At 71.8% G+C, this 115,343-nt stretch carries 69 protein-coding genes (2 of these 69 cut by a window edge); 44 read left to right on the top strand and 25 right to left on the bottom strand.

Annotation, left to right across the window (positions count from 1 at the left end; genetic code table 11):
• Positions 1-810 carry the 5' portion of a helix-turn-helix transcriptional regulator gene (locus AB0H62_RS29635; protein WP_220243522.1) on the bottom strand. It extends 18 nt beyond the left edge of the window, so the window shows 810 of its 828 coding nt (coding positions 1-810); its start codon is at positions 808-810; the stop codon falls past the left edge of the window.
• A gap of 247 nt (positions 811-1,057) precedes the next feature.
• Between AB0H62_RS29635 and AB0H62_RS29640 the strand changes: the two genes are divergently transcribed.
• Positions 1,058-2,098, top strand: coding sequence for an LLM class flavin-dependent oxidoreductase (locus tag AB0H62_RS29640; RefSeq protein WP_360589589.1), 1,041 nt, complete (start codon positions 1,058-1,060; stop codon positions 2,096-2,098).
• Between the two features lie 231 nt (positions 2,099-2,329).
• Here the strand turns inward: AB0H62_RS29640 and AB0H62_RS29645 are convergent, their stop codons facing one another.
• From AB0H62_RS29645 to AB0H62_RS29675, 7 genes are all read right to left on the bottom strand, one after another.
• Positions 2,330-3,295 (bottom strand): PHB depolymerase family esterase, encoded by a 966-nt coding sequence (locus AB0H62_RS29645; protein ID WP_220243520.1) that lies wholly within the window; start codon positions 3,293-3,295, stop codon positions 2,330-2,332.
• Positions 3,296-4,078, bottom strand: coding sequence for an amino acid ABC transporter ATP-binding protein (locus AB0H62_RS29650; RefSeq protein ID WP_220243519.1), 783 nt, complete (start codon positions 4,076-4,078; stop codon positions 3,296-3,298).
• Positions 4,075-4,830 (bottom strand): amino acid ABC transporter permease, encoded by a 756-nt coding sequence (locus AB0H62_RS29655; RefSeq protein ID WP_220243518.1) that lies wholly within the window; start codon positions 4,828-4,830, stop codon positions 4,075-4,077. The genes AB0H62_RS29650 and AB0H62_RS29655 overlap by 4 nt, the downstream gene beginning before the upstream one ends.
• A gap of 12 nt (positions 4,831-4,842) precedes the next feature.
• On the bottom strand, positions 4,843-5,700 hold the full coding sequence (locus AB0H62_RS29660; protein ID WP_360589592.1) for a transporter substrate-binding domain-containing protein: 858 nt from the start codon (positions 5,698-5,700) through the stop codon (positions 4,843-4,845).
• Positions 5,697-6,524, bottom strand: coding sequence for a creatininase family protein (locus tag AB0H62_RS29665; RefSeq protein WP_220243516.1), 828 nt, complete (start codon positions 6,522-6,524; stop codon positions 5,697-5,699). The genes AB0H62_RS29660 and AB0H62_RS29665 overlap by 4 nt, the downstream gene beginning before the upstream one ends.
• 14 nt (positions 6,525-6,538) lie before the next feature.
• Positions 6,539-7,225, bottom strand: coding sequence for an FCD domain-containing protein (locus AB0H62_RS29670; RefSeq protein WP_220243515.1), 687 nt, complete (start codon positions 7,223-7,225; stop codon positions 6,539-6,541).
• 122 nt (positions 7,226-7,347) lie between these two features.
• On the bottom strand, positions 7,348-8,175 hold the full coding sequence (locus tag AB0H62_RS29675) for a LysR family transcriptional regulator (protein WP_360589595.1): 828 nt from the start codon (positions 8,173-8,175) through the stop codon (positions 7,348-7,350).
• 94 nt (positions 8,176-8,269) lie between these two features.
• On the opposite strand from AB0H62_RS29675, the gene AB0H62_RS29680 reads away from it, so the two are divergent.
• From AB0H62_RS29680 to AB0H62_RS29690, 3 genes are all read left to right on the top strand, one after another.
• Positions 8,270-8,719, top strand: coding sequence for a nuclear transport factor 2 family protein (locus AB0H62_RS29680; RefSeq protein WP_266118145.1), 450 nt, complete (start codon positions 8,270-8,272; stop codon positions 8,717-8,719).
• Positions 8,716-9,633, top strand: a complete 918-nt coding sequence (locus AB0H62_RS29685) for an NADP-dependent oxidoreductase (RefSeq protein WP_360589597.1) — start codon at positions 8,716-8,718, stop codon at positions 9,631-9,633. The genes AB0H62_RS29680 and AB0H62_RS29685 overlap by 4 nt, the downstream gene beginning before the upstream one ends.
• Before the next feature lie 940 nt (positions 9,634-10,573).
• A complete protein-coding gene (locus AB0H62_RS29690) occupies positions 10,574-10,975 on the top strand; it encodes a hypothetical protein (RefSeq protein ID WP_220243512.1) in 402 nt (133 codons plus the stop codon).
• Between the two features lie 4 nt (positions 10,976-10,979).
• On the opposite strand, the gene AB0H62_RS29695 is transcribed toward AB0H62_RS29690, so the two are convergent.
• Together AB0H62_RS29695 and AB0H62_RS29700 are read right to left on the bottom strand one after the other, a co-directional pair.
• Positions 10,980-11,450 carry a GNAT family N-acetyltransferase gene (locus AB0H62_RS29695; protein WP_360589599.1) on the bottom strand — a complete coding sequence of 157 codons (471 nt, stop codon included), beginning with the start codon at positions 11,448-11,450 and terminating at the stop codon, positions 10,980-10,982.
• A gap of 42 nt (positions 11,451-11,492) precedes the next feature.
• On the bottom strand, positions 11,493-14,093 hold the full coding sequence (locus AB0H62_RS29700) for a fibronectin type III domain-containing protein (RefSeq protein WP_360589601.1): 2,601 nt from the start codon (positions 14,091-14,093) through the stop codon (positions 11,493-11,495).
• Positions 14,094-14,446: 353 nt separating this feature from the next.
• Between AB0H62_RS29700 and AB0H62_RS29705 the strand changes: the two genes are divergently transcribed.
• Genes AB0H62_RS29705 through AB0H62_RS29715 form a run of 3 tightly spaced genes read left to right on the top strand, consistent with a single transcriptional unit; the run spans position 14,447 to position 18,467 of the window.
• On the top strand, positions 14,447-15,763 hold the full coding sequence (locus AB0H62_RS29705; RefSeq protein WP_360589603.1) for a glycoside hydrolase family 27 protein: 1,317 nt from the start codon (positions 14,447-14,449) through the stop codon (positions 15,761-15,763).
• A gap of 30 nt (positions 15,764-15,793) precedes the next feature.
• Positions 15,794-17,479: a DUF6461 domain-containing protein gene (locus tag AB0H62_RS29710; RefSeq protein WP_360589605.1), complete on the top strand. Its 1,686-nt coding sequence runs from the start codon at positions 15,794-15,796 to the stop codon at positions 17,477-17,479.
• 43 nt (positions 17,480-17,522) lie between these two features.
• Positions 17,523-18,467, top strand: coding sequence for a LysR family transcriptional regulator (locus AB0H62_RS29715; protein WP_360589607.1), 945 nt, complete (start codon positions 17,523-17,525; stop codon positions 18,465-18,467).
• Here AB0H62_RS29715 and AB0H62_RS29720 read toward each other — a convergent pair.
• Positions 18,445-19,173: a VOC family protein gene (locus tag AB0H62_RS29720; RefSeq protein WP_360589609.1), complete on the bottom strand. Its 729-nt coding sequence runs from the start codon at positions 19,171-19,173 to the stop codon at positions 18,445-18,447. The genes AB0H62_RS29715 and AB0H62_RS29720 overlap by 23 nt on opposite strands.
• Positions 19,174-19,287: 114 nt before the next feature.
• Here AB0H62_RS29720 and AB0H62_RS29725 point away from each other — a divergent pair, with 114 nt between their 5' ends.
• The 3 genes from AB0H62_RS29725 (at position 19,288) to AB0H62_RS29735 (ending at position 21,121) form a co-directional block, all read left to right on the top strand.
• Positions 19,288-19,767 carry an SRPBCC family protein gene (locus tag AB0H62_RS29725; protein WP_360589611.1) on the top strand — a complete coding sequence of 160 codons (480 nt, stop codon included), beginning with the start codon at positions 19,288-19,290 and terminating at the stop codon, positions 19,765-19,767.
• 85 nt (positions 19,768-19,852) lie between these two features.
• A complete protein-coding gene (locus tag AB0H62_RS29730) occupies positions 19,853-20,557 on the top strand; it encodes a GNAT family N-acetyltransferase (protein WP_360589613.1) in 705 nt (234 codons plus the stop codon).
• Between the two features lie 84 nt (positions 20,558-20,641).
• Complete coding sequence (locus AB0H62_RS29735; protein WP_220243505.1) at positions 20,642-21,121, top strand: hypothetical protein; 480 nt, start codon at positions 20,642-20,644, stop codon at positions 21,119-21,121.
• Here AB0H62_RS29735 and AB0H62_RS29740 read toward each other — a convergent pair.
• Together AB0H62_RS29740 and AB0H62_RS29745 are read right to left on the bottom strand one after the other, a co-directional pair.
• A complete protein-coding gene (locus AB0H62_RS29740) occupies positions 21,108-21,944 on the bottom strand; it encodes an alpha/beta fold hydrolase (RefSeq protein ID WP_360589615.1) in 837 nt (278 codons plus the stop codon). The genes AB0H62_RS29735 and AB0H62_RS29740 overlap by 14 nt on opposite strands.
• A 63-nt stretch (positions 21,945-22,007) precedes the next feature.
• Positions 22,008-22,712 (bottom strand): SDR family oxidoreductase, encoded by a 705-nt coding sequence (locus AB0H62_RS29745; RefSeq protein ID WP_360589617.1) that lies wholly within the window; start codon positions 22,710-22,712, stop codon positions 22,008-22,010.
• 128 nt (positions 22,713-22,840) lie between these two features.
• On the opposite strand from AB0H62_RS29745, the gene AB0H62_RS29750 reads away from it, so the two are divergent.
• The 4 genes from AB0H62_RS29750 to AB0H62_RS29765 all read left to right on the top strand — a co-directional run bounded on the left by AB0H62_RS29750 (position 22,841) and on the right by AB0H62_RS29765 (position 26,352).
• Complete coding sequence (locus AB0H62_RS29750) at positions 22,841-23,695, top strand: LysR family transcriptional regulator (RefSeq protein WP_255638739.1); 855 nt, start codon at positions 22,841-22,843, stop codon at positions 23,693-23,695.
• 149 nt (positions 23,696-23,844) lie between these two features.
• Positions 23,845-24,606 (top strand): alpha/beta fold hydrolase, encoded by a 762-nt coding sequence (locus AB0H62_RS29755; protein WP_360589619.1) that lies wholly within the window; start codon positions 23,845-23,847, stop codon positions 24,604-24,606.
• The gene (locus AB0H62_RS29760; protein WP_360589898.1) at positions 24,572-26,173 is read left to right on the top strand and encodes an acyl-CoA carboxylase subunit beta; all 1,602 of its coding nucleotides are present in this window, start codon (positions 24,572-24,574) and stop codon (positions 26,171-26,173) included. The genes AB0H62_RS29755 and AB0H62_RS29760 overlap by 35 nt, the downstream gene beginning before the upstream one ends.
• Positions 26,173-26,352: an acyl-CoA carboxylase epsilon subunit gene (locus AB0H62_RS29765; RefSeq protein ID WP_360589900.1), complete on the top strand. Its 180-nt coding sequence runs from the start codon at positions 26,173-26,175 to the stop codon at positions 26,350-26,352. Before AB0H62_RS29760 ends, AB0H62_RS29765 begins: the two co-directional genes overlap by 1 nt.
• A gap of 477 nt (positions 26,353-26,829) precedes the next feature.
• Here the strand turns inward: AB0H62_RS29765 and AB0H62_RS29770 are convergent, their stop codons facing one another.
• From AB0H62_RS29770 to AB0H62_RS29780, 3 genes are read right to left on the bottom strand one after another with little or no spacing between them, the layout of a single operon-like run.
• Positions 26,830-27,483 (bottom strand): response regulator transcription factor, encoded by a 654-nt coding sequence (locus AB0H62_RS29770; protein WP_220243499.1) that lies wholly within the window; start codon positions 27,481-27,483, stop codon positions 26,830-26,832.
• A 20-nt stretch (positions 27,484-27,503) separates the two neighbouring features.
• Complete coding sequence (locus AB0H62_RS29775; protein ID WP_220243498.1) at positions 27,504-28,622, bottom strand: sensor histidine kinase; 1,119 nt, start codon at positions 28,620-28,622, stop codon at positions 27,504-27,506.
• Positions 28,613-29,860, bottom strand: coding sequence for a nucleotide disphospho-sugar-binding domain-containing protein (locus AB0H62_RS29780; protein WP_360589622.1), 1,248 nt, complete (start codon positions 29,858-29,860; stop codon positions 28,613-28,615). Before AB0H62_RS29780 ends, AB0H62_RS29775 begins: the two co-directional genes overlap by 10 nt.
• Positions 29,861-30,133: 273 nt before the next feature.
• Between AB0H62_RS29780 and AB0H62_RS29785 the strand changes: the two genes are divergently transcribed.
• Positions 30,134-31,072 carry a proline iminopeptidase-family hydrolase gene (locus AB0H62_RS29785; protein WP_360589624.1) on the top strand — a complete coding sequence of 313 codons (939 nt, stop codon included), beginning with the start codon at positions 30,134-30,136 and terminating at the stop codon, positions 31,070-31,072.
• Positions 31,065-32,018, top strand: a complete 954-nt coding sequence (locus tag AB0H62_RS29790) for an ACP S-malonyltransferase (RefSeq protein ID WP_360589626.1) — start codon at positions 31,065-31,067, stop codon at positions 32,016-32,018. The genes AB0H62_RS29785 and AB0H62_RS29790 overlap by 8 nt, the downstream gene beginning before the upstream one ends.
• Here the strand turns inward: AB0H62_RS29790 and AB0H62_RS29795 are convergent.
• On the bottom strand, positions 32,011-32,256 hold the full coding sequence (locus AB0H62_RS29795; RefSeq protein ID WP_220243495.1) for a phosphopantetheine-binding protein: 246 nt from the start codon (positions 32,254-32,256) through the stop codon (positions 32,011-32,013). The genes AB0H62_RS29790 and AB0H62_RS29795 overlap by 8 nt on opposite strands.
• A gap of 231 nt (positions 32,257-32,487) precedes the next feature.
• Here AB0H62_RS29795 and AB0H62_RS29800 point away from each other — a divergent pair, with 231 nt between their 5' ends.
• The 9 genes from AB0H62_RS29800 (at position 32,488) to AB0H62_RS29840 (ending at position 61,445) form a co-directional block, all read left to right on the top strand.
• Positions 32,488-33,987, top strand: a complete 1,500-nt coding sequence (locus AB0H62_RS29800; RefSeq protein WP_360589628.1) for an AMP-binding protein — start codon at positions 32,488-32,490, stop codon at positions 33,985-33,987.
• A gap of 5 nt (positions 33,988-33,992) precedes the next feature.
• Positions 33,993-34,382, top strand: coding sequence for a hypothetical protein (locus AB0H62_RS29805; protein WP_360589630.1), 390 nt, complete (start codon positions 33,993-33,995; stop codon positions 34,380-34,382).
• A 170-nt stretch (positions 34,383-34,552) separates the two neighbouring features.
• Positions 34,553-36,004: an AMP-binding protein gene (locus AB0H62_RS29810; RefSeq protein WP_360589632.1), complete on the top strand. Its 1,452-nt coding sequence runs from the start codon at positions 34,553-34,555 to the stop codon at positions 36,002-36,004.
• Positions 36,001-37,215, top strand: a complete 1,215-nt coding sequence (locus AB0H62_RS29815) for a type III PLP-dependent enzyme (protein WP_360589634.1) — start codon at positions 36,001-36,003, stop codon at positions 37,213-37,215. Before AB0H62_RS29810 ends, AB0H62_RS29815 begins: the two co-directional genes overlap by 4 nt.
• On the top strand, positions 37,212-37,700 hold the full coding sequence (locus AB0H62_RS29820) for a cobalamin-dependent protein (RefSeq protein ID WP_255638372.1): 489 nt from the start codon (positions 37,212-37,214) through the stop codon (positions 37,698-37,700). The genes AB0H62_RS29815 and AB0H62_RS29820 overlap by 4 nt, the downstream gene beginning before the upstream one ends.
• Entirely contained in the window at positions 37,697-38,965 is a 1,269-nt protein-coding gene (locus AB0H62_RS29825) for a methylaspartate mutase (RefSeq protein WP_360589636.1), read from the top strand. The genes AB0H62_RS29820 and AB0H62_RS29825 overlap by 4 nt, the downstream gene beginning before the upstream one ends.
• Positions 38,962-40,158, top strand: a complete 1,197-nt coding sequence (locus tag AB0H62_RS29830; RefSeq protein ID WP_360589638.1) for a cytochrome P450 — start codon at positions 38,962-38,964, stop codon at positions 40,156-40,158. Before AB0H62_RS29825 ends, AB0H62_RS29830 begins: the two co-directional genes overlap by 4 nt.
• A 108-nt stretch (positions 40,159-40,266) precedes the next feature.
• Positions 40,267-56,145 carry a type I polyketide synthase gene (locus tag AB0H62_RS29835; protein WP_360589640.1) on the top strand — a complete coding sequence of 5,293 codons (15,879 nt, stop codon included), beginning with the start codon at positions 40,267-40,269 and terminating at the stop codon, positions 56,143-56,145.
• Positions 56,142-61,445, top strand: a complete 5,304-nt coding sequence (locus tag AB0H62_RS29840) for a type I polyketide synthase (protein WP_360589642.1) — start codon at positions 56,142-56,144, stop codon at positions 61,443-61,445. The genes AB0H62_RS29835 and AB0H62_RS29840 overlap by 4 nt, the downstream gene beginning before the upstream one ends.
• Before the next feature lie 199 nt (positions 61,446-61,644).
• Here AB0H62_RS29840 and AB0H62_RS29845 read toward each other — a convergent pair whose 3' ends face one another.
• Both AB0H62_RS29845 and AB0H62_RS29850 read right to left on the bottom strand, forming a co-directional pair.
• Positions 61,645-61,911, bottom strand: a complete 267-nt coding sequence (locus AB0H62_RS29845) for a hypothetical protein (protein ID WP_255638370.1) — start codon at positions 61,909-61,911, stop codon at positions 61,645-61,647.
• Between the two features lie 118 nt (positions 61,912-62,029).
• Positions 62,030-62,812 (bottom strand): alpha/beta fold hydrolase, encoded by a 783-nt coding sequence (locus AB0H62_RS29850; RefSeq protein WP_360589644.1) that lies wholly within the window; start codon positions 62,810-62,812, stop codon positions 62,030-62,032.
• 211 nt (positions 62,813-63,023) lie between these two features.
• Between AB0H62_RS29850 and AB0H62_RS29855 the strand changes: the two genes are divergently transcribed.
• From AB0H62_RS29855 to AB0H62_RS29865, 3 genes are read left to right on the top strand one after another with little or no spacing between them, the layout of a single operon-like run.
• Positions 63,024-65,630 (top strand): LuxR C-terminal-related transcriptional regulator, encoded by a 2,607-nt coding sequence (locus AB0H62_RS29855; RefSeq protein ID WP_360589646.1) that lies wholly within the window; start codon positions 63,024-63,026, stop codon positions 65,628-65,630.
• 11 nt (positions 65,631-65,641) lie between these two features.
• The gene (locus tag AB0H62_RS29860; RefSeq protein ID WP_220243484.1) at positions 65,642-65,791 is read left to right on the top strand and encodes a LuxR C-terminal-related transcriptional regulator; all 150 of its coding nucleotides are present in this window, start codon (positions 65,642-65,644) and stop codon (positions 65,789-65,791) included.
• A gap of 45 nt (positions 65,792-65,836) precedes the next feature.
• Positions 65,837-66,538, top strand: coding sequence for an MOSC N-terminal beta barrel domain-containing protein (locus tag AB0H62_RS29865; protein WP_255638369.1), 702 nt, complete (start codon positions 65,837-65,839; stop codon positions 66,536-66,538).
• An 83-nt stretch (positions 66,539-66,621) separates the two neighbouring features.
• Here AB0H62_RS29865 and AB0H62_RS29870 read toward each other — a convergent pair whose 3' ends face one another.
• The 3 genes from AB0H62_RS29870 to AB0H62_RS29880 form a co-directional block, all read right to left on the bottom strand.
• On the bottom strand, positions 66,622-67,581 hold the full coding sequence (locus tag AB0H62_RS29870) for an NAD-dependent epimerase/dehydratase family protein (RefSeq protein WP_360589649.1): 960 nt from the start codon (positions 67,579-67,581) through the stop codon (positions 66,622-66,624).
• 13 nt (positions 67,582-67,594) lie between these two features.
• Complete coding sequence (locus AB0H62_RS29875; protein ID WP_360589651.1) at positions 67,595-68,887, bottom strand: nucleotide sugar dehydrogenase; 1,293 nt, start codon at positions 68,885-68,887, stop codon at positions 67,595-67,597.
• A 63-nt stretch (positions 68,888-68,950) separates the two neighbouring features.
• Positions 68,951-69,634, bottom strand: coding sequence for a PIG-L family deacetylase (locus tag AB0H62_RS29880; RefSeq protein WP_220243481.1), 684 nt, complete (start codon positions 69,632-69,634; stop codon positions 68,951-68,953).
• 344 nt (positions 69,635-69,978) lie between these two features.
• On the opposite strand from AB0H62_RS29880, the gene AB0H62_RS29885 reads away from it, so the two are divergent.
• On the top strand, positions 69,979-80,883 hold the full coding sequence (locus AB0H62_RS29885) for a type I polyketide synthase (protein WP_360589654.1): 10,905 nt from the start codon (positions 69,979-69,981) through the stop codon (positions 80,881-80,883).
• 51 nt (positions 80,884-80,934) lie between these two features.
• On the opposite strand, the gene AB0H62_RS29890 is transcribed toward AB0H62_RS29885, so the two are convergent.
• Positions 80,935-81,660 (bottom strand): TetR/AcrR family transcriptional regulator, encoded by a 726-nt coding sequence (locus AB0H62_RS29890; RefSeq protein WP_220243479.1) that lies wholly within the window; start codon positions 81,658-81,660, stop codon positions 80,935-80,937.
• A gap of 79 nt (positions 81,661-81,739) precedes the next feature.
• On the opposite strand from AB0H62_RS29890, the gene AB0H62_RS29895 reads away from it, so the two are divergent.
• The 11 genes from AB0H62_RS29895 to AB0H62_RS29945 all read left to right on the top strand — a co-directional run bounded on the left by AB0H62_RS29895 (position 81,740) and on the right by AB0H62_RS29945 (position 109,683).
• Entirely contained in the window at positions 81,740-82,180 is a 441-nt protein-coding gene (locus AB0H62_RS29895) for a hypothetical protein (protein ID WP_220243478.1), read from the top strand.
• Between the two features lie 155 nt (positions 82,181-82,335).
• Complete coding sequence (locus AB0H62_RS29900) at positions 82,336-82,524, top strand: hypothetical protein (RefSeq protein ID WP_266118143.1); 189 nt, start codon at positions 82,336-82,338, stop codon at positions 82,522-82,524.
• 5 nt (positions 82,525-82,529) lie between these two features.
• On the top strand, positions 82,530-83,288 hold the full coding sequence (locus AB0H62_RS29905) for an ABC transporter ATP-binding protein (RefSeq protein ID WP_360589902.1): 759 nt from the start codon (positions 82,530-82,532) through the stop codon (positions 83,286-83,288).
• Between the two features lie 23 nt (positions 83,289-83,311).
• Positions 83,312-85,831 (top strand): FtsX-like permease family protein, encoded by a 2,520-nt coding sequence (locus AB0H62_RS29910; protein ID WP_360589657.1) that lies wholly within the window; start codon positions 83,312-83,314, stop codon positions 85,829-85,831.
• A gap of 98 nt (positions 85,832-85,929) precedes the next feature.
• Positions 85,930-86,832: a nucleotide disphospho-sugar-binding domain-containing protein gene (locus tag AB0H62_RS29915; protein WP_360589658.1), complete on the top strand. Its 903-nt coding sequence runs from the start codon at positions 85,930-85,932 to the stop codon at positions 86,830-86,832.
• 108 nt (positions 86,833-86,940) lie between these two features.
• Positions 86,941-92,067 carry a type I polyketide synthase gene (locus AB0H62_RS29920; RefSeq protein WP_360589659.1) on the top strand — a complete coding sequence of 1,709 codons (5,127 nt, stop codon included), beginning with the start codon at positions 86,941-86,943 and terminating at the stop codon, positions 92,065-92,067.
• Positions 92,064-96,767, top strand: a complete 4,704-nt coding sequence (locus tag AB0H62_RS29925; RefSeq protein ID WP_360589661.1) for a type I polyketide synthase — start codon at positions 92,064-92,066, stop codon at positions 96,765-96,767. Before AB0H62_RS29920 ends, AB0H62_RS29925 begins: the two co-directional genes overlap by 4 nt.
• 35 nt (positions 96,768-96,802) lie before the next feature.
• A complete protein-coding gene (locus tag AB0H62_RS29930) occupies positions 96,803-107,062 on the top strand; it encodes a type I polyketide synthase (protein WP_360589663.1) in 10,260 nt (3,419 codons plus the stop codon).
• A gap of 155 nt (positions 107,063-107,217) precedes the next feature.
• Positions 107,218-108,141 (top strand): ATP-binding cassette domain-containing protein, encoded by a 924-nt coding sequence (locus AB0H62_RS29935; RefSeq protein WP_220243473.1) that lies wholly within the window; start codon positions 107,218-107,220, stop codon positions 108,139-108,141.
• Between the two features lies 1 nt (position 108,142).
• Positions 108,143-108,970: an ABC transporter permease gene (locus AB0H62_RS29940; protein WP_360589664.1), complete on the top strand. Its 828-nt coding sequence runs from the start codon at positions 108,143-108,145 to the stop codon at positions 108,968-108,970.
• A gap of 125 nt (positions 108,971-109,095) precedes the next feature.
• Positions 109,096-109,683, top strand: a complete 588-nt coding sequence (locus AB0H62_RS29945) for a hypothetical protein (protein ID WP_220243471.1) — start codon at positions 109,096-109,098, stop codon at positions 109,681-109,683.
• Positions 109,684-110,154: 471 nt separating this feature from the next.
• Here AB0H62_RS29945 and AB0H62_RS29950 read toward each other — a convergent pair whose 3' ends face one another.
• Positions 110,155-110,919 carry an AfsR/SARP family transcriptional regulator gene (locus AB0H62_RS29950; protein WP_220243470.1) on the bottom strand — a complete coding sequence of 255 codons (765 nt, stop codon included), beginning with the start codon at positions 110,917-110,919 and terminating at the stop codon, positions 110,155-110,157.
• Positions 110,920-111,202: 283 nt separating this feature from the next.
• Here AB0H62_RS29950 and AB0H62_RS29955 point away from each other — a divergent pair, with 283 nt between their 5' ends.
• On the top strand, positions 111,203-111,811 hold the full coding sequence (locus AB0H62_RS29955; RefSeq protein WP_255638366.1) for a ScbR family autoregulator-binding transcription factor: 609 nt from the start codon (positions 111,203-111,205) through the stop codon (positions 111,809-111,811).
• Between the two features lie 6 nt (positions 111,812-111,817).
• Here the strand turns inward: AB0H62_RS29955 and AB0H62_RS29960 are convergent, their stop codons facing one another.
• Complete coding sequence (locus tag AB0H62_RS29960) at positions 111,818-112,444, bottom strand: ScbR family autoregulator-binding transcription factor (RefSeq protein ID WP_360589667.1); 627 nt, start codon at positions 112,442-112,444, stop codon at positions 111,818-111,820.
• Positions 112,445-112,636: 192 nt separating this feature from the next.
• Between AB0H62_RS29960 and AB0H62_RS29965 the strand changes: the two genes are divergently transcribed.
• The 3 genes from AB0H62_RS29965 to AB0H62_RS29975 all read left to right on the top strand — a co-directional run.
• Positions 112,637-113,605, top strand: coding sequence for a ScbA/BarX family gamma-butyrolactone biosynthesis protein (locus AB0H62_RS29965; RefSeq protein ID WP_360589669.1), 969 nt, complete (start codon positions 112,637-112,639; stop codon positions 113,603-113,605).
• Entirely contained in the window at positions 113,602-114,591 is a 990-nt protein-coding gene (locus AB0H62_RS29970; RefSeq protein ID WP_360589671.1) for an NAD-dependent epimerase/dehydratase family protein, read from the top strand. Before AB0H62_RS29965 ends, AB0H62_RS29970 begins: the two co-directional genes overlap by 4 nt.
• A gap of 136 nt (positions 114,592-114,727) precedes the next feature.
• On the top strand, positions 114,728-115,343 hold the 5' portion of the coding sequence (locus tag AB0H62_RS29975) for a ribonuclease Z (RefSeq protein ID WP_220243465.1). Its footprint extends 293 nt past the window's final position; 616 of the gene's 909 nt are visible here — the first part of the coding sequence; its start codon is at positions 114,728-114,730; its stop codon lies beyond the right edge, outside the window.

Here is a 115,343-nt window from a genome sequence, read left to right on the forward strand (position 1 = left end):
GAGCAGCTTCAGGCGCTCGGCCGACGGCGAGCCGGGCTCGGCACCGGAGAAGATGATGCGCTGACCGGAGTCGTCGGGCATCCGCAGGCTCTCCTCGTTGAGGGTGAGCCGCCCGACGAGCGGGTGGTCGTACTCGCGCACCGAGTGCAGGCACTGCGCCACGGGGTGCGCAGCCCAGATCCGTGCGAACTCCGGGCTCTGGATGCTCAGGTCGCCGATCAGCTCCGCCATCTTCGGGTCGTCGGTCTGCTCGCCGGTGGTCATCCGCAGGTAGGAGGCCGCGTTGTGGGCCTGGCGCTCCCAGTCGACGACGAGGTCGCGCATCGCCGGCTCGAGGAACATGTGCTTGGTCAGGTTGGGCCGCGCGTCGCGGTCGATGCCGAGCAACGCGAAGCCGAGCCGGTTGCCGCCGAGCAGGTCGGTCCGCCGGCCGACGATGATCGCCGCCTGGTCGAGGTTGCTCTCGACCAGCGCGAGAACCGAGTCACGCACCATTTCCGGGCCTGCCTCCCGCCGCATCACCTGGGCGGGCCAGGCCAGGCGCAGCAGGTGCATCCGCTCGCTCTCGTCGAGGCGCAGCGCGTTGGCGATGGCCTCCATCACCGAGTCGGACATCTGGTGGCTCTCGCCCTGCTCGATGCGGGTGTAGTAGTTCACGCTCACGCCGGCGAGCTGCGCGACCTCCTCGCGCCGCAGCCCGGGGACGCGGCGCGGGGTGCCGTAGGTCGGGACCCCGGTGTCCGCGGGCGTCAGCGCCGCCCTGCGGGCGCGCAGGAAGTCCCCGAGTTCGGTGTTGCGCTGCTCGCTCATGACTATCCCCTGTTTTCTGCCTCGACTCCGCCGAGGCGTGCGAGATCGCTTCAAGCCGGCTTCTTCCCTCCCGATTTTCGCGCGGCCCAGGGCCGCGCGAAAATCGCTCAGTCCAGAAGCCGGCGCGATCTCGCGGCGGCCTCACCTGAGTCCATCCTCCTCCGCGAGCTGGCGCGCTGCCGTCCCCTCGTGTGGGTACCCAGCGTGTGGCGAGGTGCGGTTGCCGTGGTGGTTACAACATCGGGGCATGACGAAGTATTCGGTCACCCTCGGACTCGACACGTTCGGGGACGTGCTTTCCGACGACGGCGGTACGCCCGTCGGCCACGCCGAGACCATCCGCGGCCTGGTGGAGCACGGTGTGCTCGCCGACCACGTGGGCCTCGACTTCTTCGGCATCGGCGAGCACCACACGGTGGACATGCCGCTCTCGGCTCCCGATGTGGTGCTGGCGGCGGTGGCGGCGCGCACGTCGCGCATCCGGCTGGGCTCCGCCGTCACGGTGCTGAGCTCCGACGACCCCGTGCGCGTCTTCCAGCGCTACTCGACGCTCGACGCGCTCTCGCACGGGCGGGCGGAGGTGATCCTGGGGCGCGGGTCGAGCACCGAGTCGTTCCCGCTGTTCGGCTACGAACTGGGCGACTACGACGAGCTGTTCGACGAGAAGGTGGACCTGTTCTCCCGCCTGCTGGAGGAGAAGCCCGTGACGTGGTCCGGCCGGCTGCGGCCCTCGTTGAGCGGGCAGGAAGTCGTGCCGCACACGGAGACGGGCCCGATCCCGGCGTGGATCGGCGTCGGCGGCAGCCCTGAGTCCGTGCTGCGGACGGCGAAGTACGGGATGTCGCTGATGCTCGCGATCATCGGCGGCCCGGCCGCGCGGTTCAAGCCGTTCGCGGACCTGTTCCGCGACGTGCAGCGCCGCCTGGACAAACCGCAGAAGGCGATCGGGCTGCACATGCCCGGCCACATCGCCGACAGCGACGAGGACGCGATGGAGGAGCTGTACCCGCACTACGTCGACGTGCTCACCCGCGTCGCACGCGAGCGGGGGTTCCGGCCGCCGTCGCGGGAGCAGTTCCTGGAGGAGGTCTCCGAACGCGGCGCCTGGCACGTCGGCTCGCCGGAGACGGTGGCGCGCAAGATCGCCGCGTCGCTCAAGACGGTGGGGGCCACGCGGTTCGACCTCAAGTACGGGCTGGCTGGCCTGCCGCGCGGCTCGGTGCTGCGCAACATCGAGCTGTACGGCACGCGCGTGGCCCCGATGGTGCGCGACCTGATGGAGGAGTAAGCCTTCGCAGGGGTGGCGGCCTGGCCACCACCCCCGCAAGACAGCGTCGCACTGGCTACCACAGCCGCGAGATCGCGCCGACTTCTGGACTGAGCGGTTTTCGCGCGGCCCCTGGGCCGCGCGAAAACCGGGAGGGAAGAAGTCGGCTTGAAGCGATCTCGCACGCCTCGGCGGAGCCGGGGCAGACAACACAGCGATCTCGCACGCCTCGGCGGAGCAGGGGCAGACAACTCAGAACAAGCCGGAACCCAGTGTGTGGGCGTTGAAGAAGGTCCAGATCACCTGCTGTGCCTTTACCGTCTGCGTCGCCGAGCCCGGGCCGCTGTCCACGAGCTCGCCGGGCCAGGTGTGGCCGGCGCCGAGGATGCGGTAGTGGGTGACCGAGGCGTTGACGGCGCAGTTCTGCCACGAGAACTGGATCACGTCGGAGCCGATCGGGGTGCTGACCGGCGTGGCGGCGCAGTGGTTGTGGTTCGCCCAGTTCTGGGCCCAGTCCATCAGGTAGGGGATGGGCTCGCTGTGGCTGGTGCCGCCGTTGTACTCGATGGTCGGGTCGGCGGTGCCGTGGAAGTCGACGATCGGGGCGGGGACGCTCGACGAGCAGCCCACCGTGGTGCCCGGGTAGAACGCGCCGGCGATCGTCGCGAACGCGGCGATGCGCATCGGCAGCTGGCAGGCCAGCAGCGACACGAAGCCGGCGCCGTTGGACTTGCCGGTGGCGAAGATGCGCAGCGGGTCCACGCACAGCGTCGCCTGCAGGTGGTCGAGCAGGTCGCCGACGAAGCGGACGTCGTCGACGCCTTCCGCGGCGTACGGGGCGCTCTGCCAGGCGCGCTGGTCGTCGAGACCCTTGGCGCCCACCGGGTAGACGGCGATGGTGTCGAGTCCGTCGATGCCGGAGAACTCTTCGATGTCGCTGCCGTCGCCCTTGCGGCCGTGGAACGCCATGACCACGGGCTTCGGGTGGCCGGGCTGGTAGTTCGCGGGCAGGTGGATCAGGTAGTCGCGGGAAAGCCCGCCGGAGGTGATGGTCTGCGTGACCGTCTGCCCGAGCGGCAGGGTGGTCGACTGCGCGGTGCAGCCCATCGAAACCTTGGGGTAGTTGCGCACGGAGGGGGTCGCGGACGCGGTCTGCGGCACGACCGCCGTGGCGGTCAGCGCAAGCGCGGCGACAGCGGCGAGCTTGGCGAATCTCATTCAGAGCACCTCGTCGAGGAAGGACCGGAGCCGGTCACTGCGGGGGGACTCGAAGAACTCGGTGGGGTGGGCGGCTTCCACGAGCCGTCCTTGGTCGAGGAACACGACCTGCTCGGCGACCTCACGGGCGAAGCGCATCTCGTGCGTCACCACGATCATCGTCATGCCGCGGGAAGCCAGGTCGCGCATCACGGCGAGCACGCCTTTCACGAGCTCGGGGTCGAGTGCGGACGTCGCTTCGTCGAACAACATCACCTCGGGGTTCATCGCCAGCGACCGCGCGATGGCCACGCGCTGCTGCTGGCCGCCCGAGAGCTGGGAGGGCCGGCGGTTCTCGTACGCCGCGAGCCCGACCGCCGCAAGGTTCGCCCGCGCGGTCTCCACAGCTTCGTCGCGAGACACACCGAGCACCTGCTGCTGGGCGAGCGTCACGTTGTCGAGCACCGTGTGGTGCGGGAACAGGTGGAAGTTCTGGAACACCATGCCGACGCGGGTGCGGATGCGGTCGACGTCGGCGCCCTTGTCGGTGATGGCCTGGTCGCCGATGAAGATGCGCCCGGCTGTCGGGATCTCCAGCAGGTTGGTGCAGCGCAGCAGCGTCGACTTGCCAGAGCCTGACGGGCCGATGATGCACGTCGTGGTGCCGCCCGGGGCTTCGAGCACGATGTCGTGCAGCACCGGGGTGTTGCCGAAGGTCTTGTCGATGTGTTCGTAGCGGACGGTCGTCCCGGTGGTTCGGGCGGTCGACGACGAAGCTGTCGCCGCGGTGCTCGCCTGCGTCATACCAGTGCCTCCTCGGTGCGCACGGCCGCCGGCGCGGTCGCCTCGGCGGGCCGGCCTTCGCGCATCCGCTTGTCCCACTTGTTCACCACGTAGGTGAGCGGCACCGTGATCGCGAGGTAGAACAGGCCAGCGGCGACCAGCGGCGAAAGCGAAGCGTTGTTGGTGGACGTGTCCTGGGCGATCGCGAACATCTCCCGCTGCCCGGCGGCGAGGCCGAGCAGGTAGACCAGCGCCGTGCTCTTGATGACCAGGATGAACTGGCCGGTGAGCGCCGGCAGCACGCGGCGGAAACCGATCGGGATCACGATGAGCCGCATGGTCTTCGTGTGCGACATCCCGAGGCTGCGCGACGCTTCGACGATGCCCTTGTCGACGCTCTGGAAGCCCGAGCGGAAGATCTCCGCCATGTAAGCGCCTTCCATGAGCCCGATCGCGAGCGCCGCGTAGCCGTAGGTCCAGTTGCCGAACATCGTGAGCCCGGCCAGCGGCAGGCCCTGGCCGATGAGGTAGATGCTCAGGATGTGGGGCAGGCCGCGCAGGATGTCGACGTACCAGCGGCACGGCAGGCGCAGCACCCGGAAGCGCGACATCAGGCCGCTGGCGAGGAAGATGCCGACCACGAGGCCGATCGCGCTCGCGAGCACGGTGAGGAACAGCGTGTTCAGCAGCCCCTCTTTCAGCAGCGTGGGGAGCGTGCTGCCGATGAGGTCGAGGTCGAAGAACGTGTCCCAGATTTGTTTCAGACCGTCCATGGCGCTGTCCTTTCAGGACCCGTCGGCGGCGGTGACGCCGGGGCGCTGCTGCATGCCGGGGTAGGCCTTGATCATGTCCGACGGGATCGCGACGCCCTTGGGGTTCCACTTGTCGAACAGCTTCGTGTACGTGCCGTCGGCGATCACGGCCTTGAGCGCGTCGTCGAGCGCTTTCTTCAGCTCGGGCTTGTCCTTGGCCACGGGGAACGCGGTCATGCCGCTGGTGATCGCCGGCGAGGCCTGGTAGTCGGGGTGCTTCTCGAGGAGGTCGTTCGTGGTCGCGACGCCGGTGAACAGCCCGTCGACCTGGCCGGCCGTGAGCGCGTTGGAGCTGGCCGCGATGTTCGGGAACTCCTTGACCGTCACGGTCGGCACGCGCTTCTTCACGAGCGGGATCAGCTCGCTGCCGCGGGTGATCGCGATGGTCTTGCCGCCCGAGGCGTCCACAGTGGCCAGTGGCGCGCTCTTGCGGGAGATCAGCTGCGCCTGCCCGTAGTTCACCGCGGTGGTGAAGTCGGTGACCTCCTGGCGCGGCGGCGTGACGAGCGTGCCGAACGCGGCGGAGTCGTACTTGTGGTTGCGGATGTTGGGCAGCATGCTCGCGAAGTCGGTCGCCGTGTAGTCGGCGGTCAAGTTCATCTTCTGCGCCATTGCCTGCGTGAGTTCGATGAGGAAGCCGGTGGGCTTGCCGCCGTCGATGAACGACGTCGGCTTGTCGTCGGAGCGGAAGGCGAAGTGGACCTTGCCGGGGGTGGCGGTGCCGAGCGGGTTGGCGGCCTGGTCGTCGCTGCCACCGCAGGCGGTCAGCGTGAGGCCGGCCGCGAGCACGAGGGTGGCCACTCCGAGACGGCGTCGGGTCGGGGCGGTCATGGCGTCTCCTGGGGAATGCGGGTGAGGGTGGGGGCGGACTGGCGTTCCGGCAGGTCGAGGAACTCCTGCAGGAAGCCGCTGATGCGCTCGACGGTGGCTTCCACCAGCCGAGCACCGATCTCGACGGACGACTTGGTGGCGTCGCCGAGCGTGCCGGTCTTGCTCAGGTCGTGATAGGACTGTGGAAAGTGGATCCCCGGCCGCGAGCGGCTGAGCTTGCCCGCCTGGTCGAGGTCGTCGAAGGTGGAGCTGCCGGGGGTGAGGCGCTCGGGGAGCACGAGGTCCGGGTCGGCGAACATCGCCTGCGAGGTCTCGATTTCGCTGGAGTGGCCGCCGATCCTGCTTTCGGACAGCTTCGACACGAGGTCCGACACCACGGGCGTGATCCCGCTCCACGCGATGTGCAGGTCGGGCAGGTCGGTGCGCAGCCGCGTGACGGCGACCTCGACCGTCGCGTTGTTGCCGCCGTGGCCGGTGAGCACGTAGACCTTGCGCCAGCCGTGGCGGTGCAGGCTGGTGACGAGCTCCACGATCACCTGCTGCAGCGTGATCGGCGACAGCGTGAGCGTGCCGGGGAAGGCCATGTGGTGCTCGGAGACCCCGACGGGGATCACCGGCGTCACCACGACCTTCGGCGAAAGGTGTTGCGCCACAAGGTCTGCGACGACCTCGGCCCGGGTGGTGTCGGTGCGCTGCGCGAGCCCGTGGCCGTGCTGCTCGGTGGCTCCGAGCGGCACGATCGCCACGGGGGCGTGCGGGCGCAGGTCGTCGATCTCGGGCCAGGTGAGGTCGGCGAGGCGGTGTGAACGTGGTGCGATCGGCATGGTGTCTTTCCGGGTCATTCGGCCCGCCCGAGCTGGCGGGCCACTTCGGTGCGGAGTTGTTCGAGGTGGTGGCGGGTGTGTTCCTCCGCGGCGGCCCCGTCGCCGGAGCGCACGGCGTCGAAGATGGCGAGGTGCTCCTCGTAGTCGCGCCGGCGGTCCTCGATGAGGGCGCGCAGGGCTTTCTGCTCCCGGCCACGCGCGGCGAGCAGTGAATCGACGACCTCGAAGAGCACCTGGTTGCCCGAACCGCCGGCGAGTTCGCGGTGGAAGTTCAGGTGCGGCCGGTGGTCGGTCTTGTCGCGCTTGGCCGTGTCGAGCGCGAGTTCCAATCGCTGCAGGCTTTCTTCGCTGCGGTTGACCGCGGTCAGCGCCGCGATGCCGGGTTCGATCGTGAGCCTGGCGTCGACGAGCTGGAGGATCAGCTCGTCCTTCATCGGCGCGGAGTTCGGGTTCGGCATGAGCGTGCGGTGGATGCCGTCGCCCACGTAGATGCCCGAGCCGTGCCGCATGCGCACCGCGTCGGTGGTCTGCAGCCGGCGCAGCGCTTCCCGGATCGTCGGCGTGGTCACGGAGAACCGCTCGGCCAGCACGCGCACGGTCGGCAGGCTGTCGCCCGGCGCCAGTCGCTCGTCGGCGATCAGCTCCAGCAGCCCGTCCACGAGCTGTTCGGACAGCCCGTGTTTCGGGTGCGCTTCGGTCATCGGTGACTCCGTTCTGCGAGTGAATTGACTAAATCACTTGCTCAATTTGAAGTCAAGGATTTCGCGACGAACGTGCATAAGTGCAGGTCCGGAGGGTTTGTGGTGATCTTCGAGGGTTCGGGCTACGCCGTGCCGGCGGTGGCGAGGCGGCGCGCGGCGACGTCCTTCGCGGTGCGCTCGAAGGCCTTCAGGTCCGGCGTCGGGGCGCCCGCGGCACGGCCCAGCACGAGCGTGGTGCCCGCCTGGCCGACCACCGGGACGGCCACCACGGCGTCGCCGATCCGGCTCGCGGCGCTCTCGCCGACGACCACCACGAGCTGGCCGAGCGCGACGCGATCGACGATCTCGTCGAGCGACACCGGCGGGCACGTCGCGCGGTAGACATCGATCCGGCGCAGCTCCTCGATCGGGACGGCCGCGCGTGTCGCGAGCGGGTGGGACACCGGCAGTAGAGCGACCGGCGACTCGACGGCCAGCTCCGTGGTCGTGAGCCCGGTGGCGTCGGAGGACGCGCAGAGCAGGGCGACGTCGGCGGTGCCTTCGCGCAGCGCCTGGGTCTGGTCGGTGGTGAACAGCAGCTCGACCGGCGCGGCGGCGGGGCGGTGCGCGTAGGCCTCGAGCAGGTCGGACAGCAGACCCGCGCCGGTGCCGGAGCGGACGGCGACCACGAGCCGCGCCGGCCGGGCCGCGCGCTGGGCTCGCCGCACCGCGGTGTCCACGGCGGCCAGCGCCGCGCGGCTTTCGGCGAGGAAGACCTTGCCGGCTTCGGTGAGGGAGACGCGGCGGCTCGTGCGGTCGAACAACCGCACGCCGATGCGCCGCTCGAGCCGGGCGATCGCGCGCGACAGCGGCGGCGCCGCGATGCCGAGCCGCTCGGCGGCACGGGCGAAGTGCAGCTCCTCGGCCACCGCGACGAAGTAGGCGAGCTCGCGCGTCTCCAGGCGATCCATACCTCCAGGGTAATGATCGTCGCCTGGACGGTCATCGTTCCGCTGGTCACGGGGGCGTTCTCTGGAAGCAGTCCCCCAGAGAAAGGCCATTTCCATGAGTGACGAACGCGCGGTCCAGGAGGTCCTGGCCCGCTACGTCCGTGCGGCCGACCGGCGAGACGGCGCCGCGCAGGGCACGCTGTTCACCGACGACGCCGTGGTCCGGATCCTCGTCCGGACCGGTCCCGGTACGTACGACCAGGTCGGCGAACCGCTGATCGGCGGCGCCGGTGTGCGGCACGCGGTGGAGCAGTTCATGCCCCCGCACCCCGAGGGCGGTTCCGGGCACCACGTGACCTCGGATCACCTGATCGAGGTCGACGGCGACCGGGCGCACCTGTCGGCGCAGTACGTGGTGTTCGAGGCCCGGACGCTGCCGTCGCCGGTGGTGCGGCCGATCGAGTCGGGCTACTACGACACCGAGCTGCGCCGCGTCGGTGGTGAGTGGAAGATCTCGCGCCACGACGTGCTGAACGACCTGCTCCCGGCGGGGCTGCAGTCGTGAAAGCCGTGGTGCACCACCGGTTCGGTGGTCCGGAGGTGCTGGAGCTCGCGGAGCTGCCGGACCCGAAGATGAACCTCGACGGGGTGCTGGTGCGGGTGAAGGCGGCGGCCTTGAACCCCGCGGATCTCGGGGTGCAGGCGGGCGCGCTGGCCGAGGCTCAGGAGACGTACTTTCCCGCGGTGCCGGGGTGGGACGTCGCCGGCGTGGTGGAACGCGCGGGGCCGGCGGCGCCCGAGTTCTCGCCGGGCGACGAGGTGATCGGGTTCATTCGCGGAGAGGTCGCACACCGCAACGGCGGGTATGCGGAGAAGGTGGCAGTCGACGTGCGAACGTTGGTGCGCAAGCCTTCTCGGCTGTCATGGGCCGAGGCGGCCGGGTTGCCGCTCGGCGGGCTGACGGCGTTGCAGGCGGTTCGGGCTCTCGGGTTGTCCTCGGGTGAGACGTTGCTGGTGCACGCGGCCGCGGGTGGCGTGGGTTCGCTCGCGGTGCAGCTTGCGGTCTCGCGTGGAGTGCGGGTGATCGGGACGGCTTCGGAGGCCAATCACGAGTACCTGCGGTCATTGGGTGCGTTGCCGGTTTCTTATGGTTCCGGTCTTGCCTCGCGGGTTCGGGCGTTGGTTCCTTCCGGAGTCGACGCGGTGCTCGACACTGTCGGGCGGGGTGCACTTTCGTCCACTCCGGACTTGGCTTCGCCGGACGTGCGGGTGGCGTCGATCGCGGAGTTTTCCTTTCCCGGCACGGTTCCGGTGTTCGCTCGCCTCGACCAGCGGGACCTGCTGGCGCTGGTCGAACTGGCCGAGACGGGCACGCTCTCGGTGCGCGTGGCGCGGACTTTCCCGCTGGCACAGGCGGCTGACGCGCAGCGGTTGCTGGCCCAGGGTCATGCGCCGGGGAAGGTCGTGCTGGTGCCTTAGGTTGTGATGAGCTGTTCGGAAACCGTCCACAAGCGACTCGCGGCTCGCGGCTTCGGGGTCGAGGGCTTCGGGTGCGACGCTGGAGCGTTCGGGGCTGCCGGCTGTGGCCGGGTCGAATCGTTCGGCTTCGGGGCTTCTGGGCTTCGGTGCGGCTCCGGTGGGGCCGTGCCGCCGGCGTTGTTGACGAGGATGTGGAGGACGGCCCGGCGCCCGGTGAGATCGACGCCGTCGAGCACCTCGGCGGCGGTGGAGTCCCGGGGTGAACGGGGTGGTGATGGGAATTGTCGGTTCCGTTCTGCTGTTCGGAGGGTCCTCCGGTTGTCTCGGTGTGGAGGGTGACCGGAGGAGTCTCCGATTTGCAGCAGGGGTGGTTCTGGGTGGACTCGGTGATGGCTCTCGCCGAGTTGTCCACAGAGGTGCCGGATTCGGGCGCGCCTGTGGATAACTCGGCTGCGCCAAGGGGTTTTGTCGGTGGGGGCCGATAGACTGGGCATGGGCACGCCCCCCTGGGAGGGCGGGGCTGTGTTCGGGCGGGGCTGTGTTCGGGCGGGGCTGTGTTCGGGCGGGGCTGTGTTCGGGCGGGGCTGTGTTCGGGCGGGGCTGTGTTCGGGCGGGGCTGTGTTCGGGCGGGGCTGTGTCAGCGGCGGTCGGGTGGAAGCGCGAGCTGTCAGTCGCGGCCCCAGTGGTGAGGTCCGTCGGTGGCGCGGTGGAGGTGCGGGTCGGTAACTGCGACCCCAGTCGTGCGGCCTCTCGGCGGCCGAGGTGGAGGCGCGGGTGGGCGCGGGGGCGCGAAGGCACCGCGGCAGGAGCTGCGCAAGCGGCGGCGCCACCGCGGGCGGGGGCACCAGGGAGAACCCGCTTCCTGAAGCGGTGATCGCTCAGTCGGGTTCGGTGGGGGCGTGGTTCACTCGGCGCCGGAACTCAGGAAGCGAGTCGAACCATGGTGACCATCACCGCGCGGGGCTGGAGTGTTCACGTCGGGGACACCGAGGTGGTCTTCGGGCGCACGCTGCGGCCCGGCGAGGGCGAGGCGGACCTGCCGCGCGTGTGGGCCGGGCGGGGGCTCGGGCTGCGCGACGAGGACGTGCCTGCGTTCGTGGCGGCGCTGGGTGAGGTGATGGCGACGTCGCAGTTCTGGCACGCGCGGGGCTCCGGCGCGGGGCGCGGGAGCGAGCAGATCTGGTCGGTTCCCCTGACGCGTAACGGGTTCACGTACGTCACCGGACCGTGTGGACGGTGGAACAACACCGCGGGGCACCGGCCGGTGGAGACGGTCTCGGTGGCGCTGGCCGACGTGCGCGGGTTGCGGATCCGGCTGGCGGCGCACCTGCACACGGGGTGAGCGATCACGCCCGGCGCTTGACCAGGAAAACCGCGTGCCGGATGTGGCCGTCGACCGGGCCGGGCTGGTCGGTCAACCGGTATCCGGCCCGTTCGTACATCGCGATGTTGCGCTTGCTCGCGGCGCCGGTGAAGAGCTCGAAGCGTTCCGCCGGCGCGGGCGCCTCGCTCTCCACATGCTCCAGCAGCCGCCGGCCGAGGCCGCGCCCGGTGAGGTCGGGCGCGACCATCAGGCGGCCCACCTCCCAGGCGCCGTCCTCGAGCCGCCCGCGGACCGCGCCGACCAGGCGCGGGCCCTGCCGCAGAACCCACACCCGCCACGTGCGGATGCCCTCGCGGACCTCGTCGAGCGTTTCGTGCAGCGCGGGGATTTCGAGAGTGTTGTTGAGCAGGGCTTCCTGCACCCAGCAACACCGCTGCAGCACGAGCAGTTCGGCGGCGTCGTCGGCGGTCGCTTCGAGCAGGCGGATGTCCACGGTGCCTGTCTAGCGCCCGGGAGGCCGGCGGCGCAATCGAGTTCAGCCGGTGGTCTTCGCCGTGACCGACACCGGCGCCCCGGCGCCGTTGCCCGTCACCGCCGCGATGGTGAACGTGTACGCGGTGCCGGGGGTCAGGCCGTCGATCACGCGCGTCATGCCCTTGGCCGTCGGCTGGCTCACCAGGGCGTCGCGGCCGACAGCGGTGATCGTGCGGCCGTCGGAGACCGTGATGCGGTACGCGAGCACCGGGGTCGCGCCCGTGTTCTTGGGCGGGGTCCAGTGCAGGCTCACGGCGTCGACGGCCGGGAGGGCCTTCGCGCCGGTCGGGGCCGCGGCGAGTGAATCGGCAGGTGCGCCGACGGTCACCGGAGCCGATGGCAGCGACGCGAAGCCCGCGCCGAGTGCGTTGCGGGCCGCGACTGTGACCGTGTACGCGCGGCCGTCCGTGAGGCCTGGCACCGTCGCGTAGCCGGTCCGCAGGAAGTCCGCCGCCGGGACGGTCGTGGTGACCCGATGCGTGCCGTCCGTCGTGGTGAGGACGTAGGCGGTCACGGGTGAGCCGTTCTCTGCGACGGTCGGGTTCCAGGTGACGTACAGCTTCCCCGCCACGGCGAACGTACCCACTCGTGAAGGCGCGTCTGGCGCGGAACGACCGTCGACCGGTCGTTGCAGCACCCACCGGTACGTGGGCTCGATCCCCGCCGCGGACACGATCGACGCCGGCGCCGCGGCCGGAGTGCTCAGCAGGTGGTTGCCGGTCGTGATCACGCCCTTGTTGGTGCCGTCGCGATCGCCCTGTTCCCAGTAGTTGCCCTGGATGAGCGTCGGGTCGTTGTTGCCGAGCGCGTCGCGGTAGTCGACGTGCGGGGTGCCGACGTCGAAGTACGCGGCGCCGTAGAGGACGTTGCCCGAGATGGTCTCGTAGGTGTTGCCGTTGTCGGTGTACACGGCCTTGCCCAGGCCCCACTGGCCGTGGATCACGTTGCCGGTCACCTTTTCGCCGTCGGTGAGCGACGTGCCGGTGATGCCCTGGGTGTAGATGCCGCCGCCGTCGTCGAGGGCGAGCATGTAGTCGTGGATCGCGTTGTCCGCGATCACGTTGTCGTGCGAGACGTTCGGCGTCGCCGGCTGCATGATCTTGTCGGGCCAGCCGCCCCAGCCCACGGAGATGGCGGAGTAGGCGACGTGGTCGATCTCGTTGTGCGCGATGGTGTCGTGCTGCGTGTAGCCGTTGACGATCGGCACGCCGCCGTGGAACTCGCGCGGCAGGCCGTAGAGGTGGTTGTCGGTGACCTGCACGCCACTGGTCATCTCACCTCCTTGCGGCTGGTCGACGCCGCCCACCTCGACGCCGTTGCCGGAGATGTCGGTGAAGACGTTCGCCCGCACCGTCGCGTCCTGCGCGCCGTCGCCGAGGTCGAGGCCGGCGGCGCCGAGGTGGGTGAACACGTCGTCGCTGAACTCGACGCGCCGGCTCTGCGACACCGAGACGTTGCCGGGTTCCTTCGTCCAGCTCGCGTACGGGCAGGTGCCGCCGGTCACGAACCCGCACAGGCCTTGGGTGGCGTACGCGCCCACGCCGGTGTTCGTGTAGCCCGCCTGGATTTCGGAGAAGCCCTCCGGTGACGACGGCGTGAGCCAGGTCGCGTAGGAGAACTGTATCCCGCGGAAGGCGACGTCCTGGATCGGCGCGGTGGCGGTGCCCCGGCCGTCGACGAGCTTCTCCAGCGCCGGGACCTCGACGTCGGCGTGCCGGAGGTCCTCGTGCGCTCGCGGGAGGTAGTAGATCGTGCGGGCGGAGCGGTCGAGGTACCACTCGCCGGGGGTGTCGAGGAGCTCGCGGGCGTTGTCCACAAACGACGGTTGACGGCCGTTGGTGAGATCACCCGGGCCGACCATGTTCACGGTGCGGCCGGGGATGTCGGGGAACTCGACGCGCCGGGTGGAGTTGTCCCAGCACGGCTGGGCCATGGTGATCGTGGTGCCGGTCGCCGACGCGATGGGGCAGCGGGGTTCGGTCCACTGGCCGAGGCCGTTGCGCTGGACGTTCCACAGCGCTTCGCCCGCGGTGTAGACGAGTTCGATGTCGCTCGGGTCGTGCCAGTGGGCGAGCGTGTCGGCGGACGCCGTGTACCCGGTGTCGGTGGCGGTGAGCTTGACGGGGAGCTGGCCTTGCGCGCGTTGTTCGCGGACGCCGTCGATGTAGAGCTGTCTCGTGTTGTCCATGCCGGCGGGTTCAGGCGCGGCGAAGAGACCGGCGTGACCGGGCACGGGGCGCCAGCCGGTGACCTGACGGCCGCCGCTGAGCACGGTGCGCCCGGAGCCCTGCCAGATGATGCGGTGGCCGCCGGTGCCGGAGTCGCGGGCGTCGAGGGTGAGCGGCTTGTCGAGGCGGAAAACGCCGGGGGCCAGGTGAATCGTGAGGTCGGTGGTGAGGTGGGGTGCACGGTCCCGGGCCAGCTGCTGGGCTCGGGCCACCGTGCGGATCGGGTGGGCGGCCGTGCCCGGCGCGCTGTCGGAACCGCCGGGCGCGACGTACACGTCCTGCCGGCCGGGCTGCGCCACGGCAGCGGTCCCCGGGCCCAGCAAGGCGGCGCCGAGGAGAAGCGTGGCGGCGAGAGTGGTGGTGTGGCGGGTCATCGTGGCCTCCGTCGAGCTGGGTGATGTACCGAGCCGTGGGCAGGGCAAACATAGGATCTCTGCGCGGTGATTGTCGAGGGCTTTTGGTGAGGCTCTTTCCGAATGAACTCGACTGGTCTACTGGTCCTTGACCGATTCCGCGGGAATTCCCATATGTGAAAGGGTGTTCGGGTGCGTGAACTGGTGGTGTTGTTCTGGGAAAACTTCACCGATTCGCACTCGTGGTCGAGCGTTTGGCTGGCCCAGTCATCGGATGAATCGTTGACGCTCGACTGCGGCGGGCGTACAACGGTAAACGCTTTCAACCCGGTGCGGCCGCGGGGCCGCCGGGGATCCGGAAGGGGTCGTCCGGCATGAACCGAGTTACCAAGGTGAGAGTCCTGGCCGCTGTCATGGCGGTTCTGGCGGGTGGGGTCGTCGCGGCGCCCGAGGCCGTCGCGGCTTACCGGCCACCCGTCGCGGCCACGCCACCGATGGGCTGGAGCAGCTGGAGCTCGCTGCGCACGGCCATCAACGAGCAGGCCATCGAAGCCCAGGCCAAGGTGATGCACGATTCGCTCGCGCGTTACGGCTACGACTACGTCAACATCGATGCCGGCTGGTCCGACCACGTCGACGAGTACGGCCGCAACGCCGCCAACGCCACCCGCTTCCCGAACGGCATCGCGGCCGTCGCGAAGTACGTGCACGGGCTAGGCCTGAAGTTCGGCATCTACCTCGTCCCCGGCGGCCCCGAAGCGGCGGTCGCCGCGAACTCGGCGATCAAGGGAACTCCGTACCACGTCGGCGATATCGCCGACCCGAGCGTGCCCGGCAACACAGCCGACGACGGGTCCGCACGCATCGACTTCAGCAAGCCCGGCGCCGACGCGTACGTTCGCTCGCAGGCCGACTTGCTCGCTTCCTGGGGTGTCGACTACATCAAGATGGACTTCGTCGGGCCCGGCGGCGGCAACGTCGTGGCGGACAACCGCCCGGACGTCCAGCACTGGCAGGCCGCTTTGCGCGCCACCGGTCGGCTGGTCCACTTGGAACTGTCCAATTCGCTCAGTTTCGCCGACGTCGACACGTGGCAGCGCTACAGCAACGGCTGGCGCATCGAGGGTGACATCGAGTGCTACAGCCATTGCGTCGGACTGACCAACTGGGACGTGCGGGTGAAGCAGCGGTTCACCGACGTGCCGAAGTGGGTGCCCCACGCCGGCCCCGGGCACTGGAACGACCTCGATTCCGTCGAGGTCGGCAACGGTGCCAGTGACGGGCTTTCCGCCGACGAGAAGCAGAGCGTGGTCACGCTGTGGTCCATCGAGGGCGCGCCGCTGCTGCTGGGCACGGACCTGACGAAGCTCGACCCGGCCGACCTCCCGCTCATCACCAACCGCGAGGTGATCGCCGTGGACCAGGCCGGCCGCCCCGCCCACCCGGTCTCGCAGGCGACGCCGCAGCAGACGTGGGTGAGCTCCGACGGCCACGGCGGCTACACCGTCGCGCTCTTCAACCTGGGCAGCACGTCCGCGACGGTCACCGCGAACTGGAGTGACCTCGGTGTCCGTGGGCCGGCGTTGGTCCGGGATCTCTGGGCCCACCGCGACCTGGGTGTCGCGCGAGGTTCTTTCTCGGCGACGTTGGCTCCGCACGCGTCGAGGTTGGTGAAGGTCGTGCCGTTCTGATCGGTGCCGGGTTCGGGCAGGATGGACGCCATGGGGGATCCTGAAGACAGTGTGACGGCGGCTGTGGTGGAGGCGATTGTCGGGCGGGCGCCGCGGGTCGCGGCCGCTGTTCCGGTGACGGCAGCGGCCGCGCTGGGGCGGTGGCGGCCGGACCGTCGCGTACGGCCCGGGATTCCGGATCCCGAGGCGATTCGGGCCCTGCGGGAGCTGCCGGGGTGGCTGGTGGAACGCGTGCACGGGGCGTTGGAGCTGACCGTGCGCGCGTTGCCGCCGGTGGCGGGGGCGTCGGTGGGGCTGGGCAGCGGTGTTTCGGGCACGTTCGCCTTTGCCTCCGCGTCTACCGAGGCTGAGGCGTTGCGTGAGGCTCGCTTCTTCGAGGCGCGGTGGCCGGGTGCGGCCGAGGTGATCGCCGGCCTGGTGTCGCGGCTGGTCGGGGACGAGGCCGTCGCCGGGTTGCTGGGTGCCGATGCGGTGGGAGACGAAGAGGCCGTCGCCGCGGCGCACGGGGCGGCGTACCTCGCGGTGGCCGTGGTGGCGGCGGCCGCGGTGCTGGGCGACGCGGGGTGCGACAACGTCGCGGCGCAGGTCGGGCTCGGGCTGGGCGTGGCGTCGGCTCTCCTGTCGAGCCGGAGCATGCCCGTGGTGTACGAGGAAGCGGTGCTCGCCGAGAAACGCGTCGAGTACCGGTTGCCGGCCTTCGGCTCCATGCAAGTGGCGGTGCGCGAGCACGTGTTCGCGCTGACCGAGGGATCGCTCCCCGAGCCTGGGGAATTCGCCGACAACGGACTGGTCGAAGTCGTCGACGGTGGGGTGCTCGTGCGGACCGGCCGGGAAACCGGGGTGCTGGAGGTCCGGATGCGGGTGCTCGCCGAACCGCCGGTGAAGATCGACACGCAGGGCTGGCACGAGGTCGTGGAGGTCAGCTGGCCGGCTCGCCGCGGCGACGCGACCTTCGAGGGACCGAAGCACTACAACCAACGCCGGATCGCGACGCCGCCGCGGCCGGGTGACCTGCGGGTGCGGGTGTTCGCCTACGGCCGCGACGACGTCGAGACCGAGACCTACGAGCTGGTCGTGTGGGAAGCGCCGCCGGCGCCGCCTGTGGTCCACGCGCGAGCCGACCGGCTGGGCCACAGGCTGCGCGGCGAGCCGGAGCCCGCGGTGGCCGACCTGCCCGAGGCGGCGTATCGGTGGATCCGCCAGAGCGCGCTGTCGGAGGCGGCCACCGTGACTGTGGTCGCCGGGTCGACGCTGCGGGAGGTGTTGCACGCGTTCGGCGCGGACATCCGGGAGCCGGAACCGATCGAAGACCTGCTCGACTCCGACCTCGAGTTCGGCCCGTGGGTAGCGGTGTCCGAAGTGGACGGAATCGTGCTGGCCGTCGAGGAGAACGGCTGTCGCGGCGTGCAGGGCGAGGTGCTGGCCGAACTGTCGCGGGGAGGGCGCGCCGCGAGCATGTTCTGGAACGTCAACGCCGTCACGAGGCTCTCCTTCGCCCGCGACGGCGAACTCCTCGCTTCGGACGAAATCGGCCGGCCGCTCGGCGCCGATCCGGAAGTGGCCGCCGCCGTCGAGGGGCTGGACTTCGACGACAGGTGGGACCGGTATGCGAAGGGCTTGGTGGCCGTCGAGCGGTTCACCGGCCGGGGGCTCACGGTGGACGACTTCGACGAGATCCAGGAGGCCGGCATGGGTTATCCCTTGGCGGACCGGTGACGGCCGGACGGGTCACGCCGCAGGGAAGGCGACACTGGAGGGCATGAACTTCGAAGCACTCCGTGCCTTCGTCGCGGTCGCGAAGGAGGGGCAGTTCCGGCTCGCGGCCGGGCGGCTGGGGATCAGCCAGCAGGCCGTGTCGAAGCGGGTGGCGGGGCTCGAGGGCGAGCTGGGTGTCGTGCTGTTCGAGCGGGTCGCGGCCGGGGCGTCGCTGACGGTGGACGGGCGGACGTTCCTGCCGCGCGCGAAGGCGGTGCTGAGTGCGGTGGCCGACGCGGTGGAGTCGGTGCAGCGCGAGACGCGGCCGTTGCGCGTGGACGTGCTGGGGCGGCGGCTGGCGGCCGCCGAGCTGTTCCGGGAGTTCCACCGCGAGCACCGCGAGGTGCCGATGGAGATGCTCACTTCCAGCGGCGCGGCCGAGACGTTGCGGGAGCTGCGCGCGGGCGCGGTCGACGCCGGGTTCACGTACCTGCGCGAGCCGCCGGACGGGCTGAAGCACGTGTACGCATACCTCGAGCCGTTGCAGATCGTGGTCGGGCCGGGGCACCCGCTGGCCGGACGGCGGGAGGTGCGCCTGGCCGAGGTCGCCGAGCACCGCGCGTGGGTGCCGGGGATCCGGCGCGGCAGCGAGTGGGAGGGCTTCTACGCGGAGCTGTCGGCGGAGTTCGGCGTGGACGTCGACCCGACCGGGCCGAACTTCGGGCTCGAAGCGCTGCTCGACACGCTGGCGGAGTCGCGCACGCTGTTCACGTTCGTCGGCGAGAAGATCCGCATCGCGTGGCCCGAGCGGCACGATCTGCAGCGCATTCCGGTGGTCGAGCCGGTGCCGTGTTACCCGTGGTCACTGGTGTGGCGCCCGGGGACCGGTCACCGCGGGCTGGCCGAGCTGGTCGCGTTCGTGCGGCGCGGGTGGGCGAGCCCGGCCGGCGCGAACTGGGTACCGGAGCACGTGCGCCGCGAGCTGGTCAGGGGCGCGCGATCATCGTGAAGCCGGTGCCGAACGGGTCCGTCACGGTCGCCATCCGCCCGTACGGCGTCCCCGCGACTGAAGCGACTTCGCCGCCTGCGTCGCGAACCTTGGCGGCTGAAGTGTCGGCGTCGGCTACTTCGAAGGTGGTGGCCCAGGCCGAGGCCGGGGCGTCGCGCAGGTTGAAGATGCCGCCGACCTCGTGGCCGTCGGGGCGGCGCAGGAAAGTGAAGTCGGCGTCGGGCAGGTCGTCGTTGCCGTCGAGCGTGAAGCCGAAGACGGTGCAGTAGAACTTGCGCGCGCCGGCCGCGGCAGGGGTGATGAGGTCGTTGCGCACGAGCGTGTCGGGCTCGTTGACCAGGCGCGCGCCGGGGAATGCGCGCCCTTGCCACAGACCGAATCGAGCGCCGGACGGGTCCGCGGCGAGGGCGGCGCGGCCGCGGTCCCCGACGTCGTGCGGTTCGCGCAGCAGCGTGCCGCCGGCCGCGGTGACGGCTTCGGCGGTGCCGGCGCAGTCGTCCGTCGCGAGGTGGACCTGCCAGCCGGGCGTGGGGTCGGCCGCGTGGTGCAGGCCGGCGACGGGGAGGCCGCGCAGCAGGCAGTCGCCGCCGTCGAAGTCCCAGCCGAAGACGGTGCCGTAGAAGGCCCGCGCGCGGTCGAGGTCGGGCACGGCCAGGTCGATCCAGGTCGGCGTGCCGAGCGGCTGGTTGGTCTCGACGGGGCTCATCGGAATCCTTTCGACGTCGTGGTTTCGAACGGTAGAACCCGCTCCGGTCAGTTTCCGGCCTGATTTGCCCGGTTCGCGGCTACCCTGTCGTCCTCGAAGCGGAAGGAGTCCCTCATGGCAGAGCTGGTGCGCACCGACGACGGGGTCGACCTCGTGCTGCGCCGCACGTTCGCGACGTCGCCCGAAGACGTGTGGGCCGACGTGACGCAGCCGCACCGCACGGCGTTGTGGTTCGGGCCGTGGGAAGGCGAGGGCGCACCCGGGAAGACGATCCGGGTGCAGCTGGCGTTCGAGGAAGGCAAGCCGTGGACCGACTTGCGCATCGAAGCCTGTGAAGCGCCGCGGCGGCTGGCCTTGCTGGGCATGGAGGACGCCGGCGGGTGGCCGCTGGAACTGCTGGTGTCCGAAGTGGAGGACGGGACCGAGCTGCGCCTCGTGCACCACCTGACCGGCACCGACGGCATCGGCGAGATCGGGCCCGGCTGGGAGTACTACCTCGACCTGCTGGTCGCCGCGCGCGACGACACCCCCCGCCCGTCGTTCGACGACTACTACCCGGCGCTGAAGGAGTCGTTCGAGGCGTTGCGCGCGTAGTTCGGCGGACCAGACCCAGCATGTGGGATCGGGTGGCAGAACGCCTGGCCGCCGCCGCATTCTGGAGTGTCGCTCCGTCTACGAAATGGCAGGCAGGATGAGCTCGTCGCCGCTCGACAACCCGGTGTGGGCAGCGCTGACCGGACCGCACGCGCACTTGGCCGAGCAGAAGGGCCAGGTCCTGCGCTACCCCGCGGACGTCGCGCCGTTCGTGGCCCTGCCGGATCAGCCGGACGAGCACGTCTGGCGTGACGTCGCCGACCTCGCCGGGCCCGGAGCCACGGCCGTGATCGCCGGCGCGACGGGTCCCGCGCCCGCGGGCTGGACCGTGCTCGGGGAAACGCCGGGCGTGCAGCTCGAGGGCACCGGCCTGACGGTGGCGCCCGACGCGGAAGCCGTCCGCCTCACCGAAGCCGACGTGCCCGAGATGCTCGACCTCGTCGCCCGCACGCAGCCCGGCCCGTTCCTGCCGCGCACCATCTCCCTGGGCACCTACCTGGGCATCCGCCGCGACGGCGCCCTCATCGCGATGGCCGGCGAACGCTTCCACCCGCCGGGCTGGACGGAGATCAGCGCGGTCTGCACCGACCCGGCGTTCCGCGGCGAGGGCTTGGCGGCGCGGCTGATCCGCGCGGTCGCGGCGGGCATTCGTGAGCGCGGGGAGCTGCCGTTCCTGCACGCCGCCGCGTCGAACGTCGGCGCGATCCGGCTGTACGAGCACCTGGGCTTCCGGCTGAACCGGACGTTGGTGTTCCTCGCGGTGCAGGTGCCCGAAGCGGACAAGCGCTAGTTTCCGGCGACTGGCGAGAATCCGGTGGAACACGGCGATCCAGCCGGTTCCGGGCGGTGAAACGCGAGGTCTAGCGTCAGGGCCGTGAGCAAAGTCTTCCTGTCGATCCACGTGCTGGCGGCGATCCTCGCCGTCGGGCCCGTGGCCGTGGCCGCCAGTATGTTCCCCGCCGCGCTGAAGCGGGGTGATCGCTCGACGTTGGCGTTGCTGCACCGCATCTGCCGCGTGTACGCGTGGGTGTCGATCGCCGTGCCGGTGTTCGGCTTCGCCGTCGCGGGGACGATGAAGGTGACGGGCCAGACGTGGGTCCTCGTCTCGATCGCGCTGACGGCGGTGGCCGCGGTGGTGCTGCTGGTGTTCGTGCTGCCGGGTCAGCGGGCCGCGTTGGCGGGACCCTCGGGCGACGGTGCGGTGCCGGCCGAGTCTGCTGAGTCTTCGGTGGCGACCGCGCTGGACACCCGCGTCGCCGGGCGGCTGGCCATGACGACGGGGGTGTTCAACCTGCTGTGGGCTGTGGTCACGGTGCTGATGATCGTGCGGCCGGGTTCGTCTACCGGGGTGTGAGGCTCCCCAGTACGTCGGCGAGGTCCGCGGCGCGCACCAACGGGCCGACGTGGCCGGCGTCCAGCGAATGGACGTCGAACGGGTTGGCCGGCGTGAGCGCGTCGGCCTCCTCGATGAACCGGTCCTGCAACGCGAGCGGCAGGCTTTCGTCGCGGGTGAGCCGCACGTAGGTGTGGGGCACCCGGCCCCACGTGGCGGCGTCGGCCCGGTCGTTGCCGGCGTCGAGGGACTCGTCCGGGTCCATGCCGGAGAGGAACGACAGCAGCTCGGCGTCGGTCCCGTCGGCGAGCATCGCCTGTTTCAGGGCGGCGAGGTGCGCCGGGTCGGCGGACCGCCAGTTCATGCGGATCACGCCGAGCTGCGCGGGATCGCCGACCATGACCTTCGCCGCTTCGGCCAGCGCCGTCGACGCGTACGCCGGGTTGCGCAGGTAGCCGGCGGGAGTGTCGTCCACGCAGCACCAGGCCGACACGTAGACGGTCCGGTCCACCAGCTCCGGCACGGCGTTGGCGACGCTCGTGACGGTGAGTCCGCCGCGGCTGTGCCCGACGAGGATCACCGGACCGTGGTCGTGCGCCCGCCGCACGACGTCCGTCACTGCCGCCACCACGTCGGCGTGGGTGACCCCCGCGAGTGGTGACGGCTCGGTGGCGAACTTCGCCAGGTCCTGCGCCTGGTACGCCGCCGAGAACCCGGCCGCGCCATGGCCGAGCAGGTCGACCGCGAGCGAGCGGTGGCCGCGCTGCGCGAGCTCGCGCTGCAGCACGGAGAAGCAGCGGCTGGTCGCGTTGGAACCGTGGACGAGGACGAAGGTGGGCGCCATCTCGGCGATTCTGCCCGAGTCGGTCAGGTCGCCGTAGCGGTTTTGCTCGGTCCGCGGAGGATGTCAGGCCGCGGCGATGCTCCCTCCGCCGTCGACGCGCAGGATCTGGCCGGTGATGAACCCCGCGTCCTCGGAGAGCAGGAAGCAGATGGCGTGGGCGATCTCGGCCGGACGCCCGAGCCGGCCGACCGGCAGGTTCTCCAGGAACCGGGCTTCGCCTTCGGACCCGGCGGGGGTGCCACGACGGAATAGCTCGGTCTCCGTCGGCCCAGGCGCGACCGCGTTGACGGTGATGCCACTGGTCCCGAGCTCCCCGGCCCAGATGGCGGTGGCGGTCTCGAGTGCCGCCTTCGAACCCGCGTACGTGGTCCGGTTGGCGGTGCCGAGCGTGACCATGCTGGTGACGTTGACGATCCGACCCCGCCCGGCGGCGAGCATTCCGGGCAGCACGGCCTGGGTCACCTGCACCGCGGTGCGGAAGTTCAGGTCGTAGGCGTCGGCGACGTCGTCGAGGTCGATCGACCCGAGCGGCGCGAGCTTGGCGAAGCCGACGTTGTTCACCACCGCGTCGACGGGACCTTCCGCGAGGACCTTGTCGAGCGTCGCGGCGGTGGCGTCGCGGTCGCCGAGGTCGACGGCGTGGAAGCTGCCGGGGAACTCGGCCGGCGCGGTGCGCGCCAGGCCGATCGGGTGGTGGCCCTCGGCGGCCAGCCGGTCGACGACCGTCCGGCCGATGCCCTTGGACGCCCCGGTGATCAGCACTCGCATGACTGGTGACTCCTCTTGTCTTGCTCGGTTGCACCATGACGGTAATGTTCTGGGTGAGCCGTGGGAAATGTCCTTCGTGTTATGGGGGCATGCCGCGGCGAACATGGCGGGAGGTCCTCGTGACGACGATGCAGCAGCTCAAAGTGCTCCTGGCCGTGGCCGACCACGGCGGCTTCACGGCCGCGGGTGAGCGCCTCGGCATGGCGCAGCCCGCGGTGAGCCGCTCGGTCGCCGCGCTGGAAGCCGAGCTCGGCGCACCGCTGCTCACCCGCCGGCGCACGGGCGTCACCCTCACCGAAGCCGGCGAACGCGCCGTCCGGCGAGCGCGCGAGGCCGTGCGGCAGGTCGATCTGCTGCGCGCGGAGGTCGCCGAGGTGGCCGGGCAGATCACCGGGACGCTGCGGATCGCCAGCCTGCCCACTGCCACGGGGACCCGGCTGCCCGCCGAGCTGCGGGCGTTCACCGAACGCCACCCGCTCGTCGCGGTGCGGCTCATCGAGGGCAGCGACGAGGAGGTGCGGGACTGGCTCGACCTGGGTGTCGCCGACGCCGCCGTGGTCACGCTGCCCGCGCCCGGCCTGCGGACGGTGCTGCTCGACAGCCACGAGATGTGCGCCGTGCTGCCCGCCGGTCATCGGCTGGCGGAGCGCGAGGCCGTGTCCTACGCGGATCTCGCCGAGGAGCCGTTCGTCCGCCCGACCGGCGGCTGCGCGCAGGTGTTCGCGGCGGCCGCGGAGCAAGCCGGAGTTCACCTGGAGGCGACGTTCGAGGCGCGCGAGATGTCGGCCGTGCTGGAGATGGTGCGGGCGCGGCTGGGCGTGAGCATCCTGCCGTCGGTCGGCGTGCCGCGTCTCGACGGCACCGTGCTGCGGCCGTTGGTGCCACGGACGCCGCGGACCGTCGCGGTGGCCGTGAGCGCGAGCGCGTCGCCGGCCGCACGGGCGTTCCTGGAGCAGCTCCAAACCGGAGCCGATCAGGGTTGATGTCCATTGTGGAGGGTCTCCGTTCAGATCGCCTTTAGGGGCGCTTAGGGGTCGTTGGGCGGCTTCCGGGCGGGCTAGCTTGGTGCGTCGGGGGACCCGGTCGGCGTGACCTCGTCCCGTTGTGACAGACGGAAAGGCGGTGGGACGACATGGTCGCCCACGCGGAAGACGCCTGGTTTCGGCGGTTCCACGCGGCGCCGGAGGCTCGGGCGCGGTTGGTGTGCCTGCCGCACGCCGGCGGGTCTGCCAGCTTCTACTTCCCGGTTTCGCGGGCGCTGGCGCCGGACGTCGAGGTGCTCGCCGTGCAGTACCCCGGGCGGCAGGACCGGCGGCACGAGCCGTTCCTGACCACGATCGACGCCATGGCCGACGCCGTCGCCGAGCTGTTGGGGGACAAGACGGACCGGCCGCTGGCGCTGTTCGGGCACAGCATGGGCGCGATGGTCGCCTACGAGGTGGCGCGGCGGCTGGAATCGGCGGGCGGCTCGGTGGACACGCTGTTCGTGTCCGGGCGGCGCGCGCCTTCGCGGCAGCGCGACGAGAGCGTGCACACGCGCACCGACGAAGGCGTGCTCGACGAGCTGCGCCGCCTGAGCGGGACCGAGATGGACCTGCTCGGCGACGAGGACGTCGTGCGCATGATCCTTCCCGTCGTGCGCAACGACTACCGCGCCGTGGAGACCTACCGGCACGTGCCGGGCACTCCGCTCGCCGCGCCGGTGGTCGCGTTCACCGGCACCGACGACCCGGTCGCGTCCGTGGCCGAGGTCCGCTCGTGGGCCGACCACACGGCGGCGGGCTTCGAGCTGGTGACGCTGCAGGGCGGGCACTTCTTCCTGACCCGCCACCAAGACGTGATTCTCCGGTATCTGGCTGATCGGCTCGTCGACAAGGGGCGTGTACATGTCTGAGGCACTGGCCGTAGAGGGAGCGTTCGGCAACCGGCTCGTGGAGCTGCGCGAGATCAAGGAGGCAGCTCGGCGCGGTCCCGACGACGCGGCCACCGTCCGGCAGCACGAGCGCGGCAAACTGACCGCTCACGAGCGCATCGAGCTGCTGCTCGACCCCGGCAGCTTCACCGAGCTGGAGGCCCTGCGGCGCCACCGCGCGACGGGCTTCGGGCTCGAACACCGCCGGCCGTATTCGGACGGCGTGGTGTGCGGGTGGGGGACCGTGCACGGGCGCACGGTTTTCGTGTACGCGCACGACTTCCGCATCTTCGGCGGCGCGCTCGGCGAAGCGCACGCGCAGAAGATCCACAAGGTGATGGACCTCGCCGCGGCCGCGGGCGCGCCGCTCGTGTCGCTGAACGACGGCGCGGGCGCGCGGATCCAGGAGGGCGTGACCGCGCTCGCCGGCTACGGCGGCATCTTTCAGCGCAACACCCGCTGTTCGGGTGTGATCCCGCAGATCTCCGTGATGCTCGGCCCGTGCGCGGGCGGCGCGGCGTACTCGCCGGCCTTGACGGACTTCGTGTTCATGGTCCGCGAGACGTCGCAGATGTTCATCACCGGCCCCGACGTGGTGCAGGCCGTGACGGGCGAGGAGATCACGCAGAACGGCCTCGGCGGCGCCGACGTGCACGCCGGGACCTCGGGCGTGGCCGCGTTCGTGTACGACGACGAGCAGTCGTGCATCGAGGATGTGCGGTACCTGCTGTCCTTGTTGCCCGCCAACAACAACGAGGCCCCGCCGGTCGAGCCGACCACCGACCCGATCGACCGCCGCACGGACCGGCTGCTCGACCTCGTGCCGACCGACTCGGCCCGCGCCTACGACATGTGCGCCGTGATCGAGGAGATCGTGGACGACGGCGAGTTCCTCCAGGTGCACGCCGGCTGGGCGACGAACGTGGTGTGCGCCTTCGCCCGGCTCGACGGGCACGTGGTCGGCATCGTGGCCAATCAGCCGGCGACGCTCGCGGGCGTGCTCGACATCGAGGCCAGCGAGAAGGCCGCGCGGTTCGTGCAGACGTGCGACGCGTTCAACATCCCGCTCGTGACGCTGGTCGACGTGCCCGGCTTCCTGCCCGGCGTGGACCAGGAGCACGGCGGCATCATCCGGCACGGCGCCAAGCTGCTCTACGCCTACTGCAACGCCACGGTGCCGCGCGTGCAGCTCATCCTGCGCAAGGCCTACGGCGGCGCGTACATCGTGATGGACTCGCGCTCGATCGGCACCGACGTGTCGCTGGCGTGGCCGACGAACGAGATCGCCGTGATGGGTGCCGAGGGCGCGGCCAACGTGATCTTCCGCCGCGAGATCAAGGCGGCCGACGACCCGGAGGCCGTCCGGCGGCTCAAGATCAAGGAGTATAAGACCGAGCTCATGCACCCGTACTACGCCGCCGAGCGCGGCCTGGTCGACGACGTGATCGAGCCCGCCCGGACGCGCGAGGTGCTGATCCGCGCGCTGACCATGCTGCGCACCAAGCACGCCGACATCCCGGCGCGCAAGCACGGAAACCCGCCGGTGTGATGGGCGCGCCGGTGGTGCGGGTCGTGCGGGGCAACCCGACGGACGAGGAGCTCGCGGCTTTGGTGGCTGTGCTGGCTGCGGTGCAGGCGCCGGCCGAGCCGGTGGCCGAGGTGACGGTGCCGCGGCCGCGCCGGCCGGTGCGATTCGTGCCGGCGACGAGTTGGCAAGGGGTGCGTTGAGAGCGGTGCTGGGAGCCGCATCTGTGCCACGAGGTGGTGGCGCGGGTGCGGCTTTTTCCTGTGTGGTGGATGGGTAAGTGCCCGCGGGTGCGGCCGTCTGGCGTGAGCGGAATGCGTGACGCGCGGGCGGTAAGGGTGCGGCTGCCTTCTGCGACATGGATGGCTGAGCACTCGCGGTGGTCCGCTTTCGACCGGGGCGCGTGGGCTCGCGACCTGGCGAGGGCGTGCCCAAGACGCCTCGCGGGTCAGGAGCAGGCATCAGCCGTGAGGGCAGCGCAGTTTTGCGGCTCAGTGCAAAAAAAGCAGCACTGAGCCGCACCTGTCTTCGCGGGCGCACCGAAGCGAGGTGTGCTCTCCACAGTGTGGCGAGCACACCGTCCACAATGGTCGAGATCCGAACAGGGACGGCAGGCGAAAGATCCATACCCCCAAGCTACCGACCCCACTCGAACATGCGCACGATATCGATCGAGTGAATCAAGCGCGCACGGCGGTACTGTCCAAATAGGTCAGCACCGCGCGGATCCGGCGGTTCTCGTCCCGGCTGGCTTCCAGGCCCAGCTTCGCGAAGATGTTGCTGATGTGGTTCTCCACGGCGCCCTGGGTCACCACCAGGGTCTTCGCGATGGCGGCGTTCGACAGGCCCTGCGCCATCAAGCCCAGGACCTCGGTCTCGCGCGCGGTCAAGGCGTCCAGGGGATCGCGGCTGCGGGAGAGCATCTGGGCGACCACGTCGGGGTCGATGGCGGAGCCGCCGCCGGCCACGCGGCGGACGGATTCCAGGAAGTCGGCGACGTCGGCGACGCGTTCTTTCAGCAGGTAGCCCACGCCGGAGGTGCCTTCGGCGATGAGGTCGACCGCGTAGCTGCCCTCGACGTATTGCGAGACCACCAGGACCGGCAGGCCGGGGATCTCCTGCCGGGCGGCGATCGCCGCCCGGATGCCCTCGTCGGTGAAGGTCGGGGGCATGCGGACGTCGGCGATGACGAGGTCGGGGCGGTGCTCGCGGATGGCGACGAGCATGGCGTCCGGGTTGTCGACGGCGGCGGCCGTGGTGATGCCGACGTCGGCGAGCAGGCTTTGCACGCCCGCGCGCAGGAGCACGGAATCCTCGGCGATCACGACACGCATGAAACGGCTCCTTAACAGCATCACCAGCGGACAGGGAGATCGGCGCGCACGACAGTCGGCCCACCCATGGGGCTGACCACCGTGAGCACACCGTCGATCGTGGCGGCGCGGTCGGCGAGGCCGGCCAGGCCGCCGCCGGGGCGCACCGAGGCGCCGCCGCGGCCGTTGTCCATGATTTCGACGACCACGGTGTCGTCGTCGCGGCTCACTCGCACCGAGGCGCGGTCGGCGCCGGCGTGTTTGGTGATGTTCGTGAGCACCTCGCTCACGATGAAGTACGTCGTGGTCTCCACCGGCGCCGGCGGGCGCGGGTCCACGGAGACCTCGACGTCGACCGGGATCGGCATGCGGGCGGTCAGCGACGACAGGGCGGCGTCGAGGCCACGGTCCTGCAGCACCGGCGGGTAGATCCCGCGGGCGAGGTCACGCAGCTCGGACACGGCCAGCTTGGCGTCGGCGTGCGCGGCCCCGATGAGCTCGCGCACGGCCGCGGAATCGTCGGAGTCGAGCTTCAGCTGCGCCCGCCCCAGGCTCATCGCGACGGCCACGAGCCGCTGCTGCGCGCCGTCGTGCAGGTCGCGTTCGATGCGCTTGCGCTCGGCCTCCACGGCATCGACGCCGCGCGCCCGCGAGTGCTGCAGGTGCTGCGTGCGCTCCTCCAGCTGCGCCGTGCGGTCCGGCCCCAGCATCGACAGCGTGAACTCGGCGTGCAGCGCCCCGATCCGGGGCGCCACGAAGATCCCGAACGGTGGCACCGCCACCGAGACGATGCCCGCCACGAACTCGACGATCCCCAGCGGCATCGCCACGAGCACGAACACCAGCTCACGCCACGTCACCGGGTCGACCAGCCGCGCCTGCCACACGGCCAGCAGACCGTTGCCGTTGGGCTGCTTGCGCCGCGGCTGGGCCACCTCGACTCCCAGCAACCTCCGCACCGACCGCCGTTCGAGGTCCGCGAAGCCACGCATCACGCCCGTCGCGATCAGCGACAGGGGGATGCCCACCCACAGCATCGTCGTCGCGACCCCGACGATCATCGACACGAGGACGACCACGAACGCGAAGATCCGGATCGGGAAGTTCCCGATGAGGAACCCGATCGTGCGGATCGCGTGGGGCCGCCGCGTCATCGGCATCGCGCGATCCGCTCGAACTCGGGCACGAGGTCGTCGAGCGTCGGCGTCGCCAGCATCTCGTCGCGGACTTCCAGGGCGCAGCTGCGGAACGAGGGTTCTTCCAGGAGTCTCAGCAGTCCTGTTCGGACATTCCCCGGCGTGACGGCCTCCAGGTCCACCAGCAACCCGTTGCCCCGCTTCACCTGCGCGACGGCCGAACCCCGCTCGCTCCACGTGGTGCCGGGGATCACGAGCTGAGGCACGCCGTTGACCACGGCGTTGCCGATGGTCGCCCCGCCGCCCTGGTGGATGATGGCCGAACAGCTCGCGAGCAGCTCGTTCATGGGTACGAAGTCGACCGCGCGCACGTTGTCCGGCACCTTCCGCACAGACGCCAGCTGGCTTGCGTTGAGCGTCGCGATCACCTCGACGTCGAGGTCCGCGAGGCCGTCGAGCAGGTCGGACACCGACGTCTCCTCGACGCCCAGCACCTGCCGGTTGGAGATGCCGAGCGTGAGCATCACGCGGGGGCGCGCCGGCTCCTCGAGCACCCAGCGCGGGATGGCCATCGGCTTGTTCTGCGGGATGAACCGCGCCGGCAGGTAGTCGACGTCGACGCCGTCGTAACGCAGGTAGGACGGGTGGCAGTCGATGGTCTTCACGCCGTGGCGCAGGGTTTCGTCGTAGTCCGCACCGAACCGCGCCACCGCGCCCGACATCCACTCCACGAACGGATCCGGCGCGTCGGAACGGAGATCGCGGTATTGCGCGTTGATGCGGGCCGTCTGGTCCATCGCGTACATCATCCGCAGGTGCGGCACCCCGATGGCGTGCGCGACGATCGGCGCGGCGTAGATCATCGGGTCCCACACCACGAGGTCCGGCTGCCACTGCCGTGCGAAGCGCACGAGCTCGTCGAGCAGCGAATCGGGCGTGGTCCAACGGAACACGTCGACCCAGTGCTCGTAGACGTTGCGCACGTACTCCTCGGTGTACCGCTCGGGCCGGCTCTCGGAGATGCGGAAGTCGCCCTGCATCGCGTTGTTTCCCTCGACCTGCAACTGGCGGTGGCGCGCGATGTCGAGCTCGGTGCCGAACCACATCGCATCGAGGCCGGTCTCGGCGAACGAGGCCACCTCGCGCGGGTTGCACTGGCCGACGAACCGCACCTCGTGGCCCGCGGCCGCGAGCGCCCAGCCGACCGGCGCCATGCTGTAGACGTGCGTCCTCGTCGGGAAGACCATCAACATGACTCGCATGGGACGCACTCTCCGAACTGGCTCGACCTGCTGGCGGGAAAAACGTTAGTGCGGACAACTCGCGCGGCCGACCCGGCAACGCGCCGCTAGGGGTCGTGCACCCCTAGCGCCCTTCCCTCGAAAAGCCCGCCGGACTAGAGAGGACAGGGCGGACTTAGACCGGCTTTAGACGCCCCTTAGGGGCTGGTGACGACGGCGCCCCGGCGGCTAGACATGAACGTGGGTCCGGCGGCAACCACCCGCCGGCCGAGGGATACGAACGAGGTGATGAGCATGGCCGTGGCGCCCACCGCGAAGGGCTGGGTTCCCTTCGGCGAGCACCGCACGTGGTACCGGGTCACCGGTGTCGTGGGCGGCGAACTGCCCGCCGTCGTCGTGGTCCACGGGGGACCGGGCAGCACACACGACTACCTGCTGAACCTCTGCTCGCTCGCCGAGCACGGGTTTCCGGTGGTGCACTACGACCAGCTCGGCAGCGGCGGTTCCACGCGGCTGCCGGACAAGGGCGCGGATTTCTGGACGCCCGAGCTGTTCGGCGACGAGCTCGACAACCTGGTGCACCGGCTGGGCGTCGAGGACAACTACGTCCTGTATGGACAGTCGTGGGGCGGCCTGGTCGTCGCGCGCCACGCGGCGCAGCGGCCCGAGGGATTGCGCGGGCTCGTGATCGCCAACTCGCCCGCCTCCTACGAGCTCTGGCGCTCCGAAATGGACGTGCTCCGGGACCGGCTCCCGCCCGGTGTCGACGAGCAGCTGCGAGCGCACGAAGCGGCCGGCACCACGGACACGCAGGAGTACTTCGACGCCATGCGCGTGTTCTACGACCGCCACGTCTGCCGCGTGCTCCCGTGGCCGGGCGACTACCTGGCCTCGTTCATGGAGATGGCGGACAACAACACCGTCTACTCCGTGATGAACGGGCCGAGCGAGTTCACCGTCACCGGCACGCTCAGGGACTACTCCGTGGTCGACGACCTCGACGACATCGAGGTGCCGACGTTGCTCATCTCCGGCCGGCACGACGAAGCCACACCCAAGACCGTCCAGCCCTATTTCGACCGGATCCACGACGTGCGCTGGGAGGTTTTCTCCGACTCCAGCCACGTTCCGCACCTGGAGGAACCCACACGGTTCCACGAGGTCCTGCTGAGGTTCCTGCGGGAAGTCCACCCCGCCGCCAACGCCGAAAGTGAGGCAACCAGCCATGGATGAGGCCAGAGGATCGGCGGTGGTCTTCCCCGGGATGAGCCCCTGCCGCTTCGCCGACTTCGGCAAGTTCCTGCTCATCAACCCGTTCGCCCGCCGCCTGATCGGAGAAGCCAACGACCGGCTCGGCTATTCGCTGGTCGACCGCTTCCGCGAGACGGAGGGGGACTACTCCGAGTACGCGCAGGTCGGGTTCATGCTCACGTGCCTCGCGCTCGCCGAGTGGGCCGAGCAGGAGTACGACATCAGCCCCGACTACTGCACCGGCCCGAGCTTCGGCGAGAAGCCGGCCAGTGTGTATGCCGGAGCGCTGACATTCCCCGACGCCGTGTGGATGACGGCGGAGCTCGCGCGCTGTCTCACCGAGTTCTTCGCCACGGAGTACACCGACGTGGTCACGCACTCGTTCGTGCGCACGCCCGAGGAGAAGCTCCTGGACGCGCTGAACGACCTCGACGGACGCGGCGAGTGGTCCGACATCTCGTGCTACATCGACCACGATTTCTACATGGTCTCGTTGCGCGAGCGGAACCTCGACTGGCTCAAGCAAGCGGTGCGCAGCATGGGCGGGTTGTCGTTGTACACCATGCGCCCGCCCCTGCACTCCCGTGCTTTCGCCGCGCTGCGCCGGAAAGCGGAGGACGAGGTCATCGGCGGTCTGGACTTCCACGATCCGCTGCTCCCGATCGTCGCCGACCAGGACGGGTCGATCCTGCGGTCCGGGGAGCAGGTGCGCACGATGCTGCTCGACAGCATCGTCAAGCCGCTGCGGTGGCCGCACGTCGTCTCCTCCCTGGAACAGCTGGGCGTGCGCAAGCTCTGGGTGGCCGGTCCGGACACGCTGTTCGGGCGCGTCCGCGCGACCACGAGCCGCTTCGAGGTGGTGACGGTCAACCCGCGGCTGGCCCTGCGGCCCCGGAGGCGGGGCGCAGGACCTTCGCGGGTCAGCTAGCCGGCTGCAGCTCGGCCAGCGTGGCCCAGAGCCGGCCAGGGTTCTCGAAGGTCTCGAGGTTGAGGGCGTCGTCCTCGAAGCGCACGTTGTAGTTCTGCTCCAGCACGGCGAGCAGTTCCACGGTCGCGAGCGAGTCGAGGCCGTACTCGCGCAGCGGGGTCTCGGCGGTGAGTGCCTCCTCGGCGGGGAGGAACGGGAGGAACGTGCGAAGGGTCTCGTCGAAAGAGCTGTCCCACATGACTACTCCGGATGGCTAGATCGGTATCTACCAGGCAGGAAAACCGACCGCCCGGTTCGGTTTTGGACTCTACCGCGCGTCGTCGTTCCGGATCGACGCATCGGCACCCCTATTGCTAATCCGACCAAAAGCAGGCGGACCCCCGGGCACTACGTAACAGTTGCTACGAGGGCCGTCGCCGTGACTGTGGTCGGATTAGCAACGAACGGCACAGCAAGGAGGAGGACGACGATGGACACGAGCTTCACCGGCGGGCTGCACTCGCGCTTCCTGCGTGGCCTGGCCCTTTCCGAGAACGGCACCGCCGTCCGGGTCGGCGACCAGGAGCTGACCTACGGCCGGCTTCACGAGCAGGCGCTGCTCTGGGGCGGCGCGCTGGCCGAAGCGGGCGCGCGCACCGTAGGGGTGCTGGCGGGCAAGGGAATCAGCGCGTACGCGGGGATCCTGGCCGGGCTGTACGCGGGCGCCACGGTGGTGCCGCTGCGGCCGGACTTCCCGGCGGCTCGCACCGCGCAGATGGTCGAGGCGGCGGGGGTCGACGCGCTGGTGGTCGACGATCGCGGCCAGGCGCTGCTGGCGGACGTGCTCGGTCAGCGGCGGGTTCCCGTGCTCACCCCGGAGACGCGGGCGCAGGGTTTGGTCGAGCCGCGGCAGGTGCGGCCGGAGGATTCCGCGTACATCCTGTTCACGTCCGGCTCCACCGGCCGGCCCAAGGGCGTGCGCATCGGCCACGGTTCGACCGAGCACTACTTCGGCCTGCTCGACGCGCGCTACGACTTCACGCCCGACGACGTCTTCTCCCAGACGTTCGACCTGAACTTCGACTGCGCGATGTTCGACCTGTTCTGTGCCTGGGGTGCGGGGGCGCCGGCAGTGGTGTTGCCCGGTCGCGCCTACCGCGACCTGCCGGCGTTCGCCGCGGAGAGCGGCCTGACCGTGTGGTTCTCCACGCCGAGCGCGATCGACCTGGTGCGCCGCACGGGTGGGCTCACGTCGGGTGCGTTGCCGGGCTTGCGGTGGAGCTTTTTCGCGGGCGAGGCGCTCACTGTGCGCGACACGGCGGACTGGCGCGCGGCGGCGGTGAACTCGCTCGCCGAGAACCTCTACGGCCCCACCGAACTCACGATCACCGTCGCCGGTTACCGCTGGGACGACGAGGAAACGCCGAGGATCGCCGTGAACGGGGTGGTGCCGATCGGGGCCGTGCACGAGGGGCACGACCACCTGCTGCTGGGCGAGGGCGACGTCGAGGAAGCCGAAGAAGGCGAGCTGGCGATCGCGGGCCCGCAGCTGACGCCGGGTTACCTCGACCCGGCCGACGAGCGCGGCCGCTTCCTCGACCGCGGGGGCCGCCGCTTCTACCGCACGGGCGACCGCGTCCGCCGGCTCGGCGACGACTTGGCGTACCTGGGCCGCCTCGACTCCCAGGTGCAGGTACTCGGCTGGCGCATCGAGCTCACCGAGGTCGAGCACGCGTTGCGCGCGACCGGCGTCCGCGACGCCGTGGCCCTGGGAGTGCGCGGCGACGCCGGTCTGGAGCTGTTCGTGTTCTACACCGGCGGCGAGCGACCGGCGATCGAGCTCGTGCGCGCGCTGCGCAAGGTCCTGCCGGAGGGAGTGATCCCGCGCCACTACCGCCACGTCGACGAGTTCCCGCTGAACTCCAACCGGAAGATCGACCGGAAGGCGCTCGCGGTCGAAGCCGAAGTGCTGCTCACGCCGGTAGGCTGAGCTGCGTGGCGAAGTACGTGATCGGGCCGGAGGTCGCGTTGCGGCTGGCCGAGGAGCGGGCCGTGGTGGGCCATCGGTTGCTGGCGCCCACGCTCATCCGGTCGCACGCGCTGTCTCTGCTCTACGCGCAGGTGCGCGAGGGGAAGCTGACCAAGAAGGACGCCGCCGCGCGACTCGACCGCGTGCGGGCGCTGAAGATCCGGTTGCTCGGTGATCGGGTGCTGCAGGCGACCGCGTGGCAGGTCGCCGAGGAGCTCGGGTGGGCCGACACGTTCGTGGCCGAGTACGTGGCGTTGACGCGGTTGCACGGCGACGCGTTCGTGACGCTCGACGAGCAGCTCGCCCGTGACCTCGACGGGGTCGTGCCGGTCGCGGGGTTCGAAGCACTGAGCTGAAGCCTGTCTTAAACGGCCTGCTACGCCTGGGTTTCCGGGCGGGGCGGGCCGTTTTCGCGTGCGCGCTTAGGGGCGGTTAGGGGTGTGGCCACGCGCGCCGCCGCGGCTAGTTTTCCCGGGGTCGAGGGGCGGATCGAGGCCCCGGTTCTCGAGTTCTGGTGGGAGCAGTCGTGAACGGTACTTCGCTCGTCCATTCCCTGCTCGACGAGGCGGTGGCCGACGCACCCGGGTCGACGGCGGTGCGCGACCGGGCCGGCGCGTGGACCTACGCCGAGCTGGCCGCGTGGAGCCATGCGGTGGAGGTGGTGCTCGCCCGGCGCGGGGTGCGGCGCGGTGACCGGGTGGTCGTGCAGCTGCCCACCACGCGTGAGCTGGTCGCGTTGTTCTTCGGCACCACCCGCCGCGGCGCGGTGTTCGTGCCGGTGAACCCGGCGATGAAGGCGTTCCACTTCGATTCGGTGGTGGGCAACGCCGAGCCGGTGCTCGTGGTCACGCTGGAAGAAATGATTCCACTGTGGACCGAGGTCGAAGCGGCCTACGGCGAACGCATCGAGGCCACGGACGTCGACCCCGACGACGTCGCCGTGCTCATCTACACCTCCGGCAGTACCGCGGCGCCGAAGGGCGTGATCGGCCCGCACCGCCAGGTCACCTTCGCCGCCTGCGCGATCCAGGCCGTGCTCGGCTACCGCGGCGACGACGTGGTGTTCTGCCGCTTCCCGATGTCCTGGGACTACGGCCTCTACAAGGTCCTGCTCTCGACGCTCGGGCGCAGCGAGATCGTGCTCGCCGACGCGGAGTCCGACCTGCGGCTGCTGCAGCGGATGCGCGAGGTCGGCGCGACGATCGTGCCCATCGTGCCCTCGCTCGCCACGATGATCGCCACGCTCGCCGGCCGCGAGACCGAACCGGCCGCGCCCGTGCGCCTGTTCACCAACACCGGCGCCGCGCTGCCCGAGAGCACGATCGCGCAGCTGCGCACCGCGTTCCCCGGCACCCGCGTGGTGCGCCAGTTCGGCCAGACCGAGTGCAAGCGCATCACGATCATGCCGCCCGACGAAGACGACCAGCGTCCCGGCGCGTCCGGGCTGCCGCTGCCGGGCACGTCCGTGCTCATCCTCGCCGCGGACGGCACGGAGCTGCCCGCCGGCGACATCGGTGAGATCGTGGCCGCCGGCCCGCACGTGATGCCGGGTTACTGGCGCGCGCCGGAGCTGTCCGCCCGCGCGTTCAGGCGCGACGAGGCCACCGGCGAGCTGCGCCTGCACACCGGCGACTACGGCCGCCTCGACGCCGACGGGTACCTCTACTTCGAAGGCCGCCGTGACGACATGTTCAAGCGCAAGGGCATCCGGATGTCCACTTTGGAAATCGAGGCCGCCGCCATGGACATCCCGGGCGTCCGTGCGGCCGGCGCGATCCCGCCGGGCGACACGCGCGATCTCGCCATCTGCGTCGAGAGCGACCTGCCGCCCACCACCGTGCTGCGGGAGCTGGCGAAGCGGCTCGAACCGCAGAAGGTCCCGTCCCTGTGTCACGTCGTCGACGAGTTCCCGCTCACGGCGCACGGCAAGAACGCCACGAAGGAACTGGCCCTGCTCGTGGAAGGCGCGCACAAATGACCCAGCAGTTCGCCGAACGCTTCGGCACCCCCACCTACGTCTACGACCTCGACGTCGTCGCACAGTCCCGCGACCAACTCTTCGGCCTGCTGCCCGAGGGCTTCCAGGTCTTCTACGCGCTGAAAGCCAACCCGCACCCCGAAATCGCCCGCGAGCTGCACAACGGTGGCTGCCGCGCCGAGATCAGCTCCACCGGGGAGCTGGCCAACGCGCTGGAGGCGGGTTTCGACCCGAGCGAGATCCTCTACACGGGTCCCGGCAAGACCGGCGCTGAGTTGGAGCAGGCGATCGCGACCGGCGTGCGGCTGTTCTCCGTCGAGTCGCTCACCGATCTGCAGCACGTCGGTGCGGCGGCGGAGAAGCACGGCGTGATCGCTTCGTGCCTGCTACGCGTGAACACCACGCAGGGCAGCGCGTCGACCGGCATCCGCATGATGGGCCGGCCCTCGCAGTTCGGCATCGACGCCGAGACGCTGCCCTCGCTCATGCCCGCGTTCAAGGCCGTGGCCGGCACGCGCGTGGCCGGTGCGCACTTCTTCACCATGAGCAACGCGAAGGACGAGGACAGCCTGCTCGGTGAGTACGAGTTCGTGCTGCAGTCGGCCGCGCAGCTGCATCAGGAAGCGGGCCTGCCGCTGGAGCTGCTCGACATCGGCGGCGGCTTCTCCTCGCCGTACGCGGTCCCGGGCCCCCGCACCGACTACCCGAAGCTGCGGGCGGGGCTGGAGCAGTTGCTGGACCTGTACCTGCCGGAATGGCGAACGGGGGAGGTCGAGCTGGCCTGCGAGTCGGGCCGGTACCTGTCCGGCAGCTGTGGCTCGCTGCTCGCCGGGGTCGTGAACGTCAAGGAGAGCCGCGGCAGCAAGTTCGTGATTCTCGACGCGGGCATCAACGTCGTCGGCGGGCTGTCCGGCATCGGCCGGCTGCTGCCCGCGGCCGTCGGCATCGAAGACACCGCTCCGTTCGGCGAGACCGGCAGCCTCGTCGGTCCACTGTGTACTCCCGGTGACTCGCTGGCGAAGGCCGCGCGCCTGCCGGAGCTGGCGCCCGGCGACGTGGTGACTGTGCCGAACGTCGGCGCGTACGGCGTGACCGCCAGCCTGATCAGCTTCCTCGGCCGGCCCGCGCCGACGGAGGTCATGGTGCGCGGTGACGAGGTCGTGTCCGTGTCGCGGCTGGACTACCAGCGTGCCTACGAGGTTTCGCCGTGAGCGAGGAGATGAACGCCTACCGCGGCGGCGTCGTCACGGAACCGCCGCGCACGGTGATCGTGAGCAGCATGGCGTCGGACTCGCACACGTGGAACCTCGTGTACCTGGAGCTGCTGGTCGGCGAGCTCGGCTTCGACGTGGTGAACCTCGGCGCGTGCGTGCCCGACGAGCTGCTGGAGTCCGAATGCCTCAGCCGGCGCCCGACGATGCTCGTGATCAGCAGCGTCAACGGCCACGGCTACCAGGACGGCCTGCGCGTGATCCAGCGCTTGCGATCCTTCCCCGAGCTGCGTGCGCTGCCGGTGGTGATCGGCGGCAAGCTCGGCGTCGGCGGCCCGCTGACCGAGGAGGAGACGGCGCGGCTGCTGCTCGCCGGCTTCGACGCGGTCTTCGACGACCAGCAGAACAACGCGTCCTTCCGCCGGTTCGCCGCGACGTTGACCGCCGGTGCCGCCCAGCTCCCCGTGCGGGTGGAGGGGGTGTGAGCTTCGAAGAGTTCGTGGCGAGCAGGCACGCGGCCGGGCAGCTGGTCGTGCAGCCCCGTATGGGGTTCGCCGACCCGGTCGTGATGCGCGCAGGGCTGGCGGCGACCAAGAACGCCGCCGCCACGACCGTTGGCACCGTCACACTCGACAGCTACACCCGCGTCTGCGACACCGATTCCGTCGCGCACGCCCTGGCCCACGGCATCGCGCTCAACGGTTACCCCATCGTCAACCACCCGGCCGAGGTCACGCGCGCGATGCTCGACGGCCTCGAAGGCCCGGACTTCCCGGTGCAGGTGCGCCACGGTTCGGCGCGGCCCGCGGACATCTTCCGCGCGATGCTCGCCGCCGGCCTGCACGCCACCGAGGGCGGGCCGGTGTCGTACTGCCTGCCCTACAGCCGCACGCCGCTGGACGAGTCCGTGCGCAACTGGTCCGCCTGCTGCGAACTGCTGGCCGACGCCGAGCTGCCGGGCGGCCGCGCGCACCTGGAGACGTTCGGCGGCTGCATGATGGGCCAGCTCTGCCCACCGAGCGAGCTCGTGGCGTTGAGCGCGTTGGAGGCGTTGTTCTTCTACCGCAAGGGGTTGCGCAGCATCTCGGTGAGCTACGCGCAGCAGACCAACTTGCGCCAGGACCAGGAAGCCGTCGCGGCGCTGCGCCGGCTGTGCACGGAACTGCTGCCCGGCGCGTCGTGGCACGTGGTGATCTACGCCTACATGGGCCTGTTCCCGCGTACGCCGGAAGGCTCGCTGAGCCTGCTCGGCAAGGCGGCCGAGCTGGCGCTGAGCACCGGTTCGGAGCGGCTGATCGTGAAGACCGTCGCCGAGGCGCACCGGATCCCGACCGTCGCGGAAAACGTCCAGGCGCTCGAACACGCGGGTGCCGTGCGAGCCACCGAGAAGGTCACCGTGGAGGCGGACAACCAGGTCTACCGCGAGGCCTACGCGCTGGTCGACGCCGTGCTCAACAGCCACGAAGATCTCGGCCGCGCGATCGTGGTCGCGTTCAAGCGCGGCCTGCTCGACGTGCCGTTCTGCCTGCACCCGGACAACGCCGGGCAGGCCCGCAGCTATCTCGACCCGGCCGGCCGGCTCTGCTGGTCCGACCTCGGTTCCCTGCCGCTGCGCCGCGTGGTCGAGCGCGGTCACGGCGGTGCGATCACCTCGTCGACCTTGATGTCGGCGCTCTCGTACGTCCAGCACACCCACGACGCCCAGGCATTGGAGCAGCCGATGACCGCGATTGGAGGGGATTCGCGATGAGTACGCGCCGGACCGTCCGGGCCTACCCGTTCGACATGCAGGAGATCTCCGTTTCCGAGCTGTACCACATGTTGCAGCGCGAAGAGCCGATGAGCCGGGTGCAGCTGCCCTTCGGGGAACCGGCGTGGCTCGCCACCAAGTACGCCGACGTGAAGCTCGTGATGACCGACCAGCGCTTCAGCCGGGAGCTGGCGCAGGGCCTCGACCAGCCGCGGATGCGCCGCCAGCAGATGGGCGACGGCATCATGGGCATGGACCCGCCCGACCACTCGCGCCTGCGCCGCCTGGTGTCGAAGGCGTTCACCGCGCGCCGGCTCGAGCAGATGCGCGAAGGCGTGCAGACGCTCGTGAACGACCTGCTCGACGGGATGGTCGCGCGCGGCGGCTCGGCCGACGTCGTCGAGGAACTCGCGCGTCCGCTGCCCGTCACCGTGATCTGCGACCTGCTCGGCGTGCCGCAGGAAGACCACAAGATCTTCCGCGAGTGGACGCAGGCGCTGGTCAGCGACGCCACGGCCAAGGACGACGTGCTCGACGTCTACGGCGACCAGCTCGACAACTACGTCGCCGGGCTCGTGGCGCAGCGGCGCGAGGAGCCGACCGACGACCTGCTCGGCGCTCTGGTCTACGCGCGCGACGCCGGCGACAAGCTCACCGAGAACGAGCTGATTTCCATCGCCGGCGCGGGCCTGCTCACCGGTGGTGTGGAGACGGTGTCCACGGCGCTGCCGAGCTTCCTGTTCACCCTGCTGACGCAGCCGGACCTGCTCGCGCAACTGCGGGCGGACCCGGAGCTGATGCCGACCGCCGTGGAGGAACTGCTGCGGTACGTGCCGATCAACACCGCGGCGATGTTCGCCCGCTACGCCACCGAAGACGTGCGCTTCGGCGACGTCGTGGTGCGCGCGGGGGACCCGGTGCTGCCGGCGTTGCACGCGGCGAACCGCGATCCGGAGGTGTTCGCGAACCCGGACACCGTCGACCTCACCCGCAGCCCCAACCCGCACGTGGCGTTCGGGCACGGCCCGCACCACTGCATCGGCGCGCAGCTGGCGCGCCTGGAACTCCAGGAAGCGCTCAAGGCGATTCTCGCGCGCTTCCCGGAAATGCGGCTCGCGGACGGTCGCGAAGGCGTGAAGTGGGAATACGGCGTGATCGTGCGCGGGCCTTCGCTCCTGCGCCTCGCGTGGTGATTTCCCTGCCCCTAGCGGCTTTTTCTGGGGATCCGGGGCGGCGCTGAGCCGACTTACGATCCGTTCGACGACCATGAATGCTGCCTTGCTACAGCGGTGGAGTGCGTTATGCGTGAGTTAGACAAGAATCCGGAATCCGGTTTCGGCCAGCGGCTGACGCACTTGCCGCCGGGCGATCGGGCGGCGTTCGTCGCGGACGTGGTGCACAGCGCCACGCGGGCCGCGCTGCGGGCCGTGCTGCCGGAGGTGCCGGCCGTCCTCGACCCGGAGAAGGCGTTCTCCGACCACGGGTTCGACTCGCTGGCGGCGGTGGAGCTGCACGCGCAGCTCACCGACGCCACCGGGCTCGACCTGCCGGTGACGCTCGCGTTCGACCACCCGACCCCGGCCGCGGTCGCGCGGTTCCTGCACGCGCGGGTGTTCGGGGAGGAGACTGTCGACAGTGGACTGATCGCCCGGGGCCGCGACGACGACGAGCCGGTGGCCATCGTCGGCATCGGCTGCCGCTACCCGGGTGGCGCGGCTTCGCCCGAGCAGCTGTGGCAGTTGGTCGCGGACGAGGTGCACACGATCAGCGGCTTCCCGACCGACCGCGGCTGGGACCTCGACAGTCTGTATGACCCGGACCCCGACCGGCCCGGCAGCAGCTACGTCGCCTCCGGCGGCTTCCTGCCCGACGCCGGTGAGTTCGACGCCGGGTTCTTCGGCATCGCGCCGCGCGAGGCGTCGGCGATGGACCCGCAGCAGCGGCTCGTGCTGGAGACGGCGTGGGAAGCGCTGGAGCGCGCGAAGATCGACCCGTCCACGCTGCGCGGCACGCCCGCCGGAGTGTTCATCGGCGCCGAGGCCCAGGAGTACGGCCCGCGCCTGCACGAAGCTCCCGACGGCCTCGACGGCTACCTGCTCACCGGCAACGCGCCGAGCGTCGTCTCCGGCCGCGTCGCCTACTCGCTGGGGCTCGAAGGCCCGACGCTGACGGTCGACACCGCGTGCTCGGGTTCCCTGGTGGCGCTGCACCTCGCCGTGCAGGCGCTGCGTCGCGGGGAGACGCACCTCGCTCTTGCCGGCGGTGTGGCCGTGATGGGCGCGCCCGGCACGTTCACCGCCTTCAGCCGCCAGCGTGGCCTCGCCGAGGACGGGCGGTGCAAGGCGTTCGCCGCGGCGGCCGACGGCACCGGGTTCGCCGAGGGGGTCGGTGTGCTCGTGCTGGAACGGCTCTCCGACGCCGTGGCCAACGGGCACACCGTGCTCGCCGTGGTCCGCGGTTCGGCCATCAACTCCGACGGTGCGTCCAACGGGCTCACCGCGCCCAACGGCCCTTCGCAGCAGCGCGTGATCACGCGAGCGCTGGCCGACGCCGGGTTGACTCCGTCCGAAGTGGACGCGGTCGAAGCGCACGGCACCGGCACGCGGCTCGGGGACCCGATCGAGGCGCAGGCGCTGCTGGCCACCTACGGGCGGGAGCGCGAGACGCCGCTGCTGCTCGGTTCGATCAAGTCCAACATCGGCCACACGCAGGCCGCCGCCGGTGTGGCCGGCGTGATCAAGATGGTCGAGGCCATGCGCCGCGGCGTGCTGCCGAAGACGCTGCACGTCGACGCGCCGACCCCGCACGTCGACTGGACCGCCGGTGCCGTCGAGCTGCTCACCGAGACGCGCGAGTGGCCGCTGGTCGAGCGTCCGCGTCGCGCGGGGGTGTCGTCGTTCGGTGTCAGTGGCACCAACGCGCACGTCATCATCGAGCAGGCTCCAGTGCTGGTCGCCGAGGAGACGCCGGCCGAGCAGCTGCCGGTGGTGCCGCTGGTTGTGTCCGCTCGCGATGAGGACGCACTGCGCGCGCAGGCCGCCAAACTGGTGTCCACTGTGGATGCCGAGAATCTGGCCGACCTCGGCTTCTCCCTCGCCACCACGCGCGCCGCGCACGACCACCGCGCCGTCGTCGTCGCCGAGAACGCCGCCGACGCCGTCCGCGGGCTCACCGCGCTGGCCGCGGGGGAGCAGGACGCCGCCGTCGTCACCGGCGAGCGCACGCCGGGCAAGCTCGCGATGCTGTTCACCGGCCAGGGCTCGCAGCGTCTCGCGATGGGCCGGGAGCTCTACCTCGCCTACCCGGTGTTCGCCGAGGTCTTCGACGAGGCCATCGACAACCTCGACGTGCAGATGGACCAGCCGCTGCGCGACGTCCTCTTCGGCGACGACGCCGAGGAGCTCAACCACACGCAGTACGCACAGTGCGCCCTGTTCGCCGTCGAGGTCGCGCTCGCGCGGCTGCTGGAGTCGTGGGGCGTCAAGCCCGACATCCTGCTGGGCCACTCCATCGGCGAGCTCGCCGCCGCGCACATCGCCGGCGTCTGGTCGCTCGCCGACGCGTGCATGGTCGTCGCCGCGCGCGGTCGCCTGATGCAGGCGCTCCCGGAGGGAGGCGCGATGGTCGCGCTCGCCGCGACCGAGGACGAGGTTCAGCCGCTGCTCAACGACCGCGTGAGCATCGCGGCCGTCAACGGTCCGTCGTCCGTCGTGGTCTCCGGTGAGCGCGCCGCCGTCGAGGACGTCGCCGCCGTGTTCCGGCTGCAGGGCCGCAAGACGAGCGAGCTGCGCGTGTCGCACGCGTTCCACTCGCCGCTGATGGAGCCGATGCTGGCCGAGTTCCGCGAGATCCTCGAGGTGGTGGACTACGCGCCGCCGACGATCCCGGTGGTGTCCAACGTGACCGGCCGCCTCGCGAAGCCTGAGGAGCTGTGCTCACCGGGCTACTGGCTGTGGCACGTGCGCCGCGCGGTGCGGTTCGCCGACGGCGTGACGACGCTGGCCGAGGCCGGCGTGACGACCGCGATCGAGGTCGGTCCCGACGCCGTCCTTTCGGCGATGGCCGCCACCGGTCCGCACGCCGGCACCATCGCCTTCACCGCCGCGCAGCGTCGCGACCACGCCGAGGTCACGACCCTCGCCGGCGCGCTCGGCAAGCTGCACACGCGCGGGGTGGCGGTCGACTGGACCGCGTTCTTCGGCCCGGCCCGCCGCGTCGACCTGCCGACGTATGCGTTCCAGCGCAAGCACTTCTGGCTCACCGCTCCCGTTTCGCACGGCGACGCGGCCGACCTCGGTCAGCTCGCGTCGAGCCACCCGCTGCTGGCCGCGGAGATCGGCCTCGCGGGCGACGGGCTCGTGTTCACCGGCCGCGTCGGCCTGCGGACGCACCCGTGGCTGGCCGACCACACCATCGCCGGCACCGCGGTGCTGCCCGGCACGGCGTTCGTCGAGATGGCGCTGCACGCCGGCGAGCAGGCCGGTTGCGGCGTGCTCGACGAGCTGACGCTGCAGGCGCCGCTCGCGCTGCCGGAGACCGGCGGGGTCGCGCTGCAGGTCGTCGTCGGCCCGGAGGACGACGGCCGCCGCACCATCGAGTTCCACTCGCGTCCCGACCACGACGCCGATGCCGCCTGGACCCGCCACGCCGTGGGTGTCCTCGCGACCGGCCCGGTCGTCGAACCGGCGAGCCTGACCGAGTGGCCGCCCGCCGGGGCCGAGGTCGTTGCCACCGCCGAGCTGTACGGCGAGCTGGCCGAGCAGGGTTACGGCTACGGCCCGCTGTTCCAAGGCCTGCGCACGGCGTGGCGACAAGACGACGTCGTGTACGCCGAGGTTGCGCTGCCGGCGGAGAAGGATGCCGCGTTCGGGATCCATCCGGCGCTGCTCGACGCAGTGCTGCACGCCACCGACTTCGCCCCGGGCGAAGCGAGGGAGGCCGACGAGATCCGCCTTCCGTTCGCGTGGACCGGCGTGCGGCTGCACGCGTCGGGCGCGACCGAGGTGCGAGTGCGCATCACGTCGCCCGCCACCGGTGGCGTCACGCTGGAGATCACCGATCCGGCCGGTGCGCCCGTGCTGTCGGTCGAGTCGTTCCGTTCGCGGGCCGTCCGCGGCGCCGACCTCGGTACTCAGGCGCGGGACCTGCTCTACACCGTGGAGTGGACGCCGGTCACGTCCGACGCCGAGCTTCCGACGCTCGCCGCGCTCGGCTCCGTCGCCGGCCTCGACGTGCCGGTCGCCGACGCGCTGGTGTCGCTGGTGGACGTTCCGCAGGCCGTGCTGCTGCCGGTTTCGGTGCGGGGCAAGAACGTCGCCACGGCCGCCAAGCAGGCCGCGCACCGGGTGCTCGCCGTGCTGCGGCCGTGGCTGGAGAACGAGCGCTACGTTTCTTCGCGGCTGGTCGTGCTGACCCGCGGTGAGCTGGCCGACTCCGCGGTGCGGGGCCTGGTCCGTTCGGCGCAGGCCGAGCACCCGGGCCGCGTGGTGCTGATCGAAGGCGCGGTCACGCCGGGGACACTGGCCACGGCGCTCGGCTCGGGTGAGCCGGAGCTGCGGATCGAGGGCAGCGCGGTGCACGCGGCCCGCCTGGCGCGGCTCACCGCCGACGCCGAGCGCCCGACGTGGTCGGCCGAGGGCACCGTGCTCATCACCGGCGGCACGGGTGGCCTGGGCGCGCAGGTCGCGCGCCACCTCGTGACGAACCACGGTGTGCGCAGCCTCCTGCTGGTCAGCCGCCGCGGTGCCGACGCTCCGGGCGCGGCCGAGCTGGTCGCGGACCTGCGGGAGCTGGGTGCGAGCGTGACGGTGGCCGCGGCTGACGTGAGCAAGAAGCGCTCGCTGTCCGCCGCGCTGAAGAAGGCCGAGCAGCCGCTGTCCGCCGTCGTGCACACCGCCGGCGTGCTGGACAACGCCATGATCGGCTCGCTGACCGAAGAGCGGCTCGACGCCGTGCTGGCACCGAAGGTCGACGCGGCCTGGCACCTGCACGAGCTCGTCGGTGACGTCTCCGCGTTCGTGCTGTTCTCGTCCTCGGCGGGCCTCGCCGACGGTGCGGGCCAGGCGAACTACGCGGCGGGCAACACCTTCCTCGACGAGCTGGCCGAGTACCGCTGCACCGAAGGCAAGATGGCCACGTCGCTTGCGTGGGGCTTGTGGGCGCCGGACGCGGGCGAAGCCCTGGGCATGGGCGCCACACTGTCCGAAGTGGACCGCAACCGCATCGCACGGCTGGGTCTCGCGCCGCTGACGGTGACCGAAAGCCTGGCCGCGCTGGACGCGGCGCTGGCCTCGGGCGCGCCGGCCGTGGTGCCGACGCGCATCGACCGCTCCGCGCTGCGGGCCCGGGGCGAGGACGTCCCGGCCGTGCTGCGGGGCCTGGCACCCGCCGGCCGTCGCCGGGCTTCCGCCGCGGTCGTGTCGGGTGAGCTCACGCCGGAGCAGCAGTTCGCCGGCCGGTTCGCCCACCTCGGTGAGGCCGACCGCGACCGCGCGGTGCTCGACCTGGTGCGCACGCACGTCGCGGCCGTGCTCGGCCACGACAGCGCGGACGCCATCAACCCGGCCCGGCCGTTCGGCGAGATCGGGTTCGACTCGCTGGCCGCGGTGGAGCTGCGCAACATCCTCGACTCCGTCACCGGCATGCGCCTGCCCGCCACCCTCGTCTTCGACTACCCGACGCCGCGCGCGCTGGCGGAGTACCTCGTGGGCCGGCTGGCCGGACTCGCGCCCGCGCAACCGATCGCGCCGGTCACCACAGTGGATCCGGAGGAGCCGATCGCGATCGTCGGCATCGCCTGCCGCTATCCGGGTGGCGTGACCACGCCGGAGGATCTGTGGCGGCTCGTCGCCGATGGCGAGGAGGCACTGACCCCGTTCCCGGCCGACCGCGGCTGGAACGTCGACGCGCTGTACGACCCGGAGCCCGGCAAACCCGGCCACTCCTACGTCAAGCACGGCGCCTTCCTGCACGACGCCGCCGAGTTCGACGCCGACTTCTTCGAGATCAGCCCGCGTGAGGCCGCCGCCATGGACCCGCAGCAGCGGCTGCTGCTCGAGGTGTCGTGGGAGGCGTTCGAACGGGCGGGCATCGACCCGGTTTCCCTGCGCGGCAGCGCGACCGGCGTGTTCGCCGGCGTGATGTACCACGACTGGGGCACCCGCCTCGGCACGGTGTCCGACGACATCGCCGGGTACCTCGGCAACGGCAGCCTCGCCAGCGTCGTCTCAGGCCGCGTGTCCTACGCGCTGGGGCTGGAGGGCCCGACGGTCACGGTCGACACGGCCTGCTCGTCTTCGCTGGTCGCCCTGCACTGGGCGGCGCAGGCGCTGCGCCGCGGCGAGTGCACGCTGGCCCTGGCCGGCGGTGTCACGGTGATGTCCACTCCGGACACCTTCGTCGACTTCTCCCGCCAGCGCGGGCTTTCCGCCGACGGCCGCTGCCGCTCGTTCGCCGACGCGGCCGACGGCACCGGCTGGGGCGAGGGCGCGGGCATGCTGCTCGTCGAGCGCCTGTCCGACGCCCGCCGCAACGGGCACCCGGTCCTCGCGCTGCTGCGCGGCTCCGCGGTGAACCACGACGGCGCGTCCAACGGCCTCACCGCACCCAACGGTCCCTCGCAGCAGCGCGTGATCACCCGCGCGCTGGCAGACGCGGGCCTGACGCCGTCCGAAGTGGACGCCGTCGAAGGCCACGGCACCGGCACCACGCTGGGCGACCCGATCGAGGCGCAGGCGCTACTGGCCACCTACGGCCAGGAGCGCGAAGAGCCGCTGTGGCTGGGCTCGATCAAGTCCAACATCGGCCACACGCAGGCCGCGGCCGGTGTCGCGGGCATCATCAAGATGGTCCTGGCGATGCAGCACGAGCAGCTGCCGCGCACGCTGCACGTCGACCGTCCGTCCACTGTGGTCGACTGGGCCGCGGGTTCGGTGCGGCTGCTCACGCAGCAGCAGGACTGGGCGGCCAACGGCCACCCGCGTCGCGCGGCCGTGTCGTCGTTCGGCATCAGCGGCACCAACGCCCACGTGATCCTGGAGCAGGCTCCCGAGATCGAGCGCGAGCAGCCGGCGGAGACGCAGGCCGTCGTGCCGGTCGCACTGTCCGGCCGGTCCGCCGCCGCGGTGCGCGGGCAGGCGGCGCGGCTGCGGACGTGGCTGGCCGAGCACGAGAACGTCGGAGTCGCGGAGATCGCGCGATCGGTGGCCGCGACCAGGGCTTCGCTGGAGCACCGCGCGGTGGTCGTCGCCGCGACCGCGGCCGAGCTGGCCGACGGGCTCGACGCCGTCGCCACCGGTGAGGCGGCGTCCGACCAGGTCGCGGACGGGAAGCTCGCCTTCCTGTTCTCCGGCCAGGGTGCGCAGCGCGTGGGCATGGGTCGCGAGCTGTCGGAGGCCTACCCGGTGTTCGCCGAAGCCTTCGACGCGGTGTGTGCCGCCGTCGACCGGCACACCGACGTGCCGCTGCGCGACGTCGTCTTGGGCACCACCGCGCTCGCCGACCGCGGGCTGCTCGACCAGACGCAGTACACGCAGACCGGCCTCTTCGCCGTCGAGGTCGCCCTGTTCCGGCTCGCCGAGTCCTGGGGGATCGTTCCCGACGCGCTCGCCGGCCACTCCATCGGCGAGCTGGCCGCCGCGCACGTCGCCGGGGTGCTCTCCCTCGACGACGCCGCCAAGCTGGTCGCCGCCCGAGGCCGCCTGATGGGGGCGCTGTCCGAGCGGCCGGGCGCAATGGTCGCGTTCGCCGCGCCGGAGGACACCGTGCGTGAGCTGCTGGCCGGGCACGACGACGTGAGCATCGCCGCCGTCAACGGGCCCGCCGCCGTGGTGATCTCGGGTGACGCCGACGTGGTCGCGGAGATCGAGCGCCTGGCCGGCGACATCCAGACTCGCCGGTTGCGCGTGAGCCACGCGTTCCACTCGCCGCTGATGGACCCGATGCTCGACGAGTTCGCCGCGGTCGCCGCCGGGCTCACCTACGCGGCGCCCCGGATCCCGATCGTCTCCACCGTCACCGGCCGCGTGGCCACCGACGAGGAGCTGCGCTCGCCGGAGTACTGGGTCACGCACGTCCGCGAGACCGTGCGCTTCGGCGCGGCGGTCGAAACGCTGGCCGGCAGCGGCGTCCGGACGTTCCTCGAGCTCGGGCCCGACAGCGTGCTGTCGGTGCTCGGTCCGCAGAGCGCCGAGGACAGCCACGCCAACACTGTGTTCGTTCCTTTCAACCGGCGTGACCAGGACGAGGTCCGCACGGCGCTGACCGCCGTCGGCCGCCTGCACACGAGGGGCGCGGCCAAGCTCGGCCCGCTGCTCGGCGACGGCCCGGTGCGGCTCGACCTGCCGACGTACGCCTTCCAGCACAAGCGTTACTGGCTCGACGCCACGCCGTCCGGCGACGTCACGGCCGTCGGCCAGCAGCCGCTGGCGCACCCGATGCTGGGCGCGGTCGTGCCGCTGTCCGGTTCGGACACGACGGTGCTCACCGGCCGCCTCTCGGCCGCGTCGGTGCCGTGGCTGGCCGACCACGTGGTCAAGGGCGCGATCCTCGTGCCCGGCACCGGTCTGCTGGAGCTGGCCGCGACGGCCGGCGACCAGGTGGGCCTGCCGGTGGTGGAGGAGCTGACGCTGCAGGCGCCGCTCGTCCTGCCGCCCGACGGCGCGGTCGCGCTGCAGGTCGTGGTCGGCCCGACCGCTGACGATCGTCGTCCGGTCACCGTGTTCTCCCGCCCGGCCGACACCGAGGGCGAGTGGACGCAGCACGCGCTCGGCACGCTCTCGGCCGTCAGCCGGCCCGAGCCCGCCGGGCTCACCGAGTGGCCGCCGCCGGGGGCGAGCGTGATCCCGGTCGAGGGCGCCTACGAGCTGCTCGCCGACCGCGGTTACGGCTACGGCCCGGCGTTCCAGGGTCTGAAGGCCGCGTGGCGCCGTGGCAACGAGGTGTTCGCCGAGGTCGCGCTGCCGGAACCGGCCGCGGCCACGGCCGGCGCCTACGGCCTGCACCCCGCACTGCTCGACACCGCCATGCACGCCGACCTGCTCGGCGACCCCAGTGGCGCGACGCTGCTGCCGTTCGTGTGGAACGGCGTGACGCTGCACGCCGTCGGCGCCGCGGTGCTGCGCGTGCGGATCGTCCGCCTGGACGGCGACGAGCTCTCGGCCATCGAGGTCGCCGACAGCGAGGGACGGCCGGTCGCGACGATCGAGTCGCTCGTGTCGCGGCCGGTGCAGAAGGAGCTTTCGGTCGCACCGGACACTGTGGACGGTTCGCTGCTGAAGATCGCCTGGCAGCCCGTCACCGCGCCCGCCGCCGACACCACCGTTGTGGCCGTCGGCCGCGGCCGGGTCGGCGTGGCCGCCACCTACGCCGGGTTCGCGGACCTGATCGGGGCCGTCGACCGCGGTGAGCCGGTGCCGGAGCTGGTGACGCTGTCGGTGCCGGAACGCGCCGGCGACGTGCCCGAGGTGTCCCGCGAGAACGCGGCTTGGCTGCTGGCGGAAATCCAGGCCTGGCTGGCCGAATCGCGGTTCGCGGGCACGAAGCTCGCGGTTGTCACGCACTCCGCGACGGCAGCCGGAAACGCAGGAGTCGACGTCACCGAAGGCGCCCTCTGGGGCCTGGCTCGCGCCGCGCAGGCCGAGCACCCGGGCCGGGTGTTCATCGTGGACGCCGACACCGCGACCACACCCGAGGACATCGCGGCCGCGGTCGCGTCGGGGGAGCCGGAGTCCGCGGTTCGCGCGGGTTCGGTGCTCGTGCCGCGGTACGCACGCACCGAGACCACCGGGGTCTCCCCGTTCGGCGAAGGAACGGTGCTGGTGACCGGCGGCACCGGCGGGCTCGGCAGCCTGCTGGCGCGCTACCTCGTCGCCGAGCACGGCGTGCGCGATTTGGTGCTCACCAGCCGCCGCGGCCTCGACGCCCCGGGTGCCGCGCAGCTGGCCGACGACCTCACGGACCTCGGCGCCACGGTCACGGTCGCGGCGTGCGACGTCGCCGACCGCGCGGCTGTCGCGGAGCTGCTCGACGCGTTGCCGCGGCTGTCCGCCGTGGTCCACGCGGCGGGCACGGCCGACAGCGGGGTCCTCGACTCGCTCACCGCGGACCAGCTGCACTCCGTGCTCAAGCCCAAGGTCGACGCCGCCTGGCACCTGCACGAGCTGACCGCTTCGCGTGAGCTGTCCGCGTTCGTGCTGTTCTCCTCCGCCGGTGGCCAGGTGCTGCCCGCGGGCCAGGCGAACTACGCCGCGGCCAACGCGTTCCTCGACGGTCTCGCGCAGTACCGCCACGCGGCGGGCCTGCCCGCGACCGCGCTGGCGTGGGGTCTATGGGCCGAGAACACCGGCCTCGGCGGCGACCTCGCCGAAGCCGACCTCGCCCGCATGGCCCGGCTCGGCCTGCCCGCGGTCACCGCGGAGCAGGGGCTGGCACTGTTCGACGCCGCGGTGGCCACGGAAGACGCCGTGGTCGCGCCGCTGCGCGTTGACATTTCGGCGCTCAAGGCGCGCACGGACGAGCTGCCGGCTCTGCTGCGCGGCTTCGTCCCGCCGAAGGCCCGCCGTGTGGCCAAAACCAAGGCCACGAGCGGGGACAACGCCCTGGCGAACGAACTGGCCGCCCTGGTGGAGAGCGAACGCGACCGCGTGCTGCTGGACCTCGTCCGCACGCAGGTCGCCACCGTCCTCGGCTACGCGGACAAGTCCGAAGTGGACGGAACCCGCGCGTTCAAGGAGCTCGGGTTCGACTCCCTGGCGGCGGTGGAGCTGCGCAACCTGCTCGGCACCGCCACGGGCCTGTCGCTCCCGGCGACGCTCATTTTCGACCACCCGACCGCCAAGGCCGTCGCCGACTTCGTGAAGGGCAAGCTGCTCGGCGCGGTCACCAAGAAGCCGACCACGCGCACCAACGCCGCCGGTGTTTCCATGCAGGAACCCATCGCCATCGTCGGCATGGCCTGCCGCTACCCCGGTGGTGTGCGGTCGCCCGAGGACCTGTGGCGGCTGCTCGTCGACGAGGTCGACGCGGTCAGCGGCTTCCCGACCAACCGGGGCTGGGACACCGAAGGCATCTACGACCCCGAACGCGGCAAGCGCGGCAAGACCTACGCCAACCAGGGCGGGTTCCTGCACGACGCCGCCGAGTTCGACCCGGCGTTCTTCGGCATCGGCCCGCGTGAGGCCATGGCGATGGACCCGCAGCAGCGCCTGCTGCTGGAGGCGGCGTGGGAGGCCATCGAACGCGCCGGCATCGACCCGACGGCGCTGCGTGGCAGCCTGACCGGCGTCTTCACCGGCGCCATGTACGACGACTACGGCAGCCGCGCCCCCGGCGCGCCCGCCGACGTCGCCGCCTACATCCCCAACGGCAGCTCGGGCGCGGTCGTCTCCGGCCGCATCTCCTACCTGCTGGGGCTCGAGGGCCCGTGCATGACGGTGGACACGGCGTGCTCGTCTTCGCTGGTCACGCTGCACCTCGCGGTGCAGGCGCTGCGGGCGGGCGAGTGCGGGCTGGCGCTGGCCGGCGGCGTGACGGTGCTCTCGCAGTCGGACCTGTTCGTCGACTCCAGCCGCCAGGGCGTGCTCTCGCCCAACGGTCGCTCGAAGTCCTTCTCCGCCGCGTCCGACGGCGTCGGCTGGGCCGAGGGCGCGGGCCTGCTCCTGCTCGAACGGCTCTCCGACGCGCAGCGCAACGGCCACGAGGTGCTCGCCGTGGTCCGTTCGAGCGCGGTGAACCAGGACGGCGCGTCCAACGGGCTCACCGCCCCGAACGGCCCTTCGCAGGAACGCGTGATCCACGCGGCGCTCGCCGCCGGTGGGCTGCGTCCGTCCGAAGTGGACGCCGTCGAGGCGCACGGTTCGGGCACGAAGCTGGGTGACCCTATCGAGGCACAGGCCCTGCTGGCCACCTACGGCCAGGACCGGCCCGAGGGACACCCGCTGTACCTGGGTTCGGTGAAGTCGAACATCGGCCACGCGCAGGCCTCCGGTGGTGCGGCGGGCGTGATGAAGGTCGTGCAGGCACTGCGGCACAACCTGCTGCCGCGGACGCTGCACGTCGACGCGCCGTCGCCGGTCGTCGACTGGACGACGGGGGACATCGAGCTGCTGACCGAGGCCCGGCCGTGGCTGCCGAACGGGCGACCGCGGCGTGCCGGTGTCTCGTCCTTCGGCATCAGCGGAACCAACGCGCACATCATCATCGAGGAGGCGCCGCCGTCCACTGTGGAGGCGCCGCGGGCCAGTGCTCCGGCGCTGCCGGTGGTGCCGCTGCCGCTCGCGGGTTCGGTGGGCCAGGCGCTGGCCGACCAGGCCGCTCGGCTCGCCGAGCACCTGCGGGCCGACCCGGAGCTGAACCTGACCGACGTCGCGTACTCGCTCGCCACCGGCCGCGCGGCGCTCGACCACCGCGCGGTGGTGCTGGCCGCCGACCGCGAGGCAGCGCTGAAGGCACTCGACGGACTCGCCACCGGCGGGACCCCGGCGGGCACCGTGACCGGCACGATCAGCGCGGCCGACCTGACCGCGTTCCTGTTCACCGGCCAGGGCGCGCAGCAGCCAGGCATGGGCCGCGGGCTCTATGAGGCCTTCGGAGTGTTCGCCGGCGCGTTCGACGAGATCTGTGGTCTCTTCGACGGCGACATTCGCAGTCTCTCCGAGACGGACGTACCGCTCAAGCAGGTGATCTGGGCCGAGAAGGGCTCCGACGACGGGAAGCTGCTCAACCAGACCGCCTACACGCAGTGCGCGCTGTTCGCGATCGAGGTCGCGCTCTACCGCCTGGTCGAGTCGTGGGGCGCCGCGCCCGACTACGTGGCCGGGCACTCGATCGGCGAGCTCGCCGCGGCCCACGTGGCCGGGGTGCTGTCGCTGGCCGACGCCTGCACGCTGGTCGCCGCTCGCGGCCGGCTCATGCAGGCGCTGCCGAGCGGAGGTGCGATGGCCGCGATCGCCGCCACGGAAGACGAGGTGCGAGCCGCACTGCCGTCCGACGTCGACGTCGCCGCGGTCAACGGCCCGCGCTCGGTCGTGATCTCCGGGCCGGAAGCGTCGGTGCGGGCGGCCATGACCGTGTTCGCAGACGCCGGCCGCCGCACGAAGCAGCTGGTCGTGTCGCACGCGTTCCACTCGGCGCTGATGGAGCCGATGCTGGCGGAGTTCACGAAGGTGGCCGAAAGCCTCACCTACTCCGCGCCGGCGATCCCGGTGGTGTCCAACGTGACCGGGCAGATCGCCACGGCCGCCGAGCTGTGCTCGCCCGCCTACTGGGTGGGGCACGTCCGGGAAGCCGTGCGGTTCGCCGACGGGGTCACGACGTTGCTGGGCGCCGGCGTCACGAGGTTCGTGGAGCTGGGCCCGGACGCGGTGCTCACGGGCATGGCCCGCGAGAGCGACACCGCGGCGGCCGAGCGGCCGGACCGCGTGGTGCAGGTGCCGGCGATGCGGCGCGGCCGCGACGAGGTGACCACGCTGTTCACCGCGCTCGGCACGCTGTACTCGCGCGGAGCGACTCTGGACTGGCGGGCGCTGTTCGCCGGCCGCGGTGCGTCCACTGTGGACCTGCCGACGTACGCGTTCCAGAACAAGTCCTACTGGCTCGACGCGACCAAGGGCACCGGCGACGTGGGTTCGCTGGGCGCCAAGTCCGCCGCGCACCCGCTGCTGGGCGCGCTGGTGGAGCTGCCCGACGGTGGCGCGGTGCTCACCGGCCGCCTGTCCACGGCGACGCAGCCGTGGCTGGCCGACCACGTGGTGATGGGCCGCACGATGCTGCCCGGCACGGCGTACGTCGAGCTGGCCGCGCACGCCGGGGACCAGGTCGGGGCCGCGGTGCTGGAGGAGCTGACCCAGCAGGCACCACTGCTCCTGCCCGAGGACGGCGTGGACCTGCGCGTGGTCGTCGGGGCTCCGGACGCGACCGGCCGCCGGCAGTTCTCGGTGCACTCGCGGGCCGCCGAACGCGGCGCCTGGACGCAGCACGCGGCGGGCACGCTCACCACCGGAACACCGGCCGCGGAGTTCGACCTGGCGGCCTGGCCGCCGGCAGGCGCGGAAGCTGTGGACCTGACCGGGCTGTACGACGACCTCGCGGGCCTGGGCTTCGGCTACGGTCCGACGTTCCGGAACCTGCGCGCGGTCTGGCTGCACGAAGGTGAGGTGTTCGCCGAGGTCGCGCTGCCCGAGGGCACGGCGGCCGGCGAGTTCGGCCTCCACCCGGGGCTGCTCGACTCCGCGCTGGGCGCGACGGACTTCCTCGTGCCGGGCGGGCCGAAGGCGCTGACCGAGACGAGCATCCCGTTCGCGTGGAACACCGTCTCGCTGTTCGCGGCCGGTGCGACGGCGCTGCGGGTGCGGGTGCGCAAGACGGAGAGCGGTTCCGAGCTGGCGCTCGCCGACGCGGCCGGTGCGCCCGTCGCGTGGATCGAGTCGCTGGTCACTCGGCCGGTGTCGGAGAGCCAGCTCGGCGCGAAGGTGCCGGACTCGCTCTACCGCATCGACTGGGTGCCCGCGTCGGGCGTGCGGCTGGCGCCGTCGATCGACGGCTGGGCCGTGCTCGGCGCCGACGACAGCGCTTCTGACGAACTCGGCCTCGGCCTGCCGGTCCACGCCGAGCCGGTGGCGGCCGACGTGCTGGTGCTGCCGGTTGCGACCGAGGACGGCGACGTGCCGGCCCGCGTCCACGCGACCGTGCAGAAAACGTTGGCGCTGTTGCAAAACTGGCTCGGCCGGTTCGACGACGGCAAGCTCCTGGTCGTCACCCGCGGCGCGGTCGAGGCGGACACGCCGGACCTCGCGCAGGCGCCGGTCTGGGGTCTGGTGCGAGCCGCGCAGGCGGAGAACCCGGACCGGATCCAGTTGGTCGACGTGGACGGCAAGGCGGAGTCCGCGCAGGCGCTGCCCGCGGTGGCGGCTTCGGGTGAGCCCGAGGCGGTCGTCCGTGCCGGTGAGGTGCGCGTGCCGCGGTTGGTGCGCGTGACCGAGATCGGCGAATCGCTCGAGTGGAACCCGGACGGCACGGTGCTCATCACCGGTGGCGCCGGTCTGCTCGGCGGGCTGCTGGCCCGGCACCTGGTCGCTCGCGGCGCCCGGGACCTCGTCCTCACGAGCCGGCGGGGCCTCGACGCCCCGGGCGCTCGGGAGCTGGTCGAGGAACTCGCCGGGCAAGGCGCGAACGTCACGGTGGCCGCGTGCGACGTCACCGACCGCGCCGAGCTGGCGGGGCTGCTGGAGACGCTGCCGAAGCTCACCGCCGTGGTCCACGCGGCGGGGCAGATGGACAGCGCGGTGCTCGGTGCCCTCACCCCGGAGCAGGTCGAGACCGTGCTGCGGCCGAAGGTCGACGCGGCCTGGCACCTGCACGAGCTCACGGCGTCACGTGACCTGGCGGCGTTCGTCCTCTACTCGTCGGCAGGCGGCCTGTTGCTGGCCGCGGGGCAGGCCAACTACGCGGCGGGCAACGTGTTCCTCGACGCGCTGGCCGAGCACCGGGCGGCGCAGGGCCTGCCGGCGACCTCCCTGGCCTGGGGTCCGTGGGAAGGCACCGACGGCGAGGTCGACCTGGCGCACATCGCCCGGTACGGCGTCGCGGAGCTGACCGCGGAAGACGGGCTCGCGTTGTTCGACGCCGCGCTCGCGGCCCGGCAGCCGGCACTCGTGCCGGTGGAGCTGGCCGACCTGAAGGAAGCCGACCGAGTGGCCCCGCTCCTGCGTGGCCTGGTGGCGGCGCCGTCCCGGCGAGCGGCGACGGCCGCGGTGACCACCGCGCCGGAAGCCGGTTTCGTCGATCGGGTCGCCGCGCTGCCGGCGAGCGAGCGGGAAGCGGCGGCGCTGCAGCTGGTCTGTGAGCACGCGGCAGCGGTCCTGGGATACGACGACGCGTCCGCAGTGGGGGTCGAGAAGGGCTTCACAGACCTCGGCATCGACTCGCTGGCGGCGCTGGAACTGCGCAACCGGCTCGGGGCGGCGACGGGGCTGCGGCTGCCGGCGACGCTGATCTTCGACTACCCGAGCCCGCTCCCGCTGACCCGTCACCTGCTGGCGGAGCTGCTGCCGGAGTCCGAACAGGACAGTGCGATCGAGGAGAACGACGAAGCCGCGTCCGCAGTCGCGGCGATGGACCTGGCCGACCTGGTCCGCTCCGCGATGGGTGGCGACCAGACCGACGAACGAGGTGAGTCCCGGTGACCCAGTCCCCGTCGACCGAGCAGATCGTCGCCGCGCTGCGGCAGTCCATGACGGACAACGAACGGCTCAAGGCGGAAAACAAGAAGCTCTCCGCCCAGCTGCACGAGCCGATCGCGATCATCGGCATGGGCTGCCGCTACCCCGGTGGTGTCACGACTCCGGACGAGCTGTGGCAGCTGGTCGCCGGCGGTGTCGACGCGATCGGCGAGTTCCCGGCCGATCGCGGCTGGGACACCGCGTCGATCCACGACCCCAGTGGTTCCCGGCCCGGCACGACGTACTCGAACGAAGGCGGTTTCCTGCACGAAGCCGCTGACTTCGAGCCCGAGTTCTTCGGGATCTCGCCGCGTGAGGCGCTCACGCTCGACCCGCAGCAGCGCGTGCTGCTGGAGACGGCGTGGGAAGCCGTGGAGCGCGCCGGGATCGTGCCGGCGACGCTGCGCGGCACCAGCACCGGTGTGTTCACCGGCGTGATGTACCACGACTACGGCGCGGGCAGCAGCGACGGCAGCCTCATCTCCGGGCGTGTCTCGTACACGCTCGGGCTCGAAGGACCGTCGGTGTCGGTGGACACGGCGTGCTCGTCTTCGCTGGTCGCCATGCACCTCGCGGCGCAGGCACTGCGGCGCGGCGAGTGTTCGCTGGCGCTGGCCGGTGGCGTGACGGTGATGGTGACGCCGGACATGTTCGTGTACTTCAGCGAGCAGCACGGGCTGTCCTCCGACGGGCGCTGCAAGGCGTTCGGCAGCGGCGCCGACGGCGTCGGCTGCTCCGAGGGCGCCGGGATGCTGCTGCTGGAGCGGCTTTCGGACGCCCGCCGTAACGGTCACCACGTGCTCGCCGTGCTGCGCGGCAGCGCGGTGAACTCCGACGGCGCGTCGAGCGGCATCACCGTGCCCAACGGCCCGGCGCAGCAGCGCGTGATCCGCGCGGCGCTGGCCGACGGTGGCCTCGATCTGTCCGATGTGGACTTCGTCGAGGCGCACGGCACCGGCACGAAGCTGGGTGACCCGATCGAGGCGCAGGCGCTGATCGCGACCTACGGCAAGGTGACGACGCCGGACCGGCCGCTGTACGTCGGCTCGTTCAAGTCGAACGTCGGGCACACGCAGGCCGCGGCCGGCGTCGGTGGCGTGATCAAGGTTGTGGAGGCGCTGCAGCGTGGTGTCCTGCCGCGCACCTTGCACGCCGAGGAGCCGTCGCCGCACGTCGACTGGTCCGACGGCACGGTCGCGTTGCTCGCGGACGAGCGGGCGTGGCCGGAGACGGGGCGGGCGCGGCGGGCCGCGGTGTCGTCGTTCGGCATCAGCGGCACGAACGCGCACGTGATCGTGGAGCAGGGCGACCCGGCTCCGGAGCCTTCGGCCGAGGGCGGGCCCGTGACGTGGCTGTTCTCGGCCACCGGGCCCGACGCGCTGCGGGCGCAGGCGGGCCGGCTGGCGGAGGTTTCGGGCTCGGCGGCGGACGTCGGGCTGTCGCTGGTGACCACGCGGACGTTGGCCGAGTACCGGGCCGGTGTCGTGGCGGCCGATCGCGTCGGTGCGGTGCGGGCGTTGACGGAGTACGCCGCCGGGCGCGCGCCGGCCGGAGTCGTCGAAGGTGTCGCGGCGCCGGGGAAGACGGCGTTCCTGTTCACTGGCCAGGGCGCGCAGCGGGCCGGGATGGGGCTGGAGCTGGCGTCGGCGTATCCCGTCTTCGCCGCCGCGCTGGACGAGGTTGCCGCAGAGCTGGACCCGCACCTGGACACGCCGCTGCGCGAACTGCTGGCGGACGCGGCGAAGCTCGACGAGACCGGCTACACACAGCCGGCGCTGTTCGCGGTCGAGGTCGCGGTGTTCCGGCTCCTGGAAGCGTGGGGGGTGCGGGCGGACCGGCTGGTCGGGCATTCGATCGGCGAGCTCGCGGCCGCGCACTGCGCCGGGGTGTTCTCGCTGGCCGACGCGTGCCGGCTGGTGGCCGCGCGGGCGCGGTTGATGCAGGCGCTCCCCCGCGGCGGCGCGATGGTCGCGGTGCGGGCGACGGAGGACGAGGTCCGGCCGCTGCTCACCGACGGCGTCGGGATCGCCGCGGTCAACGGGCCCGATTCGGTCGTGCTGTCCGGGGTCGAGGACGCGGTGCTCTCGGTCGCGGAGAAGTTCGCGCGGACGTCGCGGTTGCGGGTGTCGCACGCGTTCCACTCGCCGTTGATGGAGCCGATGCTGGCCGAGTTCGCCGCGGTGGCGGCGGAGGTGAGCTACTCGGCGCCGGCGATTCCGGTCGTGTCCACGGCCGGTGGCGATCTGTCCACTCCGGACTACTGGGTGCGGCAGGTGCGTGAGGCGGTGCGGTTCGCCGACGCCCTGCGCGCGGTGCTGGACGACGGCGTGAGCACGTTCGTCGAGGTCGGGCCGAGCGCGGTCCTCACGGCGATGGGGCAGAGCTGCCTGGCCGGCGACGAGCGGGCGACGTTTGTGCCGGTGCTGCGCAAGGACCGGCCGGAGGCCGAAAGCGCGGCCACGGCGGTCGCGACGCTGTTCACGGCCGGCGTGCCCGTCGACTTCGAGGCGTTCTACGCCGGGGCGCACCGCGTGGAGCTGCCGACGTATGCGTTCCAGCGCAAGCGTTATTGGCTCGACAACCCGACCGGCGCCCGCGTGCGTGGCGTGGCCGAGGTCGGCCAGCGCGAGGCGGGGCACCCGTTGCTGGGTGCCGTCGTGGTCGCGGCGGACTCGGGTGGCGCGGTCCTCACGGGCAAGCTTTCGCTGAGCGCGCAGCCGTGGCTGGGCGACCACGTGGTGCAGGGAGCGGCGTTGTTCCCGGGCACGGCGTTCGTGGAGCTGGCCGTGCGGGCCGGCGACGAGGTCGGGTGCGCCCGGCTCGACGAGCTGACGCTGGCCGCGCCGCTGATCCTGCCCGAGCAGGGCGGCGTGCGGCTGCAGGTCACGGTCGGCGCGGAAGACGAAGACGGCACGCGGTCGCTGGGGATCTACTCGCAGGCCGACGGCACTGACGAGTGGGTTCAGCACGGTAGCGGCCGTCTTTCGTCCACTGTGGACGCGATTCCGGAAGCCGCCGAGTGGCCGCCGGCGGGGGCGGTCGAGATCGACGTGACCGGCCGCTACGACGAACTCGCGGCCCAGGGCTTCGACTACGGGCCGGTGTTCGCCGGACTGCACCGCGTCTGGCAGGTGGGTGACCGGCTCGCGGCCGAGGTGGCCGTGCCGGAGCAAGCGGACGCCGAGGCCTTCGGCTTGCACCCCGCGTTGCTGGACGCCGCGTTGCACACGATCGGCCTCGCCGGGCCGACGGAGGACAAGCCGGTGCTGCCGTTCGCGTGGTCCGGGGTGTCGCTGCACGCCGGTGGCGCGTCGAGCCTGCGGGTGCTGATCTCCTCGGACGTCGAGAACACGGTGTCGCTGACGGCGACTGACCCGAGCGGTTCGCCGGTGCTGAGCGTCGAAGCGCTGGCGCTGCGGCCGATCGCCGACGACGCGTTCGCGCCGGCCGGGCGTTCGGCGGTGGACGACTCGCTGTTCCGCGTCGAATGGCCGGCGTGGTCCGGTGAGCCGGCCGCCGCCGTGACGTCGGCGGTGCTCGGTGAGGACGTCTTCGGTCTCGGTGGACAGTCATTCGCGGACCTCGAATCGCTGGTTGCCGGGATCCGTGGTGGCGACGCGGTCGCGGACGTGGTGTTCGTGCCGTTTGCCGAGCCCGGGGAGGCCACACCGGCAGGAGCACGCGAAGCCGTGCACCGGCTGCTGGCGCTGGCGCAGGCGTGGGTCGGAGAAGAAATGCTGGGTGCGTCGCGGCTGGTCGTCGTGGCGCGCCGCGCGATCGGCACCCGCCCGGACGAGGCCGTGGCCGACCTGACGCACGCGGCGCTCTGGGGTGTCGTGCGGACCGCGCAGCTGGAGTACCCGGACCGGTTCATGGTCCTGGACCTGGACGACGGACCGGTGCCGGTCGCCGAGGCCCTCGGGGCGATGTACGCCGACGAGCCCGGTGTGGCCGTGCGCGACGGCCAGGTGCTGGTGCACCGGCTGGCCAAGTTCGTGCCGGACGAAAAGCCGGTGCACCTCGACGGAACCGTGCTGGTCACCGGGGCGACGGGCGTGCTGGGCAAGCTGATCGCGCGGCACCTGGTGACGTCGTACGGTGTGCGGGACCTGCTCCTGACCAGCCGACGGGGACTCGATGCGCCTGGTGCGCTGGAGTTCGTGGCTTCCCTGCAGGAGCTGGGAGCTTCCGTCTCGCTGGTCGCGTGCGATCTGGCTTCGCGTGCCGCGGTGGTTTCGCTGCTGGACGGCGTTTCCCTGTCCGCGGTGATCCACACGGCCGGTGTGGTCGACGACGGCGTGCTGCTGTCACTGACTCCGGAGCGGATGGACGCGGTGCTGCGGCCGAAGGTCGACGCCGCGTGGCACCTGTCGGAGCTGACGGCGTCGATGGACCTGGCGGCCTTCGTGCTGTACTCGTCGGCCGGCGGCACGCTGGGCGCGGCCGGTCAGGCGAACTACTCGGCGGCCAACGTGTTCCTGGACGCGCTGGCGCAACACCGCGTCGCGGCCGGGCTGCCGGGCGTTTCCCTGGCCTGGGGGCTGTGGTCCGAGGGCGGCATGTCCGGCGAGCTCGGCGACACCGACCTCATCCGCATGGCCCGCTCCGGCGTCTTCGGTCTGTCCTTTGCGGACGGCCTGGAGCTGTTCGACGCCGTTTTCGGCACGACGGAACCCGCGTTGGTGCCGGTGCGGCTGGACATGTCCGGGCTGCGAGCCGACGCGCACAGCGTGCCGGCGATGCTGCGGGGGCTGGTCAAACGGTCGACGCGGCGTCGGGTCGAGGTGGTCGACGACTCGTGGGGCCGCGTTTCCTCGCTGCCCGCCGGAGAACGTCCGCGGGCCGTCGTGGAGCTGGTTTGCGGGACCGCCGCGGTGGTGCTCGGACATGACAACGCCGGTGCCGTCGACCCGCGCAAGGGCTTCATCGAGCTCGGCTTCGACTCGTTGACGGCGATCGAGCTGCGCAATCGCCTCGACGTGGTGACCGGGCTGCGGCTGCCGGCCACGCTGATCTTCGACTACCCCTCGGTGGAGGTACTGGCCGAGTTCCTCGCGGAGTCAGTGGAGGACGGCCCGTCCGATGTCGAGGTGCGGGTGGAGGAGCTGGTGGCGGCGCTGCGGAGCGCCGACGCCGACGTGCGGGGCAAGGTCCTGGAGCGGCTGAAGACCGTCGTGGGGGAGTTCCCCGAGGACGACGAGGTCGAAGACGCCAGCGCCGACGAGCTGTTCGCGATGCTGGACGAGGAGCTCGGCGCGCGGTAATCAGCCGAGAGAAGCGGGCCGTCCACAGTGGATGCTGTGGCGGCCCGTTTCGTGTGTCCGGGGAGCGGAGCGGCAAGCGCTCGACGCTCGGGGAAGGACGCGGATCGCGGGCCTGGGACCGTGGTGTCCCAGGGCGTTCTGACGCGTCCGGAGGGTGCGGCTTGGAGAAGTGCGACGGCAGCCGCGGCCGCCCTGGTGCTCAGGCCTCGGTGAGCAGGCCGAGGGAGCACAGCGAGCCGGCCAGCGCGATGATGTCGTAGCGCGTGTCCTCCTCGTCGGTGCCCCACAGGGCGGACAGGACGGCCGCGGCCCGGTCGACGTCACCGTTCTGCTGCTTCAGCGCGATCCACATCGCCGCGGCGACGGGCTCGCACTCGATCTGGCGGCGGGTGGCGCGGCAGGTGAGCTCGAGGTGGCCGTTGGGGAGCATCCGCTGGGTGACGCCGGGAGCGGTCTGGATGGCCATCATGACTACCTCCGAGGGAAGTGGTTCCGGGTGTTTCCTTGATGTACCTAGTTTCGCGGAACCGGGCCCGCCGGACCATGGGGTCGGCACCTGAACGCCAGGTGGGGTTTACCCACCCCTACCGCGGTGCCCGATCGGGGGTTGCGCGCTGCCACCGAGCCAGGGTCGTGGCGACCGAGCCCACGACGTCGTCGAGCTGGCTATTGAGGTAGAAGTGCCCGCCCGGGAACACGACGACGTCGCAGCTCGCGGTGGTGTGGGCGCGCCAGGCGCCGGCCTCGTCGAGGTCGGTCACGGGGTCGGTGTCGCCGACGAGGACGTGGATGGGGCACCGCAACTCGGCACCGGCGTCGTGGCGGTAGGTCTCCACGGCCGTGTAGTCGCCTCGGACCGCGGGCAGCACCATGCGGAGCAGCTCGTCGTCGCCCAGCACGGCGGTGTCGGTGCCGCTGAGCTCCTTCAACGCGGCGATGAGGCCGTCGTCGTCGCGCTGGTGCACGTACTCGATGCGCTGGGCCGAAGGGGCGCGGCAGGCCGAGGCGAACAGGCCGATCAGCTCCGCGCCGCGGGCCTCGAGCCGGCGGGCGACCTCGTAGCCCAGCGTCGCGCCCATGCTGTGGCCGAACAGCGCCACGGGCCGGTCGAACCACGGGCCGAGGTCGTCGGCGAGCGCGTCGGCCATGGCGGCCAGGTCGTCGAAACAGCGTTCGCCACGGCGGTCCTGGCGGCCCGGGTACTGCACGGCGACGACGTCGGCGGGCAGCCCGGCGGCGATGGCCGCGCGGGAGAACGGGAAGTAGGCGGTCGCCGAGCCGCCGGCGTGCGGCAGGCACACCAGCCGCACGCGAGCGTCCTCGACCGGGTGGAAGCGCCGGACCCAACGACTGGTTTTTTCGTTCACGGCAGTCACAGTTCAGGAAGTGTTCGGGCCGGCGCGCGCGTGGGCAACCCCTACCGCCCCGGGAAGTGGTTGGGGCGCAAGGAAATCCGCAGCGACAGAACGTGACGTGATCACCCCTTCGGGTGACTTTAGATCGGGGTTGGTTGCCCTTAGGGGGTCACTGCGAGTCTCGGAGTCGCAGGAAGATGACCAGTGGGTCGAGGAGCTTGCGATGGGCGTGAACTGGGGGCAGAACCGCCGAACCGATCCGCAGGAGGCAGTGGGGTTTCTGGAAGGCCTGCTGATCGAATGCGACGCCGGTGCGGGGGAGACCGTGCTGGTGGGCGGCGGTCCGGCCAGCGGCAAGACACAGGTGCTGAACCAGGTGGTGGCACGGGCGAAGGAGCTGGGCATCCTCACGCTCACCGCGACCGGCGCGGCCGACGAGCGTGAGGTGGACGGCGGCGTGATCGACCAGCTACTGGCCGGTCCCGCGCTGCCGAAAGCCGTGGCACAACAACAAGACAAGATCACCGAGCTGTGCGGCGCGCTGCACAGCGTGGCCCGCGAACGGCCGGTGCTGGTGGCCGTCGACGACCTCCACCACGTGGACGAGACGTCGGCACGGCTGCTGCTGAGGTTGCAGCGGCGCACCCGTTCGGCCGCACTGCTGCTGGTGCTGACGCAGCCGGACACGTGGTACGCCGACGGCGGCCTCGAGTTCGCGTCGCAGCCGCATCGCCACGTGCAGCTGACGCCGCTGTCGATCGCGGCGATCGCCGAACTCGTGGCGGAAGACGGACCCCGTGCGCATGACGGGCTGCCCGAGCAGATCCACGAGCTCAGCGCCGGCAACCCGTTGCTGGTCACCGCGCTCGTGGACGCGTTCCGCAGCAGCACCGACTCCGGCTCGGCCTACTCCGAGGCCGTGCAACGGCTGCTGCACCGCTACGGCTCACCGATGCGTGAGGTCGCGACCGCGATCGCGGTGCTGGACACCGACGTCACCACCGAAGCCGTGGCCACCGTCGCCGGCGTGGACCCGCTCGACGCGGAGACGTCGGCCGGGCTGCTGGCCGAATCGGGCCTGGTCGCCGGCGTGCGGTTCCGGCAGCAGCCGGCCGCGGCCGCCGTGGTCGGCGGGCTGCGCGGCTCGGAGAAGGTGCGTCTGCACGCCCGCGCCGCCGAGGTGAAGCACGCCCGGGGCTTGCCGGCCGCCGACGTCGCCCGCCACCTCGTGGCCGCCGACGAGGCGAAACCCGAGTGGGCGCTGCCGGTGCTGGTGGAAGCGGCGGAGCAGGTGATGCTCGGCGACGACGTCGAGTTCGCCACCCGCTGCCTCAAGCTCGCGGCGTCCGTGACCACCGCCGCGTGGGAGCAGCAGACGATTTCCCAGCTGCTCGCGAAGATCACCTGGCGCGTCAACCCGGCCGCGGCGGCGCCGCATCTGGCTTCACTGCGCGCGGCGGGCGACGCGCTCGACCTGTCCGACCGGATCGCGCTCGCGCGGCAGTCGCTGTGGTTCGGTGAGCGGGACACCTTCGAGGGCGCCTTCGCGGCTCTGGACGCCGACGTCGAACCGCTCGACCCGCGCACGGCCGCCGAGCTGACGTTGGCCGGGCACTGGCACTACGGCGTCGCCCCGGCGGCCCCGAGCGCCGACGATCCGTGGCTGCACACCGCGAACACGCTCGCCTCCGTGTGGCACACGGGCGCGACCGAATCGACGTCGGCGTGCGCGGAGCAGATCCTGCAGAACTGCCGGCTTTCGGACACTTCGCTCGAAGCGCTGGGCACCGCGATCGTCGCGCTCGCCTACGCCGACAAAGCCGACCGCGCCGAAGGCTGGTGCACGTCCCTGAGCGAAGAGGCCGAATACCGCGGCGCGGTGACGTGGAAGGCGATGCTCGACGCGCTCGGCGCGAGCCTGGTGCTCCGCCGGGGTGACGTCGCCGCGGCGACGGACCGGGCGAACCGGGCGCTGGCCCTGCTCGACGCGCCCAACTGGGGCGTCGCGATCAGCTACCCGCTCGCCACGCTGCTCTCGGCGCACACCGCGGCCGGAGCGTTCAAGGCCGCCGCGGCCGTGCTTCGGCAGCCGTTGCCGGAGGCGGTGTTCGCCACGCTCGGTGGCGTGCGCTACCTGCGGGCCCGTGGCCAGTTCCACCTGGCCACCAACCGTGGTCTGGCCGCGGTCAGTGATTTCCAGCAGTGCCAACGGATCCTGCGTGAGCAGGAGCTCGACCTGCCGACAGTCGTGCCGTGGCGCACCGACCTCGCCGAGGCCAACCTGAAGCTGGGCAACCCGACGCTCGCCGTCGAGCTGGCCAAGCAGCAGCTCGCGAGCGCGGCGCCGACCGACGCGTACTCGCGCGGTTCGGCCTTGCGGGTCCTGGCTTTCGCCGGTGATTCCGCCGGCCGGGCGGGTCTGCTCAACCGGGCCGCCGAAGCGTTCAAGGCCTCGGGCGACCGGCTGGAGCTGGCCCGCACGACGCGGGCGCTCAACCAGCTCGGCCAGCGCGCGGAACGCTCCGCGGGCCTGGTCAAGCCGGTGCACGTGCCGCGCCAGGCCACGCGCGCGGCGACGTCGAGACCCATGCCGCCCCGGCCCGTCGCCCCGCGCACGGAGGTGACGCCCGCGCAGACGACGCTCAGCGAAGCCGAGCTGCGCGTCGCCGAGCTGGCGGCCCACGGGCGCACCAACCGGCAGATCGCGGAGACGCTCTACATCACCGTGAGCACGGTGGAGCAGCACCTGACCCGGGTCTACCGCAAACTGGGCGTCGCCGGGCGCGCCGCACTGGCCGGCGAGCTCGCCGGCGCCGACAGCGGGCAGTGAGGGATCCGGTGGTGCTGACCGAGATCGAGCTGCGGGTGGCGGACCTCGCCGCGCACGGCACGAGTGTCCCCGCGATCGCGGACCTGCTGGGAGTCTCCGCGAACGCGGTGGCCGACCACCTCACGGCCGTGTACCTCAAGCTCGGGCCGGCGGTGGCCTGAACTTCACGTGGGGGTGAGCGGGCCTCGGCCGGATAGGGTGAGGCGGTGCTGGGAGTGGTCGAGCGGCTGTGGCGGTATCCGATCAAGTCCACCGGCGGGGAGCGGCTGGACGACGTCGTGGTCGAGTCACGAGGGTTCGCGGGTGACCGCGGGTGGGCCGTGCGGGACGCCGACGGGAAGTTGGGGTCCGGCAAGAACACCCGCCGGTTCCGCCGCATGCCGGGGCTGCTCCTGCTGGGTTCCCGTTGTCCGGAGGGACTCGGCGAACCGCACCTGCTCGATCCGGCCGGACAGGCGGTGACCGACAGCGAAGCGTTTCTGCGGGCGTACCTGCGCCGTGACGACGTGGTGCTGGCACGCGAGGGAGAAGTGTCGCACTTCGACGAGTTGCCGCTGAGCGTGCTGACGACGGCGACCCTCGACTGGGCCCGGCGGGCCCTGCCCGGTGTGGCCGTCGACGAGCGCCGGTTCAGGCCGAACATCCTGCTGCGCACCCCGCCCGGCACCGCGCCCTTCGTCGAGGACGAGTGGCTCGGCGAAACCGCCGTGCTCGGCGGAGGAACGCTGATCGAGTTCGTTCGGTCCAGCGAACGCTGCGTCATGGTCAACGAGGCTCAGCCCGACCTGCCGCGATCCTCCCAGGTGCTCAAGACGATCGCCGCCGTGCACGACAACCGCCTCGGCGCGCTGGCCCGGGTACTCACCTCGGGCCGGGTGGCGCTCGGCGCCCCGCTCGCGTTTGCCTGACGTCGCGCACGTGAACACGACGAAGGCCACCAGGTGCGGAACCTGGTGGCCTTCGGTGCTGGTGAGTGGCGTGACGACGAGGGTCAAGCAGTGCGGTCGGCGACAACCGCGGCGATGATGTCGTCCAGCGTGCGGGTGGGGACGAAACCGATCTGGTTGTACGCGCGGGTGCAGTCGGGGATGCGGCGCTGCATGTCCTCGTAACCCTCGCCGTAGGCCTGCTCGTACGGGACCTTCGCGATGGTGCTCGTCGAGCCCGTCGCGGAGATCACGCGTTCGGCCAGCTGCGCGATGGTGGTCTGCTCGTTGCTGCCGAGGTTGAACACCTTGCCGTACGCGGTCTCGTCGGCGAGCAGGTCGATCAGGGCGGGCACGACGTCGTGCACGTGGCAGAAGCAGCGGGTCTGCTGGCCGTCGCCGAAGACGGTGATGGGTTCGCCCGCCAGGGCCTGCGTGACGAAGCGCGGGATGACCATGCCGTAGCGGCCGGTCTGGCGCGGGCCGACGGTGTTGAACGGGCGCACGATCACCGTGCGCAGGCCGTGCTCCTTGGCGTACAGGTAGGCGAACGTCTCGTCAAGCGCCTTGGCTTCGGCGTAGGACCAGCGGTTCTTCAGCGGCGAGCCGATGATGCGGTCGTCCTCTTCGGACAGTCCGTCGGCGGTGTTCTTGCCGTAGATCTCGCTCGTGGACGCCACGAGGATCGGGACGTCGTGGCGCAGCGCGGCGTCGAGCAGGTTCTCGGTGCCGTGCAGGTTGGTGCGCAGGCTCTCGAGCGTCTTGTCGAGGATGGTGAACACGCCGACCGCGGCGGCGAGGTGGAACACCGCGTCGACGCCGGCCATGCACGATTCGACGGCCGACGGGTCGGTCACGGAACCGCGGACGAAGCGGAAGCCGGGGTGCCCGGCCACGGCGGTGAGGTTGTCGAGGGTGCCGGTGCTGAGGTTGTCGAGTGCGACGACCTCGTCGCCGCGGGCCAGCAGGTGCTCGGTGAGGTGGGAGCCGATGAAGCCGGCGCCGCCGGTGATCAGGTAACGCACGTCAGGAGTCCTCTCAGTTCGCGAACAGCGTGCGGTCGAAGCGGTAGGTGGCGTCGATGACCGTGCCGCACTGGGCGAGCCACTCGTAGGAGTGCCCGGGCTGGATCGTGTGGATCAGGGCGACGTCCCAGTCGCCGCCGTTCGGGTCGATGACGTTGTCGAGCGAGCCACCCGTCACGCGGACGTTCGGAACGAGCGGGTCGTGGTAGCCGACCTTGGCGCCCTTCGCGGCCAGCAGGTCCAGGATGTCGAGCGCGGACGACGAGCGCACGTCCTGCACACCCGGCTTGTAGGTCACGCCGACGACGAGCACGCGGGTGCCGGACATGCCCTTGCCGTCGCGGGAAAGCGTGTTGAGCACGCGGTCCACGACCTGCTTCGGGCGCTCGGCGATCGCGTGCATGGCCTGCGTGACGAGCGGCGCGTTGCTCTGCGTCGCGCGCAGCTGCCACAGCAGGTAGTGCGGGTCGCACGGGATGCAGTGGCCGCCGACGCCGGGGCCGGGGTGGAAGGCCATGAACCCGTAGGGCTTGCTGGCGGCCGCGTCGATGACCTCGATGGGGTCGATGGCGAAGCCGTCGCTGATCTCCGCGAACTCGTTGGCCAGCGCGATGTTCACCGCGCGGAAGGTGTTCTCGAACAGCTTGGTCATCTCGGCCGTCTCCGGCGAGCTGACGCAGTGCACGGCCGGGGTCAGCACGTTGATCACGCGCTGCGCCATCGCGGTGCACACCGGCGTGACCCCGCCCAGCACGCGCGGCGTCTCGGCCTGCGTGTGCGTGACGTTGCCGGGGTCGATGCGCTCGGGGCTGGACGCGACGAAGATGTCACGACCGACGGTGAAGCCCTTGGCGGTCAACGGCTTCACCAGCAGCCGCTCCGCCGTGCCGACGTAGCTGGTCGAGGTGAGGATCAGCGTCTGGCCGGGCCGCGCGTGGGAGATCAGGGCGGCGCACGCGCTCTCCAGCGGGCCCAGGTCGGGCATCAGGTACTCGTCGAGCCCGGTCGGCACGCACACCAGCACCGCGTCGGCCTCGGCCATGCGCGCGGAGTCGGCGGTGAGCTGGAAGTCCTGCTGGTGCACGGCCTTCTCGAGCCGGCGGTGGTCGGACTCGATGAGGTCGACCTCGCACGAGCGGATGGCGTCGAGGCGGTTCTGCGACAGGTCGATGCCGATCACCTCGACGCCGCCGGCGTGCAGGCCGAGCGCCGTCGGCAGCCCGACGTAACCCATGCCGATCACGGCGACCGAGGTCAGTTTGGTGAGCTCGGAGGTGGTCCGGAATTCAGCGACAGTTGTGGTCATTTCTCGTCACCCGTTTCTTGCAGGGCAGGGTAAAGGCAGGAAAGAAGGCTGGGGAAAACGCGCTCAATGCACGATCCGCACGATTTCGAACGCCTCGGCGAGCCCCGCCGAGACCTGCGAGCCGCGGTATTCGGCCAGGGCGCGCACGCCGCGTTCGCTGCGGGGGCTGGGCCACGGCTCGAGCTCCTTGCCGTAGGCGCGCAGCGCGTCGATCTTGCGGTCGAGGTGCGACTCGTCGAGCAGCTGCCAGTAGTTCGGGCGGAACGCGTTGGGCAGCCCCGAAGCTTCTCCGACGTCGGTGGCGGAGCGGATCTCGAACGTGCGGACCTCCTTGACCGGCCCGCGGCCCGGCCGGCCCGCGACGCGAGCCGCGCGGCTTACCAGCGCGTGGTCGGTGGACAGGTCGCACATGCTGGTGGCGAACACCGTGTCCGGCTCGAACTCGCGGACCTCCTGCTCGACGACGCGGTTGAGGTCCAGGTGCCGTTCGGTGTCGAGGCGGTTGTCGCCGAACTCGTGGATGCTCACGCGCTCGATGCCGAGCGTCTTCGCGGCCAGCTCGATCGCGGCGGTGCGGTCGACGACACCGGTGCCGCTCACCGACCGCGAACCGTCGTCGTTGGTCAGGATGCAGAGCGACACGACGACGCCGTCGTCGGCGAGGCGGGCGATGGTGCCGCCGGCGCCGAGCGTCTCGTCGTCGCCGTGGGCCCCCACGACCAGAAGCTTCCGAATCTTCCTGTGCATAACCGATCCCCAGTCTCAGTCCAGCGGGCGAACCTCGGGCGAAAACGAGCGAGAGAATTGCTGTGAACGTGGGGAAAATCTGTCATCCGGCCGCCGCGACCGACAACCCCTAAAGACCGTCTAAAGCGGACCTTGGTGCCCGGCGGAGAGCCTGGTGCAGGGGCTCTTAGGGGTGGGTCCGGCCGCGCTCGCGCTTCTATCGTCGGCCTGTCTGGCCTTACCGATCCGGCCAAAAGTAGGCGGGGACTCGGCCGGGCGTTGCCGCATCGGGCAACTGTTCCCGCTGTGACTGTGGCCGGATCGGTACCAAACAACACAGCGTCACCGGGAAGGAACGAGGACACGTGGGCAACTCCGAAGAAAAACTGGTCGGTGCGCTCCGAGCCTCGGTGAAGGAAACCGAGCGGCTGCGCGAGAAGAACCGCCGGCTCACCGAGGCCGCGCGCGAGCCGATCGCGATCATCGGCATGGCCTGCCGGCTCCCGGGCGGCGCCGACACCCCGGAGGAGTTGTGGCGGCTGCTGGCCGGCGGCGTCGACGCCATCGGCGAGTTCCCGGCCGACCGCGGCTGGGACCTCGAGCGCCTCTACGACCCCAGCGGCGAACGCCCGGGCTCCAGCTACGTGCGCGAAGGCGGATTCCTGCACGACGCGCTGGACTTCGACGCCGACCTCTTCGGCATCAGCCCGCGTGAGGCCCTGCTGATGGACCCGCAACAGCGGCTGCTGCTCGAGACGTCGTGGGAGGCCTTCGAACGCGCCGGCATCGCGCCGCACTCGGTGAAGGGCAGCCCCACGGGCGTGTTCGCCGGCACGATGTACCACAACTACCAGGGCAGCTACGGCTCGTCGGGCGTGATCTCCGGGCGCCTGGCCTACACCTTCGGGCTCGAAGGACCCGCGGTCACGATCGACACCGCGTGCTCGTCCTCGCTCGTCGCGCTGCACCTCGCGGTTCAGGCCCTGCGCAGCGGCGAGTGCTCGCTCGCGCTGGCCGGCGGCGTTTCGGTGATGTCGACGCCGCGCACCTTCGTGGAGTTCTCGCTCGACGGCACGCTCGCCCGCAGCGCGCGCTGCCGCACGTTCGCCGACTCCGCCGACGGCACCGGCTGGTCCGAGGGCTGCGGCATGCTGCTCGTCGAGAAGCTCTCCGACGCGCGTCGCAACGGCCACCCCGTGCTCGCGATCGTGCGCGGCACCGCGATCAACCAGGACGGCGCCTCCAACGGCATGACCGCGCCCAACGGCCCGGCCCAGCAGCGCGTGATCCGCCAGGCCCTGGCCAACGCGCGGGTGAGCCCCGACGAGGTCGACGTGGTCGAGGCGCACGGCACGGCGACCAAGCTCGGTGACCCCATCGAGGCGCAGGCGCTGCTGGCGACCTACGGCCAAGACCGCTCCGAGCCGCTGTGGCTGGGGTCGATCAAGTCGAACGTCGGGCACACGCAGGCCGCGTCCGGTGTCGCCGGGGTGCTGAAGCTGGTGCTGGCGCTGAACAACGGCGTGCTGCCGAAGACGCTGCACGTCGACAAACCGACCCGGCACGTCGACTGGAGCGCCGGGCGCGTCGAGCTGCTGACCGAATCTCGGCCGTGGGAGCGAGGGGACCGGCCGCGTCGGGGTGCGGTGTCGTGCTTCGGACTGAGTGGCACCAACGCACACGTGATCCTCGAAGAGGCGCCGGAGCCCGAAGCCGCCGACGGGCCTTCGCGTGATGACGCGGCGGTGCCGTTCGTGCTGTCGGGGCGCACGCCGCAGTCGCTGCGGGATCAGGCCGCGCGGCTGGCGGAGCACCTGGTGGAGAACCCCGCGTTGCCGCTCGACGTGGCGCGCACGCTGGCCGTCGGCCGGACGCACCTCGACCACCGCGCCGCGGTGATCGGGCACACGCCCGGCGAGCTGCTGGCGGCGTTGACCGCGCTGGCGAACGGCGAGCCCGGTGGCGTCAGCGGGCTGGCGCGGGGTGAGGCGACGCTCGGGTTCCTGTTCTCCGGTCAGGGTTCGCAGCGCGTCGGCATGGGCGCTGAGCTTGCCGCGAAGTTCCCCGTGTTCGCCGAGGCTTACGCCGCCGCGTGCGAGGAGCTGGACCGGCGCCTGAACCGGCTGATCCGCGAGGTCGTGGCCGGTGACGCGGACGCGTTGGCGCGGACGGGGTACACGCAGGCCGCGCTGTTCGCGTTCGAGGTCGCGTTGTTCCGGCTGGTCGAGTCGTGGGGTCTGGTGCCGTACGCGGTGTGCGGGCACTCGATCGGCGAGCTGGCGGCCGCCCACTGCGCCGGCGTGTTCTCGCTGGCCGACGCGGCGAAGCTCGTCGCTGCTCGAGGCAAGCTGATGCAGGCGCTGCCCGCCGGCGGCGCGATGGTGGCGATCGAAGGCACGGCCGACGAGGTCGCGGAGCACGATCCCGAAGGGACGGTCGACGTCGCCGCGGTGAACGGGCCGCGGTCCGTGGTCATCTCCGGTGCGGAGGACGCCGTGCTCGCCGTGGCGGAGAAGTTTGCGGGGCGTCGCACGACGAAGCTGAAGGTGTCGCACGCGTTCCACTCGCGGCTGATGGAGCCGATGCTGGCCGAGTTCCGCGCGGTGGCCCGGAGCATCACCTACACCGAGCCCACGCTGTCGGTCATTTCCAGCGTCACTGGCGGTGAGGTGTTCGCCGAGCTGACGGATCCCGAGTACTGGGTGCGCAACGTGCACCGGCCGGTGCTGTTCGCCGACGCCGTGCGCGCGCTGTCGGCCGAGGGCGTGAACCGGTTCCTGGAGCTGGGCCCGGACGCGCCGCTGACGGCCGTCGTGCCGCAGTCCTCTTCGGACGGTTCCGTCGCGGTGGCCGCGCAGCGTCGGGACGTCGCCGAGGACGTCGCGCTGGTCACGGCGCTCGCGACCCTGCACGTCCGCGGGATCTCGCCCGACTGGGCGGCACACTTCGCCGCCCGCGGCGCCGCGCGCGCCGACCTGCCCACTTACGTCTTCCAGCACCAGCGCTACTGGCTGGAGGTCTCGTCCGACTCCGCTGACGTGACGTCGATGGGCCTCGACCCGGTCGACCACCCGCTGCTGGGCGCGGCGACGCTGCTCGCCGACGCCGAAGGTCTCGTCCTGTCCGGCCGGATCTCGGCCACCACGCACCCGTGGCTGAACGACCACGTCGTCGGCGGCGCGATCCTGTTGCCCGGTACGGCTTTCGTGGAGCTCGCCGTGCGCGCGGGCGACGAGGTCGGCTGCGGCCGTGTCCGGGACCTCACGCTGCACGCGCCGCTCGTCCTGCCGGAGAAGGGCGCCGCACGGATCCAGATCCGCGTGGGCGCTCCTGCCGCCGACGGTACGCGGCCGATCAGTGTCCACTCGCGACCCGACGACCTGTCCACGGCGAGCGCGTGGACCCGCCACGCCGACGGCACGCTCGCCCCGAGTTCCGCAGGCGCCGCGTTCGACCTCAGCGCGTGGCCGCCGGCCGGCGCCGAGGTGATCGACCTCGACGGGATGTACGACCTGTTGGCCGACCACGGCATGGCCTACGGCCCGGTCTTCCGCGGCCTGCGTGCCGCGTGGCGCAGTGGTGACGACGTCTTCGCCGAGGTCGCGCTGCCCGAGCAGGACCGCATGAGCGCGGAGGCGTTCGGCCTGCACCCCGCGGCGTTCGACGCGACTCTGCACGCCGTGGGCCTCAGCAGCGCGGCCGGTGAAGGCACGACGCTGCCGTACGCGTGGTCCGATGTGGAGCTTCACGCGGCCGGTGCTTCGGCGCTGCGGGTGCAGGTCCACCCGACGGGCGAGCAGACCGTGGAGCTCCGGCTCGCGGACACCAGCGGCGCGCCGGTCGCCCGCGTCGGCGGCCTGACGCTGCGCCGGATCAGCGAGGAGCAGCTCGCGGCCGCGCGCTCGACACCGAGCAGCACCGACTCGCTGTACGCCCTCGACTGGGTCTCCACAACACTGCCCGAAGCGAGCAGCACCGACTACACCGTGTACGAAGCCGGCACCGGCAACGACGCGGAGAGCGCCCGGGCGGCTGTCCACAGTGCACTGGCGGAGCTGCAGTCGACGGCCGAGGACAAGCTGGTCGTGGTGACTCGCGGCGATCTCGCCGGTGCCGCCGTCGCCGGTCTCATCCGCTCGGCGCAGGTCGAGAACCCCGGCCGGATCGTGCTGGTCGAAGGCGAGCCCACCCCGGAGCAACTCGCCGCGATCGCGGTGGCCGACGAGACGGCCGTGCGCGTGTCCGGCGACGACGTGCGCGTGCCGCGGCTGGCCCGCGCGGTGCCGGAGCCGGCCGAACCCGTGGACTGGGCGGCCGGGACGGTGCTGCTCAGCGGCGGCACCGGCGCGCTGGGCCGGATCGTCGCGACGCACCTGGCTCAGCAGGGCGCGAAGAAGCTCCTGCTGGTCAGCCGCCGCGGCAAGAAGGCGCCGGGTGTCGCCGAGCTGGTCGCGCAGCTGGCCGAGCTGGGTGCCGAGGCCACCGTGGCCGCGTGCGACCTCGCCAACGCGGCCGCCGTGAAACGGCTGCTGAAGAAGCACCCGGTCCACGCCGTGGTCCACGCGGCCGGCGTCCTCGACGACGGCGTGCTGCCCTCGCTCACGCCCGAGCGCATCGACGGTGTCTTCGACCCCAAGGCTCTCGCCGCCTGGCACCTGCACGAGCTGGCCGGCGACGTCGCCGCGTTCGTCACGTTCTCCTCGGCCGCAGGCGTGCTCGGCGCACCCGGCCAGGCCAACTACGCCGCCGCCAACGCCTTCCTCGACGCCCTCGCCGCCCACCGCCGGGCCGAAGGCAAGCCGGCGCACTCGCTGGCCTGGGGCATGTGGGAGTCGGCCGCGGGCATGGCCGGCGAGACGCACGGCAAGCGCGGCCTCGGCGCGTTCACGGCGGAGGAGGGCCTCGCGCTCTTCGACGCGGCCGTCGGCTCGGCCGGTGACGTGTTCGTGCCGATCAAGCTCGACCTGCCCGCGTGGCGCGAGGCGGGCGGCGTGCCCGACCTCCTGCGCGGCCTCGTCCCGGCGGCGCGGCGCACGGTCTCCGACCGCGAGGCGGGCGCGGACTCCCTGCTGGGCAAGCTGATCCGGCTGCCCGCGGACAAGCGGCTCGACCACCTGCGTGAGCTGGTCATCGCCCACGCGGCCGCGGTGCTCGGGCACGGTTCGGCCGACGTCGTCGACGCCGACCGCGCGTTCAAGGACCTCGGGTTCGACTCGCTCACCGCGGTCGAGCTGCGCAACACGCTCAACGAGGCCACCGGTCTCAGCCTCACGGCCACGCTCGTCTTCGACTACCCGACCGCGGGCGACCTGGCCGCGCACCTGCACGAATCGCTGCTCGGCGGCCTCGGGGACGCTGCCGAGCCCGAGCAGACCGTCGTCACCCTCGGTGCCGATGAACCCATCGCCATCGTCGGCATGGCCTGCCGCTTCCCCGGCGGCGTGCGCACGCCCGAGGAGTTCTGGCAGCTCGTCGCGAACGGCGGCGACGGCACGTCGCGCTTCCCCGAGGACCGTGCGTGGGACCTCGACTACTGGCTCGGGATGTCGGCAGCCGCGGGAAAGGAGCCCAACGGCGGCTTCGTCACCGACGCCACCGACTTCGACGCCGGCTTCTTCGGCATCAGCCCCAACGAAGCCGTGATGATGGACCCGCAGCAGCGCATGCTGCTCGAGGCCGTGTGGGAAGCGTGCGAGTCGGCAGGCATCAACCCGTTGTCGCTCAAGGGAACCGACACCGGCGTGTTCGCCGGCGTGATGCAGTCGGACTACGACCCGGGCCCGCTCGGCACGCTCGCGCACAACGGCCTGTTCCGCGGCTCCGGCGCACTCGGCAGCGTGGTCTCGGGCCGCGTCGCCTACACCTACGGGCTGGAGGGCCCGGCCGTCTCGGTCGACACCGCGTGCTCGTCTTCGCTGGTGGCCCTGCACCTCGCGATCCAGGCGCTGCGCCAGGGCGACTGCTCACTCGCCCTCGCGGGCGGCGTGTCCGCGCTCGTCTCACCGGAACCGTTCGTGCACTTCGACAACAGCGGCACGGCCTCCGACGGGCGCACGAAGGCGTTCTCGGCCGCGGCCGACGGCGTGGGCTGGGCCGAGGGTGTGGGCCTGCTCGTGGTCGAGCGCCTCGCCGACGCGCAGCGCAACGGCCACGAGGTCCTGGCGGTGGTCCGCGCGAGCGCGGTCAACCAGGACGGCGCGTCCAACGGCCTCACCGCGCCCAACGGGCCTTCTCAGGAACGCGTGATCCGCCGCGCGCTCAAGCTCGCGGGGCTGACCGGCGCGGACGTCGACGTCGTGGAGGGCCACGGCACCGGCACCACGCTGGGCGACCCGATCGAAGCCAACGCGTTGCTCGCCACCTACGGCCGCGAGCGCCCGGCCGACGACCCGCTGTGGCTCGGCTCGGTGAAGTCGAACATCGGGCACACGCAGGCCGCCGCGGGTGCGGCCGGGGTCATCAAGATGATCCTGGCCATGCGGCACGGCGAGCTGCCGATGACCCGCCACGGCGACGACCCGTCGCCGCACGTCGACTGGTCGCCGGGCACCGTGCGGCTGCTCGCCGAGACGATCCCGTGGCCCGAGCGGGACCGTCCGCGCCGCGCCGCCGTTTCGGCCTTCGGGTACAGCGGCACCAACGCCCACGTGATCGTGGAGCAGGCGCCGCCCGTCGCCGAGCCCGAGCCGGTGCGGGCCGCCGGTGAGCGTGGCTCGGCTCTTCCGCCGTGGCTGCTCACCGCGCGCACGCAGGAAGCCTTGCCGCTGCAGGCTGCCGCTCTTCTGGCACACCTTGAAGAGCGCCCGGACCTGGACCCGCTCGACGTCGGGTTCTCGCTGGCCGTGCGCGAACCGGTGCTGTCCTACCGCGCGGCCGTGGCCGGCGACGATCGGGCCGAACTGGTGGCGGGCCTCGCCGCGCTCGCCGCGGGGGAGGACTCGGCGGCCGTCGTGCGCGGCATCGCCCGCGGCGGGACGACCGCGTTCCTCTTCCCGGGGCAGGGCACGCAACGGCCGGGGATGGGCCGCGAGCTGTGCGCCGCGTTCCCGGTGTTCGAGCACGCCTTCAGCCAGGCGAGCGTGTTGTTCGACGACCACCTCGGCCGCTCGCTGCGTGAGGTGATGTTCGCCGAAGAGGGCTCGGTCGACGCGCAGCTGCTCGACCGCACGGCGTTCACGCAGGCCGCGCTGTTCACCGTGCAGGTGGCGCTCTACCGGCTGGTCGAGTCGTGGGGCCTGCGGCCAGGGGTATTGCTGGGCCACTCCGTCGGCGAGATCGCCGCCGCGCACGTGGCCGGCGTGCTGTCGCTCAAGGACGCGGCGAAGCTCGTCGCGCACCGCGGGCAGCTCATGCAGGAGCTCTCCGGCGGTGCGGTGTTCGCGGTCGAAGCCGACGAAGCCGAGGTGACGCCGCTGCTCACCCCGGCCTGCGGCATCGCCGCGATCAACGGCCCGCGCTCGCTCGTGGTCTCCGGCGCCGAAACCGACGTGCTGGGCATCGCCGAGCACTTCCAGGCGGAAGGCCGGCGCACCAAGCGGCTCGCGATCAGCCAGGCCATCCACTCGCCGCTGCTCGACGAGATCCTCGACGAGCTGCGCGAGATCGCCGAAGAGCTCACCTACGAGCCGGCCCGGCTCCCCGTGGTGTCCACCGTGGACGGTGCGGTCGTCGACCCGGAGCGCTGGTGCGACCCGGAGTACTGGGTGGCGAACTGCCGCCGGTCCGTGCGGTTCCTCGACGGCGTGCGGGCACTGGAGGAGTTCGGTGCCGCGCGGTACGTGGAGCTGGGCACCGACGGCACGCTCGCAGCGATGACGCAGACCTGCCTCGCCGGCGACCCGCGTGACGTCGTGGTGATCCCGCTGCGCGCCAAAGCCCAGGGCGAGCTGCGGGGTGCGCAACTGGCCGCCGGCCGGTTCTTCGCGCACGGCCTCGGTCTCGCGCCCGCAAGGCTGTTCCGCGGCGCCGAGCAGGTGCCGCTGCCGCCGTACGCCTTCTGCCGCACGCGGTTCTGGCCCGAGGTGGACATGGAGGCCCTGCACGCCACCGGTGACCTGGTGACGACCGGGCTCGACGCGACGGAGCACCCGGTCGTGGCCGCGTCGCTGACGGTGGCCGGGTCCGCGCAGGTGGTGCTGACCGGCCAGGTGTCGGTGCACACGCACCCGTGGCTGGCCGACCACACCGTCGGCGGCGCGATCCTGTTCCCGGGCGCGGCTTTCGTCGAGCTGGCCGTGCGGGCCGGGGACGAAGCCGGCTGCCCGCGGATCGACGAGCTCACGCTGGAGGCGCCGCTCGTGCTGCCCGAGCTCGGCAAGGTGCGGCTGCAGGTGGTCGTGGACGAGCCGGACGGCTCGGGTCGCCGCGCCGTGTCGGTGTTCTCGCAGGCCGACGCCGCCGAGCCGTGGGTGCGCCACGCCGCCGGGGTGCTCGCTCCCGAGACGGGGGCCGAGCCCGCCGGGCTGTCCGTCTGGCCGCCTGCGGGTGCGGAACCCGTTGAGCTGGACGGGTTCTACGAAGGCTTCGCGGCCGCAGGCCTCGGTTACGGGCCGGCGTTCCAGGGGCTCACGGCCGCCTGGGTATCGGGTGCCGAGGTATTCGCGGAGGTTGTGCTGGAGGACCCGGCCGCCGAGCGGTTCGGGTTGCACCCGGCCGCGCTCGACGCGTCGCTGCACGCCATCGGGCTCGCCGAGAGCGTGACGGTCGAGGGCGGGCTGCCGTTCGCGTGGACCGGCGTGCGGCTGCACGCGGTGGGCGCGAGCCGGCTACGGGTGCGGATCACGCCGCTGGCCGCGGACTCCGTGGCGATCGAGCTGGCCGACCAGACCGGGCGTCCGGTCGCGTCGGTGGACTCGCTGGTGCTGCGGGCGGGTGCCGGTGGCACGGCGGTCACGCGGGCGCCGGAGTCGCTGTTCGGCTGGGCCTGGTTGCCCGTGCCGGTGGCCGGTGGTGCGGACGTGCCCGCGCTGTTCCCGAGCCTGGACGCGGTGCTTGCCACCGGGCCGGTGCCGGACGTCGTGGTGCTCGATCGCCGTACCTCGGCTGTTGTCGGCGACGCGCTGGAGGATGTGCAGAACTGGCTTTCGCGGCCTGAGTTCGCGGCGGCCACGCTGGTCGTGCTCACCAGCGGTGCGGTGGCGCGCGAAGGTGGTGAGGACGTCACGGATCTCGGCGGGGCCGCGCTGTGGGGCCTGGTGCGCGTGGCGCAGTCGGAGAACCCGGACCGGTTCGTGCTCGTCGACACCGACGAGGCTTCGCTGAGCTTGCTGCCGGGTCTTCCCGGCTCCGGAGAACCGCAGTTCGTGCTCCGCTCGGGCGTTGCGTACGCAGGGCGGCTCACGCGGCCGGCACCGTCGGCCGAGCCGGAGGCCGCGTTCGGTCCTGAGGGGACGACGCTCGTCACCGGGGCGACCGGTGCGATCGGTTCGCAGCTCGTGCGGCACCTGGTGACCGAACATGGCGTGCGGCGGCTGGTGCTCGTGAGCCGGCGAGGCTCGGCTTCCGGCCTGGTCGACGAGCTGACCGAGCTGGGTGCTTCGGTGACCGTCGCGGCCTGCGACGCCGCCGACGAAACCGCGCTGGCCGAAGTGCTCGCCGCGATCCCGGCCGAGCACCCGCTGACCGCGGTGGTGCACCTGGCCGCCGTCGTCGACGACGCGACAGTGCCGTCGCTGACCCGCGAGCGCCTCTCGGCGGTGCTGCGGCCGAAGGCCGACGCGGCGCTGAACCTGCACCGGCTCACGGAAGGCCTGGATCTCTCGGCGTTCGTGCTCTTCTCCTCCGTCGCCGGGCTGCTCGGCAACGCGGGCCAGGGCAGCTACGCCGCGGCCAACACGTTCCTCGACGGCCTCGCCGCGCACCGGCGGTTCCGCGGGCTGCCCGCGCAGTCGCTCGCGTGGGGTCTGTGGGAGAACGCCGGACTCTCCGATACCGACCGAGACCGGTTGGTGCGCAACGGAATCTCGCCTCTGTCCACTGAGGAAGGAATGGCGCTGTTCGACGCCGCCCTCGCGCGGCCGGAGGCTCTGCTCGTGCCGATGAAGGTGCTCACCGGCGACTCCGAAGACGTGCCGCCGGTGTTCCGCGCGCTCGTCACGCCTTCACGGCGCACGGCGTCGCGGGCCGCGAGCGACTCGGAGGGGCTGAAGCAGCGGCTGGCCGGGCTCGAACCGCTGCAGCGCGAACGGGCCGTGCTGGACCTGATCCTGGACCGGACGGCGGCGCTGCTCGGGTACGCCGGCGGCACCGCGATCGACGCGTCGCGGCACTTCCTGGAGTCGGGCCTCGACTCGCTCACGGCCGTCGAACTGCGCAACGGCCTCAACGACGACACGGGGCTGCGCTTGCCGGCCACGGTGGTGTTCGACCATCAGACCCCGGCCGGCCTGGCCACGCACCTGCTGTCCGAACTGGACACCACGGTCGCGGCTCCGGCGGAGGACGATTCCCTGCAGGAGCTCTTCGCCGACGCGGTCCGGGCCGGCCGGGTACAGGACGGGCTGAGCATGCTGGGCGCGGTCGCGAACCTGCGTCCCGCGTTCACCTCACCCGCCGACGTCGACCGGCTGCCCGCACCGGTGCGGCTGAAGGAGGGTTCGGCGGCCACACAGCTGTTCTGCTTCGCGACGCCGGTCGCGACGGGCGGGGTGTACCAGTACGCGAAGCTCGCCGCCGGCTTCCCCGGCGACCACGAGCTCCACGCGGTGCCGATGCCGGGCTTCCTGCCCGGCGAGGCGCTGCCGTCGACCCCGGAGGCGATCGTCGAGGTCCTCGCGGAGAGTCTGCGCAAGGCGGCGGGCGATCGTCCGTTCGCGCTGCTGGGCTACTCGTCGGCGGGCATCCTCGTCCACGCCGTCGCCGAAACTCTGGAACGCACGGGCACCCCGGCCGCCGGCGCCGTGCTCCTGGACACCTACGTGATCCACGAAGGCGTGGGTGAAGACGTCCGCGCCAGCGAGGAGGCCGCCGCGGACCTCGCGAAGGGCATGCTGCGCCACGAATCGCAGTACGGTTCCTTCGACCGTACGAAGCTCACGGCGATGGCCCGCTACATGGACCTGCTGCCGCAGATCACCGTCGCGGACCTCGCCACGCCGTCGCTGCTCGTGCGGCCCACGGATCCCTTCGACCCGGCCGCCACGACGTGGCAGACCACCTGGTCCCACGCGGGCACCACCCGCACCGTCCCGGGCCACCACTTCACCCTCATCGACACCGACGCCCCGACCACCGCCCACGCCGTCTCGGAGTGGCTCACCGAACTCGCGTGACCCCCTGCTCCCGGCCGGGTGCCCTCGATGCCCCGGCCGGGAGTTCTTTCGTCAGCGGGTCTCGGCGAACCCCGACACCCCGGCGACGACGTGGTCGAGGCCGGCCTCGAGGAAAGCTTCCGCCTCCGGTTGTGTTGCGGGGTACTGGCCTTCCGCGACCAGGCCGGCCAGGTGCGTCGAGCCGAGGCGGTCGAGGTGGGGCAGCAGGTGATCGCGCACAGCGGCGGCCTCCCCCGGGCCGGCCGGGGTCGCGAGGCGCGCGGCGGCCGCGTGGGCGAAGCCCGTCACCATCGTGACGCAGCCGAGGAGGTGTCCTTTGTGGACGCCGGCGCGGGTGAGGGCGGCCAGGAGGAGCTCGGTCCACGCCAGGCGGTTCGGCGTGATCGCGTCGCCGCTGCGCGGCAGGTCCAGCAGCCACGGGCGGGTCAGCAGCCGGTCGACGACGGCGCGAGCCCAGGCCCGTACGTCGGCGCGCCAGTCGCCGGAGGCGACCAAAGCCTGCGGCGGTGGGCCCCAGCCGGCGTCGGCGAGCAGCACCGTCAGCTCCTCTTTCGAGCTGACGTAGCGGTACAGCGCGTTGGTCGTCACGCCGATCTCGTGCGCGATGTTCGGCAGGGAGGCGCCCGCGGCGCCCTCGGCGTCAGCGAGTTCCACGGCCGCTGCGACGATCTGTTCGACGGTGTGCGCGGGCCGCGGTCCGCGCCGCGGCGGCGGGGCGCCGCCCCAGGCGAGTGTGAGCCCCGGGGGCCGTTCGGGTGTCGTGTCCCTGTCCAGCATGGTCCGCATCTTCCCTGGCGAGTACTCCGGCAGTAAACTGTGAGAGTCTTGCACTGATTCGGGCGGAGGGCGAGCGGACGTGATCGAGACCAAGCCGGTGGCTTCGGCCATCGGCAGGCTGCTGTGGCCGGAGCGTACGCAGGTCACTGAGCTGGACCGCAAGCTCGCGGTCACGCGGATCGAGCACGCACGAGATGAGGGGCAGTACGACGAAGCCGAGGCGGCGCAACGGCTCGCCCGGGTCGAATCGGCCGGTGACTACGCCACGTTGACCGCCGGGGTGGCCGGCCGCGCGGAAGCCGCGGTGCCGGCGATCCTGCAGGCCGCGCCGCGGGTTGCTGCTGCCGTGTGGGCCGTGGCGAGCGTGGTCAACGTGCTGGTCTACCTGATCCTCGGCCTGGTCAGCGGCCACTGGGACGGCCCGTGGCCGATCTGGCCCGTGCTCGGCGGCGGCCTGATCGTGCTCGGCCTGTGGTCCACCCGTGAGCGCGACCGCCGAATGCGCCTCGCCGGCGAGTGACGCGCAACCCCTGACCTGGCGAAAAGGGTCCTGGGTTCCCCTTGGCGAACTGGTCCGCTAAACTGTGCAAGCCATACACAGTTCAACGATCGGGGGCCGAGATGGCCGAAACGACAGACAGTTCGACGGCCGGGGGGCGCACCACCGCTCTGAAGGTGGTGGCGATCGTGTGGCTGGTAGCCACCGGTGTGCACCTGCTGATCTGGCTGATCATGTGTGCCGTCACGCTGAGCCTGAACCACTCGCCGTTCTTTATCTGGCCGCTCATCGGCGGCGCCGTGATCGTGGTGCCCTGGTGGCTCGCGGTCCGCGGCCGGTCGAAGGAGAGGGCCACCCGGTCATGACGACGATGACGGCCACCGGATCGCCCGTCCGGCTTGACTCGGTGAACAAGACCTACGGGCGCGGGGAGAACGAGGTCGTCGCGCTCGCCGGCGTCAGCGTCGACTTCCCGCGCGGCAGCTTCACCGCGGTGATGGGCCCGTCGGGTTCCGGCAAGAGCACGCTGCTGCACTGTGCGGCGGGCCTCGACCGGCCCGACTCGGGCAGCGTCACGCTCGTCGGCACGGACCTCAAGGGCAAGAGCGAGACGCAGCTGACGGAGCTGCGGCGCGAACACGTGGCGTTCGTGTTCCAGTCGTTCAACCTCATGCCGGCGCTCAACGTCGAGGAGAACATCACACTGCCGATGCTGCTCGCCGGTCGTGAACCGGACCGGGCGTGGATCGCGCAGGTCGTGGAGCGGGTCGGGCTCACGCACCGCGTGAAGCACCGTCCCGGTGAGCTTTCCGGCGGCCAGCAGCAGCGCGTGGCGATCGCCCGCGCGCTCGCGGGCCGGTCGGAGGTGACGTTCGCCGACGAGCCGACCGGCGCGCTCGACACGAGCACCGCGCTCGAGGTGCTCGGCCTGCTGCGCGAGCTCGCCGACGCCGGCCAGACCATCGTGATGGTCACCCACGACCCGGTCGCGGCTTCCTTCGCCGACACGGTTCTGTTCCTTGTGGACGGTCAGATCGTGACGCGCATGGCCGCCCCGGCCGTGGAAGCCGTGGCCGGTGAGCTGGCGCGCCTCGGCGCCCAGGCCAAGCTGGCGAGGGGGCAGCAGTGAGCCCGCGGCGCGTGGTGCTCCGGATGGCACTGGCCAGCCTGCGGTTCCGCGCCGCCGCCTCGCTGGCGACGTTCGTCGCGATCCTCGTCGGCTGCTCGCTGCTCATCGCGTGTGGCGGCCTGTTCGAAACCGCGCTCACGCTCGACACACAGCCTCAGCGCCTCGCCGCGGCGCCCGTGGTGGTCGGCGGTTCGGCCGGGTTCAAGCTGCCCGACGAAGAGTCGCAAGTCGTGCCCTACAGCGAACGCGCCGGGGTGCCCGCGGACCAGCTGACGCGGCTGGCCGGCGTGCCCGGGGTGCGCCAGGTCGTGCCCGACGTCTCGTTCCCGGCGGTCCTCGTGACCGCGGCCGGCCCGCAGGCGGGCGGCGACGCGCTCGCCGGGCACGGCTGGGAGTCGGCCGCGCTCGCGCCGTACACGCTGGCGAGCGGCACGCCGCCGCAGAACGCCGGACAGGTCGTGCTGGACGAGGCGTCCGCCGCCGGGGTCCAGGTCGGCGCCCAGGTGGCCATCGCCGTGGACGGCGCGCAGCCGCGCGACTTCGTCGTCACGGGCATCGCGCACTCCGACGTTTCGGGACCCGCGCTGTTCTTCTCGGCCGGTGACGTGCAGCAGTTCGCCACGCACCCGGGCACCGTCGACCTCGCCGGCGTGTTCCCGGCGCCCGGCGTCGACGCCGACGACCTGGCCGGCCGCCTCGCCGAGCAGGTCCCGGGGCTGACCGTGCTGACCGGCGCCGACCGCGGTTCCGCGGAGTTCCCCGGCATCGAGGCCGCGCAGCTGCCGCTGATCCTGCTCGCCGGGGTCTTCGGCGGCATGGTGCTGGTCGTGATGGCGCTCGTGGTGTCAGCGACGATCAGCCTCACCGTGCGGCAGCGCCAGCAGGAGCTCGCATTGCTGCGGGCCACCGGCGCGACGCCGAAACAGGTGCACCGCATGGTGCTCTCGGAGACCATGGTGGTCGCGGTGCTGGCCGCGATCGCGGGGGTGTTCCTCGGCCGGTTCGTGGGCACGCGGATCTTCGCGATCACCACCGAGGACGGCGTGCTGCCGCCGCAGCTGGAGTTCAGTCAGGGGATCATCGCGTTCGCGGGCGGTCTGGTGCTGGCGCTCGGGATCTCGTTCGCCGCCGCGTGGTTCGCCGCGCTGCCGGCCGCGCGGTCGCGTCCGCTGCAGGCGCTCGCGGAGGCGTCGATCCCGTCGGCGAAGGTCAACGAAGTGCGCAAGTTCGGCGCGAAGATCTTCGCCGGGTTCACGGTCTTGCTGGCCGTGGCGACGCTGTTCCTGCCCGTGGACATCGCCTCGGCCGCGTGCGGTCCGGCGGTGCTCACCGGTTCGATCGCCGTCGCGCTCATCGGCCCGGAGCTGATGGCCTACGTCGCCACGCGCTTCGGCCCGCTGATCCGGCGGGTCGGCGGCCGGGACGCGACGCTGGCCGTGATCAACTCGCGCACGCGCGCCGTGGCGTTCGCCGCGGTGCTCACGCCGATCACCCTCGCGACCGCGGTCGCGCTGGGCAACGTGTACGCGGAAACCACGCAGCAGCACGCGATTGTCGGCGCCTACGCCGAGCAGCTGCAGGCCGACGCGGTGGTCGACAGCGGCACCGGGGCGGTCTCGGCCGACCTGGTGCGCGCCGTGCAGCAGGTGCCGGGCGTGGGCACGGTTTCGCCGCTGGTCACGAGCCAGGGCTGGATCGAGGAGCCCTACGACGGCAACGGCAGCGACCCGGGCCGGCTGCTCGGCGTCGACGCGGGTGACACCAGCGTGCTCGCCACTCCGGTCACGTCCGGGACGCTGCGCGACCTCACCGGCGACACCGTGGCTCTGCCCGAGGACATCGCGGACGACCTGGACCTCAAGCTCGGCGACACCATCACCATGCGCCTCGGTGACGGTGGTCAGGCGCACGTGCGGATCGTCGCGCTGCTGGACAGCCCTTCGGGTTACCCGAGCATCGTGCTGCCGGCGGCGTTGCTCGCGCAGCACACGACGTCCGGGGTCGCGAGCCGGCTGCTGGTGCGCGCGGCGGACGGGCAGGACGCCTCGGCGGTCGTCTCGGCCGTGACTGCGGCCACGCACAACTGGCCCGGGGTCGTGGTCGGCGACTCGGACACGCTGACGGAGAGCTTCGCCGCCAGCGCCGACGTCGAGGCGATGATCCACTACCTGCTGGCCGTGCTGGCGATCGCGTACGCGGCCATCGCGGCCGTGAACACCCTTGCGGTGGCGGTGCTTTCGCGGCGGCGGGAGTTCGGCGTGCAGCGGCTGGCGGGCGCGGGGAGGCGTCAGGTCCGGTCGATGCTCATGATCGAGGGCGGGATCCTGGCGGTGCTCGGGATCGTGCTCGGCACGGTGATCTCGTTGTTCACCATGGTGCCCATGGCGATCTCGTCGGGGACCATCGTGCCGGTCGGGCCGATCTGGGTGTTCTTCGCGGTGATCGCGGCGGTGTTCGTGATCGTGTGGCCGGTCACCGCGCTTTCGGCCCGGCTCGCCATGCGGCGCAGCCCGATCGAGGCGGTGTCGCTGCCCGGGCAGTGACGTTTCTAGGGGTACGCGGGCTGGTTCCGGGTGGATAGTCTCGAATTCGACTATCCGCACCGGGCCGGCCCGGTTTCCCTTTTCTGGAGTGGATTTCCATGCGAGTACTCCTGGCCGCGCCGTCGTCGCCCGTCCGTCTGCGCACCCTCGTCCCGCTCGCGTGGGCGCTGCGCACCGCGGGGCACGACGTGAAGATCGCCGGACGGCCTTCGTTCGTCGAGGAGATCCTCAGCACCGGCTGCGTCGCCGTGGACCTCGAAGAGGGTGACGGGGAAACGCTCGCCGAATCGGCCGCGCTGGTCGAGTTCGCGAAGCTCTGGCGGCCCGACGTCGTGGTCTCCGACGCGCTGGCTCCCGCCGGCACCGCCGCCGCCCGCGCGGGCGAGGCCGTGGCGGTGCGGCTGCTCGGCGCCGTTGACGAACCGTCCACTTCCGACGTGGACACCACGTTCGACGTTGTGCCGCCTTCATTGCGGGACAACGGTTCGGGCGTGCGATCCGTGCGGCACGTGCCGTACTTCGGCCCCGTCGTGGTGCCGAACTGGTTGCGCCGCAAGCCCCGGCGGGCCCGGATCCTGCTTTCACTCGACGACACCTCGCTGTTCGGCCCGGTCTTCGACGCCGTCGCCGCCGTGGACGTCGAGCTGCTGTGCGCGGCGGGCGCCGACGCGTTCGGCCCGGGGACCACGGTGCCCGCCAACGTGAAGCTCGTCGACGTGGCCCCGCCCGCCGCTGTGCTGCCGACGTGCGCCGCGGTCGTCCACGATGGCGATCCGGCCCTCGCGCTCGCGGCGGTGGCCCACGGCCTGCCGCAGCTTTCCCTGACCAGCACAGCTTTCACGACTCGCGTCGCCGAAGCCGGCGCCGGGTTCGTCGGGGCCGCCGGCCGGCTTGCCGACGTGATGGCCGACGACGCGGTGCGGGCCAAAGCCGTGGCGCTGCGCGAAGAAATCGCCGCGCTGCCGGCCGCGCACACCGTGTTGGCCGAGCTGAACCGGTGATTGTGGGGCCGCCCCGGCCCCGTTAGGGGTGGGGCGGCCACCAGGGCCTCGGTAGCGTTTTCGACGTGGCACCTTCCACCCCTTTCCGCGGTTAGGTGGGTCGAATCCGTGAGTACCGAAAGCCCGTCCGGTGAGAACGAGCGCAAACTGCTCGGTTATCTCAAACGCGCGACGACGGAACTGCGCGAGACCAAACGCGCTCTGCAGGAATCGCGCGACCGCGACAGCGAACCCCTGGCGATCGCCGGCACGGCCTGCCGCTACCCGGGCGGAGTCCGGACGCCGGAAGACCTGTGGCAGCTCGTCGCCACCGGCACCGACGCCATCGGCGAGTTCCCCGCGGACCGCGGCTGGCCGCTCGACACCCTGCACGACCCGACCGGTGAACGCCCCGGCACCACGAACACGCGCGAGGCCGGTTTCCTATACGACGCGGCCGAATTCGACCCGGAATTCTTCGGCATTTCCCCGCGCGAGGCGCTTTCCATGGACGCGCAGCAGCGGCTCATGCTGGAAACGGCTTGGGAAGCGCTGGAACGCGCCGGAATCGTGCCGGAAACCCTGCGCGGCAGCAGCACCGGCGTGTTCGCGGGCGTGATGTACCACGACTACGCGGGCCACGCGGCCGCCGGCAGCGTGGTGTCCGGCCGAGTCGCCTACGCGCTCGGGCTGGAAGGTCCCGCGCTCAGCGTGGACACCGCGTGTTCCTCCTCGCTCGTCGCCCTGCACTGGGCCGGCCAGGCGCTGCGCCGCGGAGACTGCTCGCTCGCGCTCGTCGGCGGCGTCACGGTGATGGCGACGCCCGAGACGTTCGTGTACTTCACCGAGCAGCGCGGGCTGTCCGACGACGGGCGCTGCAAGGCGTTCGCCGCCGCGGCCGACGGCACGGGCTGGGGCGAGGGCGCGGGCATGCTCGTGCTGGAACGCCTTTCCGACGCGGTTCGGCTGGGCCACCCCGTGCTCGCCGTGGTCCGCGGCAGCGCGGTGAACTCCGACGGCGCCTCGAGCGGCTTGACCGTCCCCAACGGACCGGCGCAGCAGCGGGTGATCCGCAGCGCGCTCGCGTCGGCCGGCCTCACGCCCGCCGACGTCGACCTCGTCGAGGGCCACGGCACCGGCACGAAGCTGGGCGACCCGATCGAGGCGCAGGCCCTGCTGGCCGCCTACGGCCAGGACCGCACGGAACCGCTGTGGCTGGGTTCGCTCAAGTCCAACATCGGCCACACCCAGGCCGCGGCGGGCGTCGGCGGCATCATCAAGGTCGTCGAGGCCATCCGCCACGGAGTGCTGCCGAAGACGCTGCACGTGGACGCTCCTTCGCCTCACGTCGACTGGGCTTCGGGCGCGGTCGAGTTGCTTACCGAAGCGCGCGAGTGGCCCGAGACCGGGCGGCCGCGGCGGGCGGCGGTGTCGTCGTTCGGGATCAGCGGCACCAACGCGCACGTGATCATCGAGCAGGCGGAAGAGCCGTCGCCCGAGCCGGAAGTGACGGAGCCCGAGGTGACGGCGCCGGTGGTGGCGTGGCCGCTGTCGGCCGATTCCTCGGACGCACTGGACGCCCAGGTACGGCACCTCGCCGAGCACCTCGACCCCGCGCTGTCGATCGCCGACGTCGGCTTTTCTCTGGCCACGACCCGGTCCGCGCTGGACCACCGTGCCGTTGTCGTCGGCGCGAACCGCGAGGAGCTGCTGGCCGGCGGTGGTGTGCGTGGCGTCCGGGGCACGGGCCGCACGGCGTTCGTCTTCACCGGCCAGGGCGCGCAGCACGCGGGCATGGGCCGGGAGCTCGCGGCCGCCTACCCGGTGTTCGCCGAAGCCTTCGACCAGGTGTGTGCGCTGCTCGACGCCGAAGTAAAGGCAGCTCTGGACGACGCTGACCTGCTGGAGCAGACCGGATACACCCAGCCCGCGTTGTTCGCGTTCGAGGTGGCGCTGGCCCGGCTGCTCGAGTCCTGGGGCGTGCGGCCGGACCACGTGCTGGGCCACTCGATCGGTGAGCTGGCCGCGGCACACGTCGCCGGGATTCTGTCCCTTGAGGACGCTGCCACGCTCGTCTCGGCCCGCGCCAAGCTGATGCAGGCGTTGCCGTCCGGAGGCGCGATGGTGGCGGTGCAGGCGACCGAGGACGAGGTCACGCCGCACCTCACCGACGGGGTGAGCATCGCCGCGATCAACGGTCCCGACTCCGTCGTGCTGTCGGGCACCGAGGACGCCGTCACCGCAGCCGTCGCGAACTTCGCCGCACGCAAGTCCACGAGGCTCAAGGTCTCGCACGCGTTCCACTCGCCGCTGATGGAGCCGATGCTGGCCGAGTTCGCGACCGTGGCGAAAAGCCTCACCTACACGAAACCGCGGATCCCGATCGTCGTCACGGCCGGCGGCGATCCGTCCACTCCGGACTACTGGGTCCACCAGGTCCGCGCCGCCGTGCGCTTCCACGACGGCGTGCAGACATTGATCAGCCACGGCGTCACCACGTTCCTCGAAGTCGGCCCCGCCGCGGTCCTCAGCGCGCTCGACGACACCTTCGTCCCCGCACAACGCAAGGGCCGGCCCGAAGCACAAGCGCTGGTCACCGCCGTCGCGACGCTGCACACCCGCGGCGTCGACGTCGACTGGGCCGCGTTCTACGCCGGTGCCCGCCGCGTCGACCTGCCTACCTACGCGTTCCGCCGCACCCGCTACTGGCTGCCCGCGACCACCGCCTCGGGCGACCCGGTCGAGCACGGCCAGGAGCGCGGCGAGCACCCGATGCTCAGCTCCGTGGTGCGCGTGGCCCACAACGGCACGCTCGTGCTCACCGGTCGTCTGTCGGCCACCGGCTGGGTCGCCGACCACGTCGTGCTCGGCTCGACGCTGTTGCCCGGCACCGCGTTCGTCGAGCTGGTCCGCCGCGCCGCGGACGAGGCCGGTTGCGGCACCGTCGAGGAGCTGACTCTCGAAGCCCCGCTCGCGTTCGCCGAGCGCGGTGGCGCCGCGATCCAGGTGACCGTCGAGGCCGCCGACGAGCACGGCCGCCGCGCCGTCGCCGTGCACTCGCGCTCCGACGGCGAATGGCTCCGCCACGCGACCGGCTTCGTCGTGCCGTCGGCCGCGGCTCCGGCGTTCGACCTCACCGCGTGGCCACCCGCCGGCGCCACCGAGGTCGCGCTGGACGATCCATACCTGACGCTGGCCGACCTCGGTTACCACTACGGCGAAGCCTTCCGCGGCCTGCGCGCGGTGTGGCGCCAGGGCGACGACGTCTACGCCGAGGTCACGCTCCCCAACGGCCCCGAAGCCCGCGACTACGGCCTGCACCCCGCACTGTTCGACGCCGCGATGCACGCCCAGTTGCTCGGCCCCGCACCCGAAGGTGACACCGCGCCGATGCTGCCGTTCGCGTTCTCCGGCGTCACACTGCACTCCGCCGGGGCCGCCGCGGTGCGGGTGCGCGTCTCACCGACCGGGCCCGACACCATCACGCTGCACCTCGCCGACGCCACGGGCGCTCCCGTACTCACCGTCGACGCCCTCGCCGCGCGGCCGATCTCGCTCGACAAACTCGCCGGAGACTCGTTGTTCCGGACCACGTGGGAACCGGCCACTCCGGGGGCCGCGCTCGACGGCGTACGAGTTCTCGAACTGTCCATTCCGGAGGGTCCCGTGCCCGCCGCCGCCCGCGCGATCACCCGCGAAGTCCTCGCCGCGATCCGCGAAACCCTCGACGGCACCGACCGGCTGGCCGTCGTCACGCGCGGCGCTGTGTCCGTCGCAGGGGAGGACTCGCACCCGGCGCTCGCCACGGCGTGGGGCCTCGTGCGCGCCGCGGAAGCCGAGAACCCGGGCCGGTTCCTCCTCGTCGACGGCGAGCCCATCGTCCTCACCGACGAGCCCGAGATCGCCTTCCGTGACGGGCAGGCCTTCGTGCCCCGCTTCACCGCCGCCACGCCGGAACCCGGGGAGCTGGGCTGGACCGGGACCGTGCTCATCACCGGCGGCACCGGTGGGCTCGGCGCGGTCGTCGCTCGGCACCTCGTCACGAACCACGGCGTGCGCAACCTGCTGCTCACCAGCCGCCGCGGCGCCAACGCACCCGGCGCCGCAGAGCTGCGCGACGAGCTCACCGCCCTCGGCGCGCACGTCACCATCGAAAGCTGCGACGTCGCCGACCCCGACTCCGTGCGATCGCTCGTCGAGGGCACCCGGGTCACCGCCGTCATCCACGCCGCAGGCGTCCCGTCGGCCGGACGCGTCGAAACCCTCACCGACGAGGAAACCGACCGCGTCTTCGCCCCGAAGGTCGACGGCGCCTGGAACCTCCACGAGCTGACCGGCGACCTCGACGCCTTCGTCCTGTTCTCCTCCGCCGCGAGCTCCGTCCTCGCCGCCGGCCAGGCCGGGTACGCCGCCGCCAACGCCTTCCTCGACCAGCTCGCCGAACACCGCCGGGCGCAAGGCAAACCCGCCACCTCCCTCGCGTGGGGCGCCTGGGCCGAGGACGGCGGCATGGCCGGCGAGCTCGACGCCGCCGACCTGCGCCGCCTCCGTCGCCTGGGCACCCCGCCGATGGCGACCGACGAAGCGCTGGCCTTGCTCGACGCCGGCCTCACCGCCGACGACGCCGTGCTCGCACCCATGCGCCTCGACCGTGCGGCGCTGAAGGCTCGCCGAGACGCGCTCCCGCCGGTGCTGCGCAGCCTGGTCCGCCCTTCCGCGCCGAAGCGAGCGGCCCGTTCCGACGGCGCGGTCGCCGCCCGGCTGGCCACGGTGCCGGAAGGCGAGCGCGAGGCCTACCTGCTGGAGGTCGTGTCCGAGCAGGTCGCCGCGGTCCTCGGCTTCACGAGCGCGGCCGCGGTCGAGCCCGAGCGCGCGTTCCAGGAGATGGGGTTCGACTCCCTCACCTCCGTGGAGTTGCGCAACCAGCTCGGCGCGCTGACCGGCCTCAAGCTCACGGCCACGGTCGTGTTCGACCACCCGACGCCGGCCGCGCTCGCGCGCCGGCTGCACGACCTGCTGGGCGAGGGCCGCGGCCCGGCCGACCCGGTGCTGGCCGAGATCGACCGGCTCGAGGCGCTGCTTTCGGGCGCCGCCGGTTCGCTCAACGGCTCGACCGGCAAGGTCACCGCCCGCCTCGACGCGCTCGTGCGCAAGTGGGCCGACGCGCACACCGGCCGGGAAACCACCGCCGACCTCGGCGAAGCCACCGACGACGAGCTCTTTGCCGTGCTGGACGACGAATTGGGCATCGGATGAACAGGCAGACCATGAGCAACGAGGACAAGCTCCGCGACTACCTGAAGCGCGCCACCGCGGACCTGCAGCAGGCCCGCCGGCGGGTGCACGAGCTGGAGGCCCGGGACACCGAGCCCATCGCGATCATCGGCATGAGCTGCCGCTACCCCGGCGGTGTGCGCACGCCGGACGACCTGTGGGACGTCGTCGACGAAGGCCGCGACGTGATCGGTGAGTTCCCGGCCGACCGCGGCTGGGACGTCGAGGGCGTGTACGACCCGACTCCTGAACGGCCGGGCAAGACGTACACGCGCCACGGCGGTTTCCTCTACGACGCCCCGGAGTTTGACGCCGACTTCTTCGGCATCAGCCCCCGCGACGCCCGCCGCGCCGACCCGCAGCAGCGCATCCTGCTGGAAGCGTCGTGGGAGGCGTTCGAGCGTGCCGGGCTCGACCCGCACTCGCTCAAGGGCAGCCCCACCGGCGTCTACGCGGGCGTGATGTACCACGACTACAGCGGCGGCAGCCCCGACGGCAGCCTCGTGTCCGGCCAGGTGTCGTACACGCTCGGGCTCGAAGGTCCGTCCGTCTCGGTGGACACGGCGTGCTCGTCTTCGCTCGTCGCGCTCCACATGGCGGCGCAGGGCCTGCGGCGCGGCGACTGCACGCTGGCGCTGGCCGGCGGCGTGGCCGTGATGGGCACGCCCGAGATGTTCGTAGACTTCTGCAGCCGCCGCGGTCTCGCTGCCGACGGGCGCAGCAAGTCGTTCTCCGACGACGCCGACGGCACCTCGTGGGCCGAGGGCGTGGGTGTCCTCGTGCTGGAACGACTGTCCGACGCGCAGCGCAACGGCCACCGTGTGCTCGCCCTCGTGCGGGGCTCGGCGGTGAACCAGGACGGCGCCAGCAACGGCTTCTCCGCACCCAACGGTCCTTCGCAGGTCCGCGTGATCGAGGCGGCGCTGGCCGACGCCGGACTGTCGGTGTCCGATGTGGACGCCGTCGAGGCGCACGGCACGGGCACCGCGCTCGGCGACCCGATCGAGGCGCAGTCGCTGCTGGAGACCTACGGGCGGCGTACGTCGGGTGAGCCGCTGCAGCTCGGGTCGATCAAGTCGAACATGGGTCACCCGCAGGCCGCGGCCGGCGTTGCCGGGGTGATCAAGATGGTGCAGGCCCTGCGGCACGGCAAGCTGCCGCGCACGATCCACCTGGGCACGCCGTCGAAGCACGTCGACTGGACGTCCGGCGCCGTGGAGCTGCTCGCCGAACCGCGCGACTGGCCCGAGGTGGCGCGGGAGCGACGGGGCGCGGTGTCGTCGTTCGGGGTCAGTGGCACCAACGCGCACGTGATCCTGGAGCAGGCCCCGGAGACCGAAGCCGTCGAGCCGGCCGAGGCGCCGGTCTACCCGCTGGTGCTGTCGGCGAAGAACTCGGCCGCGCTGGCCGATGCCGCCGGCCGGCTGGCGGCGCACGTGGACGCCGGGCTCGCCGGGGTGTCGCACACGCTGGCGACCGGCCGGGCTCGCCTGGACCAGCGGGCCGTGGTCCTGGCGCACAATCCGGAGCAGGCCGCGGAGGCACTGCGGGAGTTCACTTCCCGGTCCGACGTCGTCACCGGCACCGCCGACGTCCGCGGCAAGACGGTGTTCGTCTTCCCCGGCCAGGGTTCGCAGTGGACCGGGATGGCGACGCGGCTGCTGAAGCAGTCGCCGGCCTTCGCCGAGCGCATGGCCGAATGCGACGCCGAGCTGCGCAAGTTCACCGACTGGTCGGTGCTCGCCGTTCTGCACGGTGAGCCGGGCACGCCGCCCGCGGACCGCGTGGACGTGGTGCAGCCGATGCTGTGGGCCGTGATGGTGTCGCTGGCCGCGGTGTGGCGTGCGCACGGCGTCGAGCCGGACATGGTCATCGGCCACTCGCAGGGCGAGATCGCCGCCGCGAGTGTCGCGGGTGCACTGTCTCTTGAGGACGGTGCTCGCGTGGTCGCGCTGCGCAGCAAGGCCATCGGAGAGATCCTCGGCGGCCGCGGCGGCGGGATGCTCGCCGCGGGCCTGGCCGTGACCGATCTCGAAGCGCGCCTTGGCGCGTGGGAGGGCCGGATCTCGGTGGCCGCCGACAACGGCGCCACCTCCGCCGTGCTCTCCGGCGACGGCGACGCGCTCGATCAGCTGCGCGACCAGCTGGTTGCCGAGGGTCTGCGCGCCAAGCGTGTGCCGGTGGACTACGCGTCGCACTCCGCGCACGTCGAGCACCTGTCCGACCGCCTGCTGGCCGACCTCGGCCCGATCACCCCGCGCCGCGGCGCGGTCGAGATGACCTCCACGGTGACGCTCGAACCCGTCGGCGATTCCACCGTGGACGCTGCCTACTGGTTCGCCAACCTGCGCCGGACAGTCCGGTTCGCGCCGGTCGTCGCGCAGCTGGCCGCCGCCGGCTACACGCGGTTCGTGGAGATCAGCCCGCACCCGGTGCTGACCATGAGCATCCAGGAGACCCTCGACGAGGCGGGCCACGCCGGTGCCGTCGCCGGGACCCTGCGCCGCGACGAAGGCGACCTGACGCGGTTCGCGACCTCGCTCGCCGAGTACTGGGTCCGCGGCGGTTCGGTCGACTGGCCCTCGTTGCTCCCGGCTGCCGGGATCGTCGACCTGCCGACGTACCCGTTCCAGCACAAGCGCTTCTGGCACGAGGACGAAGCCGCGACCCAGCCGACGACCACGCCGGTCGCCGACCAGGAGTTCTGGCAGGACATCGCCGAGGGTGACGTCGACGCGCTCGCCGCTCGACTGGGTCTCGAGGCGCAGCCGCTCGCCGAGGTCGTGCCGGCGCTGGCCGCTTGGCACGGCCGTCGCACCGAACTGTCCACCGTGGACTCCTGGCGCTACCGCGTGTCGTGGACGCCGATCGGCGGCGTCACCGGCGGCCTCACCGGCACGTGGCTGGTCGTCGCCCCCGCGGGCACCACCGAGCTGGCCGACGCCCTCGCGGACCAGGGTGACGTCGTCCGCGTGTTCGTCGAGAGCACCGACGACCTCGCGACCCTCGTCGCCGAGGCCACCGCGGTCCGGCCGTTCGACGGCGTGCTCTCGCTGCTCGCCCTCGGCGCCGACAACCCCGCGCTCACCACGATCGAGTTGCTGCAGGCCCTCGGCGACCTCGACGCGCCGGTCTGGGTCGTCACTCAGGGCGCCGTCGCCGTGGACGCGTTCTCCGACGCCGACCCGGCCGCCGCCATGGTGTGGGGCCTCGGCACGGTCGCCGCGCTCGACCGCCCCGGAACCTGGGGCGGCCTGGTGGACCTCACCGGCCCCGGCGACGCGGCGAAGCTGGCGGCCGTCGTGTCCGGAGTGGACAACGAGGACCAGGTCGCGATCCGCCCGTCCGGTGTTTTCGCCAGACGCATGGTCCACGCGCCGCTCACCGGCGACGTTCCCGAGTGGACACCGCGCGGCACCGTGCTCATCACCGGCGGCACGGGCGCGGTCGGCGTGCATGTCGCTCGTTGGCTCGCCGCGAAGGGCGCCGAACACCTCGTGCTCACCAGCCGCCGCGGCCTCGACGCCGACGGCGCGCGCGAGCTGGTCGAGGAGCTGTCCGGCACCCGCGTCACCGTCGCCGCCTGCGACGTCACCGACGCGCAAGCGCTTGCGGCCCTGCTCGAAGAGCACCCGCCGGCGGCTGTCGTCCACGCCGCCGGGGTGCTCACCCGCGAGCCTTCCCTCGACGACGTCACGCCCGAGCAGTTCACCGCAGCCCTCCACGCCAAGGTCTCCGGCGCCGCCCTGCTCGACGAATTGCTCGGCGACACCGAGCTCGACGCCTTCGTGCTGATGTCGTCGGGTGCGGCGGTCTGGGGCACGTCAGGCCAGCCCGCCTACGCCGCCGGCAACGCCTACCTCGACGCCCTCGCCCGGCGCCGCCGCGCGAACGGCCGCACCGCCACCGCCGTCGCCTGGGGTTCCTGGGGTGGCGGGGGCATGGTCGACGCCGAGGCGAGCGACCTGCTGCGCCGCATGGGCCTGGCCGAGATGGCGCCGAAGCTCGCCGTCGAGGCGCTGGGCCAGGCACTCGCGCACGACGAGACGCACCTGGTCGTCGCGGACATCGACTGGGCCGCGTTCGCGCCGGTCTACCAGCTGGCCCGGCCGCGGCCCCTGCTGCGCGCGCTGCCCGAGGTCACCGCCGACGAAGCTCCGGTCGAGTCCACCGGCGACCTCGCCGGGAAGCTCGCCGGCCTGACCGCCCCCGAACAGCGGCGCACCCTGCTGGACCTGGTGCGCGGCGAGGTGTCGGCCGTCGCCGGCTACGACGGCGCCGGTTCGGTCGAGCCGGCCCGCGCGTTCAAGGAGCTCGGCTTCGACTCGGTGACGGCGGTCGACCTGCGCAACCGGCTCGGTGCCACCACGGGCCTGAAGCTGCCCGCGACCGTCGCGTTCGACCACGTGAACCCGCAGGCGCTCGCCGAGCACCTGTGGACACAGCTGTGTGAGAGCGACGCCGAAGTGCCGCTGGAGGTGGAGCTCGACCGCCTGGAGGCCGTCGCCGCTTCGCTCGACGCCGCGGAGATCGACCGGTCGCGCATCGTCGCGCGGCTGCAGGCGATGGTCACCACCCTGCACAAGACGCTGGCCGGCAGCGGAGGTGGCACGGAAGCCGCACTGGAGGCCGCGACCACCGACGAGCTGTTCGCCCTCATCGACAACGAGCTCGGCGCCTGACACCCGCCCACTGCAGCGACAAGAGGAATCTGGCGATGACTGACGAAAACAAGCTGGTCGACTACCTCAAGCGGGTGACCGCCAACCTCCAGGAGACGCGCGAGCGGCTGCGTGAGGTCGAGGCCGCGGGCGCCGAGCCGATCGCGATCGTCGCGATGGGCTGCCGCTACCCGGGCGACGTCCGTTCGCCCGAGGACCTGTGGCGCCTGGTGGCCGAGGGCCGCGACGCCATCGGCGGGTTCCCTGCCGACCGCGGCTGGAAGCTGGACACGCTCTTCGACGCCGACCCCGACAGCCCCGGCACGAGCTACGTCAGCGAGGGCGGCTTCGTCGCCGACGCGGGCGAGTTCGACGCGCCGTTCTTCGGCATTTCGCCGCGCGAGGCCCTGGCCATGGACCCGCAGCAGCGGATCGTGCTGGAGCTGGCGTGGGAGACGTTCGAACGCGCCGGCATCGCGCCGCACTCGCTCGCGAAGCAGCAGGTCGGGGTGTTCGCCGGCAGCGGCGGGCAGGACTACTACGACGAGCTGCCGGCGTCGGTGCTCGCCGGTGAGGTCGAGGACTACCTGAGCACGGGCAACGCCGGCTCGGTCATCTCCGGCCGCATCGCCTACGCGCTGGGTCTGGAGGGCCCGGCCGTCACGATCGACTCGGCCTGCTCGTCTTCGCTGGTCGCGCTGCACCTCGCGGTGCAGTCGCTGCGGCAGCGCGACTGCTCGCTGGCGCTGGCCGGCGGCGTGATGGTGATGTCGCGGCCGGGGCCGTTCCTCGCGTTCAGCCGCCAGCGCGGCCTCGCCGCCGACGGCCGCTGCAAGGCGTTCTCCGACAGCGCCGACGGCACCGGCTGGGCCGAGGGCGCCGGAATCCTGTTGCTGGAACGGCTTTCCGACGCTCGCCGCAACGGCCACCCGATCCTCGCCGTCGTGCGCGGCTCGGCCGTGAACTCCGACGGCGCGTCCAACGGCCTCACCGCGCCCAACGGTCCCTCGCAGCAGCGCGTGATCCGGCAGGCGCTGGCCAACGCGCAGCTGTCGGCTTCCGACGTGGACGCCGTCGAGGGCCACGGCACCGGCACCACGCTCGGCGACCCGATCGAGGCGCAGGCCGTGCTCGCCACCTACGGCCAGGACCGGCCGGCGGGCAAACCCCTGTGGCTGGGCTCGATCAAGTCGAACATCGGCCACGCCCAGGCGGCGGCCGGTGTGGGCGGCGTGATCAAGGTCGTGCAGGCGTTGCGGCACGGGCTGCTGCCGAAGACGCTGCACGTCACGGAGCCGTCGACCGAGGTCGACTGGGCTTGCGGCGACGTGGAGCTGCTGCGGGAGGCGCGTCCCTGGACCGCGGAGGGACGGCCGCGTCGGGCGGGGATCTCGTCGTTCGGCGTGAGCGGCACCAACGCGCACGTGATCGTCGAGGAGGCTCCCTCGATCGAAGCGGCCGAGGTTGTCGTGCCGAGCTGGCCGGACGGTGTTGCCGTGCCGATGCCGCTGGCCGGGCACGGGGCGGCCGCGTTGACGGCGCAGGCGGCTCGACTGTCCGAAGTGGACGGCGTGTCGGCGCTGGATCTCGGGTTCTCGCTGGCCACGTCCCGGTCGCCGTTGTCGCACCGGGCTGTGGTGCTGTCCGAAGACCCGGCGACGGCGATTGCCGCACTGGCAGGGGGGAAGACCGCGCCGGGAGTGGTCACCGGCTCGTCGGCGGAGGGGCAGACCGCGTTCTTGTTCTCCGGGCAGGGTGCGCAGCGCGCGGGGATGGGCGCTTCGCTGGCTGCCGCGTTCCCGGTGTTCGCGTCGGCCTTCGACGAGGTGTGCGCCGAGCTGGACCGGCACCTGGACCGTCCACTCAAGACGGTCGTGCTCGAGAAGCCGCGCCTGATCAACCAGACCGGGTACACGCAGCCGGCGTTGTTCGCCATCGAGGTCGCGCTGTTCCGGCTGCTGCGGTCGTGGGGCATCAAGCCCGACTACCTGCTGGGCCACTCCATCGGGGAGCTGGCCGCCGCGCACGTCTCCGGCATCCTGTCGCTGGCCGACGCCGCCACGCTGGTCGCCGCTCGCGCGAAGCTCATGCAGGCCTTGCCGGCCGGCGGTGCGATGGTCGCACTCCAGGCGACCGAGGACGAGGTCACGCCGCACCTGACCGATTCCGTGAGCATCGCCGCCATCAACGGCCCTGACTCCGTCGTGCTGTCGGGCACGGAGGACGCCGTCGCCGCCGTGGTCGCGCGGTTCGACGGACGCAAGTCCTCGAAGCTCAAGGTCTCCCACGCGTTCCACTCGCCGCTGATGGAGCCGATGCTCGCCGAGTTCCGCGCGGTCGCCGAGCAGCTCACCTACGCGCCGCCGGAGATCCCGATCGTCTCCACCGTCGGCCCGGATGTCGACATGTCCACTCCGGACTACTGGGTCGGCCAGGTCCGCGCTGCCGTCCGGTTCCACGACGGCATCAGCACGCTCACCACGCACGGCGTCGGCCGGTTCGTCGAGGTCGGACCGGACGGCGTGCTGTCCGCGCTCGTCCGGCAGACCAGCCAGGCCGGTGCCGCCGCCGTCGTTCCGGTGCTGCGCAAGGACCGTGAGGAGCCGCAGGCCGCGCTCACGGCGCTGGCCGAGCTGTTCGTCAGCGGCCTCGAGCCCGACTGGGCCGAGGTCTTCGCCGGCCGGGGCGCGAAGCGGGTCGACCTGCCGCCGTACGCGTTCCAGCGCAAGCGGTACTGGCTCGCCGCCCGCGCCAACCGCGACGAGATCACCGGCGCCGGGCTCACCGCGGCGGGTCACCCGCTGCTCGGCGCGGCCGTCGCGCTCGCCGACAGCGACGGGGTCGTCCTCACCGGGCGGCTGTCCGTCGAGACGCACGCGTGGCTGGCCGAGCACCGGCTCGGCGACGTCGTGGCCGTGCCCGGCACCGCGTTCCTGGAGCTGGTCGTGCGCGCCGGCGACCAGGTCGGCGCCGGCCGCATCGAAGAGCTGACGCTGGGCAGCCCGCTGGTGCTGCCGGCTCGCGGTGGCGTTCAAGTGCAGGTGACCGTCGGTGCGGCGGGGGAGCACGACGTCCGCACCGTCACCGTCCACTCGCGACCCGAGGAGGGTGACGAGTGGACGCTGCACGCGTCCGGCACCGTCGCCCCGCAGTCCGCGCGGGGTGGAACCGAGCTGACCGAGTGGCCGCCCGCCGGCGCCGAGCCCGTCGCGATCGACGGGATCTACGAGGACTTCGCCGACACCGGTCTCACCTACGGCCCGCTGTTCCGGTCGCTGCGCGCGGTGTGGCAGCGCGGCCGCGAGGTGTTCGCCGAGGTCACGCTGCCCGAGGACAGCGACGCCGAGCGGTTCGGCCTGCACCCGGCCGCGCTCGACGCGTGCACCCACGCCCTGCGCGTCGCCGGCGGCGGTGACGGTGGCGTCGGCCGCGTCCCGTTCTGCTGGACCGGCGTCGAACTGCACGCCACCGGTGCGTCCGCGCTGCGCGTCCGCTTCACCCCGACCACGGACGACGGCTTCGAGGTCGTCCTGGCCGACACCACCGGTGCCCCCGTGGCGACGGTCGCCGAGACCGTGTTCCGCGCGTTCACCACCCCGATCGCGTCCGAGCAGGCCGCGCCGCTGTACCGCGTGGAATGGCAGCGGGCGGCGGTTCCGGAGTCCGATATGGACACTGTGGACACCTCGGGCCTCAAGGTCTTCGACTGCACCGCCACCACCGGTGACCTGCACGAACCGACCCACCGCGTGCTCGCCGCGGTGCAGAGCTGGCTCGCCGAAGGTCACGAGGAGCACGAACGCCTGGTCATCGTGACCCGCGGCGCCGTCGCGGCCGGTGGCGATGTCACGGACCTCGCCGCGTCCGCCGTGTGGGGTCTCGTGCGCTCGGCGCAGGAGGAGAACCCCGACTCGTTCCTGCTGCTCGACCTCGATCCCGAAACCCAGGCCGAGGACGTGCTCCCGCAGATTCTGGCCTCGGGTGAGCCGCAGGCCGCCGTCCGCCTCGGTGTGGTCCTCTCGCCGCGCCTCGTGCGCACGGCACCCGAGCTGGAGCGCCCGTACTTCTGCCCCCACGGCACGGTGCTGGTCACCGGCGCGTCCGGCGCGCTGGGCGGCAAGCTCGCCCGGCACCTCGCCGCCGAGCACGACGTGCGCCGATTGCTGCTCGTCAGCCGCCGGACCACGCCGGAGCTGGAGCAGCTGGCCGCCGACCTGCGTGAGCTCGACGTCGATGTGCGACTCGCGCGATGCGACGTCGCCGACCGTGCCGCGCTGGCCCAGGTCCTCGCGGACATCCCGGCCGAGAACCCGCTGACCGCCGTGGTCCACGCGGCCGGCGTGCTCGACGACGGTGTCGTCACTGCGTTGACCCCCGGCCGCGTCGACACGGTGCTCGCGCCCAAGGTCGACGGCGCCGTGAACCTGCACGAGCTGACCCGCGACACCGCGCTCTCGGCGTTCGTCCTGTTCTCCTCGGTCTCCGGCGTGCTCGGGGCACCCGGCCAGGGCAGCTACGCCGCCGCGAACGCGTTCCTCGACGCCCTCGCCGCCCACCGCGTCGCCCACGGTTTGCCGGGCCTCTCGCTCGGCTGGGGCCTGTGGGGCGAGGTCGGCGGCATGGGCGGCACGCTCACCGACGAGGAGGTGGCGCGGCTCGCGTCGAGCGGCATCGTCCCACTGTCCACTGCGGACGGTCTCGCGCTGTTCGACCGCGCGCTCGCCGTCCGACAGCCGACCGTGGTCCCGGCGAAGCTCGATCTGCCGGTGCTGCGCAAACTCGACCGGATCCCGCGCACGCTGGAGCAGCTCGTCGGCCGCGCGGCCCGGCGCGTCGCGGCGCACGCCGAGGCGACCGAGGACTCGTTCGCCGGACGCCTGTTGCGGCTGCCCGAGGACGACCGGCGTGACGCCGTGCTGGAGCTGGTGCGCGGCCACGCCGCCACCGTGCTCGGTTACGGCGGCGCGCACGAGATCGAGCCGGCGGCCCAGTTCCAATCGCTCGGCTTCGACTCGCTGACCGCGATCGAGCTGCGCAACGGCCTGACCGCGGCGACCGGTCAGCGCCTGCCCGCGACGCTCATCTTCGACCACCCGACCCCGTCGGCCCTGGCCACGCACCTGCTGGCCGAGCTGGCGGGCACCGCGCAAGAGGTCATCACGGTCGCATCGGGAACCTCCGACGAGCCCATCGCGATCGTCGGCATGGCCTGCCGGCTGCCCGGCGGTGTGACCTCGCCCGAGCAGCTGTGGGAGCTCGTGGCCGAGGGCCGCGACGCCATCGGTGACTTCCCGGCCGACCGCGGCTGGGACGTCGCGGGTCTGCTCGACCCGACCGGCCGCCGCCCCGGCACGACGTATGTCGCGCGCGGCGGGTTCGTGTACGACGCGGGCGACTTCGACCCGGCGTTCTTCGGTGTCTCGCCCAAGGAGGCGCCGGCCATCGACCCGCAGCAGCGGCTGCTGCTCGAAGCGTCGTGGGAGGCGCTGGAGCGCGCGGGCATCGACCCGGTGTCGCTCAAGGGCAGCCCGACGGGCGTGTACGCGGGGGTGCAGTACCACGACTACGTGGGCGCGAACAGTGCCGGTTCGATCGTCACCGGGCGGGTGTCCTACACACTCGGGCTGGAAGGTCCGTCCGTCAGCATCGACACCGCGTGCTCGTCTTCCCTGGTCGCGATGCACATGGCGGCCCAGGCCCTGCGCGGCGGCGACTGCTCGCTGGCGCTGGCCGGTGGCGTCACGGTGATGGCGACGCCGGAGACGTTCGTCGAGTTCAGCCGTCAGCAGGGGCTCGCCGCCGACGGCCGGTGCAAGGTGTTCTCCGACGACGCCGACGGCACCACCTGGTCCGAAGGCGTCGGCGTGCTCGTGCTGGAACGGCTCGCCGACGCGCGGGCCCACGGGCACCCGGTGCTCGCGGTCCTCAAGGGCAGCGCGGTCAACCAGGACGGCACTTCGAACGGCCTCACCGCTCCCAACGGTCCCGCGCAGCAGCGCGTGATCCGGGCGGCGCTGGCCGATGCCGGCCTCGAACCGTCCGAAGTGGACGCGGTCGAAGCGCACGGCACCGGCACGAAGCTCGGCGACCCCATCGAGGTCCAGGCGCTGCTGGCGACCTACGGCACGCAGACTTCGGCCGACCGTCCCCTGTGGATCGGCTCGGTGAAGTCGAACATCGGTCACACACAGGCGGCGGCCGGTGCGGCGGGTGTCATCAAGATGGTCCTGGCGATGCAGCACGGTGAGCTGCCCGCGACCTTGCACGTCAGCCGTCCGTCCACCGAGATCGACTGGTCGACCGGCGCGGTCCGGGCGCTCGTCGAGCCGGTGAAGTGGCTGCCGAACGGCCACACGCGCCGCGCGGGCGTCTCGTCGTTCGGTGTCAGTGGCACCAACGCGCACGTGATCCTGGAGGAAGGCGACCGGCGCGAGGTCGTCTCCGGCGGCGGGGTGCCCGAGCACGACGGCCCGGTCGCGTGGCCGGTGTCCGGCCGCGGTGCCGCGGCGCTGCGGGCGCAGGCCGAGCAGCTGATGTCCTACGTGGACGAAGAGCCCGAAGGCAGCCTCGCGGACATCGGCCTTTCGCTGGCCACCGCCCGCAGCGCGTTCGATCGCCGGGCGGTGCTGATCGGCAGCCGGTCGCCGCAGTTCGTGCGGGGCCTCGCGGCGCTGGTCGACGAAGAGGAGGCCCGCGGCGTCGTCAGCGGCGTCACCACCTCGGGCCGCACGGCGTTTCTCTTCGCGGGCCAGGGTTCGCAACGCACCGGCATGGGAAAGCGGCTCGCCGAGCAGCAGCCCGCGTTCGCCGCCGCGTACGACGAGGTCTGCGCCGAGCTGGACAAGCACCTGGACCGCCCGATCCGTGAGGTCATCGACAGCGGCGAAGCGCTCGACGAGACGCGGTACACGCAGCCGGCGCTGTTCGCACTGGAGGTCGCGCTGTTCCGCCTGGTCCGGTCGTGGGGCGTGAAGCCCGACGTGCTGGCCGGGCACTCGATCGGCGAGCTCGCTGCGGCCCACTGCGCCGGTGTGCTCTCGCTGGCCGACGCGGCGAAGCTCGTGGTCGCCCGCGGTGCGCTGATGCAGGCGCTGCCGGACGGAGGCGCGATGGTCGCGATCGACGCGACGCCCGAAGCGGTGCGCGAAGCCGCGGATGGCACGGTGGACCTCGCTGCGATCAACGGCCCGAGCGCGGTCGTGATCTCGGGTGCGGCCGACGCCGTGGCCGCGGTTGCGGCGAAGTTCGAGCGCACGAAGCAACTGCGTGTCTCGCACGCGTTCCACTCGCGGCTCATGGAGCCGATGCTCGCCGAGTTCCGCGTGGTGGCCGAGCAGCTGACCTACGCCGAGCCGCGGATCCCGGTGATCTCGACCGTGACCGGCGAGCCGGCGGACCTCACCTCGCCGGAGTACTGGGTGCGGCAGGTTCGGGAGGGCGTCCGGTTCCTCGACGCGGTCACGCGCGCCGCGGCCGACGGCGCCACGCGGTTCGTCGAGCTCGGCCCGGACACCACGCTCACGGCGATGGCCACGGCGTGCCTCGACGACCGACCGGAAGGACCGGTGCTGGCCGCCTTGCTGCACAAGGACCAGGACGAGGCGGTCACCGCGTTGACCGGGCTCGCCCAGCTGCACGTGAGCGGCCTCGACGTCAACTGGACGGCGGTGTACGAGCCGACCGGCGCGCGCAAGGTCGCGCTGCCGACCTACCCGTTCCAGCGGCAGCGTTACTGGCTGGAGAGCACCGCGTCGGCGCCGGGCCAGGAGGACCACCCGCTGCTCGGCTCGGCGCTGGAACTGGCCGACGCCGGCGGACTCCTGTTCTCCGGCCGCGTCTCGGTGGGCACGCACCCGTGGCTGGCCGACCACGTCGTCGGCGGCTCGATCCTCTTCCCCGGCACCGGGTTCGTCGAAATGGCGATCCGCGCGGGCGACGAGGCCGGCTGCCCGCGGCTCGACGAGCTGACGCTGGAGTACCCGCTCGTGGTGCCCGAGCGCAGCGGCGTGCGGGTGCAGTTCGCGCTCACCGCGCCCGACGCCACCGGCACGCGCACGTTCACCGTCCACTCACGACCGGAGGGCGACGGGACCGCGTGGACCCGCCACGCCACCGGCCGGCTCGCCAAGGCGGACAAGGCCGGGAAGTTCGAGCTCGGCCAGTGGCCGCCCGCCGACGCCGAGCAGGTGCAGCTGGAGGGCACGTACGAGGAGCTGGCGGAAGACGGCCTGGCGTACGGTCCGGCGTTCCGCGGACTGGTCGCGGCCTGGAAGCACGACGGCGACGCGTTCGCCGAGATCCAGCTACCCGCGTCGGTGTCCGAAGTGGACCGTTACGGCATCCACCCCGCGGTGCTCGACGCGGCCCTGCACACCATCGGCGTCTCCGGTGCTCTCGGCAAAGAACCGATGCTGCCGTTCGCGTGGGAAGGCGTGCGGCTCCACGCGGTCGGCGCGACGACGCTGCGGGTGCACGTGAAGTCGGTCGGCACGGGGGCTGTCGCCCTGGACATCGCCGACGGCACGGGCGCGCCGGTCGTCTCGGTCGAGTCGCTGCTGCTGCGCCCGATGTCGGCGGTGCCGCAGGCGGCCGAGCCGAGTGGCGGGGACTCGCTGTTCCGCGTGGTGTGGGAGCCGGCGGAGCTCGACGCCGTCGCGGAGGTCACCGACTGGACGCTGGTCGGTGCCGACCCGTTCGGCCTCGCCGGCGAGCTCGGCGCGGAGACTACAGTGGACTTCGCCGACGCGTCCGGCTTGCTCGTGGTGTCGGCCGGCGGGGACGACGTCCACGCCGAGCTGCACCGCGTCCTCGGCATCCTGCAGGAGTTCCTGGCCCGTCCGGCCGGTTCGCTGCTCGTGGTCACCCGCGGTGCGGTTGCCACGGAGGCCGGGGAGAACCCGGATCCCGTCGGGTCGGCCGTGGCCGGCCTGGTGCGTTCGGCGCAGGCCGAGCACCCGGACCGCATCACGCTCGTCGACCTCGGCACCGGCACGCCGACCGGCCGCACGCTGGCCGCGGTGTCCGCTTCGGACGAGCCCCAGGTCGCGTTGCGCACCGGTGCCGTGCTCGTGCCGCGGCTGCGTCGGGCGACCGACGCAGCGGCCGCGCCGGTCTGGCGGGCCGAGGGCACCGTGCTCATCACCGGCGCCACCGGCGCGTTGGGCAGCGCCGTGGCCCGGCACCTCGTGACCGAACACGGCGTGCGGAGCCTGCTGCTCGTCAGCCGTCGTGGTGCGGACGCACCGGGCGCGGCGGACCTGCGGGAGGAACTGGCCGGCCTCGGCGCCGACGTCACGCTCGCCGCGTGCGACGTCGCCGACCGGGACGCGGTTTCCGAGCTGTTGCAGGGAGTCGAGCTGCAGGCGGTGGTCCACGCGGCCGGCGTGCTCGACGACGGTGTGCTCACCTCACTCACCCCCGAACGGCTGGACAAGGTGCTGCGGCCCAAGGCCGACGCCGCCGCGACCCTGCACGAGCTGACCCGCGACGCGGACCTCACGGCGTTCGTCCTGTTCTCCTCGGCGGCCGGCGTGCTCGGCGCACCGGGCCAGGGCAGCTACGCCGCGGCCAACGCCTACCTCGACGCACTGGCGGCCCGCCGCCGCGCCGAAGGGCTCACCGGCACCTCACTCGCGTGGGGCCTGTGGGAGGGCGGCATGGGTGACGCCGTGCAGGACGCCGACGCGCACCGCATCGGCGAGACAGGCATCACCGCGTTGTCCACTGAGGACGGTCTGCGACTGCTCGACTCGGCCGCGGGTTCCGCGGAACCGCTGCTGGTGCCGATCGCGCTCGATCCGCGCGTGCTGGCGGCCTCGAGCGTCGAGGACCTTCCGGCCGTGCTGCGCGAGTTCGCCGACGCGCCGGGCCGCCGGGGGGCGCAGGACGCGGCGGACGACACGGAGTCGCTGGCGCAGAAGCTCTCGGCCCTGCCGGTGGCCAAGCGTGTGCCGACGATGCTGACGCTGGTGCGTACCCACGCGGCCGCCCTGCTCGGCCACGCCGGGCCGGAGGCGGTGGAGGCGGACCGTTCCTTCAACGAGGTCGGCTTCGACTCGTTGTCCGCCACCGGGTTCCGCAACAAGCTGAGCCTCGTCACGGGGCTGAAGCTGCCCGTGAGCCTCATCTTCGACTACCCGACGCCGCGGATCCTGGCCGAGCACCTCGTCGGCGAGCTGGCGCCGCAGGGGGCCGAAACGCCGGTGCCCGAGCCTGAGCCCGAGGACGAGCAGCCGGCGCTGGACGCGTCGGCGATCGACGAGCTCGACGCCGATGCCCTCATCAGCATGGCGATCGGGGGAAGCGACGACGACTGAGGCGCAGTCGACCCCTAACTCCGCTTCACCCGGCCATTATTGCCGCTGCGAAGGCGCCTGTGGCCCACTGGTATGGACAGTTCACCGGGCTCCCGGCCGGTGTCCGAGAAGAGAAGTTCTTCATCGATCTTGACCCGAACGAGGAGAGGTAACCGATGGTCACCGGCTACGCAATAGAAGCACGGGGGCTGCGCAAGTCCTATGGCGACGTCGACGTGCTGGAGGGCGTCGACCTCAGCGTGGAGCGGGGCACGATGTTCGCGCTCCTGGGCCCCAACGGCGCCGGCAAGACCACGACCGTGCGGATCCTCAGCACGCTCCTGAAGGCCGACGGCGGCACGGTGACCGTCAACGGCCACGACCTCGACGGCCCCAAGCGCAAGGTGCGCGAGCAGATCGGCTTGACCGGCCAGGACACCGCGGTCGACGAGCTGCTCACCGGGCGCGAGAACCTCGAGATGATGGCCCGGCTGTTCCACCTCTCGACTGCTGACGCGAAGGCGCGCGCCACGGAGCTGCTCGCGCAGTTCGACCTCGTGGACGCGTCGACGCGGCAGGTCAAGACGTACTCCGGTGGCATGCGCCGCCGGCTGGACCTCGCGATCAGCCTCATCACGTCGCCGCCGGTGCTGTTCCTCGACGAGCCGACCACCGGGCTCGACCCGCGCAGCCGCTCGGCGATGTGGGACGCGATCCGGCAGCTGCTCGACGGCGGCACCACGATCCTGCTCACCACCCAGTACCTCGAGGAAGCCGACCAGCTCGCCGACCGCATCGCCGTGATCGACAAGGGCCGTGTGGTCGCCGAGGGCACCGCGGCCGAGCTCAAGCGCCGCGTCGGCACCGAACGCCTCAAGCTCACCTTCGCCACCCCCGTGGAGGCGGAACGCGCGCACACCGTCGTCGAGGGCGTGCTGCTCGACACGACGGTGAGCATCGCGATCGACAACCCCGCGCAGGTCCGGCGGGTGCTCAACCAGGTCGCCGACGCGGGCCTCGAGACCACCGGTCTCGAGCTCTCCGAGCCGACCCTCGACGACGTCTTCCACACCCTGACCTCAACCGCGGGAGAGAAGTGAGATGACCCAGACCCTGTCGAGGGAGACGGAGGGGACCCAGATCCCCGCCACTCCCGCCCGTTCGGCGCTCTCGCTCGCGGTGTCCGACTACCGGGTGCTGATCGGGCGCAACATCAAGCACATCACCCGCAACCCGGAGATGCTGATCCAGGCGGTTTCGCTGCCGATCGTGCTGCTCCTGCTGTTCCGCTTCATGTTCGGCGGCGCGATCAACCTGCCCGGCATGAACTACATCGACTACCTGATTCCGGGCCTGATCGTGATCAGCGTCGGCTTCAACTCCACGTCCACTGTGGTCGGTGTGTCCGCCGACCTCACCAACGGCCTCGTCGAACGCTTCCGTTCCATGCCGATGGCCGGCTCGGCCGTGCTGGTCGGCCACGTGGTGTCGGGTGTGCTGCGCAGCATGCTCTCGCTCGTGGTGATGGTGGCCGTCGGACTCGCCATCGGCTTCCGCCCCGGCGGCGGCGTCCTCGGTTGGCTCGGCGCGGTCGGCCTGCTGGTGCTCTTCGCGACCGGCGTGTTCTGGCTGGCCACCCTGCTCGGCTCGATCGCCAAGACGGTGGAAGGCGCGAGCGGCCTGGGTATGATCCTGGTCTTCGTGCCCTACGCCACCAGCGCCTTGGTTCCGACGGCGTCGATGCCGAGCGTCCTGCGGGTCATCGTCGACAACCAGCCGGTGACGGTCCTGATCGACGCCGCCCGACACCTGATGAACGGCTCCGCGCTCGGCGCCACGGGCTGGCTCGCGCTGGCCTGGTGGATCCCGATCACGGTGCTCGCGGCGGTCCTGACGGTGCGCAAGTTCCACCAGCGCGCGACGGTCTGAGCTTGTTCTCTCGGGGCGGCCCGCCTGGTGCGGGCCGCCCCTTCGTCGTGTGCAAGGTCGACTTTAGGTCGGTCGGGAACGCTGCGTTGAGCAGACAAGACCAGTGCGTGAAGTGAGGTGGCGTGATGCCGACCCGCATCGATGAGTTGCCGGCTGACGTTCTTGACGTGTGGCTCGCCCCGCTGGCCGACGACCCGGCCGGAGCCGTGGCATTCCTTGCCGAGGTGACCGATCGGGTCGCTCGTCGGCGTGGGGATGGGCGGGTGCTGGTCCTGGGTGGGGGGCCGGTTGCGGACGCGTTGGCTGGGGAGGGTTACGCGGTCACGGTGGCTTCTTCTTCCCGGGGGCTGCCGTCGGGGGCGCGGTTTGACGCGGTTTTCGTCGGTGGGGATGCGTTGTCACGGTTTTCGGGGCAGCGGGAGCAGGTGCGTGCTGTTCGTTCGCTGGCGAGAGTGATGCGGCCGGGTGGGGCGTTGGTGGTGCAGGGGCGGCAGCCGGATCCGGGGCGGTGGGCTTCGGATGTTTGGGTGCGTGAGGTGGATTGTGTTCGGCAGATTGTGGTGTTGGGTGGGTCGGAGTTGCGGTATGTGTGGCCGGCTGAGTTGGATTTGATGGCTGAGCTGGCGGAGTTGGCGTTGGATTCGCGGTGGGGTGGGTGGTACGGGGAGCCGGTTGAGTGTGGTGGGCCGGTGGTTTCTGTGTATCGGAGTTGAGGGGGGCGGTCTCGGCTCCGACTGCGGCTCGGTCCGGCTCGGCGTGCTGCGCACACCATTGCCGGGTGTCGGGTGGGGAACCCCGATTTTTGATTGTTACGACGGTAGGGATCGGCTTGTCAAGGCGGGAAAGCGTGCCTTGACAAGCCGATCCCTACCGTGTTGTGGAAAAGCATCGGGGGGCCGGGCGGGGGAAGGTTCGGGGAGGGGTTGGTGGGGTGGTGAGTTGGGTGGCCGGCCGGCGGTTGGGGAGGTGGGGCGCCGGAGTCAGGTGGGTGTCGGGTTGTGTGGGCGGCCTGCAGTTGATGACGGGCCAGAGCGCCCCAATTGGGGGCGGTAGCGGTATTCCGTCGGCCGGCGTGTGCTGGAGCGACGGAACGAAAGTATTGCGGGCGAGCGAAAGAGACCGAGCAACAGGAAGCCCGGCTACTGCAACGAAAGCAGTAGCCGGGCGTTCCTTGCTGTGCGGAATCACACCGCGTCGGACATTTCCCCCACCAAGATGCTCTGGTGAAGCTTGCGTAGGGACACTCCGGGCTCGATTCCCAGCTGCTGAACCAAGTTCTGGCGTGCGGAGGCGAACGTTTCGAGGGCCTCGGCGCGACGGTTGGACCGCAGCAGTGCCGTCATGAGGTACTCGTAGAACGTCTCGCGCAGGGTGTGTTCCTTGGCCAGCGCCGAGAGTTGGCCCACGACTTCGCGGTGGCGGCCGATGAGCAGCTCGGTCTCCATGAGCAGCTCGAGGCACTCCAGGCGCGTCTCCTCCAGCAGCGTGGCGTACGCCTGCACGTCAGGCGAATCGGTGAAGCCGCCGAAGGCGGGGCCGCGCCAGAGGTCCGCGGCGTGGCGCAGGACGGTGGCCGCCTGGCCGTAGCTGCGGTCCCAGTGCAGGGCGCGGCCCTCCTGGTAGAGGCGGGTGAAGCGGTCGGCGTCGAGTTCGTCGATGCCGACGTGCAGGGAGTAGCCGCGCGGGCTGGTGACCACGGGGCTGTCCTCGGCGTCGGCCGGGGTGCCGCGCAGGAGTTTGCGCAGCTGGGAGACGTAGACGTACAGCGCGGCGCTCGCGCGCGCCGGGGGGTTTTCGCCCCAGATCTCGCCGATGAGGTGCTCGGTGGTGACCACCTGGTTGTTCTTGGCCAGCAGTGCGGCGAGCAGCGTCTCGATCTTGCGTGCCCTGGGTGCGCTGACACCGGGCCGGCCGCTGACTCTGATCTGCCCCAGAATTTCGTAGTTCATATGAACGCCCTCCGGTGTCCGCGTCGTCGGGGGGCCGGCATCGGCGGCGCCCCCAGCGCCCCTGCCTGCCGGACTTGCCTGGCCCCACGTGAGCAACTTACCAAACCGGGAGGTCGGTTTTCAAGATAAAACCGGGAGGTCGGTCTGTTTTGATCAAGAAAAAGGGCCTCGGTCCAGGTAGTGGCCCTGAATTGTGCCCGGAATCCTTGTAAACCGGGCGGTTGGTATCTTACTCTGAACAGGTCGGAGCGGACGTGCCCGGCCGGAGCGGATGGGGACGACGGTGACGAAGCAGGCGCGAGCGGAGCAGACCCGGCTCTTGTTGCTGGACGCTGCCGCCGAGCTGCTGCACCGCGACGGCTACGCGGCCACGAGCATGGTGGACATCGCGCGCCAGGCGGGCGTCACCAAGGGTGGCCTGTACTTCCACTTCTCCTCGAAGGACGAGGTCTGCGACGAGGTCCAGGGCGCCGCGGTCGCCGTGCTCCAGGAGCACGTGGACCGCGTCGATCGCACGAGCAATGTGCCTGCCCTGCGCAGGCTTGCCGAGCTCAGCCGGGCCCTCATGCACTGGCTCGGCGCCGATCCCAAGGTCGGTGCCAGTTTCCGGCTCACGCGGGAGATGGGTTCGAAGGATGCCCGCTACGTCGCCTTCACGCGCGCTTGGCTCGCCCAGGTGCGGCGCTACATCGCCGAGGCACACGACGCGGGCGAGCTCAGCGCTGAGGTGTTGCCCGACATGGCGACGCTGCTGGTGGTCGTGACCTGCGTCGGCCTCGAGTCGGTGGTCGCGAGTGGCACGATCTCGGCCGACACTGACCTCTCGCGCACGCTTTCCGAGCTCTGGCGCGTGATCGAGCTGGCCGAGCCGGTGTCGAGCACCGCGCGATGAGCCGGCTCAGGCGGGCTGCTCTTCGAGGTTCCCGGCCGGGTTGAACCTGTGCAGCCGGCGCGGCGGCACGATCGAGGGCAGCAGCGTCGCCCACATGAACGTGACGCGCTCGCGCAGGTCGGTCCGGTCCGTGAGCACCTGGGAGCTCAGCTGGATCCCCGTGAACGACCCGACGGCGTACTGCGCGAGATCGTGGGTGTTGATCTCCTTGCGCAGGTCGCCCGCGGCCTTGGCGGCGAGCAGGCACCCGTGGACGAGGTCGATCCACTGCTTGTAGGCACTGGCGGCCGGCGTGACGAACGAACCCTGCTCGATGACGAGCCGGATGCTGGCGCGCACGAAGACGTCGCTCTGCAGGCTGACGGCGAGGCTGTGGCACCAGTCGATCACCGTTTGCAGCCCCGGGTTCGCCAGCGCCGGCGACGAGTCCGCCACCGCGAACTGCTCCTGCATCAGCGCGTCGGCGAGGTCTTCCTTCGACTTGAAGTGGAAGTACAGCGCACCCTTGGTGACGCCGGCCTCGGCCAGGATGTCGGACAGGCTCGCCCCGAGGAAGCCGACCGCATCGAACCGCGACGCCGCGGCGGTGAGGATGGTCTTCCGGGTCTGCTCCGCGCGTTCCTGGCGAGCCACGCCTAACTCCTTCGTGCACAAGGGGATCTGGTCCGTCGTGGACCGGTGCAAGCGACCAGTGTACCGGTCGGCGGGCCGTAGAGCCAGCGAAAAAAACCGGTAGGTAGGTATGGTTTTGCCTCTCGGATTCCGCTAGAAATTGAGCGGGGGAGTACTGGGGAAACTGGGGAATTTCTTTCTGGGAGGTCCGACATGGTCGGCACACTGCTAGCGGAGACAGTAGGAAGATCATCCACTGAAACGATCGATGAAATTCCGGCGAAGAGACAGATCGACTTCCAGCAGACGATCCCGCGCAGCCTCGTGCACCGGGCGGCGGTGTCGGAAGTCTTCGTCACCGATCTGAACATCCTGGGGCCGGGCCGCTTCGAACTCGGCGCGCAGTGGCCGCGGCGCCACGGCTTCTTCGGCCCGCGCACCGCGGCTTCGCACGACCCGTTGCTGTACACCGAAACCTGCCGCCAAGCCGCGATGCTGCTCGCCCACCGCGCGTACGGGGTGCCGCTCGGCCACAACTTCCTCTCCGACCACAAGGCGTACGAGGTCGACGAGGCGGGGCTGGCCACCGACTGCCGTCCGGTGAACGTGGTGTTGCAGGTCAGCGCGCACGACGTGCAGTACCGCGGCAAGAACGTCGGCGGCATGCGGTACGAGTTCGACATGTTCCGCGACGGCACGCACGTCGGCACGGCTTCGGAGCGTTGGCGGTGCGTCTCGTCGGCGGTCTACCGGCGGCTGCGCGGCGAGCACTTCGCGGCGACGCCGTTCCAGGTCAGGGTGCTGCCCACCGTCGAACCGGCCGAGGTCGGGCGCAACCACACGCAGGACGTGCTGGTCGCGGCCACTTCGGAGACGGGCGTCTGGGCGCTGCAGTTCGACCCGGACCACGCAGTGCTCTTCGACCACACGGTGGACCACGTGCCGGGCATGGTCATGGTCGAGGCCGCGCGGCAGGCCGCGTTGCTCACGGTCGGCGACCCGCACGCGCTGCCGCTGCGGGCGGAGATCGAGTTCCACGCCTACGTGGAGTTCGAGGCCGAATGCCGGGTCGTGGCCACGGAGCTGGATCCGGCGGAGGACGACTGCCGCCTGGTGCGCGTGGAGTTCGAGCAGTACGGCAAGACCGCGGTGACGACCACGCTGGCGATGCGTCTGTCATGACTGCCGACCTGGGGGCGGTCAGTACGACAGACATCCTGGTCACCGGCGCCACCGGCTTCATCGGCTCCGCAGTGGTGCGGGAGCTCGTCGCGAGCGGGTGCGGCCCGCGCGTGCGGGTCCTCGTGCGGCGGCCGCTGCCCGATGGGACGGCGGCGTGGCCGGCGGATGCGGGCGTGCGGCCCGTGGCGGGTGACCTCGCCGACCCGGCGAGCCTGGCCGGGGCGTGCGCGGGCGTCACCACGCTCGTGCACCTCGCGGCGCAGGTCGGTGGGGACGAACAGCTGTGCACTGCCGTCAACGAGGACGGCACCCGCGCGTTGCTCGCGGAGGCGGCGCGCGCCGGCACCACGCGGGTGCTGCACCTGAGCACCTGCGCGGTCTACCGCGACGGCGATCACCGCGGCGCGTCGGAGTCGGTGCTGGTCACGGGTCCGGCATCGGCCACGAGCCGCAGCCGGCTCGCGGCCGAACGGCTCGTGCGCGCGGCCGGCGGTGCGGTCCTTCGGCCGCACCTGGTCTACGGCGTCGGCGACCGGCACGTGGTCCCCGCGCTGGTGCGGTGGCTGCGCGCGGTCCCGGCGTGGGCGGCGGGCGGCGACGCGCGGACGTCGGTGGTCTCGGTCACGGATCTCGCGGCGGTTGTCGTCGCGTTGATCCACCGGCCGGGCCTGCCGGGGGAGGTCTTCCACGTGGCCGACCCGCGGCCGGTGCGGATGCGGCGCCTGGTCACGGCCGTGTGCGACCTGCTCGGCGAGCCGCTGCCCGCGGCGGACCTGCCGCTCGGAGAACACCGTGAGCGGACGCGGGAAGCGTTGCCGTGGCTCAGCGATCACCAGTATTCCCTGCTCACGCGAGACCACTGGTACGAGAGCAGCCGCGTCTGGGCGCGCACGGGTGTGCCGACGGGGCCCGGCCTCGTCGCGCGTCTGACCGAGGCGGCCCAGTACTACCGCGAAACGCTCTTCGACCGCGTCGGCGGAATATGACGCGATTCGAAGATCGAATAACGCGGAAAGTGCCCGCTTGAATTCGCACAGCAATTTCGATCATGACGGCCACCCGGAATGGACCGGGTGGCCGTCCGCTTTTCCCGGCGGCCGGTGATCGTCGAAGATGGGCGGCATGTCACGACGTGAGCTCGTGGTGCTCGGGTCGGCGAGCCAGACGCCGACCCGGCACCGCAACCACAACGGGTACCTCCTGCGTTTCGACACCGACGGCGTGCTGTTCGACCCGGGAGAGGGCACGCAGCGGCAGATGACCCACGCCGGCGTTGCCGCCGCGGAGCTCACGCGCATCTGCATCACCCACTTCCACGGCGACCACAGCCTCGGCCTCTCCGCCGTGCTGCAGCGGCTGTCGCTCGACGCCGTGCCGCGGCCCGTGCGCTGCCACTACCCGGCCTCCGGCCAGGCGTTTTTCGAGCGCCTGCGCTACTCCACCGTCTACCACGAGCGCGCCGAGGTCGTCCCGCGCCCGGTGCTCGCCGACGGCTGGACCGACGGCCCGATGTCCGCCCACGTCCTCGACCACCGCATCGACTGCTTCGGCTACCGCTACACCGAACCCGACGGCATCCGCATGCTCCCCGACCGCCTCGCCGCGGCCGGCGTCCGAGGTCCGGACATCAGCCGGCTGCAGCGGGAAGGCTCGCTGGAGGTCGACGGCCGCACTGTTCACCTCGCCGACGTCAGCGAGCCGAAGCCCGGACAGGTTGTGGCGTTCGTCATGGACACGC

Origin of the sequence: Amycolatopsis sp. NPDC050768 (assembly GCF_040654155.1) — a bacterium.
Taxonomy (GTDB): domain Bacteria; phylum Actinomycetota; class Actinomycetes; order Mycobacteriales; family Pseudonocardiaceae; genus Amycolatopsis.

Coding starts and splice junctions, on each gene's coding strand:
- AB0H62_RS29640 (WP_360589589.1), top strand. CDS start 1,058: ATGACGAAGTATTCGGTCACCCTCGGACTCGACACGTTCGGGGACGTG.
- AB0H62_RS29645 (WP_220243520.1), bottom strand. CDS start 3,295: ATGAGATTCGCCAAGCTCGCCGCTGTCGCCGCGCTTGCGCTGACCGCC.
- AB0H62_RS29650 (WP_220243519.1), bottom strand. CDS start 4,078: ATGACGCAGGCGAGCACCGCGGCGACAGCTTCGTCGTCGACCGCCCGA.
- AB0H62_RS29655 (WP_220243518.1), bottom strand. CDS start 4,830: ATGGACGGTCTGAAACAAATCTGGGACACGTTCTTCGACCTCGACCTC.
- AB0H62_RS29660 (WP_360589592.1), bottom strand. CDS start 5,700: ATGACCGCCCCGACCCGACGCCGTCTCGGAGTGGCCACCCTCGTGCTC.
- AB0H62_RS29665 (WP_220243516.1), bottom strand. CDS start 6,524: ATGCCGATCGCACCACGTTCACACCGCCTCGCCGACCTCACCTGGCCC.
- AB0H62_RS29670 (WP_220243515.1), bottom strand. CDS start 7,225: ATGACCGAAGCGCACCCGAAACACGGGCTGTCCGAACAGCTCGTGGAC.
- AB0H62_RS29675 (WP_360589595.1), bottom strand. CDS start 8,175: ATGGATCGCCTGGAGACGCGCGAGCTCGCCTACTTCGTCGCGGTGGCC.
- AB0H62_RS29680 (WP_266118145.1), top strand. CDS start 8,270: ATGAGTGACGAACGCGCGGTCCAGGAGGTCCTGGCCCGCTACGTCCGT.
- AB0H62_RS29690 (WP_220243512.1), top strand. CDS start 10,574: ATGGTGACCATCACCGCGCGGGGCTGGAGTGTTCACGTCGGGGACACC.
- AB0H62_RS29700 (WP_360589601.1), bottom strand. CDS start 14,093: ATGACCCGCCACACCACCACTCTCGCCGCCACGCTTCTCCTCGGCGCC.
- AB0H62_RS29705 (WP_360589603.1), top strand. CDS start 14,447: ATGAACCGAGTTACCAAGGTGAGAGTCCTGGCCGCTGTCATGGCGGTT.
- AB0H62_RS29710 (WP_360589605.1), top strand. CDS start 15,794: ATGGGGGATCCTGAAGACAGTGTGACGGCGGCTGTGGTGGAGGCGATT.
- AB0H62_RS29715 (WP_360589607.1), top strand. CDS start 17,523: ATGAACTTCGAAGCACTCCGTGCCTTCGTCGCGGTCGCGAAGGAGGGG.
- AB0H62_RS29720 (WP_360589609.1), bottom strand. CDS start 19,173: ATGAGCCCCGTCGAGACCAACCAGCCGCTCGGCACGCCGACCTGGATC.
- AB0H62_RS29725 (WP_360589611.1), top strand. CDS start 19,288: ATGGCAGAGCTGGTGCGCACCGACGACGGGGTCGACCTCGTGCTGCGC.
- AB0H62_RS29730 (WP_360589613.1), top strand. CDS start 19,853: ATGGCAGGCAGGATGAGCTCGTCGCCGCTCGACAACCCGGTGTGGGCA.
- AB0H62_RS29740 (WP_360589615.1), bottom strand. CDS start 21,944: ATGGCGCCCACCTTCGTCCTCGTCCACGGTTCCAACGCGACCAGCCGC.
- AB0H62_RS29745 (WP_360589617.1), bottom strand. CDS start 22,712: ATGCGAGTGCTGATCACCGGGGCGTCCAAGGGCATCGGCCGGACGGTC.
- AB0H62_RS29750 (WP_255638739.1), top strand. CDS start 22,841: ATGCAGCAGCTCAAAGTGCTCCTGGCCGTGGCCGACCACGGCGGCTTC.
- AB0H62_RS29755 (WP_360589619.1), top strand. CDS start 23,845: ATGGTCGCCCACGCGGAAGACGCCTGGTTTCGGCGGTTCCACGCGGCG.
- AB0H62_RS29765 (WP_360589900.1), top strand. CDS start 26,173: ATGGGCGCGCCGGTGGTGCGGGTCGTGCGGGGCAACCCGACGGACGAG.
- AB0H62_RS29770 (WP_220243499.1), bottom strand. CDS start 27,483: ATGCGTGTCGTGATCGCCGAGGATTCCGTGCTCCTGCGCGCGGGCGTG.
- AB0H62_RS29775 (WP_220243498.1), bottom strand. CDS start 28,622: ATGCCGATGACGCGGCGGCCCCACGCGATCCGCACGATCGGGTTCCTC.
- AB0H62_RS29780 (WP_360589622.1), bottom strand. CDS start 29,860: ATGCGAGTCATGTTGATGGTCTTCCCGACGAGGACGCACGTCTACAGC.
- AB0H62_RS29785 (WP_360589624.1), top strand. CDS start 30,134: ATGGCCGTGGCGCCCACCGCGAAGGGCTGGGTTCCCTTCGGCGAGCAC.
- AB0H62_RS29790 (WP_360589626.1), top strand. CDS start 31,065: ATGGATGAGGCCAGAGGATCGGCGGTGGTCTTCCCCGGGATGAGCCCC.
- AB0H62_RS29795 (WP_220243495.1), bottom strand. CDS start 32,256: ATGTGGGACAGCTCTTTCGACGAGACCCTTCGCACGTTCCTCCCGTTC.
- AB0H62_RS29800 (WP_360589628.1), top strand. CDS start 32,488: ATGGACACGAGCTTCACCGGCGGGCTGCACTCGCGCTTCCTGCGTGGC.
- AB0H62_RS29815 (WP_360589634.1), top strand. CDS start 36,001: ATGACCCAGCAGTTCGCCGAACGCTTCGGCACCCCCACCTACGTCTAC.
- AB0H62_RS29830 (WP_360589638.1), top strand. CDS start 38,962: ATGAGTACGCGCCGGACCGTCCGGGCCTACCCGTTCGACATGCAGGAG.
- AB0H62_RS29835 (WP_360589640.1), top strand. CDS start 40,267: ATGCGTGAGTTAGACAAGAATCCGGAATCCGGTTTCGGCCAGCGGCTG.
- AB0H62_RS29845 (WP_255638370.1), bottom strand. CDS start 61,911: ATGGCCATCCAGACCGCTCCCGGCGTCACCCAGCGGATGCTCCCCAAC.
- AB0H62_RS29855 (WP_360589646.1), top strand. CDS start 63,024: ATGGGCGTGAACTGGGGGCAGAACCGCCGAACCGATCCGCAGGAGGCA.
- AB0H62_RS29875 (WP_360589651.1), bottom strand. CDS start 68,887: ATGACCACAACTGTCGCTGAATTCCGGACCACCTCCGAGCTCACCAAA.
- AB0H62_RS29880 (WP_220243481.1), bottom strand. CDS start 69,634: ATGCACAGGAAGATTCGGAAGCTTCTGGTCGTGGGGGCCCACGGCGAC.
- AB0H62_RS29890 (WP_220243479.1), bottom strand. CDS start 81,660: ATGCTGGACAGGGACACGACACCCGAACGGCCCCCGGGGCTCACACTC.
- AB0H62_RS29905 (WP_360589902.1), top strand. CDS start 82,530: ATGACGGCCACCGGATCGCCCGTCCGGCTTGACTCGGTGAACAAGACC.
- AB0H62_RS29910 (WP_360589657.1), top strand. CDS start 83,312: ATGGCACTGGCCAGCCTGCGGTTCCGCGCCGCCGCCTCGCTGGCGACG.
- AB0H62_RS29915 (WP_360589658.1), top strand. CDS start 85,930: ATGCGAGTACTCCTGGCCGCGCCGTCGTCGCCCGTCCGTCTGCGCACC.
- AB0H62_RS29925 (WP_360589661.1), top strand. CDS start 92,064: ATGAACAGGCAGACCATGAGCAACGAGGACAAGCTCCGCGACTACCTG.
- AB0H62_RS29930 (WP_360589663.1), top strand. CDS start 96,803: ATGACTGACGAAAACAAGCTGGTCGACTACCTCAAGCGGGTGACCGCC.
- AB0H62_RS29935 (WP_220243473.1), top strand. CDS start 107,218: ATGGTCACCGGCTACGCAATAGAAGCACGGGGGCTGCGCAAGTCCTAT.
- AB0H62_RS29940 (WP_360589664.1), top strand. CDS start 108,143: ATGACCCAGACCCTGTCGAGGGAGACGGAGGGGACCCAGATCCCCGCC.
- AB0H62_RS29945 (WP_220243471.1), top strand. CDS start 109,096: ATGCCGACCCGCATCGATGAGTTGCCGGCTGACGTTCTTGACGTGTGG.
- AB0H62_RS29950 (WP_220243470.1), bottom strand. CDS start 110,919: ATGAACTACGAAATTCTGGGGCAGATCAGAGTCAGCGGCCGGCCCGGT.
- AB0H62_RS29965 (WP_360589669.1), top strand. CDS start 112,637: ATGGTCGGCACACTGCTAGCGGAGACAGTAGGAAGATCATCCACTGAA.
- AB0H62_RS29970 (WP_360589671.1), top strand. CDS start 113,602: ATGACTGCCGACCTGGGGGCGGTCAGTACGACAGACATCCTGGTCACC.